We start from the raw sequence: 112,782 nt of genomic DNA, 5'->3' as shown, positions 1-112,782 counted from the left end.
TGCGGTGGCCTGGTGCTGCCAGCGCCCATGGACAGAGTCGAAATTCAGCAGATGCGCGTGAGTAGGTGCATCGCCTGCGGGATCATTGATCTGGACGAACTCAACGTCTGGCCAATTGAATGCAGCGCGCAGTGCGAGCCGTCCGATCCGGCCAAATCCATTGATACCAATGCGAATGGACATAGATATTTCCCGTTTTGATGAGGTCGCAAGAGGATGTGCAATGGTATTACGCATAACGGCATAAAACACCGCTGCGTAACGGCACAATCAACGTTTGGGCACGCTGACCCAGCCTTTCTGCCGTCTCACGCCCGGGATCACAAGGTGACACTTAACAAAACGCTCGATGTTCTGGTTATCGGCGCCGGCCAATCGGCCCTGGCGACTGCCTATTTTCTGCGCAGAGCACAGCTCGATTATGTTGTGCTGGACGAACAGCCGCAGCCAGGGGGGGCCTGGCTGCATGCCTGGGACTCCCTGCGATTGTTTTCCCCGACCACCTGGAGCTCCATTGCCGGCTGGCAAATGCCAACGGCAGCCGATGACTACCCGCATCGCGACGCCGTTATTGATTATTTGAGGCGCTATGAGCAGCGGTATCAGTTTCCGATACTCCGGCCCGTTCATGTCGATTCGGTGATCCGCGAGGGAGACTGTTTGCGGGTGCGGGCCGGCACTGACAGCTGGCTGACCCGAGCGGTGGTCAGTGCGACCGGCACCTGGTCCAGACCCTACATTCCCCAATACCCGGGCGCCGAAGATTTCACCGGACAGCAGCTGCACTCATCCCGCTACCGGTCGCCGAAGCCCTTTGCCGGCAAGAAAGTCATGATCGTAGGGGGCGGGAACTCAGCCGCGCAGATCCTGGCTGAGGTATCGCAATACAGTGACACGCTATGGATCACCCCGCAGCCCCCGTCGTTTCTGCCTGACCATTTTGACGGCCGCGTATTGTTTCATCGCGCCACTGCCGCATGGAAAGCAGAACAGGCGGGCCGGAAAAGAGAGGCATCGGCCGGCGGGCTGGGCGATATAGTGATGGTAGAACCCGTAGTCGAAGCGCGTGAACGCGGCGTTCTCGCAGCGCAGCGACCATTTCAACGCTTCAACCGCTACGGCATCGCCTGGGCAGACGGCAGGCAAGCGTCCGTCGAAGCGGTGATCTGGTGCACAGGCTTTCGTCCGGCGCTTGATCATCTTGCCGAACTGGACATCATCGAGGCAGACGGCAAGGTTCAGGTCGAGGGTAATCGCTCGGTCAAGCAACCCAATCTCTGGCTGGTCGGATATGGCAATTGGACAGGCACAGCCTCCGCCACGCTGATCGGGGTAACACGTAGCGCCCGCGCCGCGGTATCCGAGATCCAGACGCTCCTGTCACAAACGACCGATTGCCAGTGAACCCGAGTTTTACGCTTGAGCGCTTCAGGCAGGCAGAGCTCGCAATTTCTACCTACCTGAAGCTGGCCTCTGCGTCAGGTCGGCGGTCTAACTGACTACCCGATAACAGGGCTCGTAGGGCATCCCCCCCGGCAACTTCATACGATCCTGCTCGACGAAGGATTCGAGAAGCTTGTCCAGCGGTTCCATAATGGCCGATTCCCCGCGGATTTCGTACGGGCCATGCTCCTCAATACGCCGAATACCGCGCGCCTTGACGTTGCCCGCCACGATCCCCGAAAAAGCCCGGCGCAGATTGGCTGCCAACTCGTGTGCAGGAAGGTCACGGCTTAACTGCAAGTTGGCCATGTTCTGATGGGTTGGGTCAAAAGGCCGTTGAAAGCTCTCTTCAATCTTGAGCAACCAGTTGAAGTGGAAGGCATCATTGCGTGCACGGCGAAATTCGGTAACAGCCTTCAGTCCTTCAGTCATTTCCCGGGCGACCTGAGCCGGGTCGTTGATGATCACCTGATAACGACTTTGCGCGGATTCACCCAGCGTGGCGCCGATAAAGGCATGAACCTGGCGAAGATAGGGCTCGGCGCTGGCTGGCCCGGTCAGAATCACCGGGAAGGGAACATCGCCGTTGTCCGGGTGCAGCAAGATGCCGAGCAGATACAGAAACTCTTCTGCCGTGCCGACTCCTCCGGGGAAGATGATAATGCCGTGACCCACGCGAACGAAGGCCTCCAGGCGCTTTTCAATGTCCGGAAGAATGACCAGTTCGTTGACGATCGGATTGGGGGCTTCGGCCGCAATGATGCCCGGCTCGGTCAGACCCAGATAGCGACCGTGTCGGATTCGCTGCTTGGCGTGGGCTATGGTGGCGCCCTTCATGGGCCCTTTCATGACGCCCGGGCCGCAACCAGTACAGATGTCGTGATTGCGTAGCCCCAGCTCGTGCCCGACTCTTTTGGTGTACTTGTATTCCTCGGTGCTGATCGAATGCCCGCCCCAGCACACCACCATGTTCGGTTCGACACCGGCACGCAAGGTGCGGGCATTACGCAACAGGTGGAAAACGTAATCCGTGATGCCCTGGGAGTTGGTCAGGTCGATTCGCGGGCTGCCCAGCTCACTCTCTGTGTAGACGATGTCTCTCAACGCGCTGAACAGCATCTCCTTGGTGCTGGCGATCATCTCACCATCGACGAAGGCATCAGCCGGCGCGTTGATCAGATCAAGCCGCACACCCCGATCCTGCTGACGAATCCGTACTTCGAAGTCTTCATATGCTTCGAGAATTGTCTTGGCATTGTCTATCTGGGCGCCGGTGTTGAGGATCGCCAACGCACACTGACGAAACAGTCGGTAGGTTTTGCCGGAGCCGACTTCGCTGAGCTGTTGGACTTCGAGCTGGGACAGCGTTTCCAGGCTGCCACGGGGATTTACTGAAACGTTGACTACTTGTCTTTGCATTCTGAATTCCGGCCAGATGAGGTAATGACCCAATCTTACTCCAGCCTCGCTGAGGTTTCGCACAGGCGAAACATGAAACCACGATCAGATCGGCGAAACGGGCGCTGCATGTGCGAGTCATTGATGATCGATTGGAAGTCCTAGGACAGTACGCTGGCCGAATAGTTTGTGCACATCGCGTTCAACGCAACGCAAGCCGAACTACACTGAGATTCTGTCACCTGGAGTACGATCATGCGGCTTATCCGGATTGCGCTATATCTGACGGCTTTGACGTGCATCAGCCCATCCCTGGCGACTGAAAGGGCGGAACGGGCCGAAGCCGCAATAAGCAAGGCGGAAACGCTCGAGCAAAATACCGTTGATGAGGGAGACGTCAGTCGGGCCGCCTCTGCTGATGCGATCAGCAAGGCCGAAGCCCGAGCTGTCGATCCGGCCGGCGAGGCGCCACTGGATGACGCCATCACCTGCCTGGCGCGCTCAATCTATTGGGAAGCAAAGGGCGAAACGACAGCCAGCATGGAAGCAGTGGCCAGCGTGGTGATGAACCGGCTCGCCGATAGCAGCTTTCCAAAAACTGTATGCGACGTGGTGAAACAAGGCTCGGAACAGGGTTCCTGCCAGTTCTCCTGGTGGTGCGACGGCCGCTCGGACACAGTACAAGAGGAAGCGCCCTACCGAATCGCGACAGAGGTCGCACGCAAAGCGCTCAACGGTCAGCTTAAAGACCGCACCAGAGGTGCGCTGTATTTCCATGATCGCCGCGTGGCACCTGGTTGGGCGGATATCTTCACCAAGACCGCCGAAGCTGGCGACCTGCTTTTTTACCGTCCGGATTAACCGCCACTGACCAGAACGGAATTAACTGGCCACTATCGGGTCTGTGTAAATAGGAACACCCAATCAGCCCTCCTCATGCTTCAGCGAGAGCCCGGGTGATCTGTAGCCGGCCCGCCACTGTGGGCCGGGAGGTCTCACTCTGGTTCCTGGAACAGAGCTGTCCAGGTCACGCCTCAAGCTTTCTGGGCACAGGAGTGCACGGTTGACCCGTGAATAATCATAACCGGGGTAAGCGCGTGGATCAGACTTCAGGGGTGCACTCATGACCAGACACGCCACCGAATTACCCAGCTTTGACGAACTTGTAGAAATGGCGCAAAAACGGCCTGAGGAGCTGGAAAACCTCAGGCAACGAATGACCGATGACATTCTGCGCGACGCTCCCGCGGAACGACGCCGGCGATTGTTAGGCATTGTGTTTCGCGTGGATGCCGAGCGGCGCAGGGCCAAAAACCCCATGCAGGCCTGCATCAGGATATCGCAGATGATGATGGATTCGGCTCTCGAACTGCGCGACGGCATCCTTGGTCCGCTACCGACCCGCAACGAAGCCAGGCTGGCAGAGGTTGTCCCGCTACACAAGAACAGACCCAGCCGCTGAGACTGCTCCAGCACCTGATGTCCGGCGACCGCACCGGGCATCAGGACAAGCCCCCGCCCCGCAGAACGCACCACCTTTCTCCTGACGATTCGACAAAGCCCAATCGACTCAGGCATCAGCTTGGGTAGACTGGGGTATACCCAAGCTGTCGATAGGATGCCTGTATGACCTCCAGCACCGAAGCGCTTTCCAGAATCAGTGCCGTGACCATTGGCCATTATCAGCGCCAGGCTGAACAGTTCGAGGCGGGCACTCGCGATCATGACGTGCGCCAGAACATTGATGCCCTGCTGCGCCATATCAAGGCCGACGCTCCGCTGCAGATCCTCGACTTTGGATGCGGCCCGGGGCGAGACCTGCGCACCTTCGTCGAAATGGGCCATCAGGCGGTTGGACTGGATGGCTGCCCTCGTTTTGTCGAAATGGCCAGGGCCAGCAGCGGCTGTGAGGTCTGGCTTCAGGACTTCCTTGCGCTGGACCTACCTGCCGAACGATTCGACGGCATATTCGCCAATGCGGTGCTGTTTCATGTGCCAAGCGCGGTGATACCGACGGTCCTGCGCCAGCTCAGGACGAGCCTCAAGCCCGGCGGCGTGCTGTTCAGCTCCAATCCCCGCGGTCATAACGAGGAGGGTTGGAATGGCGAACGTTATGGCGCTTACTACGATCTTGAAATCTGGCGCACATTGATGAATCAGGCTGGCATGGAAGAACTGGAGCACTATTACCGGCCCGCTGGCTTGCCCCGTGAGCAGCAACCCTGGCTGGCCAGCGTGTGGCGCAAGCCGGACTGAGCTCGCCTGAAGCTCGTACAGGCTATAGCTGAACTTCGCCGCTGTTCGTATTTCCAATCGGTAGAGCTACTGAGCCATTGGGAGACGATCATGAGCGACAAAGAAACCCCGCTGGACGACAAGCCCCGAACCCCGGAACCGTCGCAGGACGAGCCCGACATCACCATGAACGATGCAGGGGAAGGTGGTCCCGGAGAAGATCCGGATTACGACGAAGCCGGCGAAGGGGATGACGGTATCGACGACCGCCACTGACCAAGCAATATCGGCGCCCCGATCAGGGTTCATCGGCACGGCTTAGATGAACCCTATCCACCGACCCGCGACGACTGCACCTATCCAGATGCTGACGGAAGCCAATGCATGCAGACGCACCGCTGCACCGGCCTTGCCCGCTTCAAGGGCCGCACGCCAACGCGCTCGGCTGTGCAACCAGAGCGCATTCACCACTCCCAGCACTATCAGGCATAGCTTGGTGAGAAAAGCCGGATTGTCGAGGTAGGCAAAAGAATCGACGCTGAACAACCACGCTCCGGTGAATATCGCCAGAAGCAGTCCGCACGCTGCGCTGCGGGAGAGCATCGGCCCGACCGCATCCAGCGGCACGACCCGAAAGACACCAAGCAAACGAAGATCCAGCGTAACGATGTTACCTACCAGATACGCCAGGGACAGAATATGAGCGGCATTGACCAGTAGATAGGCGGTTCCCGAATCCCTTAGCCAGGCTGTCGGCGGAAATTCGGATAGTGCCGTCCAAAATTCCGGCATTGCCGCTACTGCTCAACACGCTCTGGATAGATATCGTAGGTTTTTCCGTCAACCGTAACCTGCACTGCTTTCATGCGTAACTCGGAGCGGTCCTGACTGCGATTGCCCACGACAGTTATTTCGTCCCCGGCTTCCGCCGAGTCCTCATCAAAACCTGAACGCGCGGTTCCGGCTGGATTTCCCAGCTGGATATGCCAGCTTTCACCCTCCTGCGTTTCGATATCCAGCGAGGGATGCGGCGGCGCAATGCTGACGTTTTTGACCGTTCCGGTAAGTTGCATCTGTTCAGGTTCGGCCCAGGACCAGCCGTGATGTGCCGTTACGCCTGAGGTGAACAGCAAGCCTGCAGTAACCGTGGCGACAGTAGCAATGGATGGCAATCGATAGGACATTTCGCTCCCTCCTCTTTCCGGACCAGTCAGTCTGAGCACAACGACTGTTTCACTGAGTATAGGAGCAGAATGCCGTTAGGCTCAGTCAACCAGCACCGAGCAGCCGCTGATAACCGTTGCGGCTGAACAACACCAGATGATTGGTGCTGCGGTAGATAAGCCCGGCCGCCTTGAGCGATTCGATAAACCCGGCATGCTCGGCTGCATCAAGATAGAAAAAATCAACCTGCTCGACCAGCTGCCCCCGGCGGCGCTTGAAAGCGCGGAATGCGGTGCCCTTCTCCACGCCGTTCAGTTCGTCGAGCTGTTTGAAGCTCAGGGTCGCCTGCCCTGCATAGTCGATCGGTTTCATTGTCATTTATCCCTCTTGACAGCCATGACCTGGTCCGGATGTGCATGTGATAGGTTACAGCGGAATCTAACAAACCAAAGGGCAGCTTGATGGATGACTTCCATTACTACGAACCGGCGAAAGGCCACGGTTTGCCACACGACCCCTTCAACGCCATCGTCGGACCGCGACCCATAGGCTGGATATCATCGTGTGATGCTGCAGGCAATGTAAACCTGGCACCCTATAGCTTCTTCAATGCATTCAATTATGTACCGCCCATCGTCGGCTTCTCGAGTGTGGGCCGCAAGGATAGCCTGAACAATATCGAGCAGACCGGTGAATTCGCCTGGAATCTGGTCACACAGCCCCTCGCAGAAGCCATGAACCAGACTTGCGCCATGGTCGCGCCCGATATCGACGAGTTCGATCTGGGCAGGTTAGACAAGGCGCCGTCGCGGTTGATCGCACCGCCGCGGGTGGCGCAAAGCCCTGTGTCATTTGAGTGCAAGGTAACCCAGATCGTCCAGTTACAGCGTGCCGATAAAAGCCTGGTGCCCAGCTGGCTGATTCTGGGCGAGGTCGTCGCGGTACACATAGCCAACAGAATGCTGCGGGACGGAATTTACGATACCGCCGCTGCGGAACATGTATTGCGCGGTGGCGGACCGGCAGATTACTTCTCCATATACCCGGATTCGCTGTTTCGCATGACCAGACCAACATAACGCCCGTGCTGGTTCCCGAGGCACGGGCGGTTGCGGTACTCTGCTCCCTCCCACTAACAGGAGCATATTTCATGGCCCAAGCAACAGCCCGTCACATCCTGGTTTCAACCGAAGCGAAATGTAATGAGTTAAAGAGTGCCATCGAAGGCGGCGCTGACTTCGCACAGGTAGCCCGCGAAAACTCGACCTGCCCTTCAAGCCGCCAGGGCGGTGACCTGGGAACATTCGGTCCGGGTCAGATGGTCAAGGAATTCGACACCGTTGTATTCAGCGCGCCTGTAAACGAAGTTCAGGGCCCGGTAAAAACACAATTCGGATACCACCTGCTGGAAGTTACCAGCCGCCAGGACTGATCAACGCCGGTTACTTTCCGGCGCGCCGGGCTCGACCGCATGAAGGCGAGCCCGGCAGATCCCGGCGACATGCCCCGCACGCAACTACCTCAGCGGTGTACCGAAAACCTGGGTCCAGACTATGGTGCCCTTGCCGTCATCGCTCAAAGCGTATGCCGCACCCATTTCGGTATAACCCGGTTCCATTATGTTGGAACAATGTCCCGGGCTGGCCAGCCATCCTTGTACAACCTGTTCAACCGCGCCCTGCCCCGCTGCGATATTTTCGCCAATATGACTGAACGCATAGTCCTGAGCAGCGGCACGTGAATCAACCTGTTTCCCATCTTTTCCGGTATGACTGAAATAACCCTGTTCCGCCATATCTTCGCTGTGCTCAAGGGCTGCCGCTGCCAGTTTGGCATCCCACTGAAGCGCTGGCGCCGCCTGGTATTCGGTATCTCCGCACGACCGGGGCACGCTGCGCGCTTCATTCACACGCGCCAATACCGCCTTTCCGGCTTCCCGCCAGTCGCCCAGATTCTCATCCAATAGCGGCTGAGCCACGATGATGTGCCAGGTATTGCCTTCCTGGCGAATGCCAATGTCGGCCACGTCCGGATCAAGCAGCGCACGGCAATAACGGTCTTCGATCAGGCCCATCGCCGTCTCAGCATCGGCGGGTCCGGAAAAGCCCAGTGCCTGAGCGCCTGCGGCCTGATAGCCGGCCTGGTGCAACATCGATTGCAACGGCTTGTCCTGACCCAGCCGAATCCCGGACAGCGTCTGGTCCGGCGTCAACGGACCGACAGGGCCAACCTCCTGCCCTTCACAGGACTGCTTCGATTCACGGAACTGGTTGATCAAGCCGATCAGATCGGCCGCCTCATCAGCAACCACCCCAGGGCTCAGCAGCATTATCGGTAGCAAGCAAATCGAGGCTGCCCTGTGCATGACCCTGGACATACTGGGAGCTGAATCCCTCGATTCTGAAAACATGACTGTCTCATTCCTATCGCCCGCCGTGCACAGTTGGACAACTGGTCTCCGCCAAATACTCTCTTTGTTCCAGAAACAAAAAAGCCGGAAGCTTATGCTTCCGGCTCGCCCGTTTACAGCTCACTGGGATAAGCGTCAGGCTTTGTCGACACCCTTCTTGATGGTGTCCTTGGCTTCACCCTTCATGCCTTGCGCTTCGCCTTTGGCTTCCTGAATCTTGCCTTCCCTCTTGGTTTCGTGATCGTCTGTCGCTTCACCTATGCCCTGCTTGGCCTTACCCATTGCTTCATTGGCCTTGCCTTTGAGCTTGTCACTTGTGCTTCCCATGATCGTGTCTCTCTCTGCTGGAAATACGAGGTGTACATAGAGTCGATCCTAATAACGGACGACAGTTCACTTGAGGTGCACAAAGGAGCTCAAGGATGGGGCTGATTCTCGTGGAGCAAAACGTTGAGCTCATCAACCACAGGCTCCCAGTCCGCATCGTCCATGATCGACTCTTTCAGGAACGCTGCCTGGGATTCGTTCCAGAATGGCGCTTCTGAGACTTTGACGTCATCAGGCAAAGGGGCGTGGCTGGCAATGAATGCATCAATACTGGCCTGATCGGATGGCAGGCCCAGTTGTTCGAATAGCAAGCTCAGGTCTTTATTGAGCAGTTCCATATTGACTCCTCTGTCAGGCGCCGGAACTAACGGCTCCAGGTCGCGTGCTTGGTTACCCATGACCTGCTGAAATACTGCCGTTGCGAGCAACGCATCAGCAGGCTCTAACCAGTAGAGAGTCGTTCGGTGATATCGGTTCCCTCCGAACCGCTTCGCTGGAAGGAACCGAAGGCGATTTACTTGACCAGCAGAACCGGAACCGGTGAGTTATGAACCACACGTGTGGCCACAGAGCCCATCACCAGATTACCCAGGCTACCCATGCCCCGTGTACCCATTACAACGGTATCGCATCCATGGCGGGCGACTGCCTCAACCAACTCGGAAGTAATCTCTCCGACGGCGGTATGGGTCTCGCAAGCGATACCTGCCGCCTCAAGCTTGACCGCTGCTTCGGCGACGATTTCCTTGGCATGATCCTCCGCCCCCGCATTCAGTTGCTCGAGCATCGTGGCGGATACATAGTTGCCATACAGTTTGGGGCCAGATTGCACGTTCAACACATGCACCTTCAGATGCGGGTATTCCTTTGAAAAATCCACAAGGTATTGAATGGCACGCCTGGCTGAAGGCGATCCGTCAAATGGCACCAGTACCGTCTGCATAGCATCTCCTCGTTCTTGTTGATCCCGGCCTTGTCACTATAGCCATTGTTGCACCGACATATCACGTTCGGGTTGACCTCAATCAATGTGCTTGGCGAGATTGATTGTTCGGGTCAACAACACAGCAATGCAGCTTCCACCACGCTACCTCCGGAATCAGCTGTCGCGAGCTGACAGGCGGTGGGCGACTGGCTACAAAGCTTGCCTTTAAAGTTCAGAAACCGAATCCCCCTGGTCCCCTTTTTCAAAGGGGGAATGGGTCTGTGCCATGCTTGCTGAACTCGCCCACTGGTCGTCGCCCAACCGACTACGGCTGGCCACGAGTGGTTTTATGGTCGAGCCAGCCTAATGCCGAACAAGCCCGCCGGCTGTTCGGCCGCTACATCTCAGCGTGACGCCGCCGGATACTCATGTCGATGCGCATACAGACCGCGGCGATAAACAGAAAGGCGATACCCAGCGCACCGCGACTGACTGGTGTGCCGAAGATTGACGAGACGGCATTGGCGACTTCATTGGGATACGCGGCCAGGAGGCCGCCAAGCGGCACCATGATGAACAGGAAGCAGAAGCCCAGAGTACGGAAGATTTTCAAAGTCGCCTCACACCATGCGTTGTTGTTTTAAGGAACCTCTGAAGAACGTAGCGAGCGAAGGCCAGGCAAGGCGACATCCGACGAAAAAGCGCAGTTTACGTGTTGTAAATGAGCACTTTGAGGAGGATCTCAACGCAGCCTGGCCGAACGCAGTGGTTATTCAGAGGTTCCTTGACCCAGCATGGCGCGATTCGGCCCGATAAACAAACTAGACGATGGTGGAAGGTTGCGCTCAGGCGCGCGGCAGCGTTACGCCGCGCTGACCCTGGTACTTTCCACCCCGGTCCTTGTACGACACTTCACATACTTCATCGGATTCGAAGAACAACATTTGCGCTACGCCTTCGTTAGCGTAGATCTTCGCCGGCAAGGTAGTGGTGTTGGAGAACTCGAGCGTTACATGGCCTTCCCATTCCGGTTCGAGCGGGGTGACGTTGACGATAATGCCGCAACGCGCATACGTGCTCTTGCCCAGGCAAATGGTCAGCACGTTACGCGGGATACGGAAGTATTCCACGGTGCGTGCCAGCGCAAAGGAGTTCGGCGGAATGATGCAGACGTCACTCTTGATGTCGACGAAGCTGGCTTCATCGAAATGCTTGGGATCGACGGTAGCCGAGTGGATATTGGTGAATACCTTGAATTCATCCGCGCAACGCACGTCGTAGCCATAGCTGGATACTCCATAGGAGATTACCCGGCTGCCTTCCTCGCCACGCACCTGGCGTTCCAGAAAGGGCTCAATCATGCCCTGCTCTTCGGACATGCGGCGAATCCAGCGGTCAGATTTGATGCTCATGGAGTGTCCTGCTTTAAGACCAGAAAAGGTGCCGTATCTTAGCCGGTTATGCCTGCCGACAAAAGGTCGGCAGGCGAGCAGCCATCAATCATCGCTGATACTGATGGTCGGAGCGGCCTGGGCATGTCCGGCGCGCTGGGCGATACGGGCGCCAACGTGACGGGCAATGTCCTGATAGAGCATGCTGATCTGGCTGTCCGGCTCAGCGATGACGGTGGGTTTGCCCCCATCGGCCTGTTCGCGAATCATCATGGACAGCGGCATCGAAGCCAGCAGGTCCACCTCATATTCATCCGCCAACCGCTCCCCGCCTCCTTCGCCGAACAGGTGCTCGGCATGCCCGCAATTGGAGCAGACGTGCACGGCCATGTTCTCTACCACGCCCAGTACCGGAATATTCACCTTGCGGAACATCTCCACGCCCTTCTTGGCATCCAGCAAGGCCAGATCCTGCGGTGTGGTGACGATGACGGCGCCGGTAACCGGCACCTTCTGCGCCAGAGTCAGTTGAATATCCCCGGTACCCGGTGGCATATCCACCACCAGATAGTCGAGGTCGTTCCACGCGGTTTGCGTCAACAGCTGCATCAGCGCACCGGAGACCATCGGGCCCCGCCACACCATGGGGGTCTTGGCGTCGGCCAGAAAGGCCATGGACATAACCTGTATACCGTGGGCCGTCGGCGCGATAAAAAACTTTTCGTCTCGTACTTCAGGGCGCGTGCCCTCTGCCAGTCCGAGCATCAGCCCCATGCTGGGACCATAAATATCAGCATCAAGCACGCCGACCCGGGCACCTTCTCTGGATAACGCCAGCGCAAGGTTGGCGGCAGTAGTGGACTTGCCCACACCGCCCTTGCCCGATGCCACGGCGATAATATTCTTGACGTTGTGCAGCGCTTCCACTGAACCCTGCGCAGGCGCGGCGGCAATCTCGCAGCGCACGTTGATAGTGGCCGATTCGACGCCATCCACGTTCTCAACGGCAACTCTGAGCATTTCGGCGATTCCGTTGATGATGCCGGCCGCCGCATAACCCAACACCACCTCCGCCGTAACCTTGCCGCCGTCTATATCCAACTGCTTGAGGCAACCCGAACTCACCAGATCTGTCCCTGTATAGGGATCCTGATATTGAGCGAGGGCACGTTTGATGGCGGGACGATCTATAGCGGTCATGGGGTATCCAATGCTGTGACGTTTCAGTTTTGTATGCTACTGACTGAATATCAGCCAGGGAAGCGCTGTGCCGAATATGACACCGCGCAACCATGCTTTACTCATGAAAAAGGCCGGCGCACGAGAAAGTGCGCCGGCCTTGATCGAACTCCTGCGAAACCAGGCAGGTATGAGCGTCTTACGCCGCTTCAGGCTGCTCTGCTTCTGTTGCCTCGTCTGTTGCCTCTTCAGGTTGCTCGCCCGCTTCAGCTTCAGGTTCCTCAGCGGCATCGGGCTGTTCCTGCTGTGACTCATCGCCTACCTGCTCGAGAAGTGCATTAAGCAGCGTTTCACCACGCTCGCCAACCATATCGACGAAGACATCGCGAACCGGCAAACTGCGCTCGCGGAAGGCTGCACGCTCTTCGGCGGTGAGGTAGATCAGCTCGATATCGCTGTTCTCGGTGATGATATCCAGGCGCTCGGTGTTCAGACGCGTCTGCACGTCATGAATATAGGGCACCAGTTCCACCACTACTTCTTCGATCAGGTCCCTGAGCTCATCAGACAGGTTTTCGTACCAGGACTGGTTGGCCATGAAGGTGGCGATAAACTGTGCCTGATTGGCAAAGATCATGTAGTCCTGGACTTGATAGAAGTCCATTTCCTGATGTGCGAATACCGGCTGAATATTACCGTCCAGCTGCCCCAACTGCAGGCCGCTATACAGCTCGCCGTATTCCATAGTGGTCGGGTCGGCGCCGTAGGCACTGTATGTTTCGCTCAGCAGACGGTTATCCATGGTGCGGATGGCCAGCCCCTGGAAATCTTCAGGCGTACGGATTGCCTTGTTTGCGGTCCACACCTGCCAACCTTCCGGCACAATTGCCAACGGCTGGAGATCACGTTCGTTGAACGCTTCGATGAGAGCGGGGTGCTTGCGGAAATCGGGGTGATTAAGAACTTCGGTGTTTCGCTTTTCGTCATCGGTGAGGACGAAGTTCAGGCTGAACAACTGTGATTCAGGGACGGTCCCGCCAAGAAAGCCGGAGCCAAACGCCATTTCGATCGAGCCTGCCTGGACCTGGTCATAGATATCGGTCAAACCGCCGAGCTGGCCATAAGGGAAGAGTTGGACTTCAACTTCGCCGTTTGTCTTCTCGCTCATGAGTTCCGCGAACTGCGCGGCGTATTCGTATTGGACACTGCCTTCAATCTCTTCAAGGCCAACTCGCCATACTTCGACCTGCCCCGGTTCCGGTTGTGCATCAAGGCCGGTTTCGGCTGTTTCCGGTTCATCCGAACCACACGCCGCCAATACCAGGGCTGCCGCCCCAACTACTCCATTACGCCAGTTCATGGAACGCTCCTTATCGATTGTTCTGGTTAACCGCTTTTAACCTTATCACAAGGTCGTCATATGTCCACGTCGTGCAAAAACTCGAGTCATGAGTTAAGGTCAAAAAAGAAACTATTCTCGTAGTGCATGCAACGTGATCCTTTACTCAGTGCATGGACTACAGATTGAAAGTAAATATCCCGACGTCATATCCGCGATCGGGTAGTGCCTGACCAGGCCATGGAGAGGATCAACAGATGCCCGAGCCTGCCGACACGTCGGACAGCCACTCGTTCAAGGCATTGCTGAGCAAAGCTCTGCGCGCGCTGGATCGAATAGCGGAACATATCGAAAAAATCATATTAGGCAGCAGCGTGCTGTTTCTGGCCGGCCTGTTGATTGTGCATGTAATTGGCCGCCAGTTAATCGGAACCGGGGTAACCGGTCAGGTGGAACTGACTCAGATGAGTCTGATCATCATGACCTTCGCCGGGCTGGGTTATGCCGTTCGCCGCGCACGGCATATTTCGATGTCGGCCTTCTATGACCAGCTCAAGGGCACGCCGCGCAAAATCCTTCTGGTCACCATCTCGCTGTCGACCGGCGCCCTGATGTTCTTCTTTGCCTGGCATGCATGGGATTACGTCATGGCGATACAGAACCGCGGCCGTACTTCTTCCGCGCTGCAAATCCCGTTATGGATTCCCTATCTGATGGCCCCGCTGGGCTTCGTTCTGGCGGGCGTCCAGTATTGGCTGACTGCAATTCGCAACATGCTTTCCAAGGGCATCTACCGTTCATTCAATGAGAAAGAAGTCTACGATGAAGTGCCCGACTCAGCTCCGTAACCCGGTACACAAGCCATGCTGACCCTGACAATGATCGTTATGGTGGTATTGCTGCTGCTAGGGTTCCCGATGCTGGTTCCCCTGCTCGCCGCCAGTCTTATGTTGTTGTTTCTTGAACTCGACATGAACAATGTCAGCCTGCTGTTGGGGCAGATGATCAGCGGCGTTCAATCCTGGGCGTTGGCTGCCGTTCCACTATTCATATTCGCTGCGGATGTCATGACTCGCGGCCACACCTCCCAACGGTTGCTCGACCTGGTACAGAGTTTCGTTGGTCATCTGCGCGGCGGCTTACCAATTACCACCGCTGCCGGCTGTACATTATTTGGCGCCGTTTCAGGCTCTACGCAGGCTACAGTGGTTGCCATGGGTGGCCCGATGCGGCCAAAGCTGCTCGAGAAAGGTTATTCCGACAGCTTTACCCTGGCGTTGATCATCAACGCCAGCGATATCGCGCTGCTGATTCCGCCCAGTATCGGCATGATCATTTACGGCGTGGTATCCGGCGCTTCGATCGGTAACCTGTTCATTGCCGGCATTCTGCCTGGCCTGATGATTCTGCTGATGTTTTCGCTGTACTGCTGGATAGGTTCGATCCGCATGGGCATCGAACCTGAACCCCGTTTGGGTTGGGCCGTTCGTTGGGCAGCAATGAAAAAGGCCGTACTGCCCCTGGGTTTTCCGCTGGTTGTGGTTGGCGGCATTTATGGGGGCATTTTCAGCCCGACTGAAGCTGCGGCCATTGCGGTGCTGTATGCGTTGGTGCTGGAAATCGTCATTTTGCGTGCGGTCAAGATCAGCGAAATCTGGGATGTGGCGCTTTCAACTGGCCTGATTACAGCCGTGGTCTTCATTCTGGTAGCAGCCGGGACGGCATTCACCTATACCATCTCGTTCGCGGGCATACCCCAGGCGATACTTGGGCCGATCATCGAGACTATCGGCGACAGTCAACTGTTGGTGCTTGGCCTGATTGCTATTTCCTTTTTCATCGGCTGCATGTTCGTCGACCCCATCGTGGTCATCCTGATTCTCACGCCGCTGTTCAAACCCGCGGTAGACGCAGCTGGACTCGACCCAGTGCATGTGGGTGTCATCGTGACCCTGCAAGCGGCAATTGGCTCTGCCACGCCTCCGTTCGGCTGCGACATCTTCACCGCAATGGCCATCTTCCGACGCCCGTATTTCGACGTCATCAAGGGTACGCCACCCTTTATCTTCATTCTTCTGCTGGCCACCGCGTTGTTGATATTCTTCCCCCAGATATCACTCTGGTTGCCCTCATTGTCCGATTCATGAGGGCGGCAACCCGAGCAGAGCATTTGTCACGCAGCGGATAACAAAAAAATACATTCCCTCCCCTTCGGTTATTTCCTGCCCTGCCGATACGTCTATATAGTGGCGAAACCCAATCAGCGGTATCGATTGATAGGCGAAAAACGCAACCTAATATGCGTTATGAGGAAAATATGAACGCGACGGAAACCGCACCCAAGAACGGCCTTGCACCTAATCTTCCCCGTATGTCCCGGGCGGGCATTTGCCTGGCGCTGTGTCTGTGCCAAGTGTTCTTCACCGGCACGATCATATGGCTGGCAGACGGCGTGCTCCTGGTCATGGCCATTCTGCTCACCCCGGTGGCCTTCTATCTGATCCTGCAGGCGCGCTCAGTTCAGCACCAGGCGGGCGATCTGGTCGAACGCCTGGCCGCAACCAATAGCAAACAAATCGATCTACGTGAGCTGGCAGCGAGCGGAGCGCAGCAGAACGAAGCCGCCCACCTGTTCAATGAACTGAACGAGCGGTTACGTACGGTGATGCTCGATCTGCAAACCAATAGCCTGCGAACCGCCCTGGCATCAGCGAACAGCCGGCTGCTGGCGGAAAAGGCTGCGAAGGATGCCGGTCTTCAACAACAGCTATCGGAACTGATATTTCATGCCAGCGAACAGACAACGGTCGCGCTCCAGGATATCTCCTCGCGCGCGTCCGACATTACTGCGGTCAACACCCGCAACCTGGAGCTGGCTCGCGAATCGAAACAGCAGATGGGTGATGCCCGGCTGAATATGCACCGGGTCAGCGAATCGATGAATGGATTCAAAAGCAACATCAGTGCATTGACCGCTACTTCCGCCCGGATTCGTGAGATTCTCAATACGGTTCAGGATTTCTCCGCACAGACCAACATGCTGGCACTGAACGCGGCCATCGAAGCGGCCCGCGCCGGCGAACAGGGCCGCGGCTTCGCCGTGGTGGCCGATGAGGTACGCAATCTGTCGTTCAAGGTAGGCAGTGCTGCCGAGCAGATCACAGATCTGATGGAACAGATGACCCAGGCCATGTCAGGAGCGGAGCAACAGACACTCGGCATGCTCGAACAGACCGAAACCACTGGTCTGGCCGTCAGCACCGCTGCCGATCAGTTCAACGCCATGGTGGAGGACTTCCAGCAAGCCAACGATGACCTGTTGATGGTCAGCAGCGCCCTGGAGGAGCTCACCGCTACCAATGCCGAAACCCTCAAGCACGGCGGCGAAATTCGCGAGCTCAGCGTCACCATTAGCAAATGCATGGAAGATACGTTCAGCCAGGCCGACTCCCTGCGTGACAATACGCACTTCACCCTGCGCTCTCTGGCTGGCTTCCGTCTCGGCGAGGGGAACATGGAAGCAGTTACCCAGCGGCTTATGCAGCGCAGGGAGATAGTGCAAGATCGACTGAATGATCTGGCCAACGCAGGCGTCGATCTGTTTGATCAGCGCTATACGCCGATTGCTGGCACCAACCCTCCCAAACATGACGTGAGCTGGGCTGACGCCTTCATCAAACAGATCCGGCCGCTGCTGGATGAATGGGACCAGGGGGGCAAGGACGGCATCGTCTATATGGCGGCGGTTAATGATAAGGGCTATTTGCCGACCAGCCGCAGCGCGTCGTCACAACCCCCTACCGGTGACCCGAAAGTCGACGCGGCGCGCAGCAACTTCAAGCGCTTCGCCGTGACTAACGCTGCCGACCTGCATTTCCTGAGCTCGTGCATCTATATGAATATGGGCACCTTCCTGCTGCCCGGAACGTCCACCATCGTGTTCGTGCTGTATGTCCCGATTGAGGTAAAAGGCCGGCGCTGGGGCACCATGTCAGCAGCCGTTCTGCCTGCAGCGTTGGGGATTTAAGCGCTGCCAGGGTGGGAGATGAAGCGGACACAGGCCTGTACTGCCTGACTGATCAGCGCCAGCTGGGTCTGGCCGCTGGCTTTCAGAGGCTTGAAGTCATGGTCGCCCGTCTCCAACCAGTGCATCGCGACCTGTGAGCCCAGCGCATACCCGCTGACGTCGTCGGGCTTGCCAAAAGGGTCGCGGGAGCCCTGAATAATCAAGGCGGGTGTCGCGATATCGCGTAGATGCTCGACCCGGGTCTTCTCCGGCTTGCCTGGCGGGTGAAAGGGATAACCGAAACACACTAACCCGCCGGCTTTCAGCTCGTCAGCCAGCATGCTGGCCACACGTCCGCCCATCGACTTGCCAGCAACATACACCGGACCATCATTGTCGGCCCGGCATGTGTTGTAGGCATCCCGAAATGCTTCAAGCAGTACCGGCATAGGGTTCGGCGGGCGCTTGCGGCCGTCTTCTCGACGAACCGCCATGTAGGGGAACTCGAAACGCGCTACCTTTAATCCCGCCTTAGCGACGCCCTGCGCCAATAGATCCATGAATGGGCTGTCCATTGGCGCGCCGGCACCATGGGCCAGTAACAAGGTCCCTGAACACCGTGGCGTTTCAGGCTGGTTGTATATAAAGGAAGCGGGCATAGGATTTCCGGGTTACCGATGATGCGACAAGATGTCACAGCCGTACGGCCATCAAGGGGTTCACATGCGGATCGTGCGGGATTACCCTTTAATCCGTCCAGAGCGTCTAGAAAAACTAATACGGACGAGGTTCAGTGAGCCCTGAACCCTATGGGCTGGCTTGCTGGCCCCATTCTGTACGATCTCGTTTGACCCCGGCAAGACCGCTTTCGAGGATCCGGCAAAGTCCGGGCTCGTTGCGCTTCTCATACCCCTGCAGAGAGGTCGCAGACAACCGCCAACGTTGACCTGCGTCATTGCAAAGAGTTCAGCGTTTCCTCATACTTGCGGCCGCTTCGCCCCCCCTTAACCCATTGCTATCCGTGGAATCTCGCATGAGCACAGCTACCACTCCGACAGCTTATAACTACAAGGTAGTACGCCAGTTCGCCATCATGACGGTGGTCTGGGGTATTGTAGGTATGGCATTAGGCGTCTTTATCGCCGCACAACTGGTCTGGCCTCAACTCAGTTTTGACCTACCCTGGTTGAGTTTCGGACGTTTGCGTCCATTGCACACTAACGCGGTCATTTTCGCGTTTGGTGGCTGCGCCCTGATGGCCACCTCCTATTACGTTGTTCAGCGCACCTCACAGGCACGGATATTCTCCGACAGCCTGGCTGCGTTCACGTTCTGGGGCTGGCAGGCCGTCATTGTGCTTGCGATCATCACCCTGCCTCTGGGTCTGACGTCCACCAAGGAATACGCCGAGCTTGAGTGGCCGATCGACATTCTGATCGCGCTGGTCTGGGTCACGTACGGCGTGGTGTTCTTCGGCACCATCATGAAGCGCAAGATGAAGCATATCTATGTCGGCAACTGGTTCTATGGCGCCTTCATTATTACCATCGCTGTGCTGCACATCGTCAACAGTGCTGCGCTGCCGGTCAGCATGCTCAAATCCTACTCTGCCTACGCCGGCGCGACCGACGCCATGGTGCAGTGGTGGTATGGACACAACGCGGTGGGCTTCTTCCTGACCGCCGGCTTCCTGGGCATGATGTACTACTTCGTACCCAAGCAGGCCAATCGTCCGATCTACTCCTATCGTCTGTCGATTGTGCACTTCTGGGCCCTGATCGCCCTGTACATCTGGGCCGGCCCGCACCACTTGCATTACACCGCTCTGCCTGACTGGGCACAGTCGCTGGGCATGGTGATGTCGCTTATCCTGCTGGCTCCGAGCTGGGGTGGCATGATCAACGGCATGATGACCCTGTCGGGCGCCTGGCATAAGCTGCGCACCGATCCGATCCTGCGTTTCCTGGTCGTGGCTCTGGCGTTCTACGGCATGTCCACCTTTGAAGGCCCGATGATGGCCATCAAGACGGTCAACGCCCTGTCCCACTACACCGACTGGACCATTGGCCACGTACACGCCGGCGCTCTGGGCTGGGTGGCAATGATTTCAATCGGTGCTGTGTACCACATGATTCCCAAGCTGTTCGGTCGTGAACAGATGTACAGCGTCGGGCTGATCAATGCGCACTTCTGGCTGGCAACCGTCGGTACCGTTCTGTATATCGTATCCATGTGGGTAAACGGCATTACCCAGGGCCTGATGTGGCGCGCAGTAAACGTCGACGGCACCCTCACCTACTCGTTCGTCGAAGCACTGGAAGCCAGCCACCCCGGCTTCGTGGTCCGCATGATTGGTGGCGCATTCTTCCTGATCGGCATGGTGATCATGGCGTACAACGTCTGGCGCACTATCCGCCAGTCCGAGGTTGCCGAAGCTGAAGCCGCGGCGCAGATGGTCTGAGGAGCAATTTGATGAAACACGACATAGTAGAAAAGAACGTAGGCCTGCTGGTGGTGCTGATCGTATTTGCGATCAGCTTCGGCGGTCTGACTCAGATCGTACCCCTGTTCTTCCAGAAAGAGACGACCGAACCCGTTGAAGGACTGCGTCCTTACACCGCGGTGGAGCTTGAAGGTCGGGATATTTATATCCGCGAAGGCTGTGTAGGTTGCCACTCGCAAATGGTCCGCCCGTTCCGCTCGGAAACCGAGCGCTATGGCCACTATTCTGTAGCGGGCGAGAGCGTCTGGGAGCACCCCTTCCTGTGGGGCTCCAAGCGTACCGGTCCAGACCTGGCCCGCGTCGGCGGCCGCTACTCTGACGACTGGCACCGCGCTCACCTGATCAACCCGCGTGATGTTGTCCCGGAGTCCAAGATGCCGTCCTATCCATGGCTGCAGCACAACGTTCTGGACGGCGAGCATACTGGCCGCAAGATGGAAGTGCTGCGTACGCTGGGCGTGCCATACACCGATGAAGACATAGCTGGCGCGAGCGAAGCAGTGCAAGGCGTTACCGAGATCGACGCTGTAATCGCCTATCTGCAGCACCTCGGCACCGTCTTGTCCGACCGCAGGTAATCAACCAATGGATATCAACACTCTCCGCGGCATCGCCACCATCTTTGCGATGGTGGCCTTCATCGGCATCGTGATATGGGCTTACAGCTCGTACAAGAAAAAGGACTTCGACGAAGCGGCTAACTTGCCCTTCGCCGATGAAGAGAACGATGAGAAAACGGCCCGTGAGCAGCATGACACCAGGAGCAATGACAAATGAGTAATTTCTGGAGTGGGTACATCATCGCCCTCACCACGGTCTTTCTTATCCTTATTACCTGGCTGCTGTTCGCCACGCGCAAGGGACAGAAAGCAGACCATACCGATCAGACAACAGGCCACTCGTTTGACGGTATCGAAGAGTACGACAACCCCCTGCCCCGCTGGTGGTTCATGCTGTTCGTCGCCACTATCGTGTTCAGCGTTGTCTATCTGGTGCTCTACCCCGGCATGGGCAAATGGAAAGGTGTGCTCGGGTGGACTCAGGTCGAGCAATACCAGGACGAAGTCGAGCGTGCAGAGGCGCAGTTCGCGCCGATTTTCGCCCGCTATGTTGATATGCCAGTTGAAGAAGTGGCACGCGATGAAGATGCAGTGCGTATCGGCCAGCGTCTGTTTGCTACCAACTGCTCGGTATGCCACGGCTCCGATGCACGCGGTGCGTTCGGCTTCCCGAACCTGAGCGACAATGACTGGATCTGGGGCGGCAGCGTCGATCAGATCAAGACTACTCTGCGCGAAGGCCGTCAGGCTGCGATGCCTGCGTGGCTGGCTGTCATCGGCGAAGCTGGCGTACGTAACACCGCTGGCTATGTGCGCAGCCTGGCTGGCCTCGAGACCGAGAATGTTGATCTCGAAGCAGGTAAGAAAGTGTTCCAGACCAACTGCGTGGCTTGCCACGGTCCGGAAGGCAAAGGCAATCCGATGCTTGGCGCGCCCAACCTGACTGACGATATCTGGCTGTACGGCTCAAGCCTGCTTCAGGTTCAGCACACGTTGCGCTATGGCCGCAACGGCAACATGCCTGCTCAAGCACACCTGGGTGAAGACAAGATCCACATGCTGGCGTCTTATGTCTACAGCCTGTCCCAGGAAGAAGGTGAAGTATCTGACACTGGCCGCCCTAAAGGCCGGTAAGCGGTTGCGACTACTGGTCGCATAGTACCTCGAGCTGCCCCGCATTATCCTATGCGTGCGGAAAGCCATCCCGGCCGGATCTTCTTCCGGCCGGGTTTCCTCCCCCTCCCAGACGGCCAAGGCTCAGATGACTCAAAAGATTCCAGTCAAAGATGTAACCTCGGGCAAGGTGGAAACGTACGACTTGTATGCCAAGCGCCCGAAAATCCATGCTCGCTCCTACACCGGCCTGTTCAAGAAAGTTCGCCAGGCGGGTATCGCGGCGTTGTTCATGCTGTATTTCGGTACGGCCTGGATTGAGTGGAATGGACGGCAGGCTGTACTGTTCGATCTGCCGGCCCGACAGTTCCATATCTTTGGCGCGACTTTCCAGCCGCAGGATTTCTTCCTGCTGTCATTTCTGCTGATCATCTGCGCCTTCGGGTTGTTTTTCATTACCGTGTTCGCTGGACGCGTCTGGTGCGGCTACACCTGCCCGCAAACCGTCTGGACCTGGATTTTCATGTGGGCTGAGCGCGTCACCGAGGGTGAACGCAACGCGCGCATCAAGCTCGACAAGGCGCCCATGAGCGCCGAAAAGTTTGCCCGCCGGACAGCCAAGCACAGCATATGGCTGGCTGTTTCTATCGCGACCGCCATCACCTTCGTCGGTTATTTCACACCTATCCGCGAATTGGTGGTAGATACCTTTACCCTGGAGATCGGTGGCTGGGCGGCATTCTGGGTGTTCTTCTTCACCGCCGCCACTTACATCAATGCCGGCTGGCTGCGTGAGCAGGTGTGTTTTCACATGTGCCCCTATGCCCGCTTCCAGAGCGTGATGTTCGACAAGGACACCCTCATCGTGTCCTATGACCCTAACCGCGGGGAGCAGCGTGGACCGCGCAAGAAAGGCGTAGAACCGGCCTCTGTAGGTCTGGGCGACTGTATCGACTGCAACATCTGCGTACAGGTATGCCCGACCGGCATCGATATCCGTGACGGATTGCAGTATGAATGCATCAGTTGCGCGGCCTGTGTCGACGCCTGCGATGAAGTCATGGACAAGATGAACTACCCGCGCGGCCTGATCCGTTATACCACCGAGCACAATCTTGCCGGTGAAAAGACCAAGGTATTGCGGCCGCGTCTGCTGGGCTACGGTGCCGCCCTGCTGATCATGATCGGCCTGTTCATTGCTACCGTAGCCAATATGGCTCAGGTGTCGCTGGATGTTGAGCGCGACCGAAACGTTCTGTTTCGAGAAGCACGGGGCGGAAACATCGAGAACGTGTATATCATCAAGCTGTTCAACAAGAGCCAGCAGCAACAAACCTACACCCTGACTGTTGACGGACACCCGGGCCTGACACTCGAACTGGCGGAAAACCGCCTGGCTGTTGAGCCAAGCTCGATGCTTCAACTTCCGGTCAGTGTCCAGCTGGACCCTGCCTCCATGGAAGGTACAAATATTCCGGTGACTTTCCAGGTGACCGCATTGGACGACCCGGACATCAGCGCTGAAGCAGAAAGCCGCTTCATGGGCCCCACTTTAAGGTAAACCGATGCACGAAGACGACGATATTCAACCCTGGTACAAGCAGTTCTGGCCCTGGTTCATCATTGGTATTCTTGGTCTTTCGGTCGTGCTCGGGCTCGGGCTGCTCTATGTGTCAATCCTTAACCAGGACAGCATGGTTCGCGACAACTATTACAAGGAAGGCCGCGCGATCAATATGCATCTGGGTCGCGATCGCCTGGCCGAGGAACTGAACCTGTCGGCCGAGTTCAGTATTGACGAACTCACCCGGGAGGTCAGTCTGGTCCTGGAGGGTGATCTCGATGTGGCGCCGTCCGAGCTGAAACTCGACATCATGTCGCCCACCCACGCAGAGCGCGATCGCACTGTCACGCTTCGCCGCGTAGGTGCAAATCAATACGCTGGTCAGCTCGAAAATCCGCTTGAAGGGCGGCATTACGTCGACTTGAGCGATCCTCTGCTGGCTGGGGACGATGGTTGGCGCCTCACCGATGAACTCACGCTTGCGGCTGGCCAGTCCTACACGTTGGCCCCCCGATAGGCAATGACCCGTCCCCTCTCCTGTTATCACTGCGGTGAGCCGGTACCTGCCGGCTCATCGTGGAGCAGCGATATTCTTGGCGAGAAGCGCCTCATGTGCTGTCCGGGCTGCCAGGCAGTCGCTGATGCGATTGTCGCTGGGGGACTGGAATCCTACTACCGACACCGCACCGACAATTCTCTCAATCCTGAAGCACTTCCAGAAGCGCTGCAGGACGAGCTGGAAATGCTGGATCGTGCCGACGTACAAACGCGTTATGTGCGCACCGACGGCGATACCCAACAGATTCAGCTACTCGTCGAAGGCATCACCTGCGCCGCCTGTGGCTGGCTGATCGAGAAGCGGCTGGCGCAGATACCGGGCGTGAGCCAGGCCTCAATCAACCTGGGCAATCACCGCCTGACGGTTAACTGGCAGCCGGAGCAGACTCAGCTATCGGCCATTCTGGCCGAGCTCAAGCGTATCGGCTATGCGGCCCATCCCTACGAATCCGACAAGGCCAGCGAGCAGATCGCCACAGAGAACAAACGCTATCTGCGTCGCCTGGGTCTGGCGGGCCTGATGTTCATGCAGGTGATGATGGCCAATATGGCGCTCTATGAGGAATTCAATCAGGACCTCAGCGAGAGCATGGCCGTCATGCTCAGGTGGATAAGCCTGGTGATGAGCACACCCGTGGTGTTCTACAGTTGTGCTCCGTTTTTTCAGGGCGCGTGGCGGGACCTGCGCAATCGCCGCCTGACCATGGACGTCTCGGTCTCGCTCGCTATCGGTGGAGCCTATCTGGCCGGAATCTGGGCAACGGTTACCAACACCGGCGAAGTCTACTTCGACTCGGTGACCATGTTCGCGTTCTTCCTGCTCGCCGGCCGCTACCTCGAACGCCGTGCCAGACAGCGTACCGTTGAAAGCACCGCTCGGCTGGTCAACCTTCTACCACCGAGCGCGGTGCGCGTGGATGCCACCGGCAAGCCCAGCCGCATCATGCTTGAAGAGGTAAAGGAAGGCGATCTGCTGGAAGTGAAGCCCGGCGAGAGCATTCCAGCTGATGGCATCATTATCGAAGGTGTCAGCAGCATCGACGAATCGGCCCTCTCCGGCGAGTACTTACCGCTGACCAAGCGCTGCGGCGATGCGGTGGCAGCCGGGACGTTGAATGTGGAAGGACCCGTCCGTATCAGGGTAACCGCCATAGGCGAAGAAACCCGACTTTCGGCAATCGTGCGCTTGCTTGAGCGCGCCCAGAGTGACAAACCAAAACTGGCGCGCATCGCCGATACCGTCGCACAATATTTTTTGCTGACCGTTCTGCTTGCAGTGGTGTTGGTGGGCGGGCTCTGGTGGTGGCAGGTCAATGGTGAAACAGCATTCTGGATTGTTCTCGCCATGTTGGTTGCCACTTGTCCCTGCGCGCTCTCGCTGGCTACCCCCACCGCGCTCACTACCGCCACAGGTAGTCTGCACAAGCTGGGCATGCTGGTAACCCGTGGCCACGTACTTGAAGGCCTGACCAAGGTCGATACGGTCATCCTCGACAAGACCGGCACGCTTACCGAAGGCCGCATGACACTGGAACGGATCGACGCCTTTCCGGGCCAGGATGCAGACCATGCGCTACATCTGGCGCGGATGCTTGAAGCCCGCTCCGAACACCCGATAGCACGAGCTTTTGGCCGTACTACGGAGCAGGCCGAGCACGTCAGCAATCATCCGGGTCTCGGCCTTGAAGGCACCTGCAACGGCCGGCAGCTGCGTATTGGCAAGCCCGATTTCGTCGCTCAGCTTGGCACCTATCCAGCCCCTTCTCTGCCTGATGCTGCCGGCCAATGGTTGCTGCTGGGCGATGCCGAAGGACCAATCGCCTGGTTTATCCTGAACGACCGCCTGCGCACTGATGCGGTCGACATGGTGGCTGGCTTGCAGGCACGTGGCATGCGCGTTGTGCTGCTGTCTGGGGATCACAGCGGCGTTGTCCAGCGCATGGCTGGCAAATTGGGGATCAGCGAAGCGATAGGCAATGCCAGCCCTGACGATAAACTCGCCTTCGTGCAAAGGTTGCAGGCCGAGGGCGCGTCGGTGTTGATGCTGGGCGATGGTGTCAACGATGTGCCCGTGCTCGCCAGCGCCAACGTCTCGATTGCCATGGGGCAGGCTTCCGATCTGGCCAAGACCAGCGCTGACGCCGTCCTGCTGAGCGGGCATCTGAGTGTTATCCTGCACGCATTGAACGGGGCTCGTCGAACCCGCCGGATCATGCTGCAGAATCTGTTCTGGGCCAGCGTATACAACGCCGGCGTGCTGCCTCTGGCCGCATTGGGAATGGTGACACCCGCCTGGGCGGCGATCGGCATGTCGGCCAGTTCGTTGCTGGTAGTTCTCAATGCGCTGCGACTGACGCGCCTGGGCAAACCGGTTAAACCACCGCCCCGCCACTCGATTACTGTGGAGGAACCCGCATGACCGTTCTTTATATTCTGGTGCCCGTCGCCGTCGTGCTGGTCATTGTTGCCATATGGGTATTCAACTGGGCAGTGAACAGCGGACAGTATGACGATCTGGATAGCCCAGCCCATAGCATCCTGTTCGATGAGGACGACCCTGCTCACCTCGCTGCGCAGAAAAGAACAACACCCGAAGATGATGCGCCAAAACCGGATTCCGATGATCCGGAGCGCAAAACGTGACAGCAGAGCTCCTCCCCCTGGTCCTGACTGCACTGGCGCTGGGCCTGCTCGGCGGAGGCCATTGCATCGGTATGTGTGGCGGGTTGATGGGGGCGCTTACGCTGGCAATTCCGGTAGAGCAGCGACGCGGGTGGGCAATGTGGCGCATCCTGCTTGGCTATAACGCCGGCCGTATCGCCAGCTACTCTGCCGCCGGCGCCTTGCTCGGCAGCGTAGGCTGGCTGCTCCGGGATCTGGGCTTGGACATGGCATTACGTGCCTTGGCCGGATTGCTGATGATTGCCATGGGCTTATATCTAGCCAACTGGTGGTCCGGATTAACGCGTATCGAGCGCGTAGGCCGGGGGCTGTGGAAACATATCGAACCCCATGCCCGCGCATTGCTTCCGGTCAAACGTTTGCCACAGGCCATGGCTCTCGGCGCACTATGGGGCTGGCTACCCTGCGGCCTGGTGTACAGCACACTGGTATGGGCCAGCAGTCAGGGCAGTACCGGCCTCTCGGCGGGGCTGATGCTGGCGTTTGGCATAGGTACCTTGCCCACCCTGCTCGCCACTGGCCTCGCGGCCGAACGGCTGATGGCGTTGCTGCGCAAACGTGCTGTACGTGTGAGCGCTGCAGTCATGGTGATCCTGTTCGGCATATGGACATTGCCTGGTCCGCATAAGGCGATGCTCATGGGTCATGGCTCCAGCCACAACGCTGATCATCTGACACAGCCGCATCACTGACCCAGGCGCGCCATGGAACAGGCTACCCAGTTGGTGGTACGCTTGCGCTTCTTAAACGCCTGCTTCGGGATTGGACGGCATGACTGACCCTCTTAAACTTCGCCCTCTGCCAGGAGCGCATTGCAAGGACTGCACCTTGTCCGGATTGTGTTTGCCTCTGGCTCTGCAGGATGACGAGATGGACCTGCTTGACGATATCGTCAAGCGCGGACGCCCGCTGAAGAAAGGCGAAATGCTGTTCCGTCAGGGCGAGCCGTTTACGTCCATCTATGCTCTGCGGTCCGGCGCGGTAAAAACCTACAGCCTTTCGGATATGGGCGAGGAGCAAATTACCGGGTTTCATCTGGCCAGCGAAATGATTGGCCTGTCTGGAATGGACGCTGACATGTATCCCTTGTCAGCCATGGCACTGGAAACCACGTCCGTCTGTGAGATTCCCTTCGAGCGTCTGGACGACCTCACCGCTTCCATGCCACAGTTGCGCAAGCAGGTGATGCGGCTGATGAGCCGTGAGATCCGCGAAGACCAACAGATGATGTTGTTACTCTCGCGCAAGACCGCCGATGAACGAATTGCGACCTTGCTGATCAACCTGTCGGCACGCTTCCGTGCCCGCGGCTACTCCGCCAAGGCCTTCCGGCTGGCTATGTCGCGCAATGAAATCGGCAACTATCTCGGGCTGGCAGTTGAAACCGTTTCGCGGGTATTTACCCGCTTTCAACAGCAGGGTCTGATCGCTGCGAACGGCAAGCAGATCGAGATACTTGAACATACCCAGCTTTGTGCACTGGCCGGTGGCCAGGGCGAATAATGATTGCGAGTGCAGCATGATATTTGACGAGTACAGCATCAAGACCCTGATCAGACCTGTGCCGGACTTTCCCAAGCCTGGCATCATTTTCAGGGACATCACGCCACTCTATCGCTCCCCGCGCGCCATGCGCATGGTCGCGGACAGCCTGATTCAGCGCTATGTCGAATCTCCGGTCACGCATATCGGAGCAATCGATGCGCGCGGTTTCCTGCTCGGAGCCGTGCTGGCGTATGAACTGAACAAACCGCTTGTGTTATTCCGCAAGCCCGGCAAGCTGCCCTGCGACACACTTTGCGAATCCTATGAAACCGAGTACGGCGAAGCCCAGGTTGAGGTCCATCGGGATGCACTGAACCCGGGCGACCAGGTATTGCTGCTGGATGATCTCATTGCGACTGGCGGGACCCTGCTCGCTGCGGCGCGTCTGATCAAGCAGCTCGGCGCAGAAATCTATGAAGCCGCTGCCATCATCGATCTTCCTGATCTGGGCGGCTCCCGGAAAATGCAGGACGCGGACATTTCCACATTCACCCTGTGCGCATTCGAAGCTGACGAATAATCTGCCCGTGCCGGACCGCGCGTCCGGCCGGCCCTACACCTACCTATACTGAACCGATGAACTCTACCCTCGAAGCATCCCAGCCCTGGCGCCTGCGCCTTGCCGAGCTGATTGAACGTCCGCGCACCCAATTCCTGGTGATGGGACTGATCCTGATAAACGCCGTGATCCTCGGCCTGGAAACCTCCCCCACCATCATGCAGCAATGGGGCGAGCTGTTGATTCGCCTAGACCAGCTTATCCTCGGGCTGTTTGTGCTTGAGATCACGCTGCGCTTCGTTGCCCACGGCTGGAAGCTGCTGCGCGACCCATGGGGGCTTTTCGACACCCTGGTCATTACCATCGCGCTGATACCGGCCAGTGGCCCGCTTGCGGTGCTACGCGCGCTACGTGTACTGCGGGTGCTGCGTCTGATATCGCTCGTCCCTAGCATGAAAATGGTGGTGCAGTCCTTGTTGTCTTCGTTACCCGGCATGGGCAGTATCGTGGCTTTGCTGGGACTGGTGTTCTACGTTGCCGCCGTCATTGCCACACAGCTGTTCGGTTCAGCGTTTCCCGAGTGGTTCGGCAGTCTAGGCGCTACGCTTTATACCCTGTTCCAGGTGATGACCCTGGAAAGCTGGTCGATGGGTATCGTCCGCCCGGTGATGGAGGAATACCCCTACGCCTGGTTGTACTTCGTGCCGTTCATCCTGATCGCGACTTTCATGATGCTCAACCTGTTCATCGCCGTGATTGTCGATGCGATCCAGACCAACCGCGAACGTGTCGCAGCAGGCAAAGCCGAGGGGCAGGAACAAACTAAGCCATCCACCACCAGCCTATCGGGTACTAACCAGGAGCTTTTACTACAGGAAGTTCGTCAGTTGCGGGCCGAGATACGCGCCCTGCAAGACCGTATTGATGAGCGCTGAGCCACTTATTGAGCGGGGCACGCCGGCCTACCGGCGTGCCTGTCTGGCTCTGGTAGTCGCTTCACTGGTTATCTTTGCCAATCTGTACGCCATTCATCCGCTGCTGCCGCTGATTGCCAAGCAATTCCAGGTCTCCACCCTACAGGCCGGTAACGCGTTTACCATCACCAGCCTCACCCTGGGGCTGTCGCTACTGGTCCACGGGCCGGTTTCCGATGCCATCGGCCGCCGGGCCCCGTTATTGCTCGGCATTGGCGTGACAGCCTTGCTCAGCCTCTGCATGGCATTTACCACCCACTTCAACACCCTGGTCTGGTTACGCGCGGCGCTGGGCGTGGCACTAGGGGTCTTGCCCGCTGTCGCCATTGCCTACCTGGGCGACACCATGACACGCACTGCTCTGGTCGGGGCTGTGGGTCTGTATATTGGCGGCAATACCCTGGGCGGAGCCGGCGGCCGGCTGGTCGGCGGTTTCATTGCCGAGCATTCGGATCTGCAGACGGTTTTTATGAGCCTCGGCATCATGAGCCTGCTGGGTCTTGCGGTGGTGGCCCGACTCTTGCCGCCCGCTACCGGGTTCGTTTCGCGTCCGCTGTCACTCGGCGGAAGCCTCAAGGGGTTTGTCGCACATCTGTCCAACCCTGCCCTGCTGCCAGCGTTCGCAGTAGGCGGCCTGAACTTCATGATCTTCATCAATCTGTATACCTATCTGACCTTTCGCCTGAGTGACGGGCCATGGCAGCTAGGCGCCGGCAGCCTGGGCCTGCTGTTTCTAACCTACCTTGCCGGTACGGTTTCTGCGACCCTCTCGGGTCGCGTGCCATTCAATCGCGCACTGCACGGCATGATGACTGGCGTCGCCTTGCTGATACTGGGCACCCTGCTTTTGCTTAGCGACCGACTCTGGTTGATCATTCTGGCGCTGCTGTGCAACGCCTTCGGCTTCTTTCTCACGCATTCACTGGCCAATACCTGGGTCAACCAGCAAGCGGCATTCGGCAAGGCAAGCGCCTCGTCGCTGTACTCGGTGTTCTACTATATGGGAGCCGCTGCCGGCGTTTACTATTTGGGCTTTTTCTGGGAGGCAGCAGGCTGGAATGCGGTGGTTATAGCCAGCCTGGGCGTTCTGTTATTCAATGCGGGATTAATACGAACTCTTTATCGACATTTGTGACGCACTACCGTTTTTCGCCCCGTTTGGATGCCTTATATTGGGGGATATAATAAATTACGCCTGTAGCCCGACCCGCTGCAGCCAGGCGTAAACAAGAGGGAAAATAGATGGGAATTATGACTTTGCCGCCGGACACGCGGTTGCTGTTGATCGATGACCATCAGATCTACCTTGACGGACTCAGTCTCACCCTTACCAACCTCTGCAAGGACGTGACGCTGGATCATGCGCACAATGCAGCAGAGGCGGAAGCCTTGGTAAGAACCAATACCTTCGATTTGATCCTCCTGGACCTTCAGCTACCTGACAGTAGCGGCCTGGCTCTTCTGCAGAAATTACGGGCGATAGACTCCCTCGTCCCCATCGCGATTCTGACCGCAAGCAACAGCCCCAGCGATCTCGACGCAGCGCTACAAATGGGTGCGGCTGGCTTCATCAGCAAGACCGCAGATGGCCAGACACTGCTGGATGCGGCGACCCGCCTGTTATTCGGTCAGCAGGTCGTGATCGCGTCGGAATGTCCACCCCTCGACCGCCAGGGCAACGCACGGGATCTGGGCGTCACCCCCCGTCAACTGGAGATCCTGGATCTGCTTTCCGAAGGACTGCCGAACAAGGTGATCTGCCAGCGTCTGAACCTTTCCGAAGATACGGTCAAGACGCATCTCAAGGCATTGTTTTCTACCTTGAACTGCCACAACCGCACCGAATGCGTGAATAACGCGCGCAAGCTCGGTCTGGTCAGCCTGTAACGCTGCCTCCTCGCTGCTTCGATTTGGCGCAGCTGTTACAAAACGTCAGCAGACGCCAGCGGTAAGAGGCGTTGCACGGTTCGACGCAGGCGAGCCGGCAATACCGGCTTGTAGATAACCGCCACTTCCGCCTGGCGCGCCTCGATCAGCAGCTCCTCACTGGTATCAGCGGTAATCAAAGCCGCAGGGCCTGCATAGATGCGTTGCGAGCGCAGCTCCCGAATCAGCTCCAGCCCATCCATATGTTCTTCGAGCCGGAAATCCGACAAGAGCAGATCCACCGTCGTTTTCTGCAGCCCCAGCAGTGCCTGTTCGGCCGTTTCATAGCTGATGACGCTGCAGCCCCACTGGCGCAACAAGGTTTCGGTGGCTAACCGATTGATCTCGTCATTTTCCACTACGGCAACCAGACCATTAAGCGGCTGTCCTTCAGGCATGGGTGCGACCTGCCTGTCGGCAATCCAATCCGCAGCGGGCACTTCAAGCCAGAATCGCGAGCCTTGACCAGGCGTTGATTCAACGCCGGATGGGTATTCAAGCAAATGCAAAAGCTGTCGGCAGATTGATAGCCCGAGCCCCACGCCCTTTTCCAATGTCCGGGCCGGATTTCGTAGCTGGGTGAACTCCTCGAATATGCGCTCCTGCTCTTCCTCAGTCAGACCGCAACCGTCATCAACTACCGCCAGCCGGGTGCGCTCACCACAACGAGTGACCTCGATACAGACTTCGGTGGCCTGGGCATGCACCAGCGCATTGTTCAGATAGTTGCGCATGAGGCGTTCCAGCAAAAGCGAATCCGCAGAGACCGCGCAATAGCGCGGGCAGCTGAGTTTCAGCGTAACGCCCCGTTCGTGAGCGCTGGATTCCAGCGTACCGAGTAGCTGTTGCAGCCAGGGCTGTAGATTGATTGATCGCAATTGTGGTCGAACCATGCCGACGCTCAGGCGCGAGATATCCAGCAGCGAGTTGAGCATAGCCTGCAGCAGATGCGTGGAATCGGCCAGGCGTCTGACCGTTATTCTGGCTTCCGGCTCCCTGACACGTTCATCCAGATGCTGGATGAATAACGACATGGCATGCAACGGTTGACGCAGATCGTGGCTCGCTGTGGCAAGGAAGCGCGTCTTGCTCTGGCTCTCCCGTTCGGCGCGCTTGCGCGCGGCTTCCAGCAGGCGCTCGTTGAGATAGGCGCGGCGCATCATATATTCATAAACGTACGCACCGAGACTACCCATGGCTGCAAAACACCCCAGAAACAGCGCACCAGAAATCATCAGGTAACGCGAAGCGCCTATCCAATATTCTGTAACCAGATAAACTGCGACGATGAACCACGAGCCAACGACCGCATGACGCATCGGCAACCCCAGCAGGAAAAACCCGGACAGCAATACAAGATACAGCCCGTCATGGGTGACCGGTATCGGCACAACGGTCAGTTGGGTACTGGCAATGACCATGATCACCATCAAGCCCACGCTGACATAGCACACTGTGGCTGCGATGAAAGCGCGCGAGGGAGCCACCCGTCCAGGGCGGTTGGCATACCAGAGCGTGGCCGCTATAAGCACCAATACCGCGCCGCGGATCGGCACGGTATAGCGATGAATTACCGCAGGAAGGTAGGCAACATCCACCCACATGAACAGCAACATAAAACTGATGCTGGAAAAACCGACAATCCCGACGCGCCCGCACATCTTGCCGTGCAGATACTCACGAAACGCCGGCTCAAACTGCGGACTGAATCGGAGCGTTGCAAAGCGCCGCTGCTGCGCGAGCAGAGCCGGCTCATCTAATGCTGAGGGTGAAACAGGCGTATCAGTCGCTTGCATGTGCCATCATCCAGTTTGATGTTGTGAGCATTTGGGTGATATATCCCGAAGATATATCTGAGCCTATCACCGCGTTCAAAGAGTTTAAAAAACAGTCTTTTACTTTGCATATTCAGCGCTATGCTTTAACTAAACATAAGCGCAGGATGCCATTGTGACAGTAAGCGCTATCAATCCAGCCGTGAATTATCTGAGCGACCTCGAACCAGCCAGTCAGGTCAAGCTTTCCTCAACACTTGCTCTCGCCTCAACGACCACTATACGGGTAGCGGTGCTGGCTCCCACACTGGGTTTTCTCGGGGTCGAATCCCCCGCCGCTGAAAATCTGATTCTGGGCACATTACTGGTCATGTCCAGTCTGCCGCAAACGAAGTGTCCACTCGATGGTATCGGTCCTTATGCGATACCGCCAGCCCTGCATATCGAGCTCTGGGACAACTATCTCGCGCACTCTCCTGATCAGGCGAGCTTGGTTCGCGGGCTGGCCAGCCAGCACTGTTTTCTGAAGAATCCCCATGCCGAACTTGGGTTCAATCTTGCTTATGCGACGGCGATCGCCTGGGCGGTATATGAATACCGCGGCCTTACACCGAAAGACCCTACCCCGCTGACCGAGCTGGCGCGCATCTGGCAAGCAGCGTACCCACATCGAAATGGTCACGCCAACGACTTTATCCGCGCCTGGAATCAAACGTTGGACGCGCCGCATATTGGGTGATATCGGCTTGTAAGGCTGGTTCACCCAGCTTGACCGAACCCGGCACCACACCCATGCTGACTGTTTGACTCATTCATCGAACCGGAGCCAGACATGCCGCAGTCCTCGTCCGTAAACCGTCAGATTCTGCTCGCCTCGCGCCCCGTCGGCGCGCCTACCGATGACAATTTCAAACTGGTTGAGAATCCTGTGCCCAAGCCGGCCCAGGGGCAGATGCTGCTGCGTAATACCTGGATGTCGCTGGACCCTTATATGCGCGGGCGCATGAGCGACGCAAAATCCTACGCGGAGCCTACCGAAGTGGGCGATGTCATGCCCTGTGGCGCGGTAAGTCGGGTCGTTGAATCCAATCTGGACGGCTATAAACCTGGCGATCTGGTTATGGCCTACACTGCGGGATGGCAGGATTACGCCCTTTCCGACGGCTCGATGGTATTCAAGCTGGATCCCGACATGGAACATCCTTCCCATGCCCTTGGCGTGCTGGGCATGCCGGGTTTTACCGGCTATATGGGATTGATGGATATAGGTCAGCCGAAGCCAGGCGAAACCGTGGTTGTCGCAGCAGCAACCGGGCCAGTCGGGGCGGTGGTTGGGCAGGTCGCCAAACTCAAGGGTTGTCGGGTGGTCGGCATCGCCGGTGGCAAACAGAAGTGCGATTACGCCGTAAATGAGCTTGGCTTCGACGCCTGCCTGGATCATCACCTCGACAGCCTGGAAACTGACCTGCAGCAGGCTTGCCCGGATGGCATCGATGTCTACTTCGAGAACGTTGGCGGCAAGGTGTTTGACGCGGTCATGCCTTTGCTCAACGCCCACTCGCGGGTGCCAGTGTGCGGCCTGATCGCTCAATACAACGCCACTTCGTTACCGGAGGGCCCGGACCGGCTTCCGCAGCTGATGCGATTGTTGCTGAGCCAGCGTATCCGTATGCAGGCCTTCATCATCTTTGACAACTACGGACCGCACTACCCCGAATTCCTGGAGGTCATGACGCCCTGGGTCAAGGAACGCAAAGTGAAGGTCAAGGAAGATGTGGTGGAAGGCCTCGAAAACGCGCCACACGCGTTCATGGGCCTTCTTGAGGGCAAGAACTTCGGCAAGCTGGTGGTTAAGATTGCCGACGACTGAAGGTGCAGATACCGCGACCTGCCCGGCAAGCGACGTCGCGTCGCTTGCCGTCTGGCTTGGCCGGCGCGTCTGTATGCCGCGGACCGCTCGACCACATCGATTCAGGCAGTACCTGAAGCCCGCGCTTGAAGATAATCAGCCAGCCGGCTTTGCTGCGCTGCGCTAAGGTGCAGCCCCAGCTTGCTTCGGCGCCACAGAATATCGTCTCGGGTGACCGCCCACTCCCGCTCGCATAGATAGTCAACCTCGCGCTCGGTCAACCCGTTGCCAAAGTCCTCTCCCAGATCCTCCGGCTTCCGAGCCCCGTCCAAAAACTGTCGGCACAAGGTACCGTAACTGCACACATATCGGGCTATCTGTAGCGGCGACAGCCAGTCGAACTGAGCCATCAGTTCCTCACGCAACTGGGCCTGCGTCTTGAAATTACCCCCCGGTAAAGCATGCGAGGCCGTCCAGGGCGGGCCGCCATCCATCCAGGGTTCAAGTTTTTCCAGCGCGGCCTCAGCCAGGCGCCTGTAGGTAGTGAGCTTGCCGCCGAATACAGACAGCAAAGGGGCCTCGTTTCCCGGCGCGTCCACGGCGAGCGTGTAGTCCCGCGTCACCGCAGACGGGTTGTCGTCCTCGTCGTCGAGCAAAGGCCTGACGCCGGCATAGCGGTGATGAATGTCTTGAAGTGTTAGCTGGCGTTTGAAATGGGCGTTGACCACATCCAGTAGATAACGCTCCTCTGCCGGCGTTGGTGAGCTGTCAGCAGGGTCACCCTGAAAGTCCAGATCGGTCGTACCGACCAGCGAAAAATGTTGCTCGTAGGGTATGACAAACACGATGCGCTGATCTTCATTCTGCAGAATGTACGCATGCGGATCCGCATACAGTTGCGGTACCACGATGTGGCTACCCTGGACCAGCCTGACCCCATGGGGAGATCGGTCTGCGACCACCTGCTCAATAACATCCGCAGCCCAGGGGCCGGACGCATTGACCAGCGCCCTGGCCTGGACGGTCTCGATCTCGCCTCCTGCGATCTGCAATCTCACCTGCCAGAGACCGTGCTCGCGCCGGGCGCTGACGCAGCGCGTGCGAGTACGTATATCCGCGCCCAGAGCCCGGGCCTGAACAGCATTGAGCACCACCAGGCGGGCATCGTCGGCCCAGCAATCGGAATATTCGAAGGCATGAGTGAAGCGTGACTGTAGCGGCCCCTGGGTATCCAGGCGCAGCGCATTGGAGCCGGGCAAGGTTGTGCGCGCGCCGAGATGATCATAGAGAAACAGACCAGCCCTGAGCATCCAGCGCGGCCGGAGATGGCGTCGATGGGGCAGCACGAAGCGCAACGGCCAGATGATATGAGGCGCCTTGCGCAACAGCACTTCCCGCTCACCCAGCGCTTCATGCACCAGACGAAACTCGAAGTGCTCGAGATAGCGCAGGCCGCCATGGATCAGCTTGCTGCTGGCCGAGGAAGTATGTGCCGCCAGATCGTGCTGGTCGCAGAGCAACACCGACAGCCCCCGCCCCGCGGCGTCGTTGGCAATGCCGACGCCATTGATGCCCCCGCCAATGACCACCAAATCGAAGGGCGCCTCACCGTTTTTCGGCGTGGCTTCCCCCGTTTCACCCGGATGCGCTTCGAGCACTCGCCTCACTCCACTGACCTGTCTGACTTGATTAGAGCATAGAACCGCGGCCAGAATCGCTGATACATCCGATACGAAGCCGCAGCATGACACCAGCCACCAAACAACTCGACAAAGCCGGCGTAAGCTACCGGCTGCACCGTTACGATCACGATCCGAAGGCTGAATCCTACGGAACCGAGGCGGCTGAGCGCCTCGGTCTCGACCCTGCCCGGGTATTCAAGACATTACTGGCTGCCACGGATAACGCAGAACTGCTGGTTGCCATTGTCCCGGTCGATCGCATGCTGGATCTCAAGGAGCTGGCCGAGGCTGCGGGCGTAAAGAAAACCACTATGGCCGATCCGGCAGCAGCGCAGCGCAGTACCGGCTATCTTGTTGGGGGGATCAGCCCGCTCGGCCAGAAGAAGCGTCTGCGCACCTTCATCGATGCCAGCGCAGAAGGGTTACCACAACTGTTTGTCAGCGGAGGCCGCCGGGGCCTGGAAATCGAGCTGGCTCCGACCGATCTGGCCAGCCAGACTGGAGGCCGGTTCGCCCCGATTGCACGCTAGGGTCTGTTACCGTTTCATCGCGGCCGCGACGAAGGCCCGTTTGGTGCAGAACAAGTCACGAGGAGAGAAGTTTGTTCAACACATCCATGTGTTTCACCCCTCCGGGGCTTACGCGCAAAAACACTCCAGGCGTTTTTGTGGTTGTTCCAAATGAGCGACGAGTAACGCAGTGCTGCGTCAAACGGGCCCCGTCCCTTCGGGTGGGGCCGCCTAGGTTGCGCGTCAAATGACGCCATGCGGCGTTGCTGGACTTGCAAGGGAACAACCATTACCTGCGTCCCGCGCCTTGCGGATCGCCGCCCGGCCTGGCGCCATTTGACACAGCAACGCGGCTCGCGATGAAACGGCAACAGACCCTAGCCACTTGAGGATGCACATGCATGGGCCACTACATACTTGCAATTGACCAGGGAACGACCAGCACCCGGGCCATCATCTTCAATGACGAGGCGCAACCCATTGCCACCGCGCAAAGCGAATTTGCGCAGTATTTTCCGCAGGATGGATGGGTCGAACACAACGGCGAAGAGATCTGGGACAGCACGCTCGCGGTTTGCCGCGAGGCGCTGCAGTCAGCACGGCTCGAGGCGCAGGACATTACCGCTATAGGCATTACCAACCAGCGCGAGACCACCCTGCTGTGGGACGCTGAGACTGGCGAGCTTGTGCATAACGCCATCGTCTGGCAGGACCGTCGCACGGCTGCTTTCTGCGCGAAACTGCAAGCCGCCGGGCATGAGCCGACGGTAACCGAACGCACCGGATTACTCATCGATCCGTACTTTTCCGGCACCAAACTAAGCTGGATGCTGGACAAGGTTCCGGGCGCCCGCGAGCGTGCCGAGCAAGGCAAGCTACGCTTCGGCACGGTGGACTGCTTCCTGTTATGGCGGCTGACCGGCGGCCAGGTTCATCGCACCGATGCAACCAACGCTTCACGTACATTGTTGTTCAACATCCATACCCAGCAATGGGACGAGCAGATGTGCGAGCTGCTGAATATCCCGCACAGCTTGCTGCCGGAGATCATGGATAATGCCGCAGACTTTGGCGTAACCGACCCGGATGTATTCGGCGCAGCCATACCGGTTGCGGCCATGGCTGGCGATCAGCAGGCGGCCCTGTTCGGCCAGGTGTGCTTTGAGCCAGGCATGGTGAAAAGCACTTACGGCACCGGTTGCTTCATGATCATGAATACCGGCAAGACGCCCGTCAGTTCCGACAATCGTTTGCTGACGACCGTCGCTTACCGGCTCGGTGGTCAGACCACCTACGCACTGGAGGGCAGCATCTTTGTCGCGGGCGCGGCTATCCAGTGGTTACGTGACGGGCTCAAACTCATCCAGCATGCAGGCGAAACCGAGGCGCTGGCCGAACAAACCGGTGACCAATGCGGTGTGTATCTGGTGCCCGCCTTCACCGGCCTTGGCGCTCCCTACTGGGACCCAAAGGCTCGCGGCGCGATTTTCGGACTGACCCGCGACACCGGTATTGCCGAAATTGTCACCGCCGGTTTGCAGTCAGTGTGTTTTCAATCCCGCGATCTGCTCGATGCGATGCTACGCGACAGCAACCAGTCCATCTCTACCCTACGGGTCGACGGTGGCATGGTGGTGAACAACTGGGTCGTGCAGGCACTAGCCAACATACTCGGCGTGGCCGTAGACCGCCCACAGATTACCGAGACCACAGCTCTTGGCGTGGCTTATATGGCGGGGCTGCACACAGGTGTTTTTCATGACCTGAACGCGCTCACCGAACGCTGGAGTTGTGAACGCACCTTCAAGGCCGCTATGCCGGAAGCCAAGCGTGAAGAGCTCTATAAAGGATGGCTGGACGCGGTGAGCCGCGTCAGAGGGCAAAACTGACGTGCCTGATGGGCGGGCGGGAGGGCTCGCTCAATTAACTCAGAGGATTGTCATTCACCCTAAACGGGACAGGGCTCTATTACAATACTTTCATGGAACCGACAGAGGAGAAGATGTGTCAGGGTTGAAACATTTAACCCCTCGGCTTAATTCAAACGGGACGGTAGATGATTGTCTTTATCGCCGCAGTGTCCTTTTTTGTTCTCGCCAGCGAGACGTACCTGAAAAACCACCGCTTTGTCTTGCTACCTCAAGCAGGAATGGGAGAGCTGAGACGGGCGTGCTGCATCCTCGGCGGATTCATCGCTCCAGGTGCCGCGCTTGGCATGATTTTCTGGGGCTTCTACCGATTCAGATGGTGGCTACCGCTTGCCGCGCTACTCTTCGGCTCCTTTCTGTGCACGCTTTTTCGCCAGCGCATGACCGCCTCACCCGTCTGCACGCTGTTATGCGCTAGCGGGGCTGGGTTCGCCTGCGCCGGATATGTTCTGACGCTGCCGCACTGAGCTTCTGCAGAGCCGGAAACGTCAGGTGCGTCGCTACAAATGAAACGCCCCGCAGCCGAGGCTGTCATATCCGTTACCCCGCGGGGTTTATCCGCAACGGCAGGGCAGTTCGTCCGGCCCAGCCAAAGCCATACTGCCAAGAGGATCCGTCATGAAATCCACTACGCTTCTGGCGACCGCAGTGCTGCTGCTCAGCCCAGCCATTCACGCCAACCAATCATCCAACTCCTGCGAGAACAATATGCAGGAGCTAGAGGGTATCGAAGCGACCGATCTGAATTATCTGGGCGAAGGTGCCGAACAGCAGATACAGGATCATATTCGCCAGGCCAAAGCCGCTCAGGAGGCAGGAGACATGGACGCCTGCTTTATTCATTCAAGCAAGGCACTACGCGAAATACGGGGCGTGGGTGAAGAAGAAGGTATGGAGGTCAACGATTCAGGCACCACGCAAAATCAGTAAACCAGCCAACAAAAAAGCCCTGCTCAGACCGAGCAGGGCTTTTTGATTTGGTCGGAGAGACTGGATTCGAACCAGCGACCTTCTCGTCCCGAACGAGACGCGCTACCAGGCTGCGCTACACTCCGTTAGTGGCCGGCATTTTACCGCATCGCATTGTTTTGACAAGGCCCTCGCCTGAATTTTGTGCCTGCGAAAAAGCCGCAGCGGCCCCCGCCCGCGCAGGCGGAACCTTCAATCGGCCCAATCCGTTAACTGGTTTGCATTAAAGAATCGCCGGTCGTCTTCTGGCAGGTGAAGTACCTGATGAGAGCGGGCAGCAAGCCAGCGCATCGGACTGCGCACGCCTTCTTCCCACGCCGCCTGTAACTCAGCTATAAGGCCGACGGGCAGTATCGATACCAGCGGCTGCCAGCGGTCGCCGGTGCGGGTGATACAGGGCTCGTTCGGTCGAGCCTGCGCCAGTGCAATGAGCTCGCGAAGCAAAGCGGAATCCATTTTTGGTACGTCGCAGGGTAATACCAGCAGATGCGTACCGGAGCAGGCTTCAAGGCCCCTGAGTATTCCCGCCAGCGGGCCCGGAAAGTCCGGTTGAGGATCGCTGACCAGCACGTCAGCCCACTGCCGGTATTGGTCATGATTGCGGTTGCAACTGATGATCAGCTCAGCTGAGACCTGACGCAGCAATACTGCCAGATGCTCGGCCACCGGCCGGCCCTGCCAGGCGATCAATCCTTTGTCGCGCCCGGCTACCCGGCTGCCCTGACCGCCAGCCAGCAGTAATGCGCTAAGGTGAAACCCGGTGTCGTCAACCATGTCCAACTCCAGTCATGCGGCTCTGTGTTATAACACTGGCCTGCTTTTTCAGCCAAAGGAACCCAGCCATGGCCCATAGCGCCAGCGAATTCAGCCCCTTGAATATTGCCGTTCTCACCGTTAGCGATACGCGTTCGACCGACACGGATACCTCAGGTCAATTGTTGGTGGACAGTGCGAGCACAGCCGGCCACCGGATCGCTGATCGCCAGTTGCACCCGGACGATATCTACCGTATCCGCGCCGTCGTATCCGACTGGATCGTGCGCGATGACGTTCAGGTCATCCTGATCACCGGTGGTACAGGTTTCACTGGACGTGACAGTACGCCCGAGGCGGTGGCTCCGCTGCTCGATAAGGTAGTCGATGGCTTCGGCGAACTCTTCCGTCATCTGTCATGGGAAGAGATCGGCGCCTCGACAGTGCAATCACGGGCGCTGGCTGGTCTGGCCAACCGTACGCTGGTGGTTTGCATGCCCGGATCGACCGGCGCCTGCCGTACCGCCTGGGAGCGCATTCTCAAGGAACAACTCGACAGTCGCACCCGCCCCTGTAACTTCGTTCAGCATCTGGGAGCAGGCCCGGTTTGCGAGAGCCGCTCATGAGTTTATTGCCGGTTAGCGAAGCGCTGGAACAATTGCTCAGCGCTGCGGCCTCCGACGCCCCAACCGGAGCCGAACAGGTGCCGTTGCAGCAGGCTCTTGGTCGAATACTGGCCAGCCCGGTGCAGGCCGCGCATGACGTGCCGCCGTGGGATAACAGTGCGATGGATGGCTATGCCTTCAATGCCTCTGATATAGCCTTGGCGCAATCCCGCGGCCTGGCTATCAGCCAGCGCATTACCGCCGGGATGGCCCCGGTGCCCCTTGCCTCTGGCACCTGTGCGCGGATTTTTACCGGTGCGCCTATACCGCCCGGTGCGGACACGGTCGAGATGCAGGAAAACGTCGAAGAAACGGATGGCATTGCGCGATTGCTACAACCCGTGCAACCGCTGAGCAACGTACGGCCACGGGGGCAGGATATCTCCAGAGGAACCGTGCTGTTTGACGCCGGACAGGTACTGCGACCGCAGGATCTCGGTGTGATTGCCTCGGTCGGCATTGCCGCGCTTGAGGTGCGACGCCCGCTGCGCGTCGCCGTGCTGTCTACCGGTGACGAACTGGTGGAGCCTGGCCATGCGCTAGGAAACGGACAGATTTTCAACAGTAACCGCTTTACCCTGATCGGAGCACTGCAGCGACTCGGTCAAAGCGTCCTCGATGCGGGCATCCTGCGCGATGACCCCGAGCAGACGCGAGTGCGATTGCAAGAACTGTCTCAACAAGCCGACGTGATTCTGACGTCTGGCGGCGTGTCGGTAGGCGAAGCAGATTGTCTCGGCCAGGTGCTGCGCGAATCAGGCCATGTCGAACTCTGGAAGCTGGCAATCAAGCCCGGCAAGCCCTTCACGCTCGGTCGTTTCGGCGATATCCCGGTGTTGGGTTTGCCTGGCAACCCTGCCGCCTCGCTGGTCACCTTTCTGTTACTGGTGAAGCCGTATCTGCTGCGTCGCCTGGGATGTACGCAAACTGCACCGCTGAGTGTCGAACTAGCCGCAGGCTTCGAGCGCGCCAAGGCAGGCGGACGTGACGAGTATCTGCGCGCCCGGATTGAAAACGGCCGCGTTGTCCCGACCGGCAACCAGAGCTCCGGCGTGCTCAGCAGCGCCAGTCAGGCAAGTGGTCTTTTATTGATCCCTGCGGGTGGCACAGTGACCAGGGGACAACTCGTGTCCTTCCTACCCTTCGAGGGTTTGCTGGGCTGATAATAAAAAAATCCGCATGGACTTTCATCCATGCGGGTTTGCTTAGCAGGTCTCAGGCTGTCTTGGCTGCAGCCGCCTTGACCATATTCTCGAGCTCACCGGACTCGTGCAGTTCGAGGATGATGTCGCTACCACCCACCAGCTCGCCATCAACCCAAAGCTGCGGAAAGGTCGGCCAGTTCGCATATTTCGGCAATTCGCTGCGGATGTCAGGGTTCTGCAGGATATCCACGTAGGCGAACTTTTCGCCACAGCTCATGAGCGCCTGAACAGCCCGTGCCGAGAAACCGCACTGGGGAGCATTAGGCGCACCCTTCATATAAATCAGAACAGGGTTTTTGGTGATCTGTTCTTTGATGGTTTCGATAGTGTCCATGACAACTCCTCGTAGCGTACGCAGGCATGGATTGGGCCCGCAGAAAGACGTTTAGTGTACAGCAAAAACTGCGGGCTATACCGCTCCCCTCGCCATACTCGGCGTTGTCATGGCCGCGATCCGTCGGCTTTTCTGTTGCAGAGAACTACATTCCACGGGGTCGAACAGCCTGTCAGCACCGCTGGCAACTTTACCACCCCGTCGACCGGCCTTGGTCATACGGCCGGCGCATTTGCCATTGGACGGATTTTACCGATAAGATCGCTGCTTCTCTTTTTTCGGATATGGCTCTACTGGGCTTAACAGCTACGGTAAGGCCCACTGTTTCCGGTCGATAGCCGACCGAGGTTACCGGGTAGCTCAACATGACAGCACGGCACTTTCTTTCGTTGATGGATTGTTCACAGGCAGAATTGATCAGCCTGATCAAGCGCGGCATAGAGCTCAAGGCGCTGCATCGGCAGGGTGGGATCTACGAGCCATTGAAGAACCGCGTGCTGGGCATGATCTTTGAGAAAGCCTCGACCCGTACTCGCGTTTCGTTTGAAGCCGGCATGATCCAGCTCGGCGGTCAGGCTATTTTTCTCTCGCCGCGTGATACCCAGCTGGGCCGGGGCGAGCCGATCGAAGACAGCGCACGGGTGCTTTCAAGCATGGTTGATGCGGTGATGATCCGCACCTTCGACCACAGCGATATCGAAACCTTCGCGCAGCATTCCAACGTACCGGTCATCAATGGTCTGACTGACGACCTGCACCCATGTCAGCTTCTGGCAGACATGCAGACTTACCAGGAACACCGCGGCTCGATCCAGGGCAAGACTGTCGCCTGGATCGGTGATGGCAACAATATGTGCAACACCTTCATTCAGGCCGCAATTCAGTTTGATTTTCAGCTGCGCATCGCCTGTCCTGAAGGGTACGAGCCTGATCAGCGCTTCCTTGATCAAGCGGGCGACCGGGTGATGGTCACCCGCGACCCACAGGAAGCGGTCGCTGGTGCGCACCTGGTCAACACCGACGTGTGGGCCTCGATGGGCCAGGAAGATGAGGCCGAGGCGCGGATGAAACGCTTCGCCCCATATCAGGTGTCACCGGCCATGCTCGACCTGGCCAACGAGCACGTCCTGTTCATGCATTGCCTGCCTGCCCATCGCGGGGAAGAAGTCACCACAGAGTTGATGGATGACCCGCGTAGCGTGGTCTGGGATCAAGCTGAAAACCGGCTACACGCGCAGAAAGCGTTGGTCGAATTCCTGTTGGTCGATTAGGCCCAGCTGCCATGAGCGATTCGCCCGGCATCATCCTGGAGTTGAACCAGCTGGCATGCGGATACGCCGGCCACAAGGTCGTCGCCGACCTGGATATTCACCTGCGCGCCGGAGACATAGGCTGCCTGCTCGGCCCTTCCGGGTGCGGCAAGACCACAACGCTGCGTGCGATTGCAGGATTCGAACCTATTACCGGCGGCGAAATCAAGCTGGACGGCCAGGTGATCTCCTCCCCTGCACACCGTGTTCCGCCAGAGCATCGAAGAATAGGGATGGTGTTTCAGGACTATGCGCTGTTCCCCCATTTAACGGTCCGGCAGAACGTCGCCTTTGGTATCGAAAAGCATCCAGAACGCGAGCGTATCGTCGACGAGTTGCTCGAACTGGTGAAACTGTCCCAGCTCGGGCGCCGGTATCCGCACGAACTATCCGGCGGCCAGCAGCAGCGAGTCGCACTGGCCCGCGCATTGGCGCCGGATCCTAAACTCCTTTTGCTGGACGAACCCTTCTCCAACCTGGACGGTGAGCTGCGTCGGCGCTTGTCCGGTGAGGTGCGTGAAATCCTCAAGCTGCGCGGTACCAGCGCCCTGCTGGTCACCCATGATCAGAACGAAGCCTTTGCTGTTTCGGATCATGTCGGCGTGCTGAAGGAAGGTTCGTTGCAACAGTGGGATACGCCCTACAATCTCTACCACGAGCCGGTAACACCCTTCGTGGCCAGCTTTATTGGTCAGGGATATTTCATACGCGGGCAGCTGTTGACGCCCGACACGGTGCAGACTGAGCTCGGCGTGATTCGCGGAAACCGTGCCTACCAATTGCCTGCCGGCAGCGCTGTGGATGTGCTGCTGCGTCCGGACGACATCGTCGGCCAGGACAACACCGGGCTGTACGGGACCATTATCGGCAAGACCTTTCTCGGCGCGACAACCTTGTATCGCCTGCGCCTACCTACCGGCAGTACGCTGGAGGCAATATTCCCGAGCCATGATGATCACTTTATGGGCGAGAAAGTCGGCATACGGGTCGCTGCCGACCATCTGGTGATTTTTGCCGCGCAGGGCAGCGTTAACGTTCATGCCCAACTGCCGCTGGAACAGGTACTCGACGTGGGCACTTCAGGTACCACCTGAAGCGCCCGTCCCGTATTCAGAGGTCGTCACCGTAGAGTATTTTCGCGATGCCGCGGTGCACTCCGATCGAATGACGGTAGTCGGTGTTCTGCATCATACCCAGAGTGATGATGTCGTTAGCCGGGTCAATCCACACCCAGGGGCCTTGCACGCCCCACCACCAGAAGGTCCCTTCAGGCAGTACAGCCTTTTCCGCGTCGGCAACGACAGCCACGTTCAGACCAAACTGGTTACCAGGGTAGATCGGGCTGATAGCCTCTACTTGCTCGGGCAGCTGGTTGCTGCGCATCGCTTGCACCGTTTCAGGCTTGAGCAGGCGTACCCCATCGAGCTCTCCATCATTGAGTAACATCCGCGCGAACCGCAGATAATCGTCCATGCTGGAGATCAAACCGCCTCCACCATTCAGCATCTTCGGTTTACTGAAATGTTGAGTGTTCGGCAACGGAACCAGACCGCCCTCCTCCTTGGGCTGGTAGGACACTGCCAGTCGATCGGCCTTGTCCTCCGGCACATAGAATCCGGCGTCTTTCATTCCCAGCGGGTCAAAGATGCGTTTCTCGAGAAACGCGTCAAAAGCCATCCCCGACAACACCTCTACCAAACGCGCCTGGACGTCTACTGAAACGCTGTAATGCCACTGTGTACCGGGTTGCTGACGTAGCGGGATATTCGAAAGCTTTTCGACGGTTTCAGCCAGCGTCGACTCCCGATCAAAGATATTCACTTGCTTGTACAGGTCATCCACCTGGGATTCAGAAAAGAACCCATAGGTGAAGCCGGCAGTGTGAGTCATCAGCTCACGGATGGTAATCGGATGATCGGCCGGCTCGGTAACCGGGCGACCGTTCGGGCCCTCTTCTTTTGCCACCTCGAGCCCCTTCAGTTCCGGCAGATACTTTTCGGCCGGATCATCCAGTTGGTACTTGCCCTCTTCGTACAGCATGAGCATTGCCGTACCGGTAACAGGTTTGGTCAGCGAGAAGATCTTGTACAGCGTATCTTCGGACAACGGCACCTTGTTCTCGACGTCCTGATAACCATGTTGCTTACGATGAATAACCTTACCGTCTTGATAGACCAGCGTGGCGATACCGGCCAGCTTTCCCTTGTCGACCTGAGCCTGGGCGGCGTGCTTAAGCATCTCGAGCCGCTCGGCGCTCAGGGTATGGGAGACGGGTTGATCCGCAAATAATGGCTGACTAAGTAGAGCACTGCCGAGTAGGCAGCAGGCAAAGCGAAGCCGTTTGGCGGCCGACTGCTGGGTCCGAAGCATGGTCACATATCCTTGGTATTGTTTGAAGCTCGATACATTAGCGGTATCTGTACCGCTTCGCTATCACCACAATGTGGGCTGAATGTCTCGCAATAGCTGTGGTCCAGGGAGCATCAGCATGGCATTACACAGCGCAAATCTGGATAATGCGCACAATCAAACAGCCCTATCGGAATCGACCCGTTTATGCAGATCAAAAAGAACGCCGTTGTAGAATTTCACTACAGTTTGTCCGACGCCAATGGCGAAATCGAAAATTCCCGCAAACACGAGCCGGTGCTTTATCTTCACGGCCAGCCCGGCCTGATCGACAGCCTGGTTGAAGCCCTCGAAGGGCACGAGGCAGGCGACCGTTTCACTGTCGAGCTGACAGCCGAGCAGGCTTACGGACCGAAGCGGGAAAATGCCACTCAGAAGGTTCAGGTCAAACATTTGCAAGGCGCCAAGAAGTGGAAACCCGGCATGGTGGCAGTGATCCAGACGGACGAAGGTCCACGTCAGGTCACCATCGTCAAAGTCGGCCTCTCACAGGCCGAAGTCGACTCCAATCACCCGCTGGCTGGTAAGGATCTGACGTTTGACATCGAAATTCTGTCGGTACGTGAAGCGACCGAGGAAGAGTTGGCGCATGGACATGCGCACGGTGTTGGCGGGCATCAGCACTGAGCTGATGAACTATCAACAGCCGGGGCAAATCGCCCGCCGGCTGGCAGGATTGCGCAAGACGCCGTGAACCCATCCTTGGGGGCTTGGTGAAAACATCCCTGTTTTCAACACTTGCTCGACCCTGACAGCCGGCGGGCTTGATGAACATCGGAGTTAGGCGGAGATCTATAACTAAAGCGCTTTCGCTTTGGTCTTTCTCTCAGGCAACTTACGTGTTCATGCGAAGCGAGGCGACAGGGTTGAGCCGACCGTCGATGACAGGGATGTCATCGTTGAGCTTACAGGGACGTACCTGCAGCGTGTCGGCGCGGCCCTGTCGTCACGCGGAAGCTGACTCCGTAACTCCACCAATACGAATAACTGTATTGCTTGAGGCGTCTGCGGATAGCTTGAGATGAGGGGTCGGGGCAAGGCGCCCGCCAGCTGCCAGGATTACGCAAGACGCCGTGAACCCATCCCTGGGGGCTTGGTGAAAACATCCCTGTTTTCAACACTTGCTCCAGCCTGACAGCCGGCGGACTTGAATGCGCATCGGCGTAACGATGAGATTCAAAGCGTTTGGGCTTCCGACGCCTCGTGGCAGCTCACCTCAAGCTCAACCAGTCATCCGATTTCAACCATGCCCAATATTAAAAGCCTACTTTATGTCAAGCAAAGTTTGGCAAAAAGGTGTAAGATGGCTGCCCTTTCCTTATACAAGGCAGCCGTTCATGTCCGCTAAGACCACAACCAGCAAGCGCAAGGCAGATGCTGCCGTAGCCACCAGCAGCTCTATTGATAGCCAGATCGAAAGTTTCCTGGCTTCCGGCGGCGAGATTCAGAAAATCCCCAACGGCAAGAGTGGCCAGGTATACGGCGCGCCTCGCCCAGGCAAGCCTGCCAAGTAATATCGGCTGTGTCAGGAGACCTGCCGAGCAGGTCTTATCACCCTCTCCCCTTTTATTCTCGATGATTGTTCGCCGGCAAAAGCATTGCTCGTCGACATTTTTTCACCGATTCCGGCACTTTAGCGTTCCTCTTCCTGCATTGGCGTTCAGCTCCCCAACCGCAACATGCTTCATTGAAGCGATACCCTCCCGGGCAAGGTCTTATCGCACTGGCTATGCTGTTGAGTGCAGCCGGCTAATGCAGGGCTGCTCCGACTCATCCGGAGGAGATTGGCCATGCCTGAGCCAGTGAGCTTCAAATTCCGCTACGCCCTGATCATTCCTGTGCTTGGCCTCGCCACGCCAGGTTATGCGCAACCCCCAGCCGTCGATACAGAATCCCCCGGTTATTCCGCTGAGCAGGCGCGCCTGGAAGATTCCCAGCTTGAACCAGACCTGAACGAAGAAGAAGCCGCCATACGCCGGCTATATACTGAATACAGCTCATACGTCGAGTCAGTCCAGACACTCTCCCCCGAGCTAAGCAGGGATATCGCCAAGGGCAAAGAGCTTCCAGCGGGCGCTGGCCGCAATGTGAACCCGCGATTGCTGGCCAAGTTGCCGGACTACTCAGGTTATGAGTGGCGCGAGGCCGGTCGTGATCTGGTTTTGATCAGATCTTCCGATGGCGTCATCGTCGAAATGGTGAGCGATGTGGTGGGCGACGAAGGTGACACCCCGGCTGGCCCATAAACCGCGCCCGCCACAACTGGCGGGCGCGGTTGCGCACTAATTAGTGCGGGCAGCCATTTCAACCCGAGCGTTGCGGCGTATTACCCATTGATTGATACGTTCCTGGCGCTCTGAGGTGAGCGGGTAACGCCAGGCGATGGCGAATGCGGCCATGTATAGCGATACCGGACCAAGGATGTAAAGCACCCGGAGAGCGAGCAGCTGATCTGCGGAATGGGTTGTAGCCTGGGCGTCAAAGCCCACCAGCGCCAACAGCCCGAGCGACAAGCCCAGCCCGATCGCCATTGCCAGCTTTTGCGCCATGCCTGACATCGCGAAGAAAAGGCCAGTGCGGTGTTCCTTACTACGCGCAGTATCCAGATCCACGATATCGGCCAACATTGAAAGCGGAAGGAACTGAAAGGCAGCGAAGCAGAATCCCTTCAGCGCAAACATGATGGCAAAAGGCACAAGCTGGCCAGCCTGCAGGAAGAACATTCCGAGAATACTGGCGCTGGACACGCCAACCGCAACACAGAACGCCTTGTGCTTGCCGATTTGCTTACCCAGTAATAGCCAGAACGGAATCCCCAGAATCCCGACCCCGAAGTACAGCAGGTACATCATGCCGATTTGCGCCTGGATCTGAATCACGTGTTGCATGAAGAATACGGACAATGCGTTGCGGAACGATTCCCCAGTAATCACGATGAGCAACATCAACATCATGCGCTTGAACGGGCCGTTGTTCTTGAGCACCCGCAGGCCTTTTTTCCACTCGGTACGTTGAATGGATCGCGCCGGAGCCTCCTTGACGAATAGCACGACCAGCAGCACCGTAACCGGCAGCATCAGAAGCAACATCCAGCCCATGCCTGCCAGTATCGGCCCGTAACCCATGCTCAACTGACCGTCCGACCCGACCAGCCAGATCATGAAGCTCATCAGTGCGCCATCGGTTTCGCCCGCAGCGAACCGGGCAGCCATCGACTGCACGATCGCGGGTGCCAGAGCTGCCAGGAACAAGCCGATGAGCACATACCCCTCCCGCGAAGCAGTGACACGGCTGCGTTGATGGTACAGCGGAGAAAGCTCGGCCCCCCAGGCTCCGTAAGGCAGGGTCACCATCGTCCAGCCGAGATACATCAGTACGGTCCAGAGCAATAAATGACCGAGCCCCGCTCCGTCCGGCGGCATGAATATCATCACGGTCCCCAGCAGCATCAGTGGGGTGCCCATCAACAACCAGGGCTTGCGGCGCCCCAAGCGGGTCTGCCAACGGTCGCTCAGCGTGCCGATAAGCGGGTCAGTGATTACGTCCGACATTCGGGCCAACACCAGAACCAGAGCCATGAGACCCATGTTCAGCCCGATTTCCTGAGCATAAAACGGGGGGAGGTAGACCACTAACGGATAGCCAATGATAGCCAGCGGCATGCCGACTGAGCCGTGGATCAGGATAGTGGAGCGCTTCAATACGCCAGTTTGAGTCATGCACGTTCTCCGCTGAGGACCGTTGTTTTAATTATCGTCTCCAGGGTCACTGCCGATGGTGCAGTGGTTGACCTAGCGAAGCGATGAGCTTCTCCGATCGATTCTATGTCAGCTGCTATCCTTTACAAGCTGCGATCAGCTGAAGCGCCTTACCTGCCGTTTGGTCTTCGCTTCAGATATGAAATAAAGACCCAGCAACCCGACTGGCATGCGGCTTGGCAGCTTCATCAGAGCGTGCGCACTGCTCACATTCAGAATTCTTATTCGTCCTGGGATGGTCTTCGAAACAGCGGCAGTTTTAGGTCAGTTGCGAAACGGGTAAGCCGGGTCTTTGCTCTTCTGGTATACCGTGAACCGATAGCGAACCGGTGCGGTACGCCAGAGTCCCATTTCAAAGGCGAACAATTGAGCGAGAGCATGAGACTACTGAGAGCATATATGCTGCTTCGCGTGCTTGTTACGCTCGTGTTGAGCACTTTCCTGGCAGGCTGCAGCATGCCGCGTCTGGGCTATCAGAATATCGACCATGTGATTCGCTGGAAGCTAGACGACTATGTATCGCTCAGCCGTGAGCAGCGCGTCTGGCTTAACATGCAAGTTAAAAAGCAACATGCCTGGCACTGCCATCTCGACCTGCCCCGCTACCGTCCGCTGCTGATAAAAGCCCGTGACGAGCTGGTGAGCGACCAGCCAGATCCTGCGTGGTTGCAGGCTCAGCTACCTGAGTGGAAATCCGAAATTGACCGAACGCTACACCGTCTGTTGCCCGTTGCTGTAAGCCTGTTACGCCAGCTTGATGCAGAGCAGATCGACTACCTGTTTTCAAAACTGAACGAAAAACAAGCGGAGCTTCACGAGCGCTATGTTGAGCCTGACGCGACCACCCGCATCATGGAGCGCAGCGAACGAATGCAAAAACGCTTGGAGCGTTGGCTTGGTCGCCTCGATCAGGCTCAGGTCGAGCGTATCGACCAATGGGCCGCGCAGCCTGCGGAGCGGAATGCACTATGGCTGGCTAACAGACAACACTGGCAGAATGTTTTGCGCGATACGCTGCAGCGGCGTGATGCCGACGAGTTCCCTGCCCAGTTGGGCAGGTTGTTTATTGAACCACAGACAGTCTGGTTGCCCTCCTATCGCGAGCAACAGCCGGCCGCGACCAAATCGACAATCGAAATGCTGGTAAACGTTCTGGATATCGCGCAGCCCGGGCAAAGGAAACTTTTGCAACGCCGCATCGATGATTTGTTGCGCGATCTGGAGCGAATACGCTGTCCGTCATTGCCGGAATCGGCGCTTGTCCCGGCTATCGCAAACCTGGAAACAACGAAACACCCAGGAGCGTTTGACAAGCATTCTCATTAGCATTAGCATGCTTCGCAAGTCCACGGGGTTGGGGGTTGTGCATGTATATCTGTCTTTGCAAGGGTGTGACTGACCACCAGATCCGCGAAGCGATCAGCGAAGGGGCCAGCAGCATGCGCGATTTACGCGCCACACTCGATGTCGCCAGTCAGTGCGGAAAATGTGGACGCGAGTGCAAGTCACTGCTCTCCGAGAATCTGGTAGGCAGCCAAATGGCGCTCCAGAGCGCTCAGTTCGTCGCCGCCTGAACAGAGCGTCAACCAGCAGCCCTTCAACTATTGCGAATCGTTCGTAATTCCTTTCATATCAGACGGTTATAGTTTGACAGCACCGGGACTCCGGACCAGACTTGCTGTCTGATATACCCTGAGGAATAGAGTCATGAAAGGCGATAGCGTAGTTATCCAGCATCTCAATACTGTATTGGGAAATGAACTGGTCGCGATTAACCAGTATTTCCTGCACGCCCGTATGCTCCAGGACTGGGGTCTGGAAAAACTGGGCGAACACGAATACAAAGAATCCATCGACGAGATGAAACACGCCGATATGCTTATCAAGCGTGTGCTATTTCTCGAAGGCCTCCCGAACCTTCAGGATCTTGGCAAGCTGCTGATCGGCGAAAATGTCCGTGAGATTCTCGAATGCGATCTGCGCCTGGAAATGGCCGGGATCCCCGACCTGAAAACAGCCATAGCGTATTGCGAAACAGTCGCTGATTACGGAAGTCGCGAATTATTCGAAGAGATTCTGGAGTCGGAAGAAGAGCACATCGATTGGCTGGAGACACAGCTTAGCCTGATAGATCGTGTTGGACTGGAAAATTACCAGCAATCGCAAATGAGCTGAGTGATTTGTAATGCAATGCTGGCGGCTGTTCCATACAGGGCGCAGCCGCCTCAGCGTTGATCCGCCACCTCTCGCTAGCAGCTTTACGCTGCCGCTCTTGCTCTTCTCTCCATGTCAGCCTTCCAGATCCGCCAGGATCTGTCTCAGCGCGTTCATAGGCTGATCCGAACGAGTAATTGGGCGCCCTATCACCATATAGCTACTGCCGTTTTCAATTGCCTGACGTGGCGTGACAATTCGCTTCTGATCATCAGCACTGCTGTCGGATGGCCGAATGCCCGGCGTAACCAACAGGAATTCATCCCCCAGCGCGCCACGCAGCGCCCGGGCTTCCCGCGCCGAACACACTACGCCGTCCAGACCACATTCCTGCGTCAACCGCGCCAGACGCTGAACCTGGACCATGGGTTCGATATCGATACCGACCTCCTGAAGATCTTCCTGTTCCAGGCTGGTCAGTACCGTGACTGCCGTCAATAGCGGCCTGGAACCCGACGCGCGCCTTTCAAGCATCTCTCGGCAGGCTTCCATCATCCGCCGTCCCCCGCCAGCATGGACATTCACCATCCAGACACCCAATTCGGCCGCCGCCTGAACAGCGCAAGCGGTGGTATTGGGAATATCGTGAAACTTGAGATCGAGGAATACTTCAAAGCCTTTAGCTTGAAGCGCTTCGACTATGGCTGGCCCGGAGCAGGTAAATAGCTCCTTGCCAACTTTCACGCGGCACAGCTTGGGCTCAAGCTGATCCGCCATAGCCAGAGCAGACTGCGCATCGGGATAATCCAGCGCAACGATGATGGATGTAGTACAGGGCATGCTTGGTTCCTGTTTGAAATCGAGATGGACTAAGGCGCTTTATGCCCCTTGAGCGGTCTGACAGTCGACCAGCCATGGCAGGTAGGACACTGCCAATGAAGTCGTCGAGTGGAAAAGCCGCACGCCTGGCAGCGGTACTGATGAGCATCGGCAACCAGCGCTTCGATGATACCCCGTAGCGCAGCCTGGTCTCCCTGACCACTCGGCTCAACGGCACCCGCGTTCAGATTCATCAGGTAGAGCAGACCGCGTAATGATGGAGCAGCTTGAAGCTGAGCCACCATGTATCGGCTTGCTGAGGCAATTCCTGAGTGTTTTTTGATCTCTTCGGCACGTTCCATGACGATAGCAATCGGCGAGTTTTTTGCCTGGCCGATAATCCGCTCGAGATAGCTGGATAAATTCAGCGCGCCATTATCGGCGCAGCGCCTCGCCAGCGGCAAGGCTTGCGGTACAAAATCCGGGTCGGTTTCAGCCAGTTGCTTCAACCGGGCAACGCACTCCTGGTGATCACCCTGCTGCTCTTCCAGTTCAGCAAACATCAGGATTGCCCGAACGTTCGAGCTATCGGCGCTCAATGCGTTGCGCAGGTGCATGCGCGCCTGTTGCCAATCGCGCTCTCGCTGCGCTATCAGAGCCAACTCGCAGTGATAGTGGGCAAGAGTTCCGGCGAACGCCGGGCGTTCAATGGCGAGCTTCCTGCCGACTTCTACCGCCTGTTCCCAGTCCCGCTCGCGTTCATGAATCTTCACCAGATCGACGAGAGCTTCGGCGCGCATTGGAGATCGGCTGTTGATCAACTCGTCCAGAAGGCGCTCCGCTCTCTGATGCATGCCCACTGCCAGAAAATCGCGCGCTAGTTCGTACTGCACCCGGTCGGCCTGTTCACGGGTCAGGTTAGGACGCGCCAGCAGATTCTGATGGACCTTGATCGCCCGCTCGACATCACCCCGCTGACAGAACAGTCGACCAATGGCGATATGTGTTTCTACTGTTTCCGGGTTGACCTCCAACGCACGGATGAAGGTCTCGATAGCCTCGTCGGGTTGTTCGTTTAGCAGATAATTGAGGCCAATAAAGTATTGCCGATCGATAGCGCTTCCGTGCGGCTCTACCAGAAACCGTACCTTGATTGCCTCGCGCCGCCCCAGATACCAGCCGACAGCCAGGGCCACCATAAACAATCCGAGGAACAGCAGTTCCTGCATATCAACCCTAGCCCTTGATCGCCTGCGTACGCAGCTTGTCTATTTCCTTGCGGTGACGGTTCAGCTCATTGTTTTGCACCATAAGGCGCAAGCGCAGCCGGGTTGTAACCAGCCAGCCGATGAAGATACCCAGCAGACTACCGGCTATGAACGCCAATACGATGAAAAGCGAGAGAGGAAATTCCGGAGATTGCATTTCGAGGAACTGCAAGCTGACTCCCTGCTGATTCTCCAACACGAAATCAAGGGTCGCCAGGGCGACCAGCAAGGAAACGATGATAAGCGCCACGCGCTTCAGCCACTGCATTGCCGCCACTCCCTATCTGATGATTGAGCGGAGTATAGCGCAGCGCCAAGTGCGGTTGATATGAGTCAGGCGTTTTCCAGCGACTCGTTAACGCGGTCGCGCAACTCTTTGCCTGGTTTGAAATGCGGCACGAACTTGCCATCAAGCTCTACGGCATCGCCGGTTTTCGGATTTCGTCCCAGTCGCGGCGCGCGGTAATGCAGCGAGAAACTGCCAAATCCGCGAATTTCAATTCGCTCGCCCGTAGATAAGGCTTGGGACATATGTTCCAACATTGTCTTGATCGCCAGCTCTACATCCTTTGCCGACAACTGTCCCTGTTGTTCGACTATGCGCTCGATCAACTCCGACTTGGTCATGGTTTTTCCTTTTTTATCAAGCGGCTAGATCCGTTTTCAACGGTTTTACCATGCTTGACGCCGTTTGAACAGCCTGATAAAGGACAAAATCAGGCGTGACGGCCGCTGATTTTCTGCAAGCACAAAAAAGGGCGACCGAAGTCGCCCTTTTTCAAGGATTACAAAGGCTTGCTTAGTTGCCCTTGTTTTCCATCTGCTGCTTGATCAGATCACCAATGGTGGTCGGACCAGCTGCCAGCATTTCCTGCTTGCGCAGGTCCTGGATGGCTTCTTTCTCGTCTTCAACGTCCTTGGCTTTGATCGACAGGCTGATGACGCGGCTCTTGCGATCAATGCTGATGACCTTGGCTTCTACTTCGTCGCCAACGTTCAGGACATTGCGAGCGTCCTCAACGCGGTCACGGCTGATTTCGGAGGCTTTCAAAGTGCCTTCGATATCGTCAGCCAGGGTGATCACTGCGCCCTTGGCGTCAACTTCCTTGACCGTACCGTTGATGATGCTGCCCTTCTCGTTCAGGGATACAAAGTTGGAGAACGGATCGTCTTCCAGCTGCTTGATACCCAGAGAGATGCGCTCACGCTCAGGATCGACCGAGAGGATGACAGTTTCGATCTCGTCGCCCTTCTTGAAACGACGAACAGCTTCTTCGCCAACTTCGTTCCAGGAGATGTCGGACAGGTGAACCAGACCGTCGATGCCGCCGTCCAGACCAATGAAGATACCGAAATCGGTGATCGACTTGATGGAGCCGGAGATCTTGTCGCCCTTGTTGAACTTGCTGGAGAACTCTTCCCATGGGTTCATCTTGCACTGCTTGATGCCCAGGGAGATACGACGACGGTCTTCGTCGATGTCCAGAACCATGACTTCCACTTCGTCGCCAACCTGAACGACTTTGGAAGGATGGATGTTCTTGTTGGTCCAATCCATTTCGGATACGTGAACCAAGCCTTCAACGCCCTCTTCCAGCTCGGCGAAGCAGCCGTAGTCGGTGAGGTTGGTGACCTTGGCGTTAACACGCGTGCCTTCTGGGTAGCGACCAGTGATGGCAACCCATGGATCTTCGCCCAGCTGTTTCAGACCCAGGGAAACGCGGTTGCGCTCGCGGTCGAATTTCAGAACCTTGACGTCGATCTCGTCGCCAACATTGACGATCTCGGAAGGATGCTTGATACGCTTCCACGCCATGTCGGTGATGTGCAGCAGGCCGTCTACGCCGCCCAGATCAACGAAAGCACCGTAATCGGTAAGGTTCTTGACGATACCTTTGACGACCTGGCCTTCCTGCAGGGTCTCCAGCAGGGCTTCGCGCTCGGCACTGTTTTCGGCTTCGAGGACAGCACGACGGGAAACGACAACGTTGTTGCGCTTCTGGTCCAGCTTGATGACCTTGAATTCCAGTTCTTTGCCTTCCAGGTGCGTGGTGTCACGGACCGGACGGACGTCGACCAAGGAACCCGGCAGGAACGCGCGGATGGTGTTGACATCGACGGTAAAGCCACCTTTGACCTTGCCGTTGATAACACCCTTGACGATTTCTTCTGCGGCGAAAGCTGCTTCGAGGACTTTCCAGGATTCGGCGCGCTTGGCCTTTTCACGGGACAGCTTGGTCTCACCGAAACCGTCTTCAACGGCTTCCAGCGCTACGTGCACCTCATCACCCACGTTGATGGTCAGTTCGCCCTGATCATTCAGGAACTGCTCACGCGGAATGACACCCTCGGATTTCAGACCGGCGTGAACGGTGACCCAATCGGAGTCGATGTCCACAACAATACCGGTGATGATGGAGCCTGGCTCCATATCGAGGGTTACTAGGCTTTCTTCAAAAAGTTCGGCAAAGCTTTCGCTCATTTGGATTCCTGTAAATGTTTATTGAGGCAGTAACCGCCTGGCCGCTCTAATGCGGGCCTTGCAGCAAACATACCCGCCACGCCACCAGCTTGCGTGGGTTGATGATTTAAACCCTCTTACCGGTGGGGCTGGTTTCCCGGTAAAAGACCTTTGAAATCAGTTGAGCAGATCGCGCTTGAGCGCTTCTGCATGCACCTTTTCCAGTACCTCATCGATTGTCATGCTGGTAGAGTCGATCAGGAGCGCATCCTCAGCTGGCCGTAAAGGCGCAACACTGCGATTCATATCCCGCTCATCTCGAGCAACAATCTCATCAAGAAGACTCGCCAGATTAGCAGTTTCACCCTTCCCCAGCAACTGCTTGTAGCGCCGTTCAGCCCTTTCCTCGGGACTGGCGGTCAGAAATATCTTCAAGGGTGCGTCGGTGAATACCACAGTGCCCATGTCGCGCCCGTCCGCCACCAGGCCCGGCAACTCACGGAACACGCGCTGACGCTGCAACAACGCCTCGCGAACCGATGGCAGCGCCGCCACAATCGAAGCGTTTGCTCCGACGGTCTCGCTGCGGATAGCACGGGTCACATCTTCTCCTTCAAGAAGAATCTGCTGTTCCCGGCTGTTTTCTGGGGTTACGAAACGGACATCCAGATGAGCGGCAAGCGCCTCGAGGCTTTGCTCGTTGCTCAGCTCGATGCCATGATTTTGTGCAGCAAACGCCAGCAGCCGGTACAAGGCTCCGGAATCAAGTAGATTCCAACCCAGCTGCGCCGCCAGCAAACCTGCGATGGTCCCCTTGCCAGAACCACCGGGTCCGTCGATGGTGATTACCGGTATGGCTTGCTCAGTCACACGTCCTCCTCCAGGCGGACCTGAATGCCCGCCGATTGAGCGAGCTCGATGAAGCCCGGGAACGATGTAGCGACGTTGGCGCAATCGCTGATGTGGATGTCGCCGGTGGCCCGTAGCGAGGCGACGCTGAACGACATTGAGATGCGATGGTCGCCATGGCTCTCGACGCTGCCACCGTGGATGCTGCCGCCCTCGATAATTATCCCGTCGGGCGTCGGCTCAGCGTACACGCCCAGCGCCTGCAGACCGTCAGCCATTACCTGAATACGGTCAGATTCCTTCACACGCAGCTCTTCAGCGCCGCGCAGAACAGTGCGCCCTTTAGCACAGGCGGCTGCGATGAACAGTGCGGGAAATTCGTCAATGGCCAATGGAACCTGATCAACCGGTATATCGATCCCTTTCAGCGCCGCGTACCGTACACGGACATCGGCCACGGGCTCGCCGCCTACTTCGCGTTCATTTTCAATCGTGAGATCGCCACCCATGGCGCGCAGAATGTTGATCACACCGATGCGGGTCGGATTGATGCCGACATGCTCGAGCAACAAATCCGAACCCTCGGCAATACTGGCAGCCACCATGAAGAAAGCTGCCGAAGAAATATCAGCCGGAACGTCAATCTTACATGCTGTCAGCGTGTGCCCAGGCTCCACGGTGACTCTCGCCCCGTCGACGGCTACCGGATAGCCGAACCCCTTCAACATACGCTCGGTATGATCGCGGGTTGGCGCAGGCTCAGTAACAGAGGTAGAACCCGAAGCATACAGGCCGGCCAACAACAGGCAGGATTTAACCTGGGCGCTGGCCATCGGCATGCTGTAGTCCATCCCCATCAGCCCGCCTTCACCATAGATACGCAGCGGCGGACGTCCATCACTGGCAGTCTCGATGCGCGCACCCATTTCACGCAGCGGCTTGGCCACCCGTCCCATCGGACGCTTGGACAGCGACGCATCACCAGTGAGCACGGTATCGAATTTCTGAGCGGCGAGCAGGCCGGATAGCAAGCGCATGGACGTGCCCGAGTTACCAACGTAAAGCGGGCCCGGTGGCGCCTGCAGGCCATGCAGCCCTACACCATTGATCGTGACCCGACCATGATGCGGGCCTTCAATCACCACACCCATGTCTCTAAACGCCTGCAATGTAGCCAGACTATCTTCACCCTCGAGGAAACCTTCAACCTCGGTCACGCCTTCAGCGAGTGAGCCAAGCATGATCGAACGATGGGAGATGGATTTGTCGCCCGGTACGCGGATACGCCCTGTGACAGATCCACCCGGAGCGGCTATGAAGTTCGTTATTTTAGTCTGCATGGGATCCATATATGCCCTGCGGGCCAGAATAGTACTGAAATGCTCACGCGCCGACTTGGCCCGGGTAAACACACCCAGCAGGGTATTGGCATCCCGCTCTTCGACCGCCGCGCGCAAGCGGCTTAAATCCTTGGTAAAGGCATCAAGACTACGCAGCACGGCGTCCCGGTTGGCCAGAAACACGTCTCGCCACATGACCGGGTCGCTGGCGGCTATGCGGGTGAAATCCCGAAAACCTCCAGCAGCGTAGCGGAAAATGTCCAGATTCTCACTGCGCGCTGCCAGCGTATCGACCAGCGAAAATGCCAGCAGATGTGGCAAATGACTGGTCGCCGCGAGTACTTCATCGTGGTCGGCCAAAGCCATGTATTCCACGTCGCCACCAAGTGCTCGCCATAAGCTCGAGACCAGCTCCAGCGCCTGCTTACTGGTATGCTCAAGCGGCGTCAGTATCACCTTGTGGCGGCTGAACAGATCAGCTCGGGTAGCCTCAATGCCGCTCTTTTCAGAGCCTGCAATCGGGTGACCCGGCACAAAGGTCGCAGGAATAGCGCCGAAGGCTTTTTCAACGGCTTCGACGACCGCACCTTTGGTGCTTCCCGCATCAGTCAGCACAGCTTGCCCCAGATGCAGGCTTGCCAACGTTGACAACACTTCCTCCATCGCCAGCACCGGCACGGCAAGCATTATCACATCAGCGCCCTGTACCGCCTCGGCAAGGTCGCCAGTAACCCGGTCGACTACTCCGAGCGGGATTGCCATCCGGCGCGTCTGGGCGTCCGGATCGCAGCCGACCACCTCTTCGCAGAGTCCACTAGCCCTCAAGCCCTTGGCGAAGGATCCACCAATGAGGCCCAAACCAACTACCGCCAGGCGCCCGATGATGGGCGCAGCAGGAGACAGCGGCGCAACATCACTCATCCGCCAGCACCTCGGCCAGCGCATCGAGGAAGCGTTGATTCTGCAAAGGCAGCCCGACAGTGACCCGCAGATGATTAGGCATGCCATAACCGGCAACCGGGCGTACGATGACGCCACGGCGCAGCAGCCCCTCATAGACCGGAGCGGCGTCCCGGCCCACATCCACGGCGACGAAATTACCGCGCGAAGGAATCCAGCTCAGACCCTGCTCGGCGAACCCCTGCTCAAGCTGAATCATGCCTTCACGGTTGGCTCGTCGGCTCTCTTCAAGATATGCATTATCAGACAAGCTGGCGACAGCTGCGGCCAGCCCCAGATTGTTCACATTGAACGGCTGACGCACCCGGTTCAGCACATCAGCTATATCAGGGTGACTTACGCAGTAGCCAACCCGCAGTGCCGCAAGCCCGTAGGCCTTGGAAAAGGTCCGGGAGACAATCAGGTTCCGGTGTTTCTTCACATAATCGAAACCATTCAGCGCGTGCTTGTCGTCAACGTACTCGGTATAGGCTTCATCCAGGACCACCAATACCTGCTCCGGCACCTGATCAAGAAATGCTTCCAGCTCCGAGCGTCCCACCCAGGTCCCGGTGGGGTTGTTCGGGTTGGCGACAAAGATGAGCCGCGTAGCCGGCGTGACAGCAGCAGCCATGGCCTGCAGGTCATGCCCCCAGTTCAGGGCCGGCACTTCCACGGCACGGGCACCTACAGCCTGGGTAACGATGGGATAAACCGCGAACGCATGCTGACTGAAGACGACTTCGTGCTCCGGCGCCACGAAGGCCCGGGTGAGCAGCTCGAGAATATCGTTTGAGCCGTTACCCAGGGTAATCATTGCGGAATCAAAACCGAAACGCTGGGAAATCGCCTGCTTGAGGGCAAAACCATTGCCGTCCGGGTAGCGAGTTAAATACGGTAGCTCCTGCTGAATCGCCTTGAGCGCCATTGGCGCCGGGCCGAGCGGGTTCTCATTGCTGGCCAGCTTGATAATTTGCGCGGGATCAAGATCGAACTCCCGCGCCAACTCTTCGATCGGCTTGCCGGGCACGTAAGGGCTCAACTTCTGCACGCCCGGAAGGGCCAGGGCGAGGAAATCACAACTCATAATTCATACCTCAAGCTTCAAGGAAGAGAACGGACAGGCACAGCTTTTGTCGACTGACGCCTGCCCGCTACTAGCAGACTACAGGACGGCTTTCGGATAAGAGCCCAACACCTTCACGGCAACCGAATCGGTATTGACCTTTTCGAGTACATCCTTGACCAAGGGATCATGCTGATGACCGAAGAAATCGATAAAGAAGACGTAGGTCCATTTCCCGATGCGCGACGGACGCGTTTCGATCCGCGTCAGGTCAATCCCGTTGGCATGGAAAGGCTGCAGGAGCTCGTGCAGCGCGCCAGGCTTGTTGCGCGTGGACACAATAACCGAGGTTTTGTCATCGCCAGTCGAAGGCACCGACTGGGTGCCGATAATCAGAAAGCGCGTGGAGTTATCCGGGCGGTCTTCAATCTTCTCGGCGATCCTGGTCAGTTCGTACAGCTCACAGGCCATATCACCCGCGATGGCCGCCGAATTCCATTCGCCCCGTACCCGTTTGGCTGCCTCGGCATTACTGCTGACGGCCACCCGCTCAACGTTCGGGTAATGCGCATCCAGCCATTTTCGGCACTGCGCCAATGACTGAGCATGGGAGTAAACGCGGGAAATCTTGTCGGTACGGGTGTTCTCTCCCACCAGCAAATGATGGTGAATCCGCAGCTCGACCTCGCCACAGATGACCATATCGTGCTCGAGAAAACTGTCCAGCGTATGGTTGATAGCGCCTTCGGTGGAGTTTTCCACCGGCACCACACCGTACTGCACCGCGCCAGCGGCAACTTCCCGAAAGATCTCGTCAATCGCGGCCATCGGCACACTGATGACCGAGTGCCCGAAGTGCTTGATTGCGGCTGCCTGGGTAAAGGTGCCCTCCGGCCCCAGGTAGGCCACCTTGAGCGGCTCTTCGAGGGCCAGACAGGCCGACATGATCTCGCGAAACAGCCGGGCCATTTCCTCGTTATCGAGGGGGCCTTTGTTAAGCTCCATGATGTGTTTGAGTACCCAGGCCTCGCGTTCAGGCCGGTAATACACCGGCTTGGCACCGGCAGGTAACGACTTCTGCTTGACCTGAGCAACCGTCTGCGCGCATTGGGCGCGCTCGCTGATCAGCTCGAGAATCTTCTCGTCAATCGTGTCGATACGGTTTCGTAGAGCCTGGAGCTGCGCTTCGTCTGACATGGGCATCAACCGTGCTGTTTCTCGAATTCGGCCATGTAGGCCACCAACGCATCCACCGCCGCTTCAGGCACGGCGTTATAAATGGAAGCGCGCATGCCGCCTACTGACCGGTGCCCCTTCAGATTGAGCAGACCGCGTTCCTCCGCGCCGGCCAGGAAGGGCTTGTCCAGGCGATCATCAGCCAGGCGGAACGGGACATTCATCCATGAGCGGTCGGCGACATTGATGGGATTGGTATAGAGCGCACTGCCATCGATAGCCGCATACAGCTTGCGCTGCTTGGCATCGTTGATCTTTTCCATCGCATCCAGACCACCCTTATCCTTCAGCCACTGGAAAATCAGACCGGAGAGATACCAGGCGAAGGTCGGAGGCGTGTTGTACATCGACCCATTCTTGGCGGCCACGCTGTAGTCGAGCATGGTCGGGCACTTGCTGTGCGCCTTGCCAAGCAGACTCTCGTGAACAATCACGACCACCAGCCCGCTGGGGCCGATATTCTTCTGTGCGCCGGCATAGATCAGACCAAACTTTGATACGTCCAGCGGACGGGACAGGATGGTAGAGGACATATCCGCGACCAGAGGTTTGTCACCGACGTCCGGAATCCAGTTGAATTCCAGCCCGCCGATGGTCTCGTTGGGCGTGTAATGAACGTAGGCAGCGTCAGCTGACAGGCTCCATTCGTTCTGTCCCGGAATAGCGAAATAATCATAGGCCTTTGCCGAGGCGGCCACGTTGACGTGGCCATAGCGGGAGGCTTCTTCAATCGCCTTGCGAGACCATATGCCAGTGTCGATATAGTCGGCGCTCCCGCCTTCGCCCAGAAGGTTCAGCGGAATCTGTGCAAATTGCTGGCTAGCGCCGCCCTGCAGGAACAGCACGCGGTAGTCGCTTGGAATCAGCAACAGATCGCGCAGATCCTGTTCGGCCCGTTCAGCTATACCGACGAACTCATCACTGCGATGACTCATTTCCATGACTGACAGGCCTTTGCCCTGCCAATCAAGCAAATCAGCCTGTGCCTGCTGCAATACCGCTTCGGGTAGCGCGGCCGGGCCAGCGCAGAAATTGAACAGTCTCTTGTTCACGTTCACTCCTGATCATCAATCGTCGGTGCGGCATCGTCGTCTGCCGGGCCGGTCGCCATGTCATCCGTCACATCCGCTGCGTCGGCATCTTCTTCAAGTTCGTCATCAAGCTCGCTGGGCTCTTGCACACGCTCGAGACCAACCAGCTTTTCTCCGTTGGAAAGCTTGATGAGCGTCACACCCTGGGTATTACGCGACAGGCTGGACACCTCACTCACGCGGGTACGCACCAGGGTGCCCTGGTCAGAAATCAACATGATTTCCTCGCCGTCGACGACCTGAACAGCGCCGACCAGCGGGCCGTTGCGCTCATTCGAGACCATCGCGATGACACCCTGACCACCACGCTTGTACTGCGGGAATTCCTCGATAGGTGTGCGTTTGCCGAAGCCGCGCTCCGAGGCCGTCAGAATGGCAGTGCCCTCGTCGGCCACAATCATCGACACTAGACGCTGCCCTTCTGTCAGGCGCATACCGCGTACACCGCGGGCCGTACGGCCCATCGCACGCACATCGGTTTCCTTGAAGCGCGTGACCTTGCCACCATCGGAAAACAGCATGATTTCACGTTCACCATTGGTCACCGCGGCGGAGATCAGCGTATCGCCTTCATCCAGATCCAGGGCAATCAGACCTACCGTACGCTGACGACTGAACTGCTCAAGCGGGGTTTTCTTCACCGTGCCCTTGGCAGTCGCCATGAATACAAACCAGCCTTCGGTATATTCTTCGACCGGCAACATCGTGGTGATGTACTCGCCCTCGTCCAGCGGCAACAGGTTCACCAGCGGACGGCCACGCGCGGTGCGCGACGCCTCGGGAATCTCGTAGGTCTTCAGCCAGTACACCTTGCCCTTGCTCGAGAACATCATGATGGTGGTGTGACTGTTGGCGACCAACAGGTGAGAAACATAATCCTCATCCTTCACCCCTGTGGCTGCCTTGCCACGACCGCCACGACGCTGCGCCTGATAATCAGCCAATGGCTGACTCTTGGCATAACCACCGTGAGAGATGGTCACAACGCGATCTTCTTCGGTAATCAGGTCCGCGATCGTCAGATCCAGGCGCGAGGCGACGATTTCGCTGCGACGGGCATCGCCGTAGTTGCTGCGAATCAGCTCAAGTTCTTCGACAATCACTTCCATCAGCCGTACCTGGCTGTTCAGGATGCGTAACAGCTCGCCAATCTGCACCAGGATTTCCTGATACTCGGTCAGCAGCTTTTCATGCTCCAGACCGGTCAGGCGATGCAGACGCAATTCGAGAATGGCCTGAGCCTGTTCCGGCGACAGGTAATATTTGCCCTCGCGCAGACCGTACTGTTCCGGCAGCTCGTCCGGGCGACACACATCCGCACCGGCACGATCAACCATTTCCATTACCGCGCCGGGCTCCCAGGCGGTAGAAATCAGGCGTTCCTTGGCTTCGGCTGGCGAAGGGGAAGCCTTGATCAGGGCAATCACCGGATCAATGTTGGACAGAGCAACAGCCTGACCTTCGAGAATATGCCCCCGTTCCCGCGCTTTGCGCAGCTCATAGACGGTACGACGGGTAACGACCTCACGGCGGTGACGGATGAAGGCATCCAGCAATTCCTTGAGATTCAGGATTCGCGGACGCCCGTCCAGCAGACCAACAATGTTGATGCCGAACACGTTCTGCATCTGGGTTTGCGAATAGAGGTTATTCAGCACCACCTCAGCCACTTCGCCGCGACGCAGCTCGATGACCACGCGCATACCGTCCTTGTCGGACTCATCGCGCAGCTCGGTGATGCCTTCGATTTTCTTCTCTTTGACCAGCTCGGCGATCTTCTCGATCAAACGGGCCTTGTTGACCTGGTAGGGCAGCTCGTGGATGAGGATCTGCTGGCGGCCGCCAACCTTGTCGATGTCCTCGATCTCGCAACGCGCGCGAACATAAATGCGGCCGCGACCGGTCTTGTAGGCTTCGACGATACCCGCACGGCCATTGATGATACCGGCGGTGGGGAAGTCAGGGCCCGGAATATGCTCCATCAACTCATCAATGGACATATCAGGATTGGCAATCAGCGCCAGACATCCGTTGATAACCTCGGTCAGGTTATGCGGCGGAATATTGGTCGCCATACCCACCGCGATACCGCTGGAACCGTTTACCAGCAGGTTCGGGACTTTGGTCGGCAGTACTTCGGGAATCTGTTCGGTACCGTCGTAGTTGGGTACCCAGTCAACGGTTTCCTTTTCCAGGTCGGCCAGCAGCTCATGGGCCAGCTTGGTCATCCGGATTTCGGTATATCGCATGGCCGCAGCGCTATCGCCGTCCACCGACCCGAAGTTGCCCTGCCCGTCTACCAACAGGTAACGCAGGGAGAATGGCTGAGCCATACGAACAATGGTGTCGTAAACGGCGGAGTCGCCATGCGGGTGATATTTACCGATAACGTCACCCACCACACGGGCGGATTTCTTGTATGGCTTGTTCCAGTCGTTGTTCAGTTCGCTCATGGCGAACAGCACGCGGCGGTGAACCGGCTTCAGGCCATCGCGCACGTCAGGCAGAGCTCGACCGACGATTACGCTCATGGCGTAGTCGAGGTAGGACTGTTTCAGCTCGTCTTCGATATTGACTGGAAGGATTTCTTTGGCCAGTTCACCCATGAAACGGCATTCCTTTTAGTGGCGGCAACCTGATGATGCCTATCGCGTAAGATCGACGCTTGCGAGGCCTCCTGAGAGGCCCCGGATTAAAGCCGGGAAGTGTACCACAGTCCAGCCCTGGAGGGAGTCGCAAGAAAGGCTGGGAGCGCTTACACGCTTACTGGGAGCATAAATCTGACCAAGATCGAATTGCGCCCTCAATGAAGGCGCCGGTGACTCATCAAATCCGCGATTCTGGTCGCATCGGGACGCTCAACCAGACCTTTTTCCGTCACGATCACGTCCACCAGATCCGCCGGGGTGACATCAAAGGTCTGCGGATTTGAAGTGAGGTCGCTGAGCTTCCTGCGGCCATCGTTATCCGACGGGTCATCCGACGCGACCTCATCGTCTATTTCCAGGCCCATATCAATGATTGACGAAGGCGCCACCACCATAAAGCGCAACCCATGGTGCATCGCCAGGATCGCCAGCGCGTAGGTACCCATGGCGCTGATCACATCACCATTGGCAGCGATACGCTCTGCGCCTACGACTACCCAGGTCATGGGTACCGATTTCATGTGGTGGGCTGCCGCAGAATCCACTGCAACCTGAGCCGGAACACCCAACTGCGTCAGTTCCCACTCGGTCAGTCGCGCCCCTTCCAGCTCCGGCCGCGTTTCGTTTACATAGACAGTAGCCACCAGCCCGGCTGCATGCGCGGCCCGCACTACGCCCAGCGCCGTGCCATAGCCAGCACCGGTCAGCGCGCCGGCATTACTATGGGTCATCAGGTTCTGCTTGCCTTTCTGATGCTTGCGGATCAGCTGGGCGCCCAGCTTTCCCATGGTGAGATTGGCTTCAATATCGCTGTGATGAATGGACATAGCCGCACTGAGCAACTCACCCGGCACATCGGCGTGATCCGCCAGGCGCCGCGTGCGCTCCTGCATCATCCGCAGCGCCCAGCTTGGCTGCACGATATCCGGCATGGACGCTTCGAGCATGGCGACATCGTCGGCCAGTGCAGCCGCCCAGTCGTCCGATTCGCCAATCGACCTGGCTGCGAGCGCCACGCCATAGGCCGCCGCTATCCCGACCAGCGAGCCGCCCCGTACAGCCTGGCTGCGGATTGCCTCCGCTATCGCGGCGGCATCCAGGCACTCCAGGTAACGTACCTCTTCGGGCAAAGCCCGTTGATCCAGCAGGCGCAGAGCACCGCCGCTCCACTCGATGGCACTGATACTGGCTTCGACGGTCAACTGCTCTTGTGACTGCATACAGGCTCCACTACTAAACGCGTAGTATACCCGTGTGCCGGGGCGATTAATTGTCACTGCAAGCAATAAAAGCCTGAGGGTATACTGCCAGCCTATGATGCAAAGCGAACTGTTAATGACTTCACTGCCCGACGCGATCGACCTGCTGATCACGCCGCGCTGGATCGTGCCCGTGGTGCCCTTCGGGCTCGTACTCGAGCACCATGCCATCGCCGTTCATCAGGGCCGTATCGCCGGCATCGTCCCGGTCAGCGCGACGCTTGATCTGAAGATCGGCGAGCGCCGCGAGCTGCCCGAGCACCTGCTGATACCCGGCTTGATCAATGCTCACGGCCACGCCGCGATGAGCCTGTTGCGCGGCATGGCTGACGATCTGCCTCTGATGGAATGGCTTAACGAACATATCTGGCCAGCCGAAGCCCAATGGGTCAACGAAGCCTTCGTGCGCTGCGGCACCGAGTTGGCCATCGCTGAAATGCTGCGCGGCGGAACGACCTGTTTTGTCGATATGTATTTTTACCCTCAGATCGCTGCCAGCGTGGCGCTCGAGTATGGAATACGCGCGCAGGTTGCCTTCCCGGTGATCGACAACCCGATTCCCGGCGCAAGGAATAGTGACGAAGGCATCGCCAAAGGGCTGCGACTGCATGACGAGGTCAAGCACAGCCAATTGGTCAATGTCGCCTTCGGGCCGCATGCGCCCTACACCGTAGGCGACGCGACGCTGACGCGGATCCGCACCCTGGCAGACGAGCTGGACCTGCCAGTGCATATGCATATCCACGAATCGGCTGTTGAAGTCGAAAACTCCGTCCGCCAGACCGGCTTGCGCCCGCTCCAACGGTTGGACCAGTTGAACCTGCTCACGCCGAGACTGCAGGCCGTACATATGACGCAGATCAACGATGACGATCTCGCATTGATCAAAGATCAGGGCGTGAGCGTGATCCACTGCCCTGAATCCAACCTCAAACTTGCCAGCGGCTTCAGCCCGATTCAGCGCATGCTTGATGCAGGCATAAACGTAGCGCTCGGTACTGACGGTGCCGCCAGCAACAATGATCTGGATATGCTTGGCGAGATGCGTACCGCTTCGCTTCTGGCCAAAGGCGTTTCAGGCCAACCTACTGCGATGGATGCGCATACCGCCCTGCGTATGGCAACGCTGGGCGGGGCCCAGGCGTTGTGCATCGGCGAAGAGACCGGCTCCCTGGAGCCGGGCAAAGCTGCAGACATGATTGCAATCGACCTTTCGGGTCTCGATCAGCAACCCGTTCACAACCCATTGTCGCAGCTGCTTTATAGCTGCAATGCCAGCCACGTATCCGACGTCTGGGTAGCCGGCGCGGAAAAGGTCCGCGACGGCAAGCTGCTGGGTGTCGACCAGACCAGACTGCTTGCCGAAGCGCAGGAGTGGGCACGCAAGATTCAACGAGGGAATCAAAATGACGCTTAACGTCGATCGGGCTGAAATTGCCAAATTCGAGGCTCTGGCCAGTCGCTGGTGGGACCGGAACAGTGAGTTCAAGCCGCTGCATGAAATCAATCCGCTACGCACCAACTGGATCGACCAGAAGGTCGGACTGGCTGGCAAGGAAGTACTGGATGTCGGCTGCGGCGGCGGGATTCTTGCCGAAGCCATGGCGCTACGTGGAGCAAAGGTAACCGGGATTGATATGGGCGAAGCGCCTCTGGCCGTAGCCAGCTTGCACAAGCTCGAGTCCGGTATTGATGTTGACTATGAACAATGCACGGCTGAACAAATGGCCGAAAAGCACCCCGGCCGCTTCGATATTGTCACCTGCCTGGAAATGCTCGAGCATGTACCGGATCCGTCTTCGGTGATCCGCGCCTGCGCCACGCTGGTCAAGCCCGGCGGGCACGTCTTCTTCTCGACCATCAACCGCAACCCCAAGTCATTCGCCTTCGCGATTGTCGGCGCCGAGTATGTGCTGCGTCTGTTGCCGCGCGGTACCCACGAATTCGCCAAGTTCATCCGACCGGCGGAACTCGGGGCCTGGTCGCGGCAGGCTGGACTGGATGTGCAGGATATTACCGGTCTGGGCTACAACCCCCTGTTCAAGACCTACAAGCTGGAACGCAGCGTGGACGTCAACTATATGATCCACACCCAGCGCGGAGCCTGATACATGCTCACCAGCGTCCTGTTCGACCTCGATGGCACCCTGCTCGATACGGCGGGGGACTTCATGTCGATCATCCAGGCCATACGTTCTGACCGCGATCTGCCGCCAGCTGATCCTGAATTGGTGCGCCCGACGGTCTCCAACGGTTCGGTTGGCATGCTCTGCGCCGCGTTCGAGACGCAGCCTGACGCGCAGGGCTTTGACGATCTGCGCGAAGATTTCCTCGAACGCTACCAACGCGACCTCGCGGTATTTACCCGCCCCTTCCCTGGCATCGAGCCGCTACTGGACTGGCTGGATGACGAAAGACTGCCCTGGGGCGTGGTTACCAACAAGCTGAGCCGCTTCAGTATTCCATTGCTTGAAGCTGTGGGTTTATCGACTCGCTGTCAGAGCCTGGTCTGCCCTGATCAGGTGACGCGCAGCAAGCCACATCCCGAACCCTTGTTCAAAGCCTGTACGCAAATGGGCGTCAACCCCGAGCAATCGGTATTTGTCGGCGATCATTTGCGTGACATCCAGGCTGGACGAGCAGCCGGAATGCCTACCGTTGCAGCTCTTTACGGTTATCTGCCAGTGGGCGACGACCCCGCGACCTGGCAGGCTACACACAGTATTCATACTGCAGCTGACCTACGCCCCTGGCTGGAACAGCTGCGCTCGCAGGAGTCGTTTTAATGTTTGATTACAACGCACCAGCCGACCTGCTGAAGGACCGCGTTATCCTGGTCACCGGTGCCGGCGACGGCATCGGCCGCGCCTGCGCGCTGAGCTGCGCTGCCCATGGCGCCTCGGTGGTACTGGTGGGCCGCACGCTGTCCAAACTGGAAGAGGTTTACGACGAAATCGAAGCAGCCGGTCACCCGCAGCCAGCGATCTGCCCGTTGAACCTGGAAACAGCAGTCGAGAAGGACTTCGATGATCTGGCTGATCAACTGTTTGACACCTTCGGCAAGCTCGACGGTCTGGTCCACAACGCCGGCCTCCTGGGACCGCGCACTCCGCTGGATACAGTCAAGACCGAGGCCTGGCTCCAGCTCATGCAGGTCAACGTGAACGCGCCGTTCGTGCTGACCAAGGCGATGATGCCTCTGCTGCGAGCAGCGCCGGACGCTTCTGTCGTGTTTGTATCCTCCAGCGTTGGCCGCAAGGGTCGCGCCTACTGGGGGCCCTATGCAGTCAGCAAATTTGCCCTCGAAGGTCTGATGCAGGTATTTGCCGACGAACAGGACGGGACCAGCAAGATCCGCGCAAACAGCGTCAACCCCGGCGCGACCCGGACGTCGATGCGCGCCGCCGCCTACCCGGGCGAACCGCCGGAAAAGAATCCGCAACCTGCCGACATCATGCCGGTATTTCTCTATCTGCTGGGCCCTGACAGCAAGGCCATCAACGGGCAGGCGCTCGACGCTCAGTAGTCATTATTCTGGCGCGTACGTTACGAGACCTCGCGCCTGGACCACCGGGCGGCAAGAAGCTGCCGCCCGGCTTGCCGCCTTGCGCAACCATGCTCTTATCTCCTTGATAAATAACGATATTACATACTGGCACGATTCCTGCTGAAATAATCCAGACCAGCACATAAGGGATCTGCAATGTCGTCCACCCTGGGCAATACCATCGATTTTGATTCAGCGCGCCTGAAACTGGAACTGGCATCCTCCAGCCAGCGAGCAGCTGCTTCGCGCCCGCGGATCACAGATCTGCCAGCCCTGCAGCAACGCCTCGCCCATGTGCTACAGACCAGCCTCGAGCTCGATCGCGTACTAGGCATGTTCTTCGCTCAACTAGCCGAACATATGGCGCTCGATGCGCTGCGCTACAGTCATTCAGCCCATAATATTCTGCTGCAGAATGGCCAAGCCGCCACCCATCGCTGCAACTACCGGATTACCCACGCCGGCGAGTATCTTGGCGATCTGCAGTTCAGCCGATCACAACGCTTCGACGAATATGAACTGGGGCAGATAGAGACCTTGATGGGCACCCTGCTCTACCCGTTGCGCAATGCCTTGCTGTATTACGAAGCCATGCAACGCGCGCTCAGTGACAGCCTCACCGGCGCCGGAAATCGCTTTGCACTCAAACATGCCATGGAACGCGAGATCCCGGCGGCAGTGCGTTACGGCCATTCTCTGGCAATGATCATCATGGATATCGATCACTTCAAGGCGGTTAACGACCGTTACGGTCACGCTGGCGGCGATCAGGCTTTGAAAGCGGTGGTCGAATGCATGCACGACTCCCTGCGCTCGGTCGATAACCTGTTCAGGTTTGGCGGAGAGGAATTTCTGGTGTTGTTGAGCGGTACGGATCACTACGCAGCAGCCCTGATAGCGGAGCGGATCCGCCTCGCCATTGAAGCAATGCACTTCGAGATAAAGGGCGATCGGCTGCGCATGACGATCAGCGCAGGTGTTGCAACCTTGCAGGAGGGTGAAAGCGGTGAGGCACTGCTTGTTCGGTGCGATCAGCAGTTATATCAAGCCAAGCGAAACGGACGCAATTGCGTGGCCAGCTAGCAGGCATTGCCGGACCGCCTGAGCGGTTCGGCAACTCCATTTTGGGATCAGCTGCGTCCGTGCGGTACCTTGGTGCGGCGGATGGTCCGCGCCTGGTGCATGGAAGGCTTGCGTGCCTGACGCTTCTGCTTTTCCTTCTCGCTGGTTTTCATGGCTGGCAATGCGACCGGCTTCAGCCCGACCTCTTCACTAAGGGTATCGATTTCGTTCTGCTTCATTTCACGCCAGCGGCCAACGGGCAGCTCGGCACCTAAAAATACCGGTCCGAAGCGCACGCGCTTGAGGCGGTTGACCCGCACACCCTGTGATTCCCAAAGACGACGCACTTCGCGGTTGCGCCCTTCAAGCAGGCAAACGTGGAACCAACGGTTAATCCCTTCACCACCGGATGACACCACGTCAGTGAATTTGGCCGGCCCGTCATCAAGCATGACGCCATCCTTCAGCCGCTCGATCATATCCTCGTCGACTTCACCCATGACCCTGACGGCATACTCGCGATCCATCTGATACGAAGGGTGCATCAGCCGGTTGGCCAGCTCGCCATCCGTAGTGAACAGCAACAGACCTGTCGTGTTGATATCGAGGCGGCCGATATTGACCCAACGGCCTTGCTTCAAGCGGGGCAGCTGATCAAACACCGTAGGACGGCCTTCCGGATCATCCCGGGTGCAGACCTCCCCTTCAGGCTTGTTGTAAATCAGCACGCGGCGTGACACTTCAGTGGTCAGGTCACGGCGCAACGGGCGACCGTCAACGCTGATCTGGTCGAGGCCGTCTACCCGGCAACCGAGCGTAGCAGGCTGTCCATTGACGTTCACGCGGCCAGCCTGAATCCAGCTCTCGGCTTCGCGCCGGGACGCCAGGCCCATACGGGCGAGTACTTTCTGAAGTTTTTCCCCGGAAACGGGAATAGAGGAATCGTCTGTCTTGTCTGTCATGAGGCACCTCCCGGTGTGTATCGAATCGGAAACAGAGAGCGGGAGAATAGCACTGCCAGCCGGCTAGACGCTAGCGATCATCGGTATCAGGCGCGTCGTCATCAGCGCCGTCTACAGGCAGGTCATTGAAGTCCGTCTTGATGTTCGATTCCATCGAATTGAGCTCGTCAAGCAAGGCATGAAAGCCGGTCTCACCGGCAGCCCCATCCAGCGGGGCCAGCGGTTCGACGGGCAGCCATGGCGCCTGCTCCTCCGAATCCGCTTCTGGCTCCTCGGCACTGGATAACCCGGCTTCAACCTGATCAAGGTCGCGCAACTCTGCCAGGGCAGGCAACTCGCTCAGACTGGTCAGGTTGAAGTAATCGAGGAACTGTCGTGTGGTCGCGTACATTGCCGGGCGACCGGGCACGTCCCGGTGACCAACGATACGTACCCATTCACGCTCCATCAGCGTTTTCACGATCTGACTACTCACCGCTACGCCGCGGATATCTTCAATTTCCCCCCGGGTAATCGGTTGTCGATAGGCAATCAGCGACAGCGTTTCCAGCAGCGCGCGCGAGTAGCGTTGCGGCCGCTCTTCCCAGAGTCGGCTCACCCAGGGCGAATAGGCGTCGCGTACCTGCAGGCGCCAGCCGCTGGCGACTTCCTTGAGCTCAATGGCACGCCCCAGATACTGCTCCTGCAGACGCGCCAGGGCGTTCTGCAGCTGTCGAGTGCTCGGTCTGCCGGATTCGTCAAAGAGTTCGCGCAGGCGGTCCAGCGACAACGGCTTGCCGGCAGCCAGCATCGCGGCCTCAAGAATGTGCTCAAGCGGTGGTTGCTTCATTCTCACCTCGCGCCTTGACGTGAATGGGCGCAAACGACTCGGTCTGCACCAATTCAACCAGTTGTTCTTTTACCAGCTCCAGCACCGCCATGAAGGTGACTACCACACCGAGCCGACCTTCGGTCACGTTGAACAGACTAACGAAGGGCATGAACTGTCCGCCGCGCAGCCGGTCCAGCACTTCGGCCATCCGCTCGCGGGTCGAGAGTAGCTCACGGGTAACCTGATGGCTCTCGAACATGTCCGCCCGCCGCAACACATCGGATAGCGCGAGCATCAGTTCCTGCATGGTGATTTCCGGGTGCGCTCTGGCGGACTGATAGGTTGGCGCCTCGGCGCTGGCCAGCGCAATGTCGCGGCCTACCCTCGGCAGGCCGTCGAGCTCCTCCGCCGCCTGCTTGAAACGCTCGTATTCCTGCAACCGCCGGATCAACTCGGCGCGCGGATCATGATCGTCGTCTTCTTCATCCTTTTGCCGCGGCAACAACAGGCGCGACTTGATCTCGGCCAGCATCGCAGCCATCACCAGATACTCGGCGGCAAGCTCCAGCCGTACCACTTTCATCAGCTCGACGTAGCCCATGTACTGGCGTGTGATTTCGGCGACAGGAATATCGAGGATGTCGATATTCTGTTTGCGGATCAGATAGAGCAGCAGATCAAGCGGCCCCTCGAAGGCCTCGAGAAACACTTCGAGCGCTTCAGGCGGAATATACAGATCCTGCGGCAGCTCGGTGAGTGCCTTGCCGTACACCGTGGCGAATGGCAGCTCATGCTGGGTGCCGGGCGCAAGCGATACGTCAGCCGCCGCCGTGTCGGGGTGTTCCGCGGTAGACGCTGCCTGCTTGTGCTCGGTCTCGTTCATGTTACTGGCGATATTGCAGGCCCATGGCCTGACGCACTTCGGTGAGCGTATCGCGGGCCGCGTCCCGAGCCCGCTCGGTGCCTTCGCTGATGATCAGGCGAACCGCGTCGGGATTGGATTCATACTCGGTGGCGCGCTGCTGCATCGGCTCGAGCTCGGCAGCTATGGCATCGATCACCGGTTGTTTGCACTCGAGACAACCGATGCCTGCGCTGCGGCACCCCTGCTGAACCCAGTCACGGGTGGAGTCATCGTTGTAGACCTTATGGAACTGATACAGCGGACAGATCTCGGGCTCACCGGGATCGTTGCGGCGCACACGGGCAGGATCGGTCGGCATGCGGCGAATTTTCTCGGCGATTTCGTCCGTTGTATCGCGCAGAGTGATGGTATTGCCATACGACTTGGACATCTTGTGCCCGTCCAACCCCGGCATTTTCGAATCCGGTGTGAGCAACTCCTGAGGTTCGGGCAGGATCACCTTGCCGCCCCCTTCCAGGTAACCGAACAACCGCTCCTTGTCACCAAGAGTAATGTTCTGCTGCTCCTTGAGCAGTGCTCGCGCGGTTTCCAGCGCCTCGGTGTCGCCTTGTTCCTGATAAGCGCGGCGCAAGCTCCCGTATAACCTTGCCGCCTTTTTGCCCATCTTGTGAACGGCCGCTTCGGCTTTCTCGGCAAAGCCGACTTCCTTGCCATATAGGTGATTGAAGCGACGCGCGACCTCGCGGGTAAACTCGACATGCGAAACCTGATCCGCGCCCACCGGGACCTGTCCGGCGCGATAGATCAGAATATCGGCACTCTGCAGCAGCGGATAACCCAGGAAGCCGTAAGTAGCCAGATCGAGATCGCGCAGCCGTTCCTGTTGATCCTTGTAGGTGGGGATTCGCTCAAGCCAGCTGACGGGCGTGACCATTGAAAGCAGCAAGTGCAGTTCTGCGTGCTCGGGCACCTGGGACTGAACAAACAGCGTTGCCGAGTTGCCACTGACGCCTGCCGCCAGCCAATCGACCATCATGTCCCAGATACTCTGCTCGATATCCCGCGGTGTTTCGTAATGCGTGGTCAGCGCATGCCAGTCAGCAGCAAAGAAAAAACATTCGTACTCATGCTGAAGCTTGACCCAGTTCTTCAATACACCGTGATAGTGGCCGAGGTGCAAACGGCCGGTGGGACGCATTCCAGACAACACACGGCGCTGGGATTCAACAGAACTCAAGGGGAACTCCTGATATAGGATGGGATTTCATATGGTCATGCAATAACGAAACAGGCGAAATTATACGCGTATTGCCGCCGATTCGTGCTGCCCTGCTCACTCAGAACCACGACTACCACCGAAGGGTTCCGGGTCGCCGAGACCCACCCGGCGAACGTCCATGTCACCGTCCAGCAAGCTGACTACCGTGGTGGGCTCGACCGTGCAGGCACCGCCATCAATGATCAGATCAATTTGCTTTCCGAGGCGATCGCGGATCATCTCCGGATCGGTCAATGGCAGGTTATCGCCAGGCAGCATAAGAGTTACGCTCATGAGCGGTTCGCCCAGCTCCTCGAGCAGCGCCAGGGTAATGCGATGATTCGGAATACGCAGGCCGATCGTACGACGCTTGGGATGCAACAAGCGGCGCGGCACTTCGTTGGTGGCATTGAGAATGAAGGTATAAGGACCGGGCGTATTGGCCTTCAACAGGCGGAATACGCCGTTATCGACCTTTGCATAAACCCCCAGCTCGGAGAGATCCCGGCAGACAAGGGTGAAGTTGTGCTTGTCATCCAGCTGGCGGAGCCGCCGGATACGTTCCAGTGCGTCCTTGTCGCCAAGATGACAACCTAACGCATAAGCAGAATCAGTGGGATAGGCAATTACCCCGCCCTGACGGATAATTTCAGCCGCCTGGCGCACCAGCCTGACCTGCGGATTCTCGGGATGAATCTGGAAATACTGGCTCACGGTACTGTCCTGTCGATATGTCGGGCGTTTCGCCGAAATGCAGCAGCTGTCAATGTTACCGGTATGACGCTAGCCACGATCCAGGTTCAGCGAGTGCCCGGGTTGTTTTGCCTGCATTTTAGCGGCAAAACAGCGGGTCAGCCCACACCGGCGTGCAATCGTCGGGCATCGCCGTCATCTTGCCGAGCGCCATCCAGGGCGAGTCCGGATGATGGAAGTCGCTGCCACAGCTGGCAAAGAACCCGAACTCGATGCTTAGCTTGGCCAGATAGGCCACTTGCTCCGGTGGCTGTTTGCCGTTAACCACTTCGATTCCTCTGCCGCCCGCCTCGGCAAAATCACGCAGTAACCGGCGCAGACGAGAGCGAGTAAATCCGTAATGCCAGGGGTGCGCCATGACCGCGACCCCGCCGGCGGCGCGCAGCGGTTCAATCGCTTCGGCCAGTTCAGGCCAGTGCTGCTTGATATCGCCCAACTTTCCGGCTCCGAGCCACTTGCGAAAGGCTTCAGCACGGTCACGCACATGTCCGGCCTTCACCATCCAGTCGGCAAAATGCGGCCGGGCCGGCGGGCTGTGCAGCTCGGCGCCAGCGCTGCGCTGTATTTCCAACGCGCCTTCAAGCGCCCCCGGCATGTTCTTGCCAGCCAGACGCTGCGCAATCTGCTCGGCGCGCCGCCAGCGCCCTTCCTGCACCCTGTTGATCGCCTCCACCAACCCGGGCGACTGGGGATCGAAGCCATACCCCAGAATGTGCAAGGTATGGCCCTGCCACTGCGCAGAGAGCTCAACGCCGGACACCCATTGCATCCCCAGCGACTCGGCCGTGTCCCGGGCAACCTGTTGGCCATCGAGACAGTCATGATCTGTCAGTGCTACCAGCTCGATGCCGGAGGCCGCTGCCCGACGCATCAACTCGGCGGGCTCAAGACTGCCATCGGAAGCAGTACTGTGCATGTGCAGGTCGGCTAGCAAATCGATCTCCAGTGCAGAATAATTCGGCTATTATGCGTCCCGGACACTGACAACGCCTAATGTAATGGCATAAGTTACCTTTCTTTGAAATCATGCAGGGACCATTCATGTTCTACGCCATCCTCGCCAGCGATTTCCCTGGGACGCTTGAGGCTCGCCTCACTGCGCGGCCTGCTCACCTGGAGCGGCTACAGCAATTGCAGGCTGGCGGCCGTCTGCTGGTTGCCGGTCCTCATCCGGCGATTGATTCGAACGATCCGGGGCCAGCGGGTTTCACCGGGAGCCTGGTTATCGCCGAATTCGAATCATTGCAGGCGGCTGAAGCCTGGGCCCAGGACGATCCTTATGTTGCCGCAGGGGTATACCAGCAGGTGACCGTAAAACCATTCAAACCCGTATTGCCGGCCTGACAAGGAGTCTGACATGCCGAGATCTTTACCGGCTGCGCTATTGCTGTGCTGCCTGAGTTTCCCCGTTTCAACCTTTGCACAGGAGGCAGCCGAGGTCGAAGACAGCGAGGCAGCTACCAGCGAGCAGGATCTGGGCGTATTGCAGGCCGAGCTGGCCCGCATCGAAGCTGAGCGTCAGCGCCTGGCCGATGAATTGGCCACCGGCGCGCATCAGCAGCTGGAGCAACTGGAACAGGAAAATCGGGCACTGCGTGCCGAACGCAACGATATTGACCTGCAAGCCGTCGCCCTGATGGAAGAACAGCGTCAGAAGTGGTTCTTGATTGGCGGCGCAACCGTCGCCGGCAGTCTTTTGCTCGGTTTTCTCGCAGGCAAGGCAGGCGGAGGCCGCAGACGCAGAGAGTGGTTGAATTGAGCGAGCATTCGATCCTCATCATCGACGACGACAAGGAGCTGTGCGAGTTGCTCGTCGACTGGCTGTCTGCCGAAGGCTTCCACATGAGCTGCGCTCACGACGGGTCTGGCGGCCTTGAGATGGCGCGCAGCCAAAGCTTCGAGGCAATCATTCTGGACGTCATGCTCCCGGGCATGACTGGCCTGGAAGTGCTCCGCGCTTTGCGCCAGAGCTGCAACACCCCCCTGCTGATGCTCAGCGCCCGGGGCGAGCCTGTAGACCGCATACTGGGGCTTGAACTCGGCGCCGATGATTACCTGCCCAAGCCATGCGACCCGCGGGAACTGGTCGCGCGCTTGCGCGCGCTGTTGCGGCGAAGCCAGACAGCTGCGCCGGAAAATCACAGTCTGCTGGTAGATGATATCCGCCTCGATACCGCCAGCCTCATGGCCTGGCAGAACGAGCAGCCTTTGCCGCTGACGCAGACAGAAGCGCTCATCCTGCGTACGCTCCTCGAACGCAACGGCCAACTGATCGATCGCCAGACGCTCTCTCGCGAGGCCCTTGGCAAGCCACTTGGCCCGTATGATCGCAGCCTCGACATGCATATGAGCAATCTGCGGCGCAAGCTGGGCATGCACCCCGACGGGCGCCCACGCATCCAGTCGATACGCGGTCGCGGCTACCTGTATAGCTGACCTAAGCAAATGTCAGATTGCTGCAAAGCGAGGCCAGATTTCTTTACACATCCTTTACCCACTCCGGGCTTTGGCTGACAGCTTATCTCCTACACTTGTTCTACCGGCCACCAGGCCATTCACTGCATCGGGAGATACACCCATGAAAAACCTATTACTGGCCAGCGTCACCGCAATCACCATCGGCCTGTCAGGCTCAGCGTTTGCCGGCTCGGACAAAGGCGGCGAACACAAGGATCGATACATGGACCGGCTGAGTGAAAGGCTTGATCTGACGCCTGAGCAGCAGGAGCAGTTTCGCGAGATCAAGAAAGAACAGATGGAAAAGCACCGCGAGATTCATGAGGAATCCAAGGAGCGCATGGATGAAGTGCTGAACGATGAACAGCGCCAGCGTTTCGAGGAGTTTCACAAGGAGAATCGCGAAAAAATGAAGAAAATGCACGGCGACAAAAAGTCGATGAAGTCGGAGAATAACTAAATAGATGCGGCTGTTCTGGAAGGTCTTTGCAGTTCTCTGGCTCGCCACGCTACTGGTCGGAGGCTCGGGATTTCTGGTCAGCCGCGCACTGCAGCAGGACTGGCTCCTGCTGCAGTTTCACCCCCAACTTCGCGACTTCGCCGAGCAACTGGTCGGCACCTATGAGCAGCAAGGACCCGCTGCTGCACAGCACTGGCTCGAGACGCAGCGCCAGGAGCACCGTTTACGGGCTCAGCTCTACGACGATCAGGGAAGAAGCCTGCTCCCCGGGACCCTGCCCGCCCTGCCCCGGTTCGAAACATCCACGCCAGGGCAACAACCACCCACGCGCTTTCGCCATGGCCGCATCTTTCAGCTGGCCTGGAATTCAAGCGCTGCTGACTACCAACTCACGCTGAACATACCGGCGCCGGAGTTATTTCGCTGGCAACGCACTCCGTTTGCGCTGATCGCCAATATCACCCTGGCGATGGCCGTTCTGGCATTCATCAGCCTCGCCCTCAGCCGTTATCTGACGGCGCCCTTGCAGCGTCTGGGCCAAGCGGCACAGCAATTGGCGAAAGGACGATTCGATGCCAGCACGCTGGAACATATAGGACAGCGCCGTGACGAGATCGGCGACCTGGCACGACGGTTCCAGACCATGGGCGACCGCGTTCAGAGCCTGCTGGATAGTCAGCGTCAACTGATGCGCGACATTTCCCATGAGCTGCGCTCGCCGCTGGCCCGTATGCGTCTTGGTCTGGCCATTGGCAGCAAGCAGGAACTGCGTCCGGATGATCCGTTATGGCAACGGCTGGACAAGGAATGCACGCGCGTTGACCGGCTGATCGATGACATTCTCACGCTGAGTCGGCTCGATACGCAGGATTTGCCCCCCGAGCAGTTTGATCTCGACTGGATGGTCAATGACGTGGTGGAAGATGCACGCTTCGCAGCCCACGGCCAGCAGACGCTGGAGATCGACGGGCATACGCATGCGACGTTGCGCGGCTGGCCGGAACAGTTGGCGGCGGCGCTGGATAACCTGCTGCGCAACGCGTTGCGATTTTCGCCAGCCGATGGCGTCATCCGGGTACGCCTGGAGACAACACGCCGCAGCTACCGGATCAGCGTCGAGGATCAGGGACCAGGCGTGCACGAAGGATGGCTGGAACAACTGGGAGAGCCCTTTGTGCGCGTACCGGAACAACCCGCCGACAGTGGACACGGTCTGGGCCTCGCCATTGCACGAAGAGCCGTTGCCCGGCATGCCGGCACGCTATCGTTCAGCAACCGACAGGGCGACGGTTTCATTGCAATCATCGAGCTAGACAAGAACCCACAGACCCAGGGATTGTAGCGTTTCGGCCGGCCCCGCCCCTGCGGATGGGGCGCCTAGGCTTCTGGCCAGGCGCGGAAAAACTCGTCGACCTCCAGCTGTGGAACGCTTTTGCGCATGCCGGCGGGGTGTCCGACATAGAGGAAGGCTGCGATCAGTTCATTGTCCGCCACACCCAGCCCCTCCCGCACGATCGGATCGTAAGCCAGATCGCCCGTTCGCCATACCGCTCCCAGTCCCATTGCATGCGCAGCGACCAACATATTGCCTACTGCAACACCGCAGGACAGGTCCTGTTCGATAGCGGGCACTTTCGGATGCTCGATATGGCGCCCTATCGCAATAATCATCAACGGCGCGCGTAATGGCAGCCCCTGATAGCGCGCCAGGGTGTCCGGCGAAAGATCTTCGGTTTGTGCCAGGGCGGCCCGCCCGAACAATTCCCCAAGCCGCTCAAGCCCTTCGCCTTCCAGCACAAGGAATCGCCAGGGTCGCAAGTAGGCGTGATCCGGCGCGCGCAGGGCTGCCTTGAACAGGGCATCACGTTGAGCAGCGGTGGGTACCGGCCCCGTAAGCCGCGGTACCGATACTCGCTCATGCAATGCCTTTAACGCGTCCATCGATTCGTTACCTCGGTCTGATTGTCGGTTGGCTGACCGACGCTGATTATCATTGCCTGCCTTGACATAGCATTCACAACTCATCCTCTTCCAGCTGACGCGCCCTGTACTGCCCCGGCGGCATTCCGAACCAGCGCTTGAAGGCACGAAAGAAATTGCTTGGATCAGCGAAGCCGAGCAGATAGGCAATCTCCAGCAAGGTCAGGTTCGGTTGCACCAGGTACTGCTGGGACAGTTCACGCCGCGTTTCGTCCAGCAACTGCTGAAAGCTGTTGCCCTCCTCCTGCAGCCGACGCTGCAGGGTGCGGGTGCTCATATGCAGCGCGCTGGCCACGGCCTGACGCTTCGGTTCGCCCTGCGGCAAGAGCCGACACAAGGCCTGGCGTGCCAGATGACTTATCCGTGAGTCGTCGAAGCGTGCCAGGTATTCGGTGGCCAGACGATCATGTATCCGCGCCAACTCCAGATTGGCAGTGGCCAGCGGCTGTTCGATCACATCGCGGGAAAAACTCAGACTATAAACGCCTGCGTCGAACACCAACGGGCATGCGAACACTTGCTGGTAAGCACTGACATCGGCGGGCTCAGGATAGGCAAAACACGCTTTCAACGGAACGATGTCCCGACCTGTCATCCAGCGACAGAACGCCAGTGCATAGGCAAGCGCTGCGTCATGGCTCTGCCTTGAGACCGGTAAACGGTCGCCGTGTATCGAAACCACCAGCGCGTAACTGTCAGGCCTGATCTGCAAGTCGAGCGCGGCTGCCTCGCCAAGGATGCGCTGGTAACGCACCAGTCTGCCAAACGCTTCGCCCAGGGTGCTGCTGGACATCAGGGCATAGCCGACAACGTTGAAGTGAGCGGGACGGACTATCCTGGCCATGTTCAGCCCGATGGCAGGATCACCGGAACGCGATACCGCCAGTTGCCACAACCGTGTCATCTGGTCCTGGGGGATGCGCGCGTCGGGATCGTCCAGCAGGGCGCTATCGAGGCCCAGTTCGGCAAGCAGGCCGCGTCCGTCCATTCCGCTCAACGCCAGCGCGTCGACGATGGCATGGGCCCAGCTTGAAGATGTGGTTCGCTCAACGGTCAGCAATGTCGCTCCTGATCAGACGGATTGAGGTAAAACACGGAGTAGCGCAATCGTAGTGAACGGCGCGAGAATGCGAACCAGGGGCAGGGCTTTGGCCTGAATGGTCATACAAAGCGTGCCGTGCACCGTTAGACTGACAGCCAGCCCGCGACCATAACAAGAGGCATCTTCATGCACCAGCCAGGCACTGACTCCACCGCGCAACCCAAACGCTTCAATTCTTTCGCCGAGTTCTACCCGTTCTATCTCAGCGAACACAGCAACGATACCAGCCGCCGCCTGCACTACGTTGGCAGTCTACTGGTCCTGGCTATTTTGATCTATGCGCTGGTCAGCGAGAGTTGGGGATTGCTGCTGCTGTTGCCTGTCGCCGGTTATGGTTTCGCCTGGGTAGGACACTTCTTTTTTGAGAAGAACAGACCCGCCACCTTCGAATACCCTCTCTACAGTTTCATGGGTGACTGGGTGATGCTACGGGACGCTCTCACCGGACGCATCCGTTTCTGAGATTGTCCACAGCGCGACAGTCCGACTTGTAGCCGGGCACCTATGATCAGCTAAAACGAGCCCCCGGAGAATTTCGAGATGGATGAACAACGCGCCACCTTCCGCACCATGCAAGACGGTACCCCCGAGGACTGGAATATCATTTCCGGCCATTTCAGGTCCTTCGCCCGCGAGCTGCCAGACCGGATCATGGCGCATCTGAAACTGCTGGATGGCGATTTTGGCGGGTTCCCGATTGACCGCCTTGAGCATTCCTTGCAGACCGCAACCCGGGCGCACCGTGACGGGCGCGATGAAGAATATGTCGTCTGCGCTTTGCTGCATGATATCGGCGACACCCTTGGCTCGTTCAACCATCCGGATATAGCGGCCGCCATGCTCAAGCCGTTCGTCTCTGAGGAGAATCTCTGGATGGTCGAAAAACATGGGGTATTCCAGGGCTACTACTTCTTTCATCATCTGGGCATGGACCGACATCTGCGAGAGCAGTTCAAGGACCATCCGCTCTATCAGCGCACCGCCGAATTCTGCGCCTTGTATGATGCGCCCGCCTTCGATCCGGACTACGCAAGCGAACCGCTGGCGTTCTTCGAGCCCATGCTGCGCAGAGTATTTGCCCGCCCGCGCCAGTCGATCTACAAGACCGAGCGCGAAGCATCCTGAATCTGCCGACAGGCTGGCAACCCACACGCCAGCCTCGTCCGTTCCCCGGCACGACAAAGGCTTTCAACCGAGACAGTTGCATATTATGATCCGCCTGGGATATTCCCCGGGCTGATCGCCGGGACATGACCCGCGTCTAGGGTCTGTTGACGTTTCATCGCGGCCGCGACGGAGGCCCGTTTGGTGCAGAACAAGGCGCGAGGAGAGAAATTTGGTTGTTCCAAATGAGCGACGAGTAACGCGGTTCTGGGCTAAACGGGACCCGTCCCTTCGGGTTGCGCGGCAAATGACGCCAAGCGACGTTGCGGGACTTGGCAAGGGAACAACCATTACCTGCGCCCCGCGCCTTGCCTGGCGACATTTGACACAGCAACGCGGCTCGCGATGAAACGTCAACAGACCCTAGCGGACGCGTCTCGAGAATACGATCAGCCACGGCCGTCGTGATGGCCAAGGAACCGCTGACGATGAATATGCACAAACGCCTGAAACCTGTCAGACCTCCTTTGGAAGGCTACTATTCCAGAGTCATGGCGTACCTGTGCGTGGCCATCACGTTTATCGCGATAGCAGTCGAAGACGGCGTGTCGCCACTCAATGTCTCGGTGACCGTTTACGCGCTGCTCTTCCCGCATCTCGCGCAACTTGCACTGGACCGTCTGCGGCGGATCGAGGGGTTGCGCAGCCGCCTCGCCCTGCTTGCCCTCGACGGTTTGCATACAGGCATATTCGTCACGCTGTGCCAGTTCAACATCGTACCGAGCCTGGTGTTCATCATGTTGCTGAGCCTCGCCAGCATCATCGTTGGCGGGCCGCTGTATCTTCTGGCCAGCTGGTTGCTGGCCGTGGTCGGGTTATTGGTTACCTCTGTCATTACCTCACCGCAGCTGGAGCTCTACAGCGGAGCGCTGGTGAATTTCACCAGCCTGGCCAGCGGGGCGACCTTCACGGTCATCGTTGCAGCCTTCGTTTACCACCAGGGCCGCAAGCTGGAGCAGGCGCAGAAAGTCATCAGCGCCGAGCAGGAAAAAACCAACCTGTTAGCCAGCAACCTGTCCAAATACCTCTCGCCCCAGGTATGGGAATCGATATTCGCCGGCAAGCAGTCGGTCACGCTGGAAACCCGCCGCAAGAAATTGACGGTGTTTTTCTCGGATATCCGCGGATTCACCGAGCTGGCAGAGGAAATGGAAGCCGAAGCGCTGACCGACCTGCTGAATAATTACCTGAATGAAATGTCCCGCATCGCACTTCAATACGGTGGCACCATCGATAAATTTATCGGTGACTGCGTCATGGTGTTCTTTGGCGATCCCGCCACCCAGGGTGCGAAGCAGGACGCCGAGGCAGCAGTATCCATGGCGATCGCCATGCGCAAGCACATGAAGGTGCTTCGTCAACAATGGCGCAGCCAGGGCATTACCCGCCCGCTGGAAATCCGCATGGGTCTGAGTACCGGCTACTGCACCGTCGGTAACTTCGGCGCGGACAATCGCATGGACTACACCATCATCGGGCGCGAAGTGAACCTGGCGAGCCGGCTGGAGAATGCAGCTGAGGCTGGAGAAATTCTGATACCACACGAGACCTGGGCACTGGTGAAGGACCTGGTCATGTGTCGGGACAAGGGGCAGGTAATGGTCAAAGGCTTCTCCAAGCCGGTACAGGTTTACCAGGTGGTTGGCTTACGTCGCGACCTGGGCGCAGCGCCCAGCTTTGTCGAGCATGAGCTTCCCGGTTTCTCCATGTATCTGGATACCTCCAATATCCGCAACTACGACAAGGACGAAGTCATCAAGGCACTCGAACATGCGGCGCAGAAGCTCAAGGACAAGGTCATCGTCTGAATCTGCGCCGCCCGCTTCTGAGACCTCCATCTGAATTCCCCGAGAAGCTCACGCGTCCTATAACAGCTCGTATACAATACGCGGCGATCCAGTTTCATATGCAGGCCCCGTTACCATGCTCAAACGCTTCATCCTTCTTTTCCTGGTCGCCCTGACCCCGCTGAGTCATGGCGAGGAATTGCGCACGGGCCTGGTACTGTCGGGTGGTGGCGCGCGGGGCATGGCGCACATTGGTGTGCTGAAGCAGCTGGAAGAACTGAACATACCCATCCATGCGATAGCGGGCACCAGCCTTGGCGCGGTTATCGGCGGACTTTACGCAGCAGGCTATAGCGCCGATGAGCTGGAAAAGATCGCACTGGAGACTGACTGGCAGAACGCGCTGAGCGACACCCCCCTGCGCCAGGATATTCCCTTCCGGCGTAAACAGGACGACCGCGATTTTCTGGTCAAGCAGCGTCTGAGCTTTGATCGCGGGCGGCTGAGCTTCCCACTCGGCTTCCTTCAGGGACAGAATCTCGGTCTGATTCTCGAAACCCTATTGGTTCACACCAACGATATCGACGACTTCGATCTGCTGCCGATCCCTTTCCGCGCGGTTGCGACCGATATCGCCACAGGTGAAGCAGTAGTCTTCGAAGAAGGACATCTTCCTCTCGCGATTCGCGCAAGCATTGCCATACCCGGCTTTTTCGCCCCGGTAACAGTTGATGGCAGGCTGCTGGTCGACGGCGTGCTGTCCAAGAACGTGCCGGTGGATGTTGCCCGCGAGATGGGCGTGGATCGCCTCATTGTGGTGGATATCGGTACCCCGCTACGCTCGACAGATGAACTTGAATCCATTGTCGACATCATGGACCAGACCACCACCCTGTTGACCCGCCGCAACACCCAGGAACAGCTTGCGACACTGGGACCACAGGATTTGCTGCTGCAACCGGAGCTGGGCGATATCGGCTTTAGCAGCTTTGCCGAAGTCGCTGATGCTATTGCGGCCGGCGAGCGAAGCCTGACCGGAACCAGCGAGGTTCTGGCCTTTTCTGCGCCGGCGTCCGAGACCCGGCCGGGCGGTAATATGGCGACGGTCCGTCCGCAACGCCGGCCGGTGATCGACGAGATCAAGGTCTTGAACAGCGGAATCGTCGCCGATCAGGTTGTGCGCAACATGATCCGCCAGGAGATTGGCCAGCCACTGAATCTCGAGCGCCTGGAAAAGGACATGGGCACAATTTATGGCACCGATTACTTCAGTCGAGTCAACTACGAAGTGCTCCACGGCGATGACAGCAATACCTTGCTGATACGTACCTCCGGACGCCAGACCGGGACGGACTATCTGCGGCTGGGGCTCAACTTGGAAGACGATTTCCGTGGCGGAAGCCAATTCAACATTGGCGCCAGCTTTCGCGTTAACGGCGTGAATCCATTGGGAGCGGAATGGCTGACGCGGCTGCAGGTCGGCGAACGCCAACTGGTATACAGCGAGTTCTATCAGCCGCTGGATTACGGGTCGCGCTATTTCGTTGCGCCCTTCATTGACGCCGAAGCACGCAATATCGAGGTGCTTTCCGATGGCGACCCGGTGGTCGATTACCGTCAGGTACGCTACGGCGCGGGGCTGAATATCGGCAGGCAGATTTCCACTCACGGCGAAGTACGCTTCGGGATCTCCCGCTACGAGGGTGAAGCCAAGGTGCGCGTGGGCGATCCTGAACTGCGCTCCTTCAGTTTCACTGAAGGGTTCTACACACTGCAGCTTGATCGGGACACGCTCGACAACGTCAATTTCCCGCGTTCAGGCGACGAAGGCCGACTCGTCTGGCGGCAGTCGGAGCCGAATCTGGGCGCCGATTCGCGCTATCAGCAATTCGAATTCCGCTATAACAAAGCGTTCGCCAGCGGTCCGAACAGCTTCCAACTGGGGGGCTTTCTGGGACGTACGGACAGCAACGTAGACATCGCCCAGAGCAGCTTCCTGCTGGGCGGCCCCGGCATGTTTTCCGGTTTCCGCCAGAGCGGTGTGGCCGGGCAGAACTACAATCTCGCACGGCTCGTGTATTACCGACGCCTGAACCCCACCACCTTCCTGCCGGTAAACATGCCGATATACCTTGGCGGCAGCTTTGAATACGGGCGGATCTACAACAAGGATACGGACGGTCTGGATACCGGATACATAGGCGCTGGCAGTCTGCTGCTGGGGCTGGACACCTTTCTTGGCCCGCTATTCTTTGGCGTCGGCTCCAACCAGGAAGGCGAAAGCGCGTTGTATATGCGCCTCGGCCAGACCTTTTAGGAACCCACTCCTAGCTTTTTTCTAGCCAGCGATCTCAAGCATCAGCGCTGCACGAATACAGTGCAGAATGCCCTCGTCCACCGGCTCGTCCAACTGCCTGGCAAGCGTCCGCACACCCGGCAGGTCTTCTTCGGCTTCATTGAGGAATGCATCCTGAATGCGCTGAAGTTGCATGGGTGGTAAATCAATCGCGTGATGTAGCTCTATCTGACCGGTGCTGATCGCCTGCGCCAACTGCATGTAAACCTGCTTGACCGGCTGTCCCAGCTGCTGCGCAATCTGTTCCGCGCTCATGCCCGCCAACGCTAACGCCTGCGCTTCCTGCGCCTTGTTCAGTGCATTCTGCGCCTCGGGCGTCCTGTCCGTATCGCCTAGCATGACCTGCAGGAAATCCGCGCCATAGCGTTCAAGCTTGTGGGAACCGATCCCGCTGACCAGGCCCATGTCCTGCAGCGAGGCCGGACGCTGGCGCAGCATATCCACCAGCGTCGAGTCAGGGAAAATCACATAGGGCGGAACCCCGTGGGATTCGGCCAGACGTTTGCGCAGGGCTCGCAGTTGTTCCCACAGCGGCTTGTCGGCCTCGGCGATTACCGGCTTGTCGGCATAGCGACCCGGCGACGGCGTCGCACGGGCGACATCCTTGCGCAGGGCCAGACTCTCCTCCCCACGTAGCAGCGGCCGGCAGGCATCGGTCAAACGCAAGCTGCCGAAGCCATCCAGATCGATCTCTGCCAGCCCCCGGGCGAGAAGCTGACGGAAGACCGAGCGCCACTCCTGCTCGGCCAGATGCTTGCCAATGCCGTAGGTCGACAGATGCTGATGTCCAGCGGTGCGAATCTTCTCGTTATCGCGGCCCAGCAGAATATCCACCAGATGGCCGACGCCATAACGCTGGCCGCTACGATAGATGGTAGACAAGGCCATGCGCGCGGCTTCACTACCGTCCCAGGTAGCGACGTCGTCAACACAGTTGTCGCAGTGGCCACAGGGTTGTTCAAGCTGATCACCGAAGTAACTCAGCAGCGATTTGCGCCGGCAGGTGGTGATCTCACAGAGCGCCAGCATAGCGTCCAACTTGTGGCGCTCGATGCGTTTGTGCCGTTCGTCGCCATCTGAATTGGCCAGGAACTGGTTGAGCGTCAAGACGTCCTGCAACCCATAGGCCATCCAGGCGTCGGCGGCGAGCCCGTCACGCCCTGCCCGGCCGGTTTCCTGATAGTAAGCCTCGATACTTTTGGGCAGATCCATATGCGCCACGAAACGCACATTGGATTTATCGATCCCCATACCAAAGGCAATGGTCGCCACCATGATCAGCCCTTCCTCGTTGAGAAAGCGCTTCTGGTTGAATGCACGCAGCTCTGCTGACAACCCGGCGTGGTAAGGCAGCGCAGGCCAGCCTTGCTCGCTGAGCCAGTGCGCCGTGTCCTCGACCTTCTTGCGCGACAGGCAATAGACGATTCCGGCATTGCCGCGATGCCCGGACAGAAAGCTCAACAATTGTTGCCGGGGTTTATCCTTTGCAACGATGCGGTAAAAGATGTTCGGTCGATCGAATCCGGAAACGAAGCAGGCGGCTTGCTCGAGTTTGAGCCTTTGCTGGATTTCCTGCCGGGTTCGCTCATCTGCGGTCGCAGTGAGCGCTATGCGCGGCACGGCGGGAAAGAGTTCGGCCAGTTGCCCGAGCTGCAGATATTCCGGGCGGAAGTCGTGGCCCCACTGCGATACGCAGTGCGCTTCATCGATTGCGAACAGGGCGATATTCAGGCTTTGCAGGAAGTTGAGCGTGCGTGGCTTGAGCAAACGTTCGGGGGCCAGATAGAGATAATCCATCTCGCCCCGCCGCAGGCTGTTGGCGATATCGCGCTGAGCCTGCTCATCCAGTGTGGAATTCAGCGCAGCCGCTTTCAGGCCCAGCTCATTGAGCGTGGCAACCTGATCATCCATCAAGGCGATCAAGGGTGAGACCACCACCGTCAGTCCGGCCCGCAACATGCCCGGAACCTGGTAGCAGAGCGATTTTCCGCCTCCCGTGGGCATCAGCACCAGGGCGTCCCCGCCGCGTGCTACCTGATCGATGATATCCGCCTGCTGCCCACGAAATTCGGCGTAACCGAAGACTTCCTGCAGCCGCTCCAACGCTTGCTCGCGCATGTTTCTCCCGGGGCCGTCCGGTCGAGTCGCGCCCGCGACAGAATCCGGCTGGCCATTGCCTTTTCAATACAAGACGACAAGCCCTGGCGGCTTGTCGGATCGGGATTATATCAGCCCATAGCTTCGCTATTGCCTACAATCGGATAGAGTCCGCTTCGGTAGTCTTTCGACCAGGTCGTGCCGAAATGCGAACCACCGCTAATCCGTTGGTATTAAGCGGTAGCATGAGTACAATGCCAGCACTATTAATGATGAGGTGTCCCATGTCCTTCGCTGATCAACTCGACCGCCTGCAGCAGTTTCTGGATGCGGATGATCTTCACGACGAAGCGCTCGATTACCAGGCCGGGCATGGCTTCCTGACTGCCCTGTGTATCAGCCCCGTCGAGGTCTCCGAGGAAGAATGGATTTCCGAGCTTTTTTCCGAAGAGCCCAATTACACAAACGACGCGCAGAAGCAGGATATCGAAGGTACCCTGCGCGCTCTCAAGGCTCATATCAGCCGGGAACTGGCCAGCGATGAAGATCTGGAACCGCCGTGCGAGCTATCGCTGGGTGAGGAGCCGGATTATTCCGATCTGCGCAGCTGGTGCGTTGGCTTTCTGGAGGGCGTGTTCCTGCGCGAAGAAGACTGGTTCGATCAGGAAGAGGAAATTGTCAGCGAGCTGTTGTTACCGATCATGGTCGGCTCGGGTCTGTTTGATGACCAGCCTGAATTCGCCGAGATCGCCAGCGACCACGACATGGTTGAGGAGATGATGGAGCACATTCCAGAAGTGCTCACTCAGCTGTTCCTGTTGTTCCACGCACCCGAAGACAAACCCAAACCTGCCCTGCTCGCGCCGCGGCACTGATCGCCGGTTGCATCGGGTGCACGAAGCAGCGCCGTCCGCTGCTTCGCTCGCCCGACGGGCGGTACCCTCGCTGCATCAGCCCCGCTCCCTGCCCCAACACCTTCATCCGTTGCGCTTTTCCCTGACGATCATCCTACCGCTCATGATACTGCTGTTGTTCTGCAGGTCAGGCTCTGCCCATGCATGGGATATGACGCAAATCATGCAGCAGACCGACGAGCTCTACGAACCGGACCGAGCCGCGCGCAAGCGAATACAGGCTTGGCATGCCTTGCTTGATGAACAGAAGCTTGCCAGTACCGAAGCGCAGCTGGACACCGTTAACCGTTTTTTCAACGCGCTGCTGCTGTTTGCCGATGACAGCCTAATCTGGGGCGAAGCTGATTATTGGGCGACGCCGGTTGAATCACTGGTAAACGGCTCAGCTGACTGTGAAGATTTCGCCATCGGTAAATACTTCAGCCTGCTGAAGTTGGGGATACCAGGCGAGCAGTTGCGCCTCACCTACGTCAAGTCGCTGAAGCTGGACCAGGCACATATGGTGCTCAGCTTTTACCCGACGCCTCTCAGCGAACCCTTGATTCTGGATAACCTGGTGCGCAAGATCCTGCCTGCCTCCCGGCGGAGCGATCTGCTGCCGGTGTACAGTTTCAATTCGCAGGGGTTATGGTTGCCCGGCAAGGCGAACAACCGCCGTGTCGGATCGTCCCGGAAACTGCCCCAATGGCAGGAGCTGGCAAGGAAAATGCGCGACGAGGGCTTTGAAATGCCCCTAAGGACAGCACAATGAAAACATCCCTGGTCCGGCAGTTAACGCTGGCGATATGCCTGTTCTTGCTGATCGCCGTCGGCGGCAGTTTCTTGATCAGTCTCGATAATGCCCGAGACCAGCTGCGCCTGCAGCTCGGCTCACACGCGCAGGACGCAGCGACTTCCCTGGGGCTGTCGCTCGGGCCGCACATTCGCGATCAGGCGATGGTCGAGCTGATGATCAACGCCATGTTCGACAGTGGTCACTTCGCACGCATTCGCGTCTCGTCCCTTGAAAGCGGTGACGTACTTGCCGAGCGCTACCAGACCACGACGGATACAACCGCACCGGCCTGGTTCAGCCGTCTGGCAAACATCCAGCCGCAACCGGGTAGCGCGACGGTCATGGACGGCTGGCAGCAGGCTGCCGAGGTGGACGTGCTCAGCCATCCACAGGCTGCGCTCGAGAGCTTCTGGCGGAACGCCCAGCGCATTCTGGCCTGGCTGTGTCTGTGCGCCCTGATCAGCGGACTGTTCTGCACTGCTCTGCTCAAGCGCCAGCTGCAACCGCTTCGCGCCATCATCGCCCAGGCGCAGGCGATAAGCCGCCGCGAGTACCGGATCAATGCGGACTTGCCAGCCACCGTCGAATTGCAGCCCATAACCGCTGCGATGAACCAGATGGCAAGCACCATCGAGACTTTGTTCGCAGAAGAAGCGGCACGTAGCGAAGGATATCGTCACCAGGCTTATCATGATTCGTTGACGGGCCTGCCGAACCGGTTAGCGCTTGGCCACGCTCTGGCCGCCGCCACGGCACCCGGCGAAACAGAGGCTGGCCATGTCCTGGCAATCCAATTGAACGGCCTCGACAAAATCAACCAGCAACTTGGCGCCGAATCTGCTGATGCGCTGCTGCAATCCATCGCAGCGCCGCTCAAGCGCCGACAGGCGATCAACCCTGCCTGGCAATGCAGCCGATCGCGCGGTGGCGAATTTATCGTATTGGCGCCTGGTGCCACTGCCGAGGAGCTGCAGCCATTGATGGATGAGTTCTGCAGATTGGCCGCCGAACTGCTTCCAAACGCAGTATTGGGTCCGGAACCGCTGAGGCTAGGCATCGCAGCCTATCAACCCGGAGACACCCCGCAGATGATAATGAGCCGTGTCGACCAGGCATTGACTGAGCCGGCCAGCTGGATGGCGGAAAGCACGCCGTCAGGGTAAAGGAAAGCCCGCCATGCGCCAGCAATCGCTGGCGTCGAGCAGCATGTGAATAAGCAGCCCGATACCCACCAGGCGGGTGACACTCCACAGAGATAGCAGCAGATAGCCGGTAATAGCGGTATAGGTATGCAGAGGATGGAAGCCGATCGAACAGCGGTTGGCAGCGAAAATCGGCTCAGCGAGCAGATGATCCACATCGACCAGCATTGTCAGCAGCATGATCGCCCACGCCCGTCCCCATTGCTGCCGGAAGAAAATCAATGCCACCGCGAGTGGGACCAGCGCATGCAGTGCCAGGTGGATCGCAGTCGCTATCAAGCGTTCTGACCTGCCGCCAGCCAGCGCTGAAACAACGGCAGCACAGCGTCCGCCGATTGGTAACCATTGGTCAGCAAGGCCAGCGCACCATCGCGTTGTGCCAGCAATGTCGGAAAGCCCGCAATGCCCAGATCGCGTGTCCATGAAATGTCGGCGGCGAGCGCGGCGCGGGTGATCTCTGCATCATAGACGTGGCTGAACGCCACGCGGTCGTAACCAGCCAACTCCGCCAGATCCATCAGCACCGATATCTGCCCAACGTCAGCGGCGCGCGTATAGAACGCCATCTGGATATGGCTGATCCACAGCGCCAGCCTGTCAGCATCGAGCTCCCGCCCTACCACCAGCGCCCGGCATACCGGCTCGGTGTTGAAATGAAAGTCGGCCGGGAGTTCATCAGGGGTGGCAAAGGGTTGCCCGGAAACGGATGCGACAGCCTGCCAATGTTCGGCAAGCGCCGCCCTGCCGCTCTCATTCAGGGTTTCGCCACGTCCAGGCCGCAGGCCGCCCGCTACGAAGTGAACCGGCACGTCCGGTGCGAGCTGCTGGATCTGCTCCATTACCGGTGCGAACCCCCAGCACCACGAACACATGGGATCCATTACGTAAATCAGCCGCTGGGACATGGCGTTCTCCATTGGAACATTAAGCCTGCGACAGTCGCACGTATGGCACCTTATCGCGCCATAACGCTGCGTCTGCAAGCGAGGTTCAGGATTCTCCTGCGTTCGGAGAGGCCTGTTCCTTCGGTAATCCAATAGGATGCGGCTGATTGCGGATCCGCGCGAGATGAATCTGACGTTGACGTTCTTCTGCCCGGCGCCGTGTCTTTTCCGGCAGGCTATCGTAACAACGTGGGCAGCTGACGCCTTCTTCATACTGCGGGGAGGCTTTCTCCTCCGCTGATATGGGATGACGGCAGGCGTGGCACTGGTCATAGGAGCCCGGCGCCAGGTCATGACGGACAGTTACACGATTATCGAAAACGAAGCACTCGCCGTTCCACTTGCTTTGCTCGGCGGGTACTTCCTCGAAGTACTTGAGAATGCCGCCCTTGAGGTGGAACACCTCGCCAAAACCCTGCTGCAGCATGTAGCTGGACGCTTTCTCACAGCGGATCCCGCCGGTGCAGAACATCGCGACCTTCTTATGCCGGGCAGGATCGAAATTCTGCTTCACGTATTCGGGAAATTCGCGGAAGGTTTTGGTTTCCGGATCAATCGCTCCTTCGAAGGTGCCGATTGACACTTCATAGTCATTGCGCGTGTCCACCAACAGCACTTCAGGATCACTGATCAAGGCGTTCCAGTCCTGCGGCTCGACATAGGTGCCGACTTTCTCGTTGGGGCTGACGCCCGGAACGCCCAGGGTGACGATCTCTTTCTTCAGCTTGACCTTGGTCCGATAGAACGGCATCTCTTCACATACCGATTCCTTGTAATCGAGATCGCCGAGTCGCGGATCACTGCGCAGCCAATCCAGTACCGCGTCCATGCCTTCACGGGAACCGGCGATGGTGCCGTTGATTCCTTCGCGGGCGAGCAGAAGCGTACCTTTCACGCCGTGTTGCGTGAGGGTTTCGAGAAGCGGCTGGCGGAGATCTTGATAATTTTCGAGCGTGACGAACTTGTACAGCGCCACAACAACAACTTTGGACATGCGTGCCTCGTATATTCAGTAGTCGCCCACGTAAAGGGCGTACCGGGTTCGGGGCGGATTCTAGCAAAGATGCTGCGGCAACAGAATCGCTTGAATATCAGCAGATTGATGGCCGCCTGCTTAGCGGCAAGCTTGCAGCTCTCGGTGAGGTTCGGCGTAGCGCGGGCGCGCTACACCCCCGGTCGGATCAGGCCTTGTCTGCCTTGCTCCCGCCCAGACAATTCGGCGAATGAGGCGCCTGCTGCCGTGCGGCCCATTCGCCCGGGCTATAGGTATGCAGCGCCAGGGCATGGATCTGCTGCATCAGCTCGCCAAGACTGCGATACACCATCTGGTGCCGCTTGACGGCGTTCAGCCCCTCGAACTCGGCGCTGACGACCACGGCCTTGAAATGCGACTCCGAACCCGGCGGCACGCTGTGCATATAGCTTTCGTTGGTCAGCTCCAGATGCTCCGGCGCCAGCCTTTGCATGGCCTGTTCAAGTGCGGTTTGGGTGCTGCCCATTATCCTTCTCCTCTCAGTTGTCGGGCAGATTCTAGCTGGCTTAGCGCTGCCCCGTCTGCTTCGCCAAGACGGCTTCTTCCATCTGATCGATCAAAACCTCGATACGCGGCGCCACCCTGCCCTGCACCCGCTCACGGGTCACCGCCATCGATTCCCGCGTCAGCTCGGGCAGATACACCATTAACTTGGTACCAACCTTGGATTCATAGAACCGGGATAACTGATCGAGCTCCTGCTCGGTAAACACTGATGTATAGAGGGAAATCATTTCGTCACGCATGGCATCCCAGGTCAGCTCCTTGTCCAGCTCAACCCTGGCTTTGTCCTGATACTCACGCAGCACGTGCTCGGTATGCATCGAGCCGCCCATGCGCGCAAACTGGGCGGCCAGCAGGTCGTCAACCTGCTCGTATATCGTGTTGGTCATGCTCTCAGCCTTGGCAAGCTTGAGAAAGCGTTCAGCACTGGCGCGATGCGAGGCCTCATCGGCAACAACAGCCGACGCCAGACCCATCCAGCAAACCCAACCGATAACGAATGCGCGCATGACGTGTCCACACATAGGAGAGTAAGGGTAACTTCTATACTGGCAGCGATATTCGATATTCACCACTCGCGGAGGCTTACATGAACACGCGCACAGAATCAGACAGCATGGGTGACATAGAGGTGCCCGCAGACCGCTACTGGGGCGCCCAGACCCAGCGCTCGTTACAGAACTTCGCTATCGGTGAAGAACACATGCCCCCCGCGGTCGTCCACGCACTGGCGTTGATAAAGAAGGCCGCGGCGCGCAGCAACCGGCAGCTTGGCAACCTCGACGAACAGGTTGCAGACTTGATCGAGCGGGCTGCAGATGACGTGCTGAGCGGAGAGCTGAGCGGGCATTTTCCCTTATCGGTCTGGCAGACCGGCAGCGGCACCCAAAGCAATATGAATATCAATGAGGTCATAGCCAACCGCGCAAACGAACTGGCAGGTCAGCCCCTCGGCGGCAAGCAGCCCGTGCATCCAAACGATCACGTGAATAAGTCGCAGAGCTCCAACGACACCTTTCCCAGCGCCATGCACATCGCGGCAGCAATCGAGACACGCGAAAAATTGATCCCCGCCGTGACCGCCCTGCGCGACGAATTGCAGAGGCAAGCTGAACGTCATGCCCGGCTGATCAAGATCGGTCGCACGCATATGATGGACGCAACCCCGGTGACCTTCGGCCAGGAACTGTCAGCCTTCGTCGCGCAGCTGGACATGGGATTGCACGCCATAGACGCGGCGCTACCCCAGGTTTTTGCGCTGGCTCAGGGCGGCACAGCCGTCGGCACCGGATTGAACACTCCGCCGCGCTTCGCAACGCTGTTTGCCGAAGAAATAGCCAGCCTCAGCGGGCTGCCCTTCACCAGTGCCGACAATAAATTTGCCGCGCTTGCCGGGCACGAGCCCCTGGTTCAGTTACATGCCGCCTGCAAACAGCTGGCCGTGACCTTGATGAAGCTGGCCAATGACTTTCGCCTGCTGGGCAGCGGGCCGCGAGCCGGCTTTGCGGAATTGCGGCTTCCGGCCAACGAACCGGGCAGTTCTATCATGCCGGGCAAGGTGAACCCGACCCAATGCGAAGCACTGTCAATGATCGCCTGCCAGGTTCAGGGCAACGATGTAACCCTTGGCATCGCCGCGAGCAATGGTCAACTGCAACTCAATGTATTCAAGCCGGTGATCATCCATACCTTGCTTCAATCGATTCGTCTGATAACCGATGGCTGCGACAGCTTTCGCCGCAATTGTCTGGAAGGGGTCGAGCCAGACGAACAGCGCATGCGCGAGCATCTTGACAACAGCCTGATGCTGGTCACTGCGCTGAACCCGGTGATCGGTTACGACAAGGCCGCGGATATTGCCAAGAAAGCCTACAAGGAAGGCTCGACGTTAAAGCAGGCAGCGCTGCAGCTGGGCTACCTGGACGAAAAAGCCTTTGAAGAAGCAGTGCGGCCCGAGCAGATGCTCGGCGACCACACTGACTCATGAGGTCGGCGGAGGCGTAACGGACAGTCTGCGCAGGCGGCGGTTCTTCAGGTTTTGTATCAGGCTGGGCGCCAGGGCAATCAGCGCCGAGCCGCCAACCACCATCAAGGCGCCGATATAAGCCAGACTGTTGAGCAATTCGGGTTCTATCACACCGGGCCAGATCATCGCGCCGAGCGCCACCATGCTGAACGTGAACAGCGGCGTGGTGGCTACTGTAGCGCTTACCCGTGAAGCCTCCCAATGACTCAGGGCTTCAGCGAAGGCGCCATAGGCGATCAGCGTGTTCAGACAACAACCGAGCAGCATCCAGAGCTGCAGAGTACTCAACTGAAAAATCTGCGATGGCGACGCGAGCGGAAAGATCAATACCGCACACGCCAGGTAGATCATCATCATCACCGTCACCGAGGACCACACGGTGAGCAGCTGCTTTTGTGCAAGCCCATACAGCGCCCAGGTAAAGGCAGCGCCGAGGGTGAGCAGTATCCCCAGGGTGTAGCTGCTGAGCTGGGTAAATAATTCTTCCAGCCGCTGATTGAAAAACAGCACGAAGCCGAGGGAAAGCGTGACCAAGCCAATGAACTGCCCGATACCGAATCGCTCCTTGAAGAGCACCATACTGCCCAGCATCAGCATGATCGGCGCCGTCTGGATCATCAGTTGCATCGTGCCCGGCGTGAGCCGACTAAGACCCATGACGTACAGAACATAGTTGGACGCCAGCCCGAGAATCGCCACCACCAACAACCAGCGGTTGGTAACCGAGAGCGCCCGAACCGAGGGCAAACGGCGCTGCGCTGCCAGCCAGATGAACAGGACAACGCCCGCGCTACACATTCTGAACCAGCTGACAGTAAAGGCATCCATGCCCTGCAATACCTGCTTCAGCATGATAGGCAACACACCCCAGAGCGTGGTGGTAGTCAACGCCAAAACGAAACCGTACAACCAGCGACCGGATGAAACGTGCATGGGAAACTCGAATCAGATAGAACGGGAAGGAGGAATTTCCCGCGCATTGTAAACGCGTCCATCACACCGAAACAGTCACAGCTGTCGGCGCAGTGCGGAGGCAACTGTTCTGGTTCGAAGCCCTCGTCTTTATGAAGCTGCTAAGCTCAGGTCAGCTTGCTGCATGCGAACACATCGAAACCTCACCTGTGGAGAATCCCATGAGCACACTGGCAGACGAACCCCTCACCCATGGGGATAAGACGGCGCTGGAACCAGCCGCCCTCGAGTCACTCACCAGCAATCTGGACGGCTGGACGATCAACCGCTCGACGGACGTCCCGCGGATAGACAAAACATTCAAATTCGCCGATTTTGCCAGCGCCCTTGCGTTTACCAACCGTGTCGGAGAGCTCGCCGAGCAAGAGAACCATCACCCTGCGTTACTGACTGAGTGGGGCAAAGTAACAGTGAGCTGGTGGACGCATACCCTGCACGGTGTGCACCGCAACGACGTAATCATGGCAGCACGGACTGAGCGGCTAGCGTAGCGACGTTTCGATTGTCGTTGCCGGCCCCAAAAAGCGCTCGAAGCGCATCACCACATTGGACTCAGAACGAGCCCGCCGGCTGTCAGGCTGGAGCAAGTGTTGAAAACAGGGATATTCTCACCAAGCCCCCACGGATGGGTTCACGGCGTCTTGCGCAAGTCTGACAGCTGGTGGGCGATAGGCTCCGGATTATCAGCCGCGGGCCGTGCATCCGCACAGAGTCCGCTCGCTGCAAAAGAGAGCCAGCTGCCGCGAGCCGACAAGCCTGCGCCGACACGCTGCAAGTACATCCCTGTAAGCTCGTCGATGACATCCATGTCATCGCACGGTCGGCTCAGCCCAGTCGCCACGCTTCGCGTAGAGATTTGAGTTGCCGGCTCGAAAACGATCAATGCTCATCACCACACTGGAGCCGGAACGAGCCCGCCGGCTGTCAGGCTGGAGCAAGTGTTGAAAACACGGATGTTTTCACCAAGCCCCCACGGAGGGTTCACGGCGTCTTGCGCAATCCTGACAGCTGGTGGGCGACGGGCTCCGGATTATCAGCCGCGGGCCGTGCATCCGCACAGAGTCCGCTCGCTGCATAAGAGAGGCAGCTGCCGCGAGCCGACAGGCCTGCGCCGACACGCTGCAAGTACGTCCCTGTAAGCTCGTCGATGACATCCATGTCATCGCACGGTCGGCTCACGCCTGTCGCCACGCTTCGCGTAGAGATTGTCGTTGCCGGCTCGAAAAACGATCAAAGCTCATCACCACACTGGAGCCGGAACGAGCCCGCCGGCTGTCAGGCTGGAGCAAGTGTTGAAAACAGGGATGTTTTCACCAAGCCCCCACGGATGGGTTCACGGCGTCTTGCGCAAGCCTGACAGCTGGTGGGCGATAGGCTCCGGATTCAGTTGGACTGATTCATGTGAATGTCCCTCCTGACACCGGTCTGACTTCCAGCCGCGACATAGCGCCCAATCCTTGTAACAAAACCATCTAACCCGACGTCCGGAATGCAGCTAGGCTCGAAGAACGGGCATAATGCCAAGGCTTGTCGAGACCGCTGGATTGGTCTGACGCATTGACAGCACCAACCGAAGAGTTGGCGCGGCAGGGTTGGAAGTAGTCCTGCAAACAAAAACAAGAAAGGTGGTGATCATGAAACGTTTCCAGAAAACCAAATTGACCAGCGTCGCCCTCGTATTCGTTGCGACCGGATTATTGCTGATACTGCCGAACCTCGGCTGAGCACTGCCGAACCTGATTCGCCGGGAGTACAATGGCGCCGTTAATTGATCAGCGGAGCCGCAGTGACCCCCACTCACTCTTTTGCACATCTTGCGTGGGCTGACGATGGCCAGCCCTTTTCAGTCGAATTCGATGACGTGTATTTTTCCCGCGAGTCTGGCCTGGAAGAAACCCGTCACGTATTTCTCCAGCATAACGCCCTGCCCGAACGCTGGGCGCAGCTGAGGGATACTGCCCGCTTCTGCATCGCCGAAACGGGATTCGGTACCGGACTCAATTTCCTTTGCGCATGGCAACTGTGGGATTCACTGGCGCCAGCTGGTGCCAGGCTGCACTTCGTCAGTACCGAAAAATATCCGCTCAGCCTGATCGACATGCAGCGCGCCCTGGCTCTGTGGCCGGAGCTTGAGCCCTGGTCAGCGCAACTGCTGGCACAGTATTCCGATCTCGCTAAAGGGTGGCAGCATTTCAGCCTCGCTGACGGCCGCGTGACCCTGACGCTACTGGTCGGCGATCTGCTGGAAACCCTGCCGCAACTTGAAGCCAGTGTGGACGCCTGGTTTCTTGATGGATTTGCCCCGGCGAAGAACCCGGACATGTGGCAGCAACCCTTGTATGACCAGATGGCTCGGCTATCCAGCCCCGGCGCGACGGTTGCGACCTTCACCAGTGTTGGTGCGGTCCGCCGCGGGTTGCAAGCCGCCGGCTTCAATATGCGCAAGGTCAAGGGGTTCGGCCGCAAGCGCGAAATGCTCGCAGGAACCTTTGTACAGGTTCCAGAACAACCCTGGCAGGCGCCCTGGTTTGCTCGCCCCGCCCCGGCCGAAACAGGCGGGCGCCGAGCATTGATAATCGGAGCAGGACTGGCAGGATGCTGTACAGCCTTTTCCCTGGCCCGGCGCGGCTGGCGAGTGACGGTGATCGAACGCCACGCCAGCGAAGCGCAGGAAGCCTCGGGCAATCCTCAGGGCATTCTATACTGCAAGCTGTCGCCACATCAGACGCGCCTCTCCCGTTTTATCCAGGCCAGTTATGCGTATAGTCTTCGCTTACTGCACGAAACGCTCGCGCAGAACGAGGATAACTGGGCGGCCTGTGGTGTGCTTCAGCTATCGGCTGACCTCAAGGAAAGCGCGCGCCTGGCTGCACTCGCTGAACAGGGTTATCCCGACCAGTTTCTGCACGGTGTTGATGCGCAGCGAGCCAGTCAGGTAGCCGGCGTGGAGCTTAATGCCGGAGGGCTGTTCTTCCCGCAAGGGGGATGGGTCAACCCGCCGGCACTGTGTAAAGCGCTGTTGCAGCATCCCAATATTCAACTGCTGGCCTGTAGCGAAGCCCTGCAACTAGCGCGGGAAGACAGTAGCTGGCAGGTGCTGAATGACCAAGGCGACGTCATCGCCCAGGCAGAGATTGCCGTGATCTGCGCCGCGGCAGACAGCCAGCGCTTTGCGCCAAGCACCCACTTGCCGTTGAAACGGATCCGCGGCCAGATCACACATCTGCCAGCGACGGAGCAGAGCCGCGCCCTCAGCACCGTGTTGTGCTCCGAAGGATATGTATCACCGGCGCGACGCGGCGAGCATCATCTGGGAGCAAGCTTTCGTTTCGACAGGCTCGATACCGAGCCCAGCGCGGAAGAAAACCAGAGCAATCTGGCTCTGCTCGAATCGCTGAGCCCGGCGCTGGCGGCAAAGCTCGGTTCAGGGCTCCTGCAGCCGGACCAACTGGTCGCGCGGGCAGCGTTGCGTTGTACAACGCCGGATTACTTGCCGGTGATTGGCCCGCTGGCTGATGCCGATGCGTTCATGCGTGACTACGCCGTGCTGAGCAAGGACGCTTCGAAAAAGCCCAACCAGCCTACGACCTGGCATCCCGGCTTGTATGTAAATGCCGGCCACGGCTCACGCGGTCTGATCAGCTGCCCGCTCAGCGGTGAGCAGATAGCAGCCTGGATCGACGGGGAGCCTCTGCCACTACCGCGGGAACTGGCACATGCCGTCCATCCCAACCGTTTTCTGTTGCGCGAATTGATACGCGGCAAACGCCAGAAATGATTACCAGGCTTAGCCTGCCAGCAACGCCGTCGCCCCTTCGTAAAGAAGCTTGCCGCCAGTGACGAACAGAAAGATGTAACACAACTGGTAGATGAGTTTTTCATTGGTGCGATGGAGCATCCAGAAACCCATGCGCACGCCAATCGGTGCCAACGGCAACAACACCAGCGAAGTCCACAGATTGGCCGGCGTAAACTGGTCCAGAAGCACATAGCCGGGCAATTTGGCGAAGTTTACCGCGGCAAAGAACACCGCGATGGTGCCCATGAGAATGGTCTTTTCCATCCTCTGCGGCAGTAGGTAAACGTTGATCGGCGGCCCGCCGGCATGAATGCCGAAACTGGTAAAGCCCGCGACCATCCCCCAGAAACCGCCGCGCACCGGGCTGACGCCTTTCACCGGCGGATCACCCCGCCGCAGCCAGATGTTCAGTACGAAGGCCAGCGCAATCACGCCGATCATCAACTGGATATGAGCCTCGCTCATCATGCGAAACGTCAGCGCTGCGAGTGCGATTCCGACCATTGCCGCTGGCACGATAATGCGCAGATTGGGCGTACTCCAGCGCCCGCGAAAAGTACGCAAGGCCACTAGATCCATGGTGCACAGAATAGGTAGTAAAATGGCGGCGGCCGTTTGCGGCGCGATGACCAGCGACATTAGCGGTACGGAGAGGATGGCGATATTGCCGCCAAACCCGCCCTTGGCGATGCCGTAAAGCAGCACTGCCGGAACGGCACAAAGATAGAACAGCGGATCGGTAATCATGAACGTGTAACACCAGCCTCCGGACAGCTTTGCCGAGCCGCAACTGCCAGTGAAGATGGCCGTCGTCGGTTTTTCGGAACAGGAGTGTCGACACCAGGCCGAAGGCAGTAACCTTGCACCGCGTTTGGCTGGTGAGAAAGCCGGCCAGTGTACCACCAGCCACACATCAGACTGTCATACGAGAATTAGGCGCCATGCTGATACCCCACCACATGCTTGATCCCGAAACCCTGCAGCGGATGATCGAGGATTTCGTCACCCGCGACGGGACCGACAACGGTTATGACGCCACGCTTGAACAGCGGGTGAACCAGCTGAAAAGACAGCTGGAGCGGGGGGACGTGCTGATTGTGTTCCATCCGGATACCGGCGACACCAGCCTCGCCCATCGCAGGGATGTGCCACCGGAAATGCTTAGCGAACTTGAATAGTTCAGCTACCAGGCTCTGCGAAAGGCAGCGACTGATCGGTTTGCAACCTTACCTCAAAGACGTTCAGGGTCATCGCAACCATCGCGTAATAACCGAGGATACCCACCAGCTCGACCAGTGCCGGCTCGCCAAACAGATCCCGCGCCTGGTTATATAACGGCTCGGGCACCCGGCGCGCCTCGTACAACGAGTGGGTAAGGCGGTAGACGACCCGCTCCTGCTCGTCGGTAAAGTCTGGTTCTCGCCCCGCCCGTAGCGCATTCACTACGTCCCGGCTCACACCGTTTTGCAGGGCGATAGGTTCATGAATCTGCCACTCTGCCTGGGATTGCCACAGCGCAGCCGTGGCAAGGATCGCCAGTTCGCTCAAACGCAACGGGATGGACGAATGGTAACGGCAGAATGCACCAAGCCGCTGCGCATGATTGGCCAGTTCCGGACTGTGAATCCACGCCAGAAACGGGCCATCGAGATTCTGTCTTGGGCCGCTCAGTATCTCCTCGAGCACTTCCTTCTGCTTCAGGCTCATTGCTTCTGGACGTAGCTCGCTCAGCCGGGAATACATAGTCGCTCTCTCTTTCAGATACCGCGCATGACGTGCTGAATAGACGCGCTTAGCCGGTCAACGATTTGGTCAACATGACCATCATCGATGATGAAGGGCGGCGCCAGCAGGATATGGTCACCGTCGCGGCCGTTGACCGTCCCGCCCATGGGATAACACATCAGCCCCAGCTCCATCGCCTTCGCTTTGATACGCGCGTGCAGCTTAAGTTCTGGGCTGAAAGGTGTCCTGGAATCGCGGTCGCGCACCAGCTCGATTCCGCGGAACAACCCGCGCCCACGGATATCACCGATGTAGGGTAGATCACCCAGCTGCGATTGCAGCCCGGCATGCAGTTTACGTCCCATGCTCACCACCTGGGACAACAGCTGACGCGACTCGATCTGCTGCTGTACTGCCAGTGCCGCAGCGCAGGCAGTCGCATGTCCGATATAGGTATGTCCATGCTGGAAGAACCCGCTGCCCTCACGGAGCGTGCGAACAATCTGCTCGCTGACGAGCGTAGCGCCAATCGGTTGGTAGCCTGCCCCGAGCCCCTTGGCGATGCATAGGATATCCGGCTCGATCTGCTCCTGAGCCGAAACGAACAGACTACCCGTGCGCCCCATCCCGCACATCACCTCGTCCGCAATCAATAACACACCATAACGATCACATACGCGCCGGATCAGACGAAAGTAATCCGCCACCGGCGGTACCGCACCGAGGGTAGCGCCGACAACCGGTTCGGCAATAAACGCCATGACCTGATCCGCACCCAGTTCGAGGATTTTGCTTTCAAGCTCGTCAGCCAGGCGGCGTGCGAACACTGCTTCGGTCTCGCCGGGACGCATTTCGCGATAGGCATAACAGGGACTGACCTGATGCGTCTCGACCAGCAAGGGTTCGAACTGCGACCGACGCCAGAGATTGCCCCCGGTCGCCAGCGCACCCAGCGTGTTGCCGTGATAGCTCTGGCGCCGCGAGATGATATGCCTGCGCTCAGGCTCGCCCTTCTCGACGTAATACTGGCGGGCCAGTTTCAGCGCTGATTCGATGGCTTCCGAACCACCCGAGACGAAATAGACGTAATCCAGTGAGCCGGGCGCCCTGGCGGTTAGAAAGTTCGCCAATTGTTCCATTGGCTCAGAGGTGAAGAAGGCGCTATGCGCATAAGCCAGTTCAGCAACCTGGCGCTGGATCGCCGCGATCACAGCCGGATCACTGTGGCCCAGGCAGGACACCGCCGCCCCGCCACAGGCATCCAGATAGCGCTTGCCGGTCGAGTCGATCAGATAGACGCCCTCGCCCTTCACGGCCACCGGATAGGACTGGACGAGACTGCGGTGCAAAACATGGCTCATTGCTTTCACCCTTCGAACGGTTTTCAACCAGTTTAAACCCGGACGCCAACTGCTTAACGGTGTTACGGATAAATTTTCGGCACGCTATCGCGCTTTTCCTGAAATCGACGCCCGCCTTGCAAAGGTGTGGGCTGCGCGGCTCGGATGCCATGCGCCCCGTTCGCCCCATTTGGGTGAACCCTCGGGCCGGAACACGCTCTAAGCCAATGGCGCGACGGACACAAAGGATCGATGCGCTGTTTTTTGTTATAAAAATCAAAGAGGTAGGCGACCGACGGGTTACCTGCCGGCAAGGATATTCATGGACATAAACAGAGTAAGCGCACGAGCGATACATGAAAAACACTACGAACTGATCGTTATTGGCTCCGGATTCGGCTCCACCTTTTTCCTCAACGAAGCGCTCAAACATCTCGATGGCCGCGCCCTGATTATCGAATGGGGCGACTTTCACCCCTGGGCCTGGCAGATTGAAGCACAACGCAATTCCGTAATCAGCCCCGAGAACACCTACACCAACCGCGGTGAAAAGCCCTGGAACATGACCATCGGCCTGGGCGGCGGGATGAACTGCTGGTACTCGCAAACCCCGCGCTTTCATCCCAATGATTTTCACACCCAGTCGCGCTATGGCGTCGGTCATGACTGGCCGTTCGGCTATGACGAGCTCGAGCCCTACTATTGCCGCGCCGAAAACATCATGTCGATCGCCGGTGATCCTGATATGGCGCGCATGCTGCCGCGCAGTCAGGATTTTCCTCAGCCACCGCACAAGGGCTCGGCGATCGACAGGCTGATGAAAACGGCCATGCCTGATCACCACTTCATCATGCCCACCGGCCGTGCACGGGTGGCGACAGAAACGCGTAATGCCTGCTGCGCGACCGCCACCTGCAATCTCTGTCCGGTTAACGCGAAGTTCACCGCCGAGAACGGTTTTGCCGAACTCTACAGTCACCCGAAAGTGGACGTCTGCCTCAACAGCGAAGTGCGCACGCTTGAGTATTCAGGCGATACGATCAGCGGCGCGACCATTTCCTCGAATGGCGAACAGTTCAGGGTATTCGGTGATCTGTTCGTGCTCGGCGCCAACGCCATTCAGAGCCCGGCCATTCTGCTTCGCTCGGATATCACCCATGGCCAGACCGGTATGGGTCTGCATGAGCAGGTAGGCGCGGATATCGAGGTGTATCTGGACGGGCTCGGCAATTTTGATGGCAGCACGATCACCACAGGTCTGAACTACGCGTTCTATGATGGCGATTTTCGCAAGGAGCGCTCGGCCTGCCTGATCTATTTCGAGAACCGCTGGCCGCATGGACTGCGTACCGAGCGGGGCCGCTGGAACGAAACCCTGCCGCTGATGCTGGTGACCGAGGACGTGCCGCACATCGATAACCGCATCACGCTGGACCCGGCAACCGGTAACGCCATCATCAACTATCACGGCGAGTCAGCCTACGCCGAAAGAGGCATCGAGTATGCATTGGAGCATCTCGGCGAACTGCTCGAGCCGCTGCCGGTTGAAGCCATCCACTACCGCAGGAAGCGCATCACCGAATCCCATGTCCAGGGCACGTTGCGAATGGGCAAAGCCGGAGACGGTTCGGTAGTCGATGGCGACATGATCCATCACAGCAAGCGCAACCTCATGGTGGTCGGAACCTCTACCTACCCGAGTTGCTCGCCGGCCAACCCCAGCCTTACCGCGGCGGCTCTGTCTATCCGCGCAGCAGACAGACTCTACAGTTAAGGAGAGCCCATGAATCGTCGGAAATTCCTGGCCTTATCGGCCGCCACGGTAAGTGTCGCAGCGCTTGGGTCGGCAGCTATCGTCTTTGAGGACAGCCACAGCTTTATTCCCTCCCTGTTGCACGAGTACATCGGTGATTACCAGATGACTGAGGAACAGGAGAAGAACTTCGTTGATGCTTTTGCCGAAGAATATGGCGAGGAGAAACTGGCCGCCGTTATCGGACTCTACCGGATCCGTTCGGGCACCGGTCTTGGCACGGGCTATACCAACGCCAAGGTGGTTGAATTCGAACGCAAGTTGGTAACGGACTTTCTGGTAACGACTGACTACCTGAAGAAACAGGGCGAAGCGAACCCACAGGTAAACTTCATCGGATTCAGGATTCCCTGCAACAACCCCTATGCAACCTTTGACGGCTTGAGCTGACAGCAACTGAGCACCATGGCGCAGCAAGCGCCATGGTGCTCCTGCGGCAAGCGTTAGCCTGCGAAGTTTTTTCCCGGCGCCGGCCGGGTTTCCAGCGGCGGCAATGCTTTGGCTTTCTCCGAATCAGTACCGGCCCCCTCCGCTACGTTGAAAAGCGCAGGAAAACAGGCGTTTTCTCGCCTGCCTACGCTGCGCAGGCTCTGGTTGTTGTGGACGGGATGGCCCTGGCGGTAGGTGAGCCTCTTTTGGTCCTCATTCATGGCTGTACTCCAAAGCTCAGTGTGCCCACTTTGGAAGCACGTAGACCGGGACAGTTGCCGCGCTGACTAATGGCATGGTCATCCTTGGTCGAATAGCCGTCTGCGACAAAATCGGCAATCCTTGCAAGCCTGTCAGATAAACGAGACCTGCATGTCATCATCTACCGTTCTGTGTACCACCTGCTCCGTTGACCGCACCCGGGTAATACTTGCCGGCATCTGCGCGCTGATTCTGACTGTTGGCCTGGCCCGCTTCGCCTATACGCCCCTGCTGCCGATCATGCGCGACGGTGCAGGCCTGAGCGATTTCGCCGGCGGTTGGCTGGCGACGTTCAACTATCTCGGTTACATGGCCGGGGCGCTTCTGGCTGCCACCACGAATGACCTGCAACGCAAATTCCGCTTCTACCGGGCCGGCTTGCTGATTGCAGTCATCAGCACGGCTGCCATGGGCCTGACCGATAACCTTTACCTCTGGGCCACGTTACGTTTTATTGCAGGCGTTTCCAGCGCCGCCGGCCTGTTGATCGCCTCGGGGCTGGTGCTCAACTGGCTGATCAACCATGGCCATAAACCAGAGCTGGGGCTGCACTTCGCCGGGCTGGGCGCGGGTATTGTCGTTTCCGGTCTGGCGGTCAGCACCATGGTGGGCGCGCTCGCCTGGGACAGTCAGTGGATTGGCCTGGGCCTGCTTGGCATTCTGTTCTTTCTGCCCGCCTGGTTCTGGCTGCCGGCGCCTGTTCCGGTGCGAGCCAATAAGGGCGCAAGTACGCAACCATCGTCTGCGCCTTCAGCGACGTGGATGTGGCTGTTTATCGCTGCATATTTCTGCGCCGGGGTTGGCTTCGTGATCAGCGCCACCTTCATTGTCGCGATTGTGGAGCAGTTACCTGTGTTCTCGGGCAACGGACCCTGGGTCTGGGTGGTGGTGGGCCTGGCGGCGGCACCCGCGAGCTTTCTGTGGGATCGCGTAGCGGGATGGGTCGGCGGGCTAACGGCTTTGCTGATGGCTTACGCGTTACAGATTCTTTCGATCCTGCTGCCTGCCGTCAGTGGCGGCGCTTTTGTCAATCTGCTCAGCGCCGGGCTGTTCGGCTTCACTTTTGTGGGCATTGTCAGCCTGACGCTATCGATTATCGGCCGGCATTTTCCGGCCAATCCGTCCAAAGCCATGGCGCGACTGACATTGAGTTATGGGGTCGCGCAGGTGGTCGCCCCTGCCATGGCTGGCTACATCGCAATGGTCAGCGGCAGCTATCGCGGCGCCTTGTTCATTGCGGCAGGCGTCATGGCGGCGGGAATGTTGCTGTTAGTGCTGATCATGCGCCAGGAGCGACGCGAGCTGACCTCTGCCTGTTGAGCGCGGCAGGTGTTTGCGGAGCCGGATCAGCCGCTCGAGAGAATTGCATCCAGCAAACCGGGGAAGCGCTGATCCAGTTCTTCCCGGCGCAGCGAATTCATATGCATTGTGCCCACCGCGAGGGTACACACCAGCCCACAATCGCGCAGCACCCTGAAGTGATGGGACATACTGGACTTGGGGCGGCCACCGTCCAGTTCGCCGCAGCTGGCTTCGCCCACCGCGGACAGCTTGCGCACGATTTCCATACGCACCGGATCGCTGAGCGCATAGAGCACGCGCTCAAGAACGAGGTCGCTGGCGGGTGGATGTTTGTAGGGTCGCATGCGGTAAATAATACACCGGGGTTTACTCAAGGACCATAGTTCCAATATTATCGAACTACAGAACCATCAAGCATCCACCTGCCTACTCCAAAGGAGTCCTCATGTCCGCCCTGTTCCAGCCTTTCAAGCTCAAGGACGTCACGCTACGCAATCGGATTGCGGTTCCCCCCATGTGCATGTATTCCGCCAATGATGGCCTGATCAATGACTGGCACCAGGTACATCTCGCCTCGCTAGCCCGAGGCGGCGCCGGACTGGTAGTGGTAGAAGCCACCGCCGTATCACCGGAAGGTCGCATCTCCCCCGGCTGTGCCGGCATCTGGAACGACCAGCTGGCACAGGCCTTCATTCCAGCAGTGAAAGCAATCAAGGCGGCCGGCTCCGTACCAGGCATCCAGATTGCGCACGCCGGACGCAAAGCCAGCGCCAATCGTCCATGGGAAGGTGATGACCATATCCCCTACGACGATCCGAACGGATGGCAGACCATTGCGCCATCCGCCATTGCCTTCGGCGCCAATCTGCCGAAGCAACCCAAGGCCATGACGCTGGACGACATCGCCCGGGTGCGCCAGGACTTCGTCGACGCGGCTATTCGCGCCCGGGACGTGGGCTTCGAGTGGCTTGAACTGCACTTTGCCCATGGTTATCTGGCGCAGAGCTTTTTCTCTGAGCATTCCAACCAGCGTGACGACCGGTACGGCGGCAGCTTTGACAACCGCAGTCGCTTCCTGCTGGAAACCCTCGCGGCTGTTCGCGAAGTATGGCCGGAGCATCTGCCACTGACTGCACGTTTCGGCGTGATTGAATTTGATGGTCGTGATGAAGAAACCCTCGCAGAGTCCATCGAGCTTACCCGGCGCATGAAAAACGGTGGGCTGGATCTGCTCAGCGTCAGTATCGGCTTCACCATACCCGGCGGTCGGGTGCCCTGGGCACCCGGATTCATGGGCCCGATTGCCCAGCGGGTACGGGATGAAGCCGGCATACCGGTCTCCTCCGCCTGGGGCTTCGGTGATCCAAAGGTGGCCGAACACGCCGTTGCCAGCGGGCAATTGGATCAGGCGTTGATTGGCAAGGCGCATCTGGCAAACCCGCACTGGAGCTACCAGGCTGCCCGCGACCTTGGCATTGAGAAGCCTTCCTGGACACTGCCGGCACCCTACGCGCACTGGCTGGAACGCTACTAAGCGCTTCAGCTAACTTGCAGCAAGGCGGCTTCGGCCGCCTTGCTGCGTTATACCCACCGGGTTCAGGAACTATGCCCAAAGCGCGGCTTTCCAAACACTACATGCATATGGATAGCCGGAGACCATTATGAATACCTTGATCAAAGCCTGCGGGGCCCTCCTTTGTCTGCCCCTCGCGGTCACGGCTAACGAGGCTTCGTTGAACCGTGAGTTGCACGGGCTTGATATCGATAGCCGCATCCTCGTGACCGATGCCACACGTGGCCCCGATGCGTCCGGGGTGGACCTGGTCCAGGTGACCAATAACAGTGACGTGAATGTGCTGTGTCAGCTGAAACCCGCTTCAGACGAGCCCAATATGAAGCCTTCCCGCGCGATAGACGTTGCGCCAGGCGAACAGGCGACCCTGCGTTTGCAAGGCAGTTATCGCGATGTCAAATCTACCGCGACCCTGGATTGTCAGCCCAATTGACGCTGCGCCCAAACGCCGCAGTCCCCGCGCGCGGCTTGGATAGGAAACGGCTAAGCGCTAACATACAGCCTTATAAAGCCCTTGATGGGTCCACGAGGTTCAAAATGACAATTCGTAATAGCCTGGCGTTAGCCTGTGTTCTTTCTGCCTTCGCTCTCCCCGTTTCGGCACAGACTTGTACGCCTGAAGACGCCATGCGCCGGGCAGAAGTCGCGGCGGAAACCATCAACCGCATCGCAGATAACAATCCCGAAAAAGCCGCTGCGCTGCATGAAAAATTGCTGAAGTTTCAGGAACGGGACCCCACCCGCGATCGCCACAGCGCTTGCGAGGCCTATGACCGCATCATCGCTGAACTCGAACGCAAAGACGAGCAAACCAATTGATCGATTAAATCGATAGGTTTATTGCACTTTTCGCGTTATTAAATCGATTTATCCGGCCATAGAATACCCACCATACCCTTATGGAGGTGCTATATGTCCGTAGAACAGAACAGAAAGCTGATCGAGACGATTAGTGGGCGAGCCACATCCGACGGCGACGGAGTCAGGCTTACGCGGGTATTTGGGGGTCAGGGCGCTGAACGTTTCGATCCGTTCCTGATGCTGGATGAGTTCGGCTCCGACGAAGCGTCGGATTATATCGGCGGCTTTCCCTCTCACCCGCACCGCGGCTTCGAAACAGTTACCTATATGCTTGAAGGTCGGATGCTTCATCAGGACCATCTAGGCAATCAGGGTCTGCTCGAGCCTGGCGGCGTCCAGTGGATGACCGCAGGGCGTGGCATCATCCACTCGGAAATGCCGCAGCAGAGCTCTGGCCTGATGCGTGGCTTCCAGCTGTGGGTTAACCTGCCAGCCGAGCACAAGATGCAACCAGCCAGCTATCGGGACATGCCTGCCAATGCGTTTCCCTTTCACCGGATACATGGCGGCCAGCTCAAGGTGATCGCAGGCACCCTTGAAGTAGCGGGTAAAACCCTGGCCGGTCCGATTCAGAACAAACCCACCGAACCGTTATATATCGATCTGCACCTCGAACCGAACCAGGCTTTCA

The 112,782-nt window shown here is 58.2% G+C and carries 119 protein-coding genes, 1 tRNA gene and 1 pseudogene (2 of these 121 running past the window's edge); 68 read left to right on the top strand and 53 right to left on the bottom strand.

Annotated features, from left to right (window positions below; all coding sequences use genetic code 11):
• On the bottom strand, positions 1-183 hold the beginning of the coding sequence (locus HG264_RS02290) for an ArsJ-associated glyceraldehyde-3-phosphate dehydrogenase (protein WP_169406143.1). It extends 822 nt beyond the left edge of the window; 183 of the gene's 1,005 nt are visible here — the first part of the coding sequence; its start codon is at positions 181-183; its stop codon lies off the left edge, out of view.
• A 144-nt stretch (positions 184-327) separates the two neighbouring features.
• Here HG264_RS02290 and HG264_RS02285 point away from each other — a divergent pair, with 144 nt between their 5' ends.
• Positions 328-1,404 carry an ArsO family NAD(P)H-dependent flavin-containing monooxygenase gene (locus tag HG264_RS02285; RefSeq protein ID WP_256663745.1) on the top strand — a complete coding sequence of 359 codons (1,077 nt, stop codon included), beginning with the start codon at positions 328-330 and terminating at the stop codon, positions 1,402-1,404.
• Between the two features lie 87 nt (positions 1,405-1,491).
• Here the strand turns inward: HG264_RS02285 and ppnN are convergent, their stop codons facing one another.
• A complete protein-coding gene (gene ppnN, locus HG264_RS02280) occupies positions 1,492-2,862 on the bottom strand; it encodes a nucleotide 5'-monophosphate nucleosidase PpnN (protein ID WP_169406141.1) in 1,371 nt (456 codons plus the stop codon).
• Between the two features lie 234 nt (positions 2,863-3,096).
• On the opposite strand from ppnN, the gene HG264_RS02275 reads away from it, so the two are divergent.
• The 4 genes from HG264_RS02275 (at position 3,097) to HG264_RS02260 (ending at position 5,352) form a co-directional block, all read left to right on the top strand.
• A complete protein-coding gene (locus HG264_RS02275) occupies positions 3,097-3,702 on the top strand; it encodes a cell wall hydrolase (protein WP_169406140.1) in 606 nt (201 codons plus the stop codon).
• A gap of 262 nt (positions 3,703-3,964) precedes the next feature.
• The gene (locus HG264_RS02270) at positions 3,965-4,303 is read left to right on the top strand and encodes a DUF3135 domain-containing protein (RefSeq protein ID WP_169406139.1); all 339 of its coding nucleotides are present in this window, start codon (positions 3,965-3,967) and stop codon (positions 4,301-4,303) included.
• 164 nt (positions 4,304-4,467) lie between these two features.
• Complete coding sequence (locus tag HG264_RS02265) at positions 4,468-5,097, top strand: bifunctional 2-polyprenyl-6-hydroxyphenol methylase/3-demethylubiquinol 3-O-methyltransferase UbiG (protein ID WP_169406138.1); 630 nt, start codon at positions 4,468-4,470, stop codon at positions 5,095-5,097.
• 90 nt (positions 5,098-5,187) lie between these two features.
• On the top strand, positions 5,188-5,352 hold the full coding sequence (locus HG264_RS02260; protein WP_169406137.1) for a hypothetical protein: 165 nt from the start codon (positions 5,188-5,190) through the stop codon (positions 5,350-5,352).
• 42 nt (positions 5,353-5,394) lie between these two features.
• Here the strand turns inward: HG264_RS02260 and HG264_RS02255 are convergent, their stop codons facing one another.
• The 3 genes from HG264_RS02255 to HG264_RS02245 all read right to left on the bottom strand — a co-directional run bounded on the left by HG264_RS02255 (position 5,395) and on the right by HG264_RS02245 (position 6,618).
• The gene (locus HG264_RS02255; RefSeq protein ID WP_169406136.1) at positions 5,395-5,868 is read right to left on the bottom strand and encodes a DUF6644 family protein; all 474 of its coding nucleotides are present in this window, start codon (positions 5,866-5,868) and stop codon (positions 5,395-5,397) included.
• Between the two features lie 5 nt (positions 5,869-5,873).
• On the bottom strand, positions 5,874-6,260 hold the full coding sequence (locus tag HG264_RS02250) for a DUF6152 family protein (RefSeq protein ID WP_169406135.1): 387 nt from the start codon (positions 6,258-6,260) through the stop codon (positions 5,874-5,876).
• A gap of 85 nt (positions 6,261-6,345) precedes the next feature.
• On the bottom strand, positions 6,346-6,618 hold the full coding sequence (locus tag HG264_RS02245) for an ORF6N domain-containing protein (protein WP_169406134.1): 273 nt from the start codon (positions 6,616-6,618) through the stop codon (positions 6,346-6,348).
• Between the two features lie 80 nt (positions 6,619-6,698).
• Here HG264_RS02245 and HG264_RS02240 point away from each other — a divergent pair, with 80 nt between their 5' ends.
• On the top strand, positions 6,699-7,319 hold the full coding sequence (locus tag HG264_RS02240) for a flavin reductase family protein (protein WP_169406133.1): 621 nt from the start codon (positions 6,699-6,701) through the stop codon (positions 7,317-7,319).
• A gap of 71 nt (positions 7,320-7,390) precedes the next feature.
• Positions 7,391-7,672 carry a peptidylprolyl isomerase gene (locus HG264_RS02235; protein ID WP_169406132.1) on the top strand — a complete coding sequence of 94 codons (282 nt, stop codon included), beginning with the start codon at positions 7,391-7,393 and terminating at the stop codon, positions 7,670-7,672.
• 84 nt (positions 7,673-7,756) lie between these two features.
• Here HG264_RS02235 and HG264_RS02230 read toward each other — a convergent pair whose 3' ends face one another.
• From HG264_RS02230 to dctP, 8 genes are all read right to left on the bottom strand, one after another.
• Positions 7,757-8,569, bottom strand: coding sequence for a CAP domain-containing protein (locus HG264_RS02230; protein WP_169406131.1), 813 nt, complete (start codon positions 8,567-8,569; stop codon positions 7,757-7,759).
• Positions 8,570-8,785: 216 nt separating this feature from the next.
• On the bottom strand, positions 8,786-8,977 hold the full coding sequence (locus tag HG264_RS02225; RefSeq protein ID WP_169406130.1) for a CsbD family protein: 192 nt from the start codon (positions 8,975-8,977) through the stop codon (positions 8,786-8,788).
• An 89-nt stretch (positions 8,978-9,066) separates the two neighbouring features.
• The gene (locus HG264_RS02220; protein WP_169406129.1) at positions 9,067-9,315 is read right to left on the bottom strand and encodes a DUF2789 domain-containing protein; all 249 of its coding nucleotides are present in this window, start codon (positions 9,313-9,315) and stop codon (positions 9,067-9,069) included.
• Between the two features lie 176 nt (positions 9,316-9,491).
• Positions 9,492-9,920, bottom strand: a complete 429-nt coding sequence (locus tag HG264_RS02215) for a universal stress protein (RefSeq protein ID WP_169406128.1) — start codon at positions 9,918-9,920, stop codon at positions 9,492-9,494.
• 379 nt (positions 9,921-10,299) lie between these two features.
• On the bottom strand, positions 10,300-10,515 hold the full coding sequence (locus HG264_RS02210) for a hypothetical protein (protein ID WP_169406127.1): 216 nt from the start codon (positions 10,513-10,515) through the stop codon (positions 10,300-10,302).
• Positions 10,516-10,747: 232 nt separating this feature from the next.
• A complete protein-coding gene (dcd, locus tag HG264_RS02205; RefSeq protein WP_169406126.1) occupies positions 10,748-11,314 on the bottom strand; it encodes a dCTP deaminase in 567 nt (188 codons plus the stop codon).
• An 84-nt stretch (positions 11,315-11,398) separates the two neighbouring features.
• Positions 11,399-12,493, bottom strand: a complete 1,095-nt coding sequence (gene apbC / locus HG264_RS02200) for an iron-sulfur cluster carrier protein ApbC (protein ID WP_169406125.1) — start codon at positions 12,491-12,493, stop codon at positions 11,399-11,401.
• 178 nt (positions 12,494-12,671) lie between these two features.
• On the bottom strand, positions 12,672-13,832 hold the full coding sequence (gene dctP, locus HG264_RS02195) for a TRAP transporter substrate-binding protein DctP (protein ID WP_169406124.1): 1,161 nt from the start codon (positions 13,830-13,832) through the stop codon (positions 12,672-12,674).
• 236 nt (positions 13,833-14,068) lie between these two features.
• Here dctP and HG264_RS02190 point away from each other — a divergent pair, with 236 nt between their 5' ends.
• From HG264_RS02190 to HG264_RS02180, 3 genes are all read left to right on the top strand, one after another.
• Entirely contained in the window at positions 14,069-14,659 is a 591-nt protein-coding gene (locus tag HG264_RS02190; RefSeq protein WP_169406123.1) for a TRAP transporter small permease, read from the top strand.
• A 15-nt stretch (positions 14,660-14,674) separates the two neighbouring features.
• Complete coding sequence (locus tag HG264_RS02185; RefSeq protein ID WP_169406122.1) at positions 14,675-15,958, top strand: TRAP transporter large permease; 1,284 nt, start codon at positions 14,675-14,677, stop codon at positions 15,956-15,958.
• Positions 15,959-16,110: 152 nt separating this feature from the next.
• The gene (locus HG264_RS02180; protein ID WP_372240190.1) at positions 16,111-17,838 is read left to right on the top strand and encodes a methyl-accepting chemotaxis protein; all 1,728 of its coding nucleotides are present in this window, start codon (positions 16,111-16,113) and stop codon (positions 17,836-17,838) included.
• Here the strand turns inward: HG264_RS02180 and HG264_RS02175 are convergent.
• A complete protein-coding gene (locus tag HG264_RS02175) occupies positions 17,835-18,476 on the bottom strand; it encodes an alpha/beta family hydrolase (protein WP_169406120.1) in 642 nt (213 codons plus the stop codon). The genes HG264_RS02180 and HG264_RS02175 overlap by 4 nt on opposite strands.
• Positions 18,477-18,850: 374 nt before the next feature.
• Here HG264_RS02175 and ccoN point away from each other — a divergent pair, with 374 nt between their 5' ends.
• The 14 genes from ccoN (at position 18,851) to HG264_RS02105 (ending at position 31,702) form a co-directional block, all read left to right on the top strand.
• Positions 18,851-20,278: a cytochrome-c oxidase, cbb3-type subunit I gene (ccoN, locus tag HG264_RS02170; protein ID WP_169406119.1), complete on the top strand. Its 1,428-nt coding sequence runs from the start codon at positions 18,851-18,853 to the stop codon at positions 20,276-20,278.
• A gap of 11 nt (positions 20,279-20,289) precedes the next feature.
• Complete coding sequence (gene ccoO / locus HG264_RS02165; protein ID WP_169406118.1) at positions 20,290-20,898, top strand: cytochrome-c oxidase, cbb3-type subunit II; 609 nt, start codon at positions 20,290-20,292, stop codon at positions 20,896-20,898.
• 7 nt (positions 20,899-20,905) lie between these two features.
• Positions 20,906-21,097 carry a cbb3-type cytochrome c oxidase subunit 3 gene (locus tag HG264_RS02160; protein ID WP_150300967.1) on the top strand — a complete coding sequence of 64 codons (192 nt, stop codon included), beginning with the start codon at positions 20,906-20,908 and terminating at the stop codon, positions 21,095-21,097.
• Positions 21,094-22,014: a cytochrome-c oxidase, cbb3-type subunit III gene (gene ccoP, locus HG264_RS02155; RefSeq protein WP_169406117.1), complete on the top strand. Its 921-nt coding sequence runs from the start codon at positions 21,094-21,096 to the stop codon at positions 22,012-22,014. Before HG264_RS02160 ends, ccoP begins: the two co-directional genes overlap by 4 nt.
• A 127-nt stretch (positions 22,015-22,141) precedes the next feature.
• Positions 22,142-23,554, top strand: coding sequence for a cytochrome c oxidase accessory protein CcoG (gene ccoG / locus HG264_RS02150; protein ID WP_169406116.1), 1,413 nt, complete (start codon positions 22,142-22,144; stop codon positions 23,552-23,554).
• A 4-nt stretch (positions 23,555-23,558) separates the two neighbouring features.
• A complete protein-coding gene (locus HG264_RS02145; RefSeq protein WP_169406115.1) occupies positions 23,559-24,074 on the top strand; it encodes a FixH family protein in 516 nt (171 codons plus the stop codon).
• A 3-nt stretch (positions 24,075-24,077) separates the two neighbouring features.
• On the top strand, positions 24,078-26,534 hold the full coding sequence (locus HG264_RS02140; protein WP_169406114.1) for a heavy metal translocating P-type ATPase: 2,457 nt from the start codon (positions 24,078-24,080) through the stop codon (positions 26,532-26,534).
• Positions 26,531-26,758: a cbb3-type cytochrome oxidase assembly protein CcoS gene (gene ccoS, locus HG264_RS02135; RefSeq protein WP_169406113.1), complete on the top strand. Its 228-nt coding sequence runs from the start codon at positions 26,531-26,533 to the stop codon at positions 26,756-26,758. The genes HG264_RS02140 and ccoS overlap by 4 nt, the downstream gene beginning before the upstream one ends.
• A complete protein-coding gene (locus tag HG264_RS02130) occupies positions 26,755-27,489 on the top strand; it encodes a sulfite exporter TauE/SafE family protein (protein WP_256663742.1) in 735 nt (244 codons plus the stop codon). Before ccoS ends, HG264_RS02130 begins: the two co-directional genes overlap by 4 nt.
• Positions 27,490-27,568: 79 nt before the next feature.
• A complete protein-coding gene (gene fnr / locus HG264_RS02125) occupies positions 27,569-28,300 on the top strand; it encodes a fumarate/nitrate reduction transcriptional regulator Fnr (protein ID WP_169406112.1) in 732 nt (243 codons plus the stop codon).
• A gap of 16 nt (positions 28,301-28,316) precedes the next feature.
• Positions 28,317-28,862, top strand: coding sequence for an adenine phosphoribosyltransferase (locus HG264_RS02120; protein WP_169406111.1), 546 nt, complete (start codon positions 28,317-28,319; stop codon positions 28,860-28,862).
• Positions 28,863-28,918: 56 nt separating this feature from the next.
• On the top strand, positions 28,919-29,776 hold the full coding sequence (locus HG264_RS02115) for an ion transporter (protein ID WP_169406110.1): 858 nt from the start codon (positions 28,919-28,921) through the stop codon (positions 29,774-29,776).
• On the top strand, positions 29,766-30,950 hold the full coding sequence (locus HG264_RS02110) for an MFS transporter (protein WP_169406109.1): 1,185 nt from the start codon (positions 29,766-29,768) through the stop codon (positions 30,948-30,950). Before HG264_RS02115 ends, HG264_RS02110 begins: the two co-directional genes overlap by 11 nt.
• A gap of 107 nt (positions 30,951-31,057) precedes the next feature.
• Complete coding sequence (locus tag HG264_RS02105; protein ID WP_150300977.1) at positions 31,058-31,702, top strand: response regulator transcription factor; 645 nt, start codon at positions 31,058-31,060, stop codon at positions 31,700-31,702.
• A 35-nt stretch (positions 31,703-31,737) separates the two neighbouring features.
• Here HG264_RS02105 and HG264_RS02100 read toward each other — a convergent pair whose 3' ends face one another.
• The gene (locus HG264_RS02100; RefSeq protein ID WP_169406108.1) at positions 31,738-33,537 is read right to left on the bottom strand and encodes a hybrid sensor histidine kinase/response regulator; all 1,800 of its coding nucleotides are present in this window, start codon (positions 33,535-33,537) and stop codon (positions 31,738-31,740) included.
• 154 nt (positions 33,538-33,691) lie between these two features.
• Here HG264_RS02100 and HG264_RS02095 point away from each other — a divergent pair, with 154 nt between their 5' ends.
• Together HG264_RS02095 and HG264_RS02090 are read left to right on the top strand one after the other, a co-directional pair.
• Positions 33,692-34,255 carry a hypothetical protein gene (locus HG264_RS02095; RefSeq protein ID WP_169406107.1) on the top strand — a complete coding sequence of 188 codons (564 nt, stop codon included), beginning with the start codon at positions 33,692-33,694 and terminating at the stop codon, positions 34,253-34,255.
• Between the two features lie 93 nt (positions 34,256-34,348).
• Positions 34,349-35,386 (top strand): NADP-dependent oxidoreductase, encoded by a 1,038-nt coding sequence (locus tag HG264_RS02090; protein ID WP_169406106.1) that lies wholly within the window; start codon positions 34,349-34,351, stop codon positions 35,384-35,386.
• 101 nt (positions 35,387-35,487) lie between these two features.
• Here the strand turns inward: HG264_RS02090 and glpD are convergent, their stop codons facing one another.
• Positions 35,488-37,023, bottom strand: a complete 1,536-nt coding sequence (gene glpD / locus HG264_RS02085; protein WP_169406105.1) for a glycerol-3-phosphate dehydrogenase — start codon at positions 37,021-37,023, stop codon at positions 35,488-35,490.
• 86 nt (positions 37,024-37,109) lie between these two features.
• Here glpD and ybaK point away from each other — a divergent pair, with 86 nt between their 5' ends.
• The 4 genes from ybaK to HG264_RS02065 all read left to right on the top strand — a co-directional run bounded on the left by ybaK (position 37,110) and on the right by HG264_RS02065 (position 40,414).
• On the top strand, positions 37,110-37,577 hold the full coding sequence (gene ybaK, locus HG264_RS02080) for a Cys-tRNA(Pro) deacylase (protein WP_169406104.1): 468 nt from the start codon (positions 37,110-37,112) through the stop codon (positions 37,575-37,577).
• Positions 37,578-37,957: 380 nt separating this feature from the next.
• Positions 37,958-39,445 (top strand): glycerol kinase GlpK, encoded by a 1,488-nt coding sequence (glpK, locus tag HG264_RS02075; protein WP_169406103.1) that lies wholly within the window; start codon positions 37,958-37,960, stop codon positions 39,443-39,445.
• Positions 39,446-39,612: 167 nt separating this feature from the next.
• Positions 39,613-39,951, top strand: a complete 339-nt coding sequence (locus tag HG264_RS02070) for a hypothetical protein (RefSeq protein WP_169406102.1) — start codon at positions 39,613-39,615, stop codon at positions 39,949-39,951.
• Between the two features lie 151 nt (positions 39,952-40,102).
• Complete coding sequence (locus HG264_RS02065; protein ID WP_169406101.1) at positions 40,103-40,414, top strand: hypothetical protein; 312 nt, start codon at positions 40,103-40,105, stop codon at positions 40,412-40,414.
• Positions 40,415-40,462: 48 nt separating this feature from the next.
• On the opposite strand, the gene HG264_RS02060 is transcribed toward HG264_RS02065, so the two are convergent.
• Both HG264_RS02060 and mobA read right to left on the bottom strand, forming a co-directional pair.
• Positions 40,463-40,539: transfer RNA gene (locus HG264_RS02060), tRNA-Pro, on the bottom strand.
• Positions 40,540-40,645: 106 nt separating this feature from the next.
• Positions 40,646-41,227, bottom strand: a complete 582-nt coding sequence (mobA, locus tag HG264_RS02055) for a molybdenum cofactor guanylyltransferase MobA (protein ID WP_169406100.1) — start codon at positions 41,225-41,227, stop codon at positions 40,646-40,648.
• A gap of 68 nt (positions 41,228-41,295) precedes the next feature.
• On the opposite strand from mobA, the gene moaB reads away from it, so the two are divergent.
• On the top strand, positions 41,296-41,832 hold the full coding sequence (moaB, locus tag HG264_RS02050; RefSeq protein ID WP_169406099.1) for a molybdenum cofactor biosynthesis protein B: 537 nt from the start codon (positions 41,296-41,298) through the stop codon (positions 41,830-41,832).
• Positions 41,829-43,034 (top strand): gephyrin-like molybdotransferase Glp, encoded by a 1,206-nt coding sequence (gene glp / locus HG264_RS02045; RefSeq protein ID WP_169406098.1) that lies wholly within the window; start codon positions 41,829-41,831, stop codon positions 43,032-43,034. Before moaB ends, glp begins: the two co-directional genes overlap by 4 nt.
• Positions 43,035-43,086: 52 nt before the next feature.
• Here the strand turns inward: glp and grxD are convergent, their stop codons facing one another.
• Positions 43,087-43,410, bottom strand: coding sequence for a Grx4 family monothiol glutaredoxin (gene grxD, locus HG264_RS02040; RefSeq protein ID WP_169406097.1), 324 nt, complete (start codon positions 43,408-43,410; stop codon positions 43,087-43,089).
• Between the two features lie 365 nt (positions 43,411-43,775).
• Here grxD and argF point away from each other — a divergent pair, with 365 nt between their 5' ends.
• Positions 43,776-44,681: an ornithine carbamoyltransferase gene (argF, locus tag HG264_RS02035; RefSeq protein WP_169406096.1), complete on the top strand. Its 906-nt coding sequence runs from the start codon at positions 43,776-43,778 to the stop codon at positions 44,679-44,681.
• 11 nt (positions 44,682-44,692) lie between these two features.
• Positions 44,693-45,814, top strand: coding sequence for an ABC transporter ATP-binding protein (locus HG264_RS02030; protein ID WP_169406095.1), 1,122 nt, complete (start codon positions 44,693-44,695; stop codon positions 45,812-45,814).
• 16 nt (positions 45,815-45,830) lie between these two features.
• On the opposite strand, the gene HG264_RS02025 is transcribed toward HG264_RS02030, so the two are convergent.
• The gene (locus HG264_RS02025) at positions 45,831-47,090 is read right to left on the bottom strand and encodes a serine hydrolase (RefSeq protein ID WP_169406094.1); all 1,260 of its coding nucleotides are present in this window, start codon (positions 47,088-47,090) and stop codon (positions 45,831-45,833) included.
• 186 nt (positions 47,091-47,276) lie between these two features.
• Between HG264_RS02025 and HG264_RS02020 the strand changes: the two genes are divergently transcribed.
• The 3 genes from HG264_RS02020 to HG264_RS02010 all read left to right on the top strand — a co-directional run bounded on the left by HG264_RS02020 (position 47,277) and on the right by HG264_RS02010 (position 49,375).
• The gene (locus HG264_RS02020) at positions 47,277-47,756 is read left to right on the top strand and encodes a peptidylprolyl isomerase (protein WP_169406093.1); all 480 of its coding nucleotides are present in this window, start codon (positions 47,277-47,279) and stop codon (positions 47,754-47,756) included.
• A gap of 710 nt (positions 47,757-48,466) precedes the next feature.
• Positions 48,467-48,643 (top strand): hypothetical protein, encoded by a 177-nt coding sequence (locus tag HG264_RS02015; RefSeq protein WP_169406092.1) that lies wholly within the window; start codon positions 48,467-48,469, stop codon positions 48,641-48,643.
• 276 nt (positions 48,644-48,919) lie between these two features.
• Positions 48,920-49,375, top strand: a complete 456-nt coding sequence (locus tag HG264_RS02010) for a hypothetical protein (RefSeq protein WP_169406091.1) — start codon at positions 48,920-48,922, stop codon at positions 49,373-49,375.
• A gap of 36 nt (positions 49,376-49,411) precedes the next feature.
• Here HG264_RS02010 and HG264_RS02005 read toward each other — a convergent pair whose 3' ends face one another.
• Positions 49,412-50,848: an MFS transporter gene (locus HG264_RS02005; protein ID WP_169406090.1), complete on the bottom strand. Its 1,437-nt coding sequence runs from the start codon at positions 50,846-50,848 to the stop codon at positions 49,412-49,414.
• A 417-nt stretch (positions 50,849-51,265) separates the two neighbouring features.
• On the opposite strand from HG264_RS02005, the gene HG264_RS02000 reads away from it, so the two are divergent.
• From HG264_RS02000 to bfr, 3 genes are all read left to right on the top strand, one after another.
• Positions 51,266-52,213: a DUF6279 family lipoprotein gene (locus HG264_RS02000; protein ID WP_169406089.1), complete on the top strand. Its 948-nt coding sequence runs from the start codon at positions 51,266-51,268 to the stop codon at positions 52,211-52,213.
• A 41-nt stretch (positions 52,214-52,254) separates the two neighbouring features.
• Positions 52,255-52,461: a bacterioferritin-associated ferredoxin gene (locus tag HG264_RS01995; RefSeq protein ID WP_169406088.1), complete on the top strand. Its 207-nt coding sequence runs from the start codon at positions 52,255-52,257 to the stop codon at positions 52,459-52,461.
• A 133-nt stretch (positions 52,462-52,594) separates the two neighbouring features.
• Positions 52,595-53,062 (top strand): bacterioferritin, encoded by a 468-nt coding sequence (bfr, locus tag HG264_RS01990; protein WP_169406087.1) that lies wholly within the window; start codon positions 52,595-52,597, stop codon positions 53,060-53,062.
• A gap of 114 nt (positions 53,063-53,176) precedes the next feature.
• On the opposite strand, the gene pyrF is transcribed toward bfr, so the two are convergent.
• From pyrF to mtnA, 12 genes are all read right to left on the bottom strand, one after another.
• On the bottom strand, positions 53,177-53,881 hold the full coding sequence (gene pyrF / locus HG264_RS01985; protein WP_169406086.1) for an orotidine-5'-phosphate decarboxylase: 705 nt from the start codon (positions 53,879-53,881) through the stop codon (positions 53,177-53,179).
• A 29-nt stretch (positions 53,882-53,910) separates the two neighbouring features.
• Positions 53,911-55,089, bottom strand: coding sequence for a lipopolysaccharide assembly protein LapB (gene lapB / locus HG264_RS01980; RefSeq protein WP_169406085.1), 1,179 nt, complete (start codon positions 55,087-55,089; stop codon positions 53,911-53,913).
• A gap of 7 nt (positions 55,090-55,096) precedes the next feature.
• Positions 55,097-55,396, bottom strand: coding sequence for a lipopolysaccharide assembly protein LapA domain-containing protein (locus tag HG264_RS01975; protein WP_169406084.1), 300 nt, complete (start codon positions 55,394-55,396; stop codon positions 55,097-55,099).
• 65 nt (positions 55,397-55,461) lie between these two features.
• A complete protein-coding gene (gene ihfB, locus HG264_RS01970; protein WP_150300999.1) occupies positions 55,462-55,755 on the bottom strand; it encodes an integration host factor subunit beta in 294 nt (97 codons plus the stop codon).
• Between the two features lie 172 nt (positions 55,756-55,927).
• On the bottom strand, positions 55,928-57,610 hold the full coding sequence (gene rpsA, locus HG264_RS01965) for a 30S ribosomal protein S1 (protein WP_150301000.1): 1,683 nt from the start codon (positions 57,608-57,610) through the stop codon (positions 55,928-55,930).
• A 156-nt stretch (positions 57,611-57,766) separates the two neighbouring features.
• On the bottom strand, positions 57,767-58,459 hold the full coding sequence (gene cmk / locus HG264_RS01960) for a (d)CMP kinase (RefSeq protein ID WP_169406083.1): 693 nt from the start codon (positions 58,457-58,459) through the stop codon (positions 57,767-57,769).
• Entirely contained in the window at positions 58,456-60,699 is a 2,244-nt protein-coding gene (locus HG264_RS01955) for a bifunctional prephenate dehydrogenase/3-phosphoshikimate 1-carboxyvinyltransferase (RefSeq protein ID WP_169406082.1), read from the bottom strand. Before HG264_RS01955 ends, cmk begins: the two co-directional genes overlap by 4 nt.
• Entirely contained in the window at positions 60,692-61,804 is a 1,113-nt protein-coding gene (gene hisC, locus HG264_RS01950; RefSeq protein ID WP_169406081.1) for a histidinol-phosphate transaminase, read from the bottom strand. Before hisC ends, HG264_RS01955 begins: the two co-directional genes overlap by 8 nt.
• A 78-nt stretch (positions 61,805-61,882) precedes the next feature.
• Positions 61,883-62,980 (bottom strand): prephenate dehydratase, encoded by a 1,098-nt coding sequence (gene pheA / locus HG264_RS01945; RefSeq protein WP_169406080.1) that lies wholly within the window; start codon positions 62,978-62,980, stop codon positions 61,883-61,885.
• A 5-nt stretch (positions 62,981-62,985) separates the two neighbouring features.
• Positions 62,986-64,071 (bottom strand): 3-phosphoserine/phosphohydroxythreonine transaminase, encoded by a 1,086-nt coding sequence (gene serC, locus HG264_RS01940; RefSeq protein WP_169406079.1) that lies wholly within the window; start codon positions 64,069-64,071, stop codon positions 62,986-62,988.
• 2 nt (positions 64,072-64,073) lie between these two features.
• Positions 64,074-66,716, bottom strand: coding sequence for a DNA gyrase subunit A (gene gyrA, locus HG264_RS01935; RefSeq protein ID WP_169406078.1), 2,643 nt, complete (start codon positions 66,714-66,716; stop codon positions 64,074-64,076).
• A 197-nt stretch (positions 66,717-66,913) separates the two neighbouring features.
• A complete protein-coding gene (gene mtnA, locus HG264_RS01930; RefSeq protein WP_169406077.1) occupies positions 66,914-67,978 on the bottom strand; it encodes an S-methyl-5-thioribose-1-phosphate isomerase in 1,065 nt (354 codons plus the stop codon).
• A 115-nt stretch (positions 67,979-68,093) separates the two neighbouring features.
• Here mtnA and HG264_RS01925 point away from each other — a divergent pair, with 115 nt between their 5' ends.
• The 5 genes from HG264_RS01925 (at position 68,094) to HG264_RS01905 (ending at position 72,647) form a co-directional block, all read left to right on the top strand.
• Positions 68,094-69,434: a TRZ/ATZ family hydrolase gene (locus HG264_RS01925; protein WP_169406076.1), complete on the top strand. Its 1,341-nt coding sequence runs from the start codon at positions 68,094-68,096 to the stop codon at positions 69,432-69,434.
• Entirely contained in the window at positions 69,424-70,125 is a 702-nt protein-coding gene (ubiG, locus tag HG264_RS01920; RefSeq protein WP_169406075.1) for a bifunctional 2-polyprenyl-6-hydroxyphenol methylase/3-demethylubiquinol 3-O-methyltransferase UbiG, read from the top strand. Before HG264_RS01925 ends, ubiG begins: the two co-directional genes overlap by 11 nt.
• Before the next feature lie 3 nt (positions 70,126-70,128).
• Positions 70,129-70,803 carry an HAD family hydrolase gene (locus tag HG264_RS01915; protein WP_169406074.1) on the top strand — a complete coding sequence of 225 codons (675 nt, stop codon included), beginning with the start codon at positions 70,129-70,131 and terminating at the stop codon, positions 70,801-70,803.
• Positions 70,803-71,543, top strand: coding sequence for a YciK family oxidoreductase (locus HG264_RS01910; protein WP_169406073.1), 741 nt, complete (start codon positions 70,803-70,805; stop codon positions 71,541-71,543). Before HG264_RS01915 ends, HG264_RS01910 begins: the two co-directional genes overlap by 1 nt.
• A gap of 177 nt (positions 71,544-71,720) precedes the next feature.
• Positions 71,721-72,647 (top strand): GGDEF domain-containing protein, encoded by a 927-nt coding sequence (locus HG264_RS01905; protein ID WP_169406072.1) that lies wholly within the window; start codon positions 71,721-71,723, stop codon positions 72,645-72,647.
• 65 nt (positions 72,648-72,712) lie between these two features.
• Here HG264_RS01905 and rluB read toward each other — a convergent pair.
• The 6 genes and pseudogenes from rluB to HG264_RS01875 all read right to left on the bottom strand — a co-directional run.
• A pseudogene (gene rluB, locus HG264_RS01900) lies at positions 72,713-73,588 on the bottom strand (23S rRNA pseudouridine(2605) synthase RluB); the annotation flags it as partial.
• Positions 73,589-73,658: 70 nt separating this feature from the next.
• A complete protein-coding gene (gene scpB, locus HG264_RS01895; RefSeq protein WP_169406070.1) occupies positions 73,659-74,417 on the bottom strand; it encodes an SMC-Scp complex subunit ScpB in 759 nt (252 codons plus the stop codon).
• On the bottom strand, positions 74,398-75,282 hold the full coding sequence (locus HG264_RS01890) for a ScpA family protein (RefSeq protein ID WP_169406069.1): 885 nt from the start codon (positions 75,280-75,282) through the stop codon (positions 74,398-74,400). Before HG264_RS01890 ends, scpB begins: the two co-directional genes overlap by 20 nt.
• A 1-nt stretch (position 75,283) precedes the next feature.
• Positions 75,284-76,501 (bottom strand): tryptophan--tRNA ligase, encoded by a 1,218-nt coding sequence (locus tag HG264_RS01885; RefSeq protein ID WP_178102799.1) that lies wholly within the window; start codon positions 76,499-76,501, stop codon positions 75,284-75,286.
• Positions 76,502-76,597: 96 nt separating this feature from the next.
• Positions 76,598-77,236 (bottom strand): L-threonylcarbamoyladenylate synthase, encoded by a 639-nt coding sequence (locus HG264_RS01880; protein WP_169406068.1) that lies wholly within the window; start codon positions 77,234-77,236, stop codon positions 76,598-76,600.
• Positions 77,237-77,354: 118 nt separating this feature from the next.
• Positions 77,355-78,209: a PHP domain-containing protein gene (locus HG264_RS01875; protein WP_169406067.1), complete on the bottom strand. Its 855-nt coding sequence runs from the start codon at positions 78,207-78,209 to the stop codon at positions 77,355-77,357.
• Between the two features lie 107 nt (positions 78,210-78,316).
• Between HG264_RS01875 and HG264_RS01870 the strand changes: the two genes are divergently transcribed.
• The 5 genes from HG264_RS01870 to HG264_RS01850 all read left to right on the top strand — a co-directional run bounded on the left by HG264_RS01870 (position 78,317) and on the right by HG264_RS01850 (position 81,534).
• A complete protein-coding gene (locus tag HG264_RS01870) occupies positions 78,317-78,619 on the top strand; it encodes a YciI family protein (protein WP_169406066.1) in 303 nt (100 codons plus the stop codon).
• A 13-nt stretch (positions 78,620-78,632) separates the two neighbouring features.
• The gene (locus HG264_RS01865; protein WP_169406065.1) at positions 78,633-79,034 is read left to right on the top strand and encodes a hypothetical protein; all 402 of its coding nucleotides are present in this window, start codon (positions 78,633-78,635) and stop codon (positions 79,032-79,034) included.
• Positions 79,031-79,711 carry a response regulator transcription factor gene (locus HG264_RS01860; RefSeq protein ID WP_169406064.1) on the top strand — a complete coding sequence of 227 codons (681 nt, stop codon included), beginning with the start codon at positions 79,031-79,033 and terminating at the stop codon, positions 79,709-79,711. The genes HG264_RS01865 and HG264_RS01860 overlap by 4 nt, the downstream gene beginning before the upstream one ends.
• A gap of 142 nt (positions 79,712-79,853) precedes the next feature.
• A complete protein-coding gene (locus HG264_RS01855; RefSeq protein WP_169406063.1) occupies positions 79,854-80,192 on the top strand; it encodes a Spy/CpxP family protein refolding chaperone in 339 nt (112 codons plus the stop codon).
• A 4-nt stretch (positions 80,193-80,196) separates the two neighbouring features.
• On the top strand, positions 80,197-81,534 hold the full coding sequence (locus tag HG264_RS01850) for a HAMP domain-containing sensor histidine kinase (RefSeq protein WP_169406062.1): 1,338 nt from the start codon (positions 80,197-80,199) through the stop codon (positions 81,532-81,534).
• A 35-nt stretch (positions 81,535-81,569) separates the two neighbouring features.
• On the opposite strand, the gene HG264_RS01845 is transcribed toward HG264_RS01850, so the two are convergent.
• Both HG264_RS01845 and HG264_RS01840 read right to left on the bottom strand, forming a co-directional pair.
• The gene (locus HG264_RS01845; RefSeq protein ID WP_169406061.1) at positions 81,570-82,133 is read right to left on the bottom strand and encodes a nitroreductase; all 564 of its coding nucleotides are present in this window, start codon (positions 82,131-82,133) and stop codon (positions 81,570-81,572) included.
• Between the two features lie 73 nt (positions 82,134-82,206).
• Positions 82,207-83,232, bottom strand: a complete 1,026-nt coding sequence (locus HG264_RS01840; RefSeq protein ID WP_256663740.1) for an AraC family transcriptional regulator — start codon at positions 83,230-83,232, stop codon at positions 82,207-82,209.
• 168 nt (positions 83,233-83,400) lie between these two features.
• Between HG264_RS01840 and HG264_RS01835 the strand changes: the two genes are divergently transcribed.
• From HG264_RS01835 to HG264_RS01820, 4 genes are all read left to right on the top strand, one after another.
• Complete coding sequence (locus HG264_RS01835) at positions 83,401-83,736, top strand: Mpo1-like protein (protein ID WP_169406060.1); 336 nt, start codon at positions 83,401-83,403, stop codon at positions 83,734-83,736.
• 78 nt (positions 83,737-83,814) lie between these two features.
• Positions 83,815-84,399 (top strand): HD domain-containing protein, encoded by a 585-nt coding sequence (locus HG264_RS01830; RefSeq protein WP_169406059.1) that lies wholly within the window; start codon positions 83,815-83,817, stop codon positions 84,397-84,399.
• 467 nt (positions 84,400-84,866) lie between these two features.
• Positions 84,867-86,246 carry an adenylate/guanylate cyclase domain-containing protein gene (locus HG264_RS01825; RefSeq protein WP_169406058.1) on the top strand — a complete coding sequence of 460 codons (1,380 nt, stop codon included), beginning with the start codon at positions 84,867-84,869 and terminating at the stop codon, positions 86,244-86,246.
• Between the two features lie 115 nt (positions 86,247-86,361).
• On the top strand, positions 86,362-88,542 hold the full coding sequence (locus HG264_RS01820; RefSeq protein WP_169406057.1) for a patatin-like phospholipase family protein: 2,181 nt from the start codon (positions 86,362-86,364) through the stop codon (positions 88,540-88,542).
• A gap of 21 nt (positions 88,543-88,563) precedes the next feature.
• On the opposite strand, the gene recQ is transcribed toward HG264_RS01820, so the two are convergent.
• Positions 88,564-90,699, bottom strand: coding sequence for a DNA helicase RecQ (gene recQ / locus HG264_RS01815; protein WP_169406056.1), 2,136 nt, complete (start codon positions 90,697-90,699; stop codon positions 88,564-88,566).
• Positions 90,700-90,962: 263 nt separating this feature from the next.
• On the opposite strand from recQ, the gene HG264_RS01810 reads away from it, so the two are divergent.
• The 3 genes from HG264_RS01810 (at position 90,963) to HG264_RS01800 (ending at position 93,530) form a co-directional block, all read left to right on the top strand.
• Entirely contained in the window at positions 90,963-91,553 is a 591-nt protein-coding gene (locus tag HG264_RS01810) for a YecA family protein (RefSeq protein WP_169406055.1), read from the top strand.
• A 190-nt stretch (positions 91,554-91,743) separates the two neighbouring features.
• A complete protein-coding gene (locus HG264_RS01805; RefSeq protein ID WP_256663739.1) occupies positions 91,744-92,343 on the top strand; it encodes a transglutaminase-like cysteine peptidase in 600 nt (199 codons plus the stop codon).
• Positions 92,340-93,530 carry a LapD/MoxY N-terminal periplasmic domain-containing protein gene (locus HG264_RS01800; protein ID WP_169406054.1) on the top strand — a complete coding sequence of 397 codons (1,191 nt, stop codon included), beginning with the start codon at positions 92,340-92,342 and terminating at the stop codon, positions 93,528-93,530. The genes HG264_RS01805 and HG264_RS01800 overlap by 4 nt, the downstream gene beginning before the upstream one ends.
• Here the strand turns inward: HG264_RS01800 and HG264_RS01795 are convergent.
• From HG264_RS01795 to HG264_RS01775, 5 genes are all read right to left on the bottom strand, one after another.
• Entirely contained in the window at positions 93,522-93,848 is a 327-nt protein-coding gene (locus tag HG264_RS01795; protein WP_169406053.1) for a DUF6122 family protein, read from the bottom strand. The genes HG264_RS01800 and HG264_RS01795 overlap by 9 nt on opposite strands.
• Positions 93,845-94,474: a DsbA family protein gene (locus HG264_RS01790; RefSeq protein WP_169406052.1), complete on the bottom strand. Its 630-nt coding sequence runs from the start codon at positions 94,472-94,474 to the stop codon at positions 93,845-93,847. The genes HG264_RS01795 and HG264_RS01790 overlap by 4 nt, the downstream gene beginning before the upstream one ends.
• A gap of 85 nt (positions 94,475-94,559) precedes the next feature.
• Positions 94,560-95,507 carry a rhodanese-related sulfurtransferase gene (locus HG264_RS01785; protein ID WP_169406051.1) on the bottom strand — a complete coding sequence of 316 codons (948 nt, stop codon included), beginning with the start codon at positions 95,505-95,507 and terminating at the stop codon, positions 94,560-94,562.
• A gap of 187 nt (positions 95,508-95,694) precedes the next feature.
• A complete protein-coding gene (locus tag HG264_RS01780; RefSeq protein WP_169406050.1) occupies positions 95,695-96,012 on the bottom strand; it encodes a BolA family transcriptional regulator in 318 nt (105 codons plus the stop codon).
• A 40-nt stretch (positions 96,013-96,052) separates the two neighbouring features.
• A complete protein-coding gene (locus tag HG264_RS01775; protein ID WP_169406049.1) occupies positions 96,053-96,559 on the bottom strand; it encodes a DUF2059 domain-containing protein in 507 nt (168 codons plus the stop codon).
• A gap of 80 nt (positions 96,560-96,639) precedes the next feature.
• Between HG264_RS01775 and fumC the strand changes: the two genes are divergently transcribed.
• Complete coding sequence (gene fumC / locus HG264_RS01770) at positions 96,640-98,037, top strand: class II fumarate hydratase (RefSeq protein WP_169406048.1); 1,398 nt, start codon at positions 96,640-96,642, stop codon at positions 98,035-98,037.
• Here the strand turns inward: fumC and HG264_RS01765 are convergent.
• Positions 98,032-99,009: a DMT family transporter gene (locus tag HG264_RS01765; RefSeq protein ID WP_169406047.1), complete on the bottom strand. Its 978-nt coding sequence runs from the start codon at positions 99,007-99,009 to the stop codon at positions 98,032-98,034. The two genes, fumC and HG264_RS01765, sit on opposite strands and share 6 nt — an antisense overlap.
• Positions 99,010-99,209: 200 nt before the next feature.
• On the opposite strand from HG264_RS01765, the gene HG264_RS01760 reads away from it, so the two are divergent.
• Entirely contained in the window at positions 99,210-99,539 is a 330-nt protein-coding gene (locus HG264_RS01760; RefSeq protein ID WP_169406046.1) for a 4a-hydroxytetrahydrobiopterin dehydratase, read from the top strand.
• A gap of 1,295 nt (positions 99,540-100,834) precedes the next feature.
• Positions 100,835-102,826 (top strand): bifunctional tRNA (5-methylaminomethyl-2-thiouridine)(34)-methyltransferase MnmD/FAD-dependent 5-carboxymethylaminomethyl-2-thiouridine(34) oxidoreductase MnmC, encoded by a 1,992-nt coding sequence (gene mnmC, locus HG264_RS01755; RefSeq protein ID WP_169406045.1) that lies wholly within the window; start codon positions 100,835-100,837, stop codon positions 102,824-102,826.
• 9 nt (positions 102,827-102,835) lie between these two features.
• Here mnmC and HG264_RS01750 read toward each other — a convergent pair whose 3' ends face one another.
• Entirely contained in the window at positions 102,836-103,594 is a 759-nt protein-coding gene (locus tag HG264_RS01750) for a sulfite exporter TauE/SafE family protein (RefSeq protein WP_169406044.1), read from the bottom strand.
• Between the two features lie 194 nt (positions 103,595-103,788).
• On the opposite strand from HG264_RS01750, the gene HG264_RS01745 reads away from it, so the two are divergent.
• Positions 103,789-104,025 carry a YheU family protein gene (locus HG264_RS01745; protein WP_169406043.1) on the top strand — a complete coding sequence of 79 codons (237 nt, stop codon included), beginning with the start codon at positions 103,789-103,791 and terminating at the stop codon, positions 104,023-104,025.
• Between the two features lies 1 nt (position 104,026).
• Here HG264_RS01745 and HG264_RS01740 read toward each other — a convergent pair whose 3' ends face one another.
• Both HG264_RS01740 and HG264_RS01735 read right to left on the bottom strand, forming a co-directional pair.
• On the bottom strand, positions 104,027-104,590 hold the full coding sequence (locus HG264_RS01740; RefSeq protein ID WP_169406042.1) for a carboxymuconolactone decarboxylase family protein: 564 nt from the start codon (positions 104,588-104,590) through the stop codon (positions 104,027-104,029).
• 14 nt (positions 104,591-104,604) lie between these two features.
• Positions 104,605-105,933: an aspartate aminotransferase family protein gene (locus HG264_RS01735; protein ID WP_169406041.1), complete on the bottom strand. Its 1,329-nt coding sequence runs from the start codon at positions 105,931-105,933 to the stop codon at positions 104,605-104,607.
• Positions 105,934-106,234: 301 nt separating this feature from the next.
• On the opposite strand from HG264_RS01735, the gene HG264_RS01730 reads away from it, so the two are divergent.
• On the top strand, positions 106,235-107,686 hold the full coding sequence (locus tag HG264_RS01730) for a GMC oxidoreductase (RefSeq protein ID WP_169406040.1): 1,452 nt from the start codon (positions 106,235-106,237) through the stop codon (positions 107,684-107,686).
• A gap of 9 nt (positions 107,687-107,695) precedes the next feature.
• The gene (locus HG264_RS01725) at positions 107,696-108,115 is read left to right on the top strand and encodes a hypothetical protein (RefSeq protein WP_169406039.1); all 420 of its coding nucleotides are present in this window, start codon (positions 107,696-107,698) and stop codon (positions 108,113-108,115) included.
• 53 nt (positions 108,116-108,168) lie between these two features.
• Here HG264_RS01725 and HG264_RS01720 read toward each other — a convergent pair whose 3' ends face one another.
• Positions 108,169-108,375 carry a hypothetical protein gene (locus tag HG264_RS01720; RefSeq protein WP_169405750.1) on the bottom strand — a complete coding sequence of 69 codons (207 nt, stop codon included), beginning with the start codon at positions 108,373-108,375 and terminating at the stop codon, positions 108,169-108,171.
• A 151-nt stretch (positions 108,376-108,526) separates the two neighbouring features.
• Here HG264_RS01720 and HG264_RS01715 point away from each other — a divergent pair, with 151 nt between their 5' ends.
• Positions 108,527-109,735, top strand: a complete 1,209-nt coding sequence (locus HG264_RS01715) for a YbfB/YjiJ family MFS transporter (RefSeq protein WP_169406038.1) — start codon at positions 108,527-108,529, stop codon at positions 109,733-109,735.
• Between the two features lie 26 nt (positions 109,736-109,761).
• On the opposite strand, the gene HG264_RS01710 is transcribed toward HG264_RS01715, so the two are convergent.
• The gene (locus HG264_RS01710; RefSeq protein ID WP_150300359.1) at positions 109,762-110,061 is read right to left on the bottom strand and encodes a helix-turn-helix transcriptional regulator; all 300 of its coding nucleotides are present in this window, start codon (positions 110,059-110,061) and stop codon (positions 109,762-109,764) included.
• A 101-nt stretch (positions 110,062-110,162) separates the two neighbouring features.
• Between HG264_RS01710 and HG264_RS01705 the strand changes: the two genes are divergently transcribed.
• The 4 genes from HG264_RS01705 to HG264_RS01690 form a co-directional block, all read left to right on the top strand.
• Positions 110,163-111,251 carry an NADH:flavin oxidoreductase/NADH oxidase gene (locus tag HG264_RS01705; RefSeq protein WP_169406037.1) on the top strand — a complete coding sequence of 363 codons (1,089 nt, stop codon included), beginning with the start codon at positions 110,163-110,165 and terminating at the stop codon, positions 111,249-111,251.
• 127 nt (positions 111,252-111,378) lie between these two features.
• Positions 111,379-111,723: a hypothetical protein gene (locus HG264_RS01700; RefSeq protein ID WP_169406036.1), complete on the top strand. Its 345-nt coding sequence runs from the start codon at positions 111,379-111,381 to the stop codon at positions 111,721-111,723.
• A 104-nt stretch (positions 111,724-111,827) separates the two neighbouring features.
• Positions 111,828-112,109 (top strand): hypothetical protein, encoded by a 282-nt coding sequence (locus HG264_RS01695; protein WP_169406035.1) that lies wholly within the window; start codon positions 111,828-111,830, stop codon positions 112,107-112,109.
• 93 nt (positions 112,110-112,202) lie between these two features.
• Positions 112,203-112,782: the 5' portion of a pirin family protein gene (locus HG264_RS01690; protein WP_169406034.1), read on the top strand. The gene runs 275 nt beyond the window's last position; the window shows 580 of its 855 coding nt (coding positions 1-580); its start codon is at positions 112,203-112,205; its stop codon lies off the right edge, out of view.

Origin of the sequence: Pseudomonas sp. gcc21 (assembly GCF_012844345.1) — a bacterium.
GTDB lineage: Bacteria > Pseudomonadota > Gammaproteobacteria > Pseudomonadales > Pseudomonadaceae > Halopseudomonas.
Note: the sequence above shows the minus strand (reverse complement) of the source record. Positions and strands in the feature narration are given on the sequence as shown.

Bases quoted from the DNA above. Each gene is read 5' to 3' on its own strand.
- ppnN (WP_169406141.1), bottom strand. From the start codon at position 2,862: ATGCAAAGACAAGTAGTCAACGTTTCAGTAAATCCCCGTGGCAGCCTG.
- HG264_RS02275 (WP_169406140.1), top strand. From the start codon at position 3,097: ATGCGGCTTATCCGGATTGCGCTATATCTGACGGCTTTGACGTGCATC.
- HG264_RS02270 (WP_169406139.1), top strand. From the start codon at position 3,965: ATGACCAGACACGCCACCGAATTACCCAGCTTTGACGAACTTGTAGAA.
- HG264_RS02265 (WP_169406138.1), top strand. From the start codon at position 4,468: ATGACCTCCAGCACCGAAGCGCTTTCCAGAATCAGTGCCGTGACCATT.
- HG264_RS02260 (WP_169406137.1), top strand. From the start codon at position 5,188: ATGAGCGACAAAGAAACCCCGCTGGACGACAAGCCCCGAACCCCGGAA.
- HG264_RS02255 (WP_169406136.1), bottom strand. From the start codon at position 5,868: ATGCCGGAATTTTGGACGGCACTATCCGAATTTCCGCCGACAGCCTGG.
- HG264_RS02250 (WP_169406135.1), bottom strand. From the start codon at position 6,260: ATGTCCTATCGATTGCCATCCATTGCTACTGTCGCCACGGTTACTGCA.
- HG264_RS02245 (WP_169406134.1), bottom strand. From the start codon at position 6,618: ATGACAATGAAACCGATCGACTATGCAGGGCAGGCGACCCTGAGCTTC.
- HG264_RS02235 (WP_169406132.1), top strand. From the start codon at position 7,391: ATGGCCCAAGCAACAGCCCGTCACATCCTGGTTTCAACCGAAGCGAAA.
- HG264_RS02230 (WP_169406131.1), bottom strand. From the start codon at position 8,569: ATGCTGCTGAGCCCTGGGGTGGTTGCTGATGAGGCGGCCGATCTGATC.
- HG264_RS02225 (WP_169406130.1), bottom strand. From the start codon at position 8,977: ATGGGAAGCACAAGTGACAAGCTCAAAGGCAAGGCCAATGAAGCAATG.
- HG264_RS02220 (WP_169406129.1), bottom strand. From the start codon at position 9,315: ATGGAACTGCTCAATAAAGACCTGAGCTTGCTATTCGAACAACTGGGC.
- HG264_RS02215 (WP_169406128.1), bottom strand. From the start codon at position 9,920: ATGCAGACGGTACTGGTGCCATTTGACGGATCGCCTTCAGCCAGGCGT.
- dcd (WP_169406126.1), bottom strand. From the start codon at position 11,314: ATGAGCATCAAATCTGACCGCTGGATTCGCCGCATGTCCGAAGAGCAG.
- apbC (WP_169406125.1), bottom strand. From the start codon at position 12,493: ATGACCGCTATAGATCGTCCCGCCATCAAACGTGCCCTCGCTCAATAT.
- dctP (WP_169406124.1), bottom strand. From the start codon at position 13,832: ATGAACTGGCGTAATGGAGTAGTTGGGGCGGCAGCCCTGGTATTGGCG.
- HG264_RS02190 (WP_169406123.1), top strand. From the start codon at position 14,069: ATGCCCGAGCCTGCCGACACGTCGGACAGCCACTCGTTCAAGGCATTG.
- HG264_RS02185 (WP_169406122.1), top strand. From the start codon at position 14,675: ATGCTGACCCTGACAATGATCGTTATGGTGGTATTGCTGCTGCTAGGG.
- HG264_RS02180 (WP_372240190.1), top strand. From the start codon at position 16,111: ATGCGTTATGAGGAAAATATGAACGCGACGGAAACCGCACCCAAGAAC.
- HG264_RS02175 (WP_169406120.1), bottom strand. From the start codon at position 18,476: ATGCCCGCTTCCTTTATATACAACCAGCCTGAAACGCCACGGTGTTCA.
- ccoN (WP_169406119.1), top strand. From the start codon at position 18,851: ATGAGCACAGCTACCACTCCGACAGCTTATAACTACAAGGTAGTACGC.
- ccoO (WP_169406118.1), top strand. From the start codon at position 20,290: ATGAAACACGACATAGTAGAAAAGAACGTAGGCCTGCTGGTGGTGCTG.
- HG264_RS02160 (WP_150300967.1), top strand. From the start codon at position 20,906: ATGGATATCAACACTCTCCGCGGCATCGCCACCATCTTTGCGATGGTG.
- ccoP (WP_169406117.1), top strand. From the start codon at position 21,094: ATGAGTAATTTCTGGAGTGGGTACATCATCGCCCTCACCACGGTCTTT.
- ccoG (WP_169406116.1), top strand. From the start codon at position 22,142: ATGACTCAAAAGATTCCAGTCAAAGATGTAACCTCGGGCAAGGTGGAA.
- HG264_RS02145 (WP_169406115.1), top strand. From the start codon at position 23,559: ATGCACGAAGACGACGATATTCAACCCTGGTACAAGCAGTTCTGGCCC.
- HG264_RS02140 (WP_169406114.1), top strand. From the start codon at position 24,078: ATGACCCGTCCCCTCTCCTGTTATCACTGCGGTGAGCCGGTACCTGCC.
- ccoS (WP_169406113.1), top strand. From the start codon at position 26,531: ATGACCGTTCTTTATATTCTGGTGCCCGTCGCCGTCGTGCTGGTCATT.
- fnr (WP_169406112.1), top strand. From the start codon at position 27,569: ATGACTGACCCTCTTAAACTTCGCCCTCTGCCAGGAGCGCATTGCAAG.
- HG264_RS02120 (WP_169406111.1), top strand. From the start codon at position 28,317: ATGATATTTGACGAGTACAGCATCAAGACCCTGATCAGACCTGTGCCG.
- HG264_RS02115 (WP_169406110.1), top strand. From the start codon at position 28,919: ATGAACTCTACCCTCGAAGCATCCCAGCCCTGGCGCCTGCGCCTTGCC.
- HG264_RS02110 (WP_169406109.1), top strand. From the start codon at position 29,766: ATGAGCGCTGAGCCACTTATTGAGCGGGGCACGCCGGCCTACCGGCGT.
- HG264_RS02105 (WP_150300977.1), top strand. From the start codon at position 31,058: ATGGGAATTATGACTTTGCCGCCGGACACGCGGTTGCTGTTGATCGAT.
- HG264_RS02100 (WP_169406108.1), bottom strand. From the start codon at position 33,537: ATGCAAGCGACTGATACGCCTGTTTCACCCTCAGCATTAGATGAGCCG.
- HG264_RS02090 (WP_169406106.1), top strand. From the start codon at position 34,349: ATGCCGCAGTCCTCGTCCGTAAACCGTCAGATTCTGCTCGCCTCGCGC.
- ybaK (WP_169406104.1), top strand. From the start codon at position 37,110: ATGACACCAGCCACCAAACAACTCGACAAAGCCGGCGTAAGCTACCGG.
- glpK (WP_169406103.1), top strand. From the start codon at position 37,958: ATGGGCCACTACATACTTGCAATTGACCAGGGAACGACCAGCACCCGG.
- HG264_RS02070 (WP_169406102.1), top strand. From the start codon at position 39,613: ATGATTGTCTTTATCGCCGCAGTGTCCTTTTTTGTTCTCGCCAGCGAG.
- HG264_RS02065 (WP_169406101.1), top strand. From the start codon at position 40,103: ATGAAATCCACTACGCTTCTGGCGACCGCAGTGCTGCTGCTCAGCCCA.
- mobA (WP_169406100.1), bottom strand. From the start codon at position 41,227: ATGGTTGACGACACCGGGTTTCACCTTAGCGCATTACTGCTGGCTGGC.
- moaB (WP_169406099.1), top strand. From the start codon at position 41,296: ATGGCCCATAGCGCCAGCGAATTCAGCCCCTTGAATATTGCCGTTCTC.
- glp (WP_169406098.1), top strand. From the start codon at position 41,829: ATGAGTTTATTGCCGGTTAGCGAAGCGCTGGAACAATTGCTCAGCGCT.
- grxD (WP_169406097.1), bottom strand. From the start codon at position 43,410: ATGGACACTATCGAAACCATCAAAGAACAGATCACCAAAAACCCTGTT.
- argF (WP_169406096.1), top strand. From the start codon at position 43,776: ATGACAGCACGGCACTTTCTTTCGTTGATGGATTGTTCACAGGCAGAA.
- HG264_RS02030 (WP_169406095.1), top strand. From the start codon at position 44,693: ATGAGCGATTCGCCCGGCATCATCCTGGAGTTGAACCAGCTGGCATGC.
- HG264_RS02025 (WP_169406094.1), bottom strand. From the start codon at position 47,090: ATGCTTCGGACCCAGCAGTCGGCCGCCAAACGGCTTCGCTTTGCCTGC.
- HG264_RS02020 (WP_169406093.1), top strand. From the start codon at position 47,277: ATGCAGATCAAAAAGAACGCCGTTGTAGAATTTCACTACAGTTTGTCC.
- HG264_RS02015 (WP_169406092.1), top strand. From the start codon at position 48,467: ATGTCCGCTAAGACCACAACCAGCAAGCGCAAGGCAGATGCTGCCGTA.
- HG264_RS02010 (WP_169406091.1), top strand. From the start codon at position 48,920: ATGCCTGAGCCAGTGAGCTTCAAATTCCGCTACGCCCTGATCATTCCT.
- HG264_RS02005 (WP_169406090.1), bottom strand. From the start codon at position 50,848: ATGACTCAAACTGGCGTATTGAAGCGCTCCACTATCCTGATCCACGGC.
- HG264_RS02000 (WP_169406089.1), top strand. From the start codon at position 51,266: ATGAGACTACTGAGAGCATATATGCTGCTTCGCGTGCTTGTTACGCTC.
- HG264_RS01995 (WP_169406088.1), top strand. From the start codon at position 52,255: ATGTATATCTGTCTTTGCAAGGGTGTGACTGACCACCAGATCCGCGAA.
- bfr (WP_169406087.1), top strand. From the start codon at position 52,595: ATGAAAGGCGATAGCGTAGTTATCCAGCATCTCAATACTGTATTGGGA.
- pyrF (WP_169406086.1), bottom strand. From the start codon at position 53,881: ATGCCCTGTACTACATCCATCATCGTTGCGCTGGATTATCCCGATGCG.
- lapB (WP_169406085.1), bottom strand. From the start codon at position 55,089: ATGCAGGAACTGCTGTTCCTCGGATTGTTTATGGTGGCCCTGGCTGTC.
- HG264_RS01975 (WP_169406084.1), bottom strand. From the start codon at position 55,396: ATGCAGTGGCTGAAGCGCGTGGCGCTTATCATCGTTTCCTTGCTGGTC.
- ihfB (WP_150300999.1), bottom strand. From the start codon at position 55,755: ATGACCAAGTCGGAGTTGATCGAGCGCATAGTCGAACAACAGGGACAG.
- rpsA (WP_150301000.1), bottom strand. From the start codon at position 57,610: ATGAGCGAAAGCTTTGCCGAACTTTTTGAAGAAAGCCTAGTAACCCTC.
- HG264_RS01955 (WP_169406082.1), bottom strand. From the start codon at position 60,699: ATGAGTGATGTTGCGCCGCTGTCTCCTGCTGCGCCCATCATCGGGCGC.
- hisC (WP_169406081.1), bottom strand. From the start codon at position 61,804: ATGAGTTGTGATTTCCTCGCCCTGGCCCTTCCGGGCGTGCAGAAGTTG.
- pheA (WP_169406080.1), bottom strand. From the start codon at position 62,980: ATGTCAGACGAAGCGCAGCTCCAGGCTCTACGAAACCGTATCGACACG.
- gyrA (WP_169406078.1), bottom strand. From the start codon at position 66,716: ATGGGTGAACTGGCCAAAGAAATCCTTCCAGTCAATATCGAAGACGAG.
- mtnA (WP_169406077.1), bottom strand. From the start codon at position 67,978: ATGCAGTCACAAGAGCAGTTGACCGTCGAAGCCAGTATCAGTGCCATC.
- HG264_RS01925 (WP_169406076.1), top strand. From the start codon at position 68,094: ATGACTTCACTGCCCGACGCGATCGACCTGCTGATCACGCCGCGCTGG.
- ubiG (WP_169406075.1), top strand. From the start codon at position 69,424: ATGACGCTTAACGTCGATCGGGCTGAAATTGCCAAATTCGAGGCTCTG.
- HG264_RS01915 (WP_169406074.1), top strand. From the start codon at position 70,129: ATGCTCACCAGCGTCCTGTTCGACCTCGATGGCACCCTGCTCGATACG.
- HG264_RS01910 (WP_169406073.1), top strand. From the start codon at position 70,803: ATGTTTGATTACAACGCACCAGCCGACCTGCTGAAGGACCGCGTTATC.
- HG264_RS01905 (WP_169406072.1), top strand. From the start codon at position 71,721: ATGTCGTCCACCCTGGGCAATACCATCGATTTTGATTCAGCGCGCCTG.
- scpB (WP_169406070.1), bottom strand. From the start codon at position 74,417: ATGAAGCAACCACCGCTTGAGCACATTCTTGAGGCCGCGATGCTGGCT.
- HG264_RS01890 (WP_169406069.1), bottom strand. From the start codon at position 75,282: ATGAACGAGACCGAGCACAAGCAGGCAGCGTCTACCGCGGAACACCCC.
- HG264_RS01870 (WP_169406066.1), top strand. From the start codon at position 78,317: ATGTTCTACGCCATCCTCGCCAGCGATTTCCCTGGGACGCTTGAGGCT.
- HG264_RS01865 (WP_169406065.1), top strand. From the start codon at position 78,633: ATGCCGAGATCTTTACCGGCTGCGCTATTGCTGTGCTGCCTGAGTTTC.
- HG264_RS01855 (WP_169406063.1), top strand. From the start codon at position 79,854: ATGAAAAACCTATTACTGGCCAGCGTCACCGCAATCACCATCGGCCTG.
- HG264_RS01850 (WP_169406062.1), top strand. From the start codon at position 80,197: ATGCGGCTGTTCTGGAAGGTCTTTGCAGTTCTCTGGCTCGCCACGCTA.
- HG264_RS01845 (WP_169406061.1), bottom strand. From the start codon at position 82,133: ATGGACGCGTTAAAGGCATTGCATGAGCGAGTATCGGTACCGCGGCTT.
- HG264_RS01835 (WP_169406060.1), top strand. From the start codon at position 83,401: ATGCACCAGCCAGGCACTGACTCCACCGCGCAACCCAAACGCTTCAAT.
- HG264_RS01830 (WP_169406059.1), top strand. From the start codon at position 83,815: ATGGATGAACAACGCGCCACCTTCCGCACCATGCAAGACGGTACCCCC.
- HG264_RS01825 (WP_169406058.1), top strand. From the start codon at position 84,867: ATGAATATGCACAAACGCCTGAAACCTGTCAGACCTCCTTTGGAAGGC.
- HG264_RS01820 (WP_169406057.1), top strand. From the start codon at position 86,362: ATGCTCAAACGCTTCATCCTTCTTTTCCTGGTCGCCCTGACCCCGCTG.
- recQ (WP_169406056.1), bottom strand. From the start codon at position 90,699: ATGCGCGAGCAAGCGTTGGAGCGGCTGCAGGAAGTCTTCGGTTACGCC.
- HG264_RS01810 (WP_169406055.1), top strand. From the start codon at position 90,963: ATGTCCTTCGCTGATCAACTCGACCGCCTGCAGCAGTTTCTGGATGCG.
- HG264_RS01805 (WP_256663739.1), top strand. From the start codon at position 91,744: ATGACGCAAATCATGCAGCAGACCGACGAGCTCTACGAACCGGACCGA.
- HG264_RS01800 (WP_169406054.1), top strand. From the start codon at position 92,340: ATGAAAACATCCCTGGTCCGGCAGTTAACGCTGGCGATATGCCTGTTC.
- HG264_RS01790 (WP_169406052.1), bottom strand. From the start codon at position 94,474: ATGTCCCAGCGGCTGATTTACGTAATGGATCCCATGTGTTCGTGGTGC.
- HG264_RS01785 (WP_169406051.1), bottom strand. From the start codon at position 95,507: ATGTCCAAAGTTGTTGTTGTGGCGCTGTACAAGTTCGTCACGCTCGAA.
- HG264_RS01780 (WP_169406050.1), bottom strand. From the start codon at position 96,012: ATGGGCAGCACCCAAACCGCACTTGAACAGGCCATGCAAAGGCTGGCG.
- HG264_RS01775 (WP_169406049.1), bottom strand. From the start codon at position 96,559: ATGCGCGCATTCGTTATCGGTTGGGTTTGCTGGATGGGTCTGGCGTCG.
- fumC (WP_169406048.1), top strand. From the start codon at position 96,640: ATGAACACGCGCACAGAATCAGACAGCATGGGTGACATAGAGGTGCCC.
- HG264_RS01765 (WP_169406047.1), bottom strand. From the start codon at position 99,009: ATGCACGTTTCATCCGGTCGCTGGTTGTACGGTTTCGTTTTGGCGTTG.
- HG264_RS01760 (WP_169406046.1), top strand. From the start codon at position 99,210: ATGAGCACACTGGCAGACGAACCCCTCACCCATGGGGATAAGACGGCG.
- HG264_RS01750 (WP_169406044.1), bottom strand. From the start codon at position 103,594: ATGATTACCGATCCGCTGTTCTATCTTTGTGCCGTTCCGGCAGTGCTG.
- HG264_RS01745 (WP_169406043.1), top strand. From the start codon at position 103,789: ATGCTGATACCCCACCACATGCTTGATCCCGAAACCCTGCAGCGGATG.
- HG264_RS01740 (WP_169406042.1), bottom strand. From the start codon at position 104,590: ATGTATTCCCGGCTGAGCGAGCTACGTCCAGAAGCAATGAGCCTGAAG.
- HG264_RS01735 (WP_169406041.1), bottom strand. From the start codon at position 105,933: ATGAGCCATGTTTTGCACCGCAGTCTCGTCCAGTCCTATCCGGTGGCC.
- HG264_RS01730 (WP_169406040.1), top strand. From the start codon at position 106,235: ATGGACATAAACAGAGTAAGCGCACGAGCGATACATGAAAAACACTAC.
- HG264_RS01725 (WP_169406039.1), top strand. From the start codon at position 107,696: ATGAATCGTCGGAAATTCCTGGCCTTATCGGCCGCCACGGTAAGTGTC.
- HG264_RS01720 (WP_169405750.1), bottom strand. From the start codon at position 108,375: ATGAATGAGGACCAAAAGAGGCTCACCTACCGCCAGGGCCATCCCGTC.
- HG264_RS01715 (WP_169406038.1), top strand. From the start codon at position 108,527: ATGTCATCATCTACCGTTCTGTGTACCACCTGCTCCGTTGACCGCACC.
- HG264_RS01710 (WP_150300359.1), bottom strand. From the start codon at position 110,061: ATGCGACCCTACAAACATCCACCCGCCAGCGACCTCGTTCTTGAGCGC.
- HG264_RS01705 (WP_169406037.1), top strand. From the start codon at position 110,163: ATGTCCGCCCTGTTCCAGCCTTTCAAGCTCAAGGACGTCACGCTACGC.
- HG264_RS01700 (WP_169406036.1), top strand. From the start codon at position 111,379: ATGAATACCTTGATCAAAGCCTGCGGGGCCCTCCTTTGTCTGCCCCTC.
- HG264_RS01695 (WP_169406035.1), top strand. From the start codon at position 111,828: ATGACAATTCGTAATAGCCTGGCGTTAGCCTGTGTTCTTTCTGCCTTC.